The organism is Bradyrhizobium nitroreducens, from assembly GCF_002776695.1.
Classification (GTDB): domain Bacteria; phylum Pseudomonadota; class Alphaproteobacteria; order Rhizobiales; family Xanthobacteraceae; genus Bradyrhizobium; species Bradyrhizobium nitroreducens.
The window spans coordinates 5083396-5179524 of sequence record NZ_LFJC01000003.1 but is presented as its reverse complement, the minus strand read 5'-3'; the positions used below and the strand labels follow the sequence as shown (position 1 = coordinate 5179524).

Sequence of the window (96129 nt, the reverse complement as noted above, 5' to 3'; positions counted from 1 at the left end):
TCAAGGAGATCGGGGCGACCATCGGCCAGATCTCGTCGATCGCGACGTCGATCGCCAGCGCGGTCGAGCAGCAGGGCGCGGCCACGCAGGAGATCGCGCGCAGTGTCCAGACCGTTGCGCAGGGCACCCAGACCGCGGCCACCGATATCGGCCAGGTCAACCGCGGCGCCGCCGAGACCGGCGCGGCTTCGGGGGAGGTGCTGCATTCGGCCAAGACGCTGTCATCCGAAAGCACCCGCTTGCGCGCCGAGCTCGATCGCTTCATGGGCAATATCAGGGCGGCGTAAGTCGCTGCGTCTGCCCCCGCTGTCGCCTTATCCTCCGCTGCCGTCCCGGATCGGCGCGCGCTTTGGGCGCGCTTGTCCGGGACGACAGCGGAGCAAGACATCACTCCCTTCCAAACGCCCGCTTCAATTCCACCTTCGCCTTCTCCAGCCGCGCGCGTTGCGTCTTCGGCAACGTCTTGCCGGCGCGGTTGATGTAGAAGGTCAGCATCGACAGCGCCGAGCGATAGGCGCCGGCCTTGCGGCGTGAGCTGTGCTCGGCCGATCGCTTCAATGACGTCGCGATCTTCTTCGGACTTTCCAGCTTGAACACACCCTGCTTGAGGTCGAGCGCGTCGCTCTGCCTGGTCACGCGCTGCGACCAGCGCTTCGGGCTCTTGCGCGCAGGCTTACGGCTTGCGCTGGTTTTCTTGTGCGCGGGTTTGCGAGATTGTGTCGTCTTTCTGACATGAGCCATGCGTCAACTCCTTGCGGCACCAACGGAAACGGACGGTCATAAGCACCGTTCCCGGGAACTCGGCGCTGCCGCAGACGTTGTCGCAGGTGGCAGGCCGAATGCCGCACCCCCTTGATCGGAACGCCCCGTCCACATCAGGTGAACCGGGGCCGCTTCCATTGATCGAACGCAACCGCCCGATGGAATTACAGCAAAGCGCAGCGCTGAATTACGCATCTGGAGTCGCGGCGGCCGCGACCGACCGCATCGTCGAGACCAGTATTCCGGCGCGGCTCGACGCGCTGCCCTGGAGCGGCTTTCACACCCGCGTCGTGCTCGCGCTCGGCATCACCTGGATCCTCGACGGGCTCGAGGTGACACTGGCCGGCGCGCTCTCCGGTGCGCTGAAGCAGAGCCCGTCGCTGCATTTCTCCAATCTCGATCTCGGCATTGCCAATTCCGCCTATCTCGCCGGCGCCGTGCTCGGTGCGCTCGGCTTCGGCTGGCTCACCGACCGCATCGGCCGCAAGAAGCTGTTCTTCATCACGCTGGCGCTCTACCTCTCGGCGACGGCCGCGACCGCTCTGTCGTGGGATGTCGCGAGCTACGCAGCGTTTCGTTTCCTCACCGGCGCCGGCATCGGCGGCGAATACACCGCGATCAACTCGACCATCCAGGAGCTGGTGCCGGCGCGCTACCGCGGCTGGACCGATCTCGTCATCAACGGCAGCTTCTGGATTGGCGCGGCGATGGGGGCGGTCGCGGCCATCGTGCTGCTCGATCCCGCCGTGATCGCGCCCGATCTCGGCTGGCGCCTCGCTTATCTGATCGGCGCCAGCATCGGTCTCGTCGTGCTGCTGATGCGGATGTGGATTCCGGAAAGTCCGCGCTGGCTGATGATCCACGGCCGTCCCGATCAGGCCCATGCGATCGTCGACGAGATCGAACGCTCCGTGATCGGACACGACCAGGACACGAGCGATGCGCGCTTCACCAAGATCCGGCTGAAGATGCGCGATCATACGCCGATCCGAGAGGTCGTGCACACGCTGTTCTCGGCGTACCGCCAGCGCGCGCTGGTCGGTCTCGCGCTGATGAGCGCACAGGCGTTCTTCTACAACGCCATCTTCTTCACTTTCGCGCTGGTGCTGACTGACTTCTACGGCATCAAGGCCGATCATGTCGGCTGGTACCTGCTGCCCTTCGCTGCCGGTAACTTCCTCGGGCCCCTCCTGCTGGGCCGGCTGTTCGATACGCTGGGGCGCCGCACCATGATCATGTTCACCTATGGCGTGTCGGGCCTGTTGCTGGCGCTCTCGGGCTATCTGTTCTCCATCGGCGTCCTCACCGCGCAGGGCCAGACCATTGCCTGGATGGTGATCTTCTTCTTTGCCTCGCCGGCCGCGAGCGCAGCCTATCTCACCGTCAGCGAGACCTTTCCGCTCGAGGTTCGCGCGCTGGCGATCGCGGTGTTCTACGCGGTCGGCACCGGCATCGGCGGCGTGATCGGACCGGCGCTGTTCGGCGCGCTGATCGACACGGGATCACGCACCAGCGTGTTCGCGGGCTATTTGCTGGGAGCGTTCCTGATGATCGCGGCCGCGATCGTGGCGTGGCGCTACGCCGTCTCCGCGGAGCGCAAATCGCTCGAACAAATCGCACGGCCGCTCGCCTTCATGGAGTAGACTGATGAAATCGGAACTTGCGGAAATGGCCATGGACGAGCAGCGCACCATGCGAGAGGACGAGGCGCCCGATGCGGTGCCGGTGCCGCATGCGCTGGTGCCGCATCTGGACGAGATCGCGATCCTGCTCGACATCGACGGGACCTTGCTCGACCTGATGCCGACACCGCGTGAGGTGTGGGTGCCGCCGGGCCTGTCGGACACGCTCAATCGCCTGACCGAGCGCACCTCCGGCGCGCTGGCGCTGGTCAGCGGCCGCTCGCTCAACGACATCGACCTGATCTTCGCGCCCGACGTGTTTCGCGCCGTCGCCGGCCACGGCGCCGAGATGCGGCTGTCGGCGGACAATGAGACCGATGACGTGCACGCGCCGCCGCTCGACAAGGAGCTGAAGCGGCGGCTGGCCGCCATCGCCAAGCTTTCGCCCGGCATTCTGCTCGAGGACAAGGGCTATTCGCTCGCGCTGCACTACCGCCTCGCGCCGCATGCGGAGAAGGCGATCTACGAATCCGTCTCGGTGATCCGCGCCGACCTGCCCAATGCGCCGATCGAGGTGCTGCCCGGCAAGTTCGTCTGCGAGATCAAGCATTCCGGATTCACCAAGGCGACCGGCGTGCGTGAACTGATGAAGCGTGAGCCGTTCAAGGGACGGCGCCCCATCTTCATCGGCGATGACGTCACCGATGAAACCGTGTTCGCGATCATGCCCGACATGAACGGGCTTGCGTTCTCGGTCGGCCGCCGCGCCATGGGCGTGAACGGGCATTTCGACGCGCCGGGCGATGTGCGTGCGTTCCTTGCCCGACTGCTCGATCCAAGGTGAAACAAAGGCAGCGCCACGCCGCCGACATGAAGCCTCGGGAACGGCGCCGTCGCGCGCCGCACTGCGTGCTGCGCATCATCAGGACACAATCTGTTTTTGCAGCGAAATCGTCGGGTTCCGCGAGGGAAACCAGTTCCAACGCGCATGCCCGATTTTGGTTTCAATTGGTTGAAACCATGACAGGAACCATATTGATGAACGGCAGTTAAACGGGTGGAATGAAGGAGGGGACGACCTGTGAACTTAGTCGTCGTTTCAAATCGTGTCACCCGCGGCAAACCCAATGAGCCCATGACGGGCGGTCTTGCGGCGGCGTTGCTGCCGGTGGTGGAACATTCTGGCGCGATCTGGGTGGGTTCCTCGGGCCGAGTCCGTGATGGCCATCAGAAGGAGCCGTTCGCCGAGATCGAAGCGCTGGGCTCGGGCGCGATCGCGACGCTGGATCTGCCGGCGGCGCATTACGGCGGCTATTACGAGGGCTTCGCCAATTCGGCGCTGTGGCCTGCGCTGCATTCGCGCAGCGATTTGATCCGCGTCTCCCGCGACGACTATGTCAGCTATCGCGAAGTCAACGCCTTCATGGCGCGCGCCCTGATGCGCTTCCGCAAGCCGAAAACGGCGTTCTGGGTGCAGGATTATCATTTCCTCGCGCTCGGCGCCGAGCTGCGCGATCTCGGCGTCGACGATCCCATCGGCTTCTTCCTGCATACGCCCTGGCCCGTCACTGCTGTGATGCAGGGCGTGCCCAATCATCGCGAGCTGATCAACGCGATGCTCGCCTACGACCTGCTCGGCTTCCAGACCGAGGACGATCGGCAGAATTTCCTCTCCTATGTCGGCGGAGAGCTCGGCCTCGCCGTCGAGGACGGCGTTGCGCTGTCGCAGCACGGCCGCACGCGCTGTGAAGTCTTCCCGATCGGCATCGACGCGGAGAAGTTCGCGGCCTATGCCGCCAAGTCCGCCTCGCATCCCGACGTGTCGCGGCTGCGGCGCAGCCTCAACGGCGAGCGTCTTGCGATCGGTGTCGACCGGCTCGACTATTCCAAGGGCCTCGTCAACCGCATCAGCGCATTCGACCGGCTCTGGACCGAGCAGCCGCAGTTTGCGCGCAGCATCTCGCTGCTTCAGATCGCCAATCCCTCGCGCGGCGCGATCGAGGCCTATGGCAACCTCCAGAACGAGGTCGCGCGCCTCGTCTCCGACGTCAACGGCCGCCACGGCGAGGTCGACTGGACACCGATCCGCTATCTGAACAAGGGCTTCAGCCAGGCCGTGCTCGCAGGGCTCTACCGCACCGCGCAGGTCGGCGTGGTGACGCCGCTGCATGACGGCATGAACCTCGTCGCCAAGGAATATGTCGCAGCCCAGAATCCGGCCGACCCCGGCGTGCTGGTGCTGTCGAAATTCGCCGGCGCGGCCAATGAGCTCGATGCCGCGCTGCTGGTCAATCCGCACGACATCGACGGCATGGCGCGCTCGATTGCGATCGCCGCCGCCATGCCGCTGACCGAGCGCAAGATGCGCTGGGACGCGATGATGAAGAAGCTGCGCGGTCACACCATCCAGCAATGGTCGGCCGATTTCGTCGCGGAGCTGGAGAAGTGCCGGACCGAGAAGGCCGCGGTCGCCACGCAGCCGCCGCAGGCGTTGCGCTGGCTGAAGTCGGCGATCTCGGGCGTGCGGTTGATTTAATTCGGCTTGCTCCTCCCTTCTCTCCGCAAGGGGAGAAGGAAGAGCGCACCTCAATAGCAATACGAAATCCCATCCAGGATCGCACATTGCCGCTTGTTCGGCGCGTTGGGATCGTCCATCGGCACCACGCCCTTGCCCTGGCCGACGAACACGCCGGGCCCGACATGCACCGAGCTCTTGTTGCCGATGATGACGCTCTGATGCGGGGTCGAGCTCGAGCGAGTGCCGTCCGGCCAGAGGATGGCGTCGCCCGATAGCACCCCGCGCCGCCCGTCGTCGCAGCTCACGTCGATCCCCTGGCGGGTGCAGACCTGGGCGGCGGCTGGCACGGCGAAGGCGAAGCCTAGGGTCGACATCAGGCCGAGGGCGGCGATGGTGCTGCGGATGGTCATGACGTCCCCAGTCGGGTTGCTGGTCTCACGTGAATCGTCGCGCCAAACCCGTCAAGGGTTCAGCCGGCCCGCCCGCCAGGACATTCGCGACGCCAGATATTATCTTGTGAATACAATATGTTATGGAAAATTCATCCGATTTCCCCACGATCCCTTGCAAAATCATCGGCGCCCCTTCAAGAGAGGGCGCTCCGGAGAGATGGCCGAGTGGCTTAAGGCGCACGCTTGGAAAGCGTGTGTGCGGGAAACCGTACCGTGGGTTCGAATCCCACTCTCTCCGCCAGCCTCCAAAATGCATCCCACTATGGCCCGGAGACCACCGGGACCAAACGGCATGGCTTCAGGTGTGTCGACCACCACGCCTCACTTGCGGGAGAGGTCGGTGCGAAGCACCGGGGGGCCTTCTGTCCGGATTGTCCCATTGCAGAAACGCGCTCCCGCGCCATCGCAAGCAGAGAGGGCGTGCATCCGTCTCAACGCCATCAACGCGATCTCATCAACGCTGGCCGCGTCATCGGATCGCATGGCGATTGTGAAGCACTTCACAACGCAGTGTGAGCTCGAAGCGTAGGCTGACATTTCTCGATGCGTGTTGCGGACGCGCTGGATCCTCTTGGCCTGGTGTGCCTCGAGGCCGGCGCGCGACCAGTCTCGGCGCCGCCTGTTCCGGCACCGTCAGTTTTGAGCCGATGACGGCCACGAAGAGCCGCGCTGGCTGGATCGTGGCAGATTGCGGAGGGCTTTGGATGAGCACACCTGCGGACCGCCTGCGAATGGCAGCATCCATCCTCAGCTTCGAGGCTCGGCGCGACAAGCAGGGGCGGCTTACAGTCTACAAGCTGCCAAGCGACGACGGCGGAGGCGCGTATGAAGTCGCCGGCATCAACGAGCGCTTCCATCCCGAGGAAGCACGGATGCTGGCCGATCTCATCGAGGCCGGACAGTTTCAAGAGGCGGAGCGGCAAGCCTGCGAGATCATCGCCACTTACACCGACAGTGTCTCGACCTGGTCGAGACAGCCGGCGATCGAGTGTTATCTGCGCGATTGCTGCTTCAATCGGGGGGCTCGTGGCGCGGCGAGAATCCTCCAGAGAGCATTGGGTGTTCCCGATAGCGGCGTGATCGACGACGCCGGCCGGGCGCTCGTTGCCGCCCGCGAGGACGACACGCTGGAGCTCTTGCAGGATATGCGCACTGCCCGCGAGCAGTACGAGCGGGATGTCGCCAAGCGCAGCGAAACGAGCAAGTTCTGGAAGGGCCTGGTTAATCGGTGGAACAACGCATTGAACGTTGCAAAGAGCTTCATCACCAGTAGTTCGAAGGAGGTTGACGTGACCGATACTCAGTTCGAAAGCTCGAATATCACACCCCAATCGCGCGGCTTCAGCGCGACAAGGGCCGCAACCAATGCGATGTTGCTGAGCGGTGCCGGCGGCCCGGCACCGGAGCTCGCGCCGTTGGCGGAGGCGCCGGCTTTGTCGCCAGCCTTGTCGACCGGCGAGTCGACGAGGCCCGTCACCATGCGGGCGCTTCGACTGGGCTCGCAGGGACCGCTCGTCAAGGCCTGGCAGAGCTTCCTGCAAGGCCAGCATTTCGATCCGGGTGGTCTCGACGGAGAGTTTGGTGACAAGACCCAGGCAGCGACGAGCGCGTTTCAGGCAGCCAACGGACTGACGAGCGACGGTGTCGCCGGTCGACAAACGATCATCAAGGCCATGCAACTCGGCTTCGAGCTGATCGAAGAGCCTTCCTCCGACATGACGGGCTCGAACTTCCCGCCGCGGCCGGATTTTCCGCCGCTCGAAAACACGGCGGCGAGGCAGGCCGTTTTCGGCGCGTTCAACTTCGTCTCGGAGCCCCGTCCGGACAATCGCGAAAACATTCGAATCCTCGGGACGTGGGTGCGGGACAACATCGTGAGCGTTCCTATCCCGCAATTGCGGAAGGCTCTGGGGGCGCACGCTCCCGCTTCGATCCAATTCCACAGGCTCGCCGCCGGGCAGCTGAAGGCGCTTTGGGAAGACTGGGAGCGGGCGAATCTGCTGGACAGGATTCTGGCATATGACGGCTCCTTCGTGCCTCGCTTCATCCGGGGATCGACCACGCAACTGAGCAACCACGCGTTCGGGAGCGCCTTCGATATCAACGCCGACGAGAATCCGTTGGGAGCTCGGCCGGTCCTCGTGGGCAATCGCGGCTCCGTCCGGGAGCTGGTCCCGATCGCGAACAAGCATGGATTCTATTGGGGCGGACATTTTGGCACTCGGCCCGACGGCATGCATTTCGAGATCGCCTTCATTCAAAGATCGAACGAGATCGCGTAGCACGACGGCAGCTGCCGAACGCGCCAGGGATCGGTCGGGCCGGGGCACTCGGCCCGACGCTCCGGGGCACGCGCAATCCGCCGACCACATGCCGCATGCCGGTGCAATCATGCGCAGCGCGTGGATGGCCGACAATTGGTCGCATTGGCGGCTTGCGCCAACGCGCCATGCAGAAACGCACCTGTACAGCCCTGATCCAGCTCCGTAACCTCGCGCCGCTTCATTTCAGGAGGTGCCAGGTGGCGAAGAAGGCGGCGGCGAAGAAGATTGCTTCCAAGAAAAAGTCGGCGACGAAAACATCGCGCAGAACATTTCCCGCCCGGAAGGGCGTCGTTGCGAAGTCGGGCGCGAAGAAGCCGGGTGCCAAGAAGGCCACCCCGCGCAGGCCGGCTTCACCGCGCCGTCCCAAGGGACCGGCTTGGCAATGGTCGGCGGTGGAGACCGCCGCTGCCATCCGCTCCGGCGCAATCTCCGCGGTCGAAACCGTCGAAGCGCATCTCGACCGGATGCGCACCGTCAATCCGAAGCTGAATGCGGTCGTCGTCGATCTCTCGGAGGAGGCGCTGAAGGCCGCGCATGCCGCAGACAAGCAGCGCGCCAGGGGAGGTGCGCTCGGTCTCCTGCACGGCGTGCCCATCACCATCAAGGAAAACGTCGATTACGAGGGCCGGCCGAATTTCAACGGCGTGCCCGCCAACAAGGGCCTGATCGCCCCGTCGGATGCGCCCGTGGTGCGAAACCTGAAGAAATCAGGCGCGATCGTCATCGGGCTCACCAACACGCCGGAATTCTCCTTTCGCGGCTTCACCGACAATCCCCTGCACGGGCTGACGATCAATCCCTGGGACCCGAATATCACTTGCGGCGGCTCCTCGGGCGGCGCGGGCTCGGCGGTGGCCGCCGGCATCGGCACCATCGCCCATGGCAACGACATCGGCGGCTCGCTGCGCTGGCCGGCGCATTGCAATGGTGTTGCCACCATCAAGCCGACCCAGGGGCGCATCCCCGCATTCAACGCAAGCGCAACGGCCGAGCGCCCGATGCTGGCGCATCTGATGTCGGCGCAGGGGCCTCTGGCGCGCCACGTCGCCGACGTTCGTCTCGCGCTGGAGGCGATGAGCCAGCGCGATCCCCGCGATCCCTGGTGGGTGCCGGCGCCGCTGGTCGGCGAGAAGCCGAAGGGGCCGATCAAGGTGGCGCTGGCCAAGATTCCCGAGGATATGGAGGTCGATCCGTCCGTCACCGCGGCGCTGCGCCAGGCCGCCGACCATCTCGAACGGTCCGGCTACCGAGTCAGCGAGGTCGAGGTGCCCGACATCAACGGCGTCTGGCAGACCTGGTGCGACATCATCACCAACGAGACCGTGGTGATGCAGGAGGCCGGCATGCTGAAGGTCACCTCCGAGGACTTCCACAAGGCCTGGGGCGGCATGAAGGCGAAGGCCAATGTGCTCGATCTCAAAGCCTGGATGCAGGCGACTGCCGCGCGCAGCGGCCACATCCGCGCCTGGCAATTGTTCTTCGAGGACTATCCGGTGGTGCTGGCGCCGACCACGGTGAAGCCGACGCCAGGGCCGCGCGACGACACCGTCAGCGCCGAGCGTGTGCAGGAGATCTTCTGGGGCGAGATCCGCTTCATCTCGGCGATCAACGTGCTCGGCCTGCCCGGCGCGGTGGTGCCGGTGGCCTTGCATGATGGCAAGCCGATCGGCGTGCAGCTCATTGCCGGGCGCTATCGCGAGGATCTCGCGCTCGATGCGGCAGCCGCGATCGAGAAGCGGGCCGGGGTGCTCACCCATCGCCTCTGGGAAAGAATGGCGTAGTGGCGGGTACTTTCACCCTCTCCCCTTGTGGGAGAGGGTGGCTCGCCGCAGAGCGGCGAGACGGGTGAGGGGTATCTCTCCACGAGCTCGCGTGTGGATGGATACCCCTCATCCGGCGTCATAGCCGAAGCTCCGCTTCGGCGTTCTTAAGAACGGCGGCCGAAGGCCGCCTATGCCACCTTCTCCCACAAGGGGAGAAGGATGGCACCATCGCTGTCGCGGCACAGCGTGCAAATTCATTAATCTGCTTTAACCCGAATTTCAGCCAATTCGCCAACAACGGTTAGGGTTACTTCCTCGATCTCTAAGCGAATTATTGTCCGCTTTACCACCTGCCTCTAACACGGGCGAGGCGGACAACGCACATGCCTCATTCCAGGCCAATAAGTGCGGCCCGCCCACGCGGAGGTGGCACGATGCGCAACGAGACGATCGCTATTCACGCCGGTTACGAGCCCGAAGCCACCACGCACGCGGTTGCCGTGCCGATCTACCAGACTGCAGCCTACGCCTTCGACAGCGCCGATCACGGCGCGGCGCTCTTCAATCTCGAGGCCGAGGGTTTTCGCTACAGCCGCATCGCCAATCCGACCAGCGCGGTGCTGGAGAAGCGCATCGCCCAGCTCGAAGGTGGCGTCGGCGCGCTCGCGGTCGCGACCGGACAGGCGGCGCTGCATTTCGCCTTCGTCAACGTCGCCGATCACGGCGGCAACATCGTTTCCGTGCCGCAGCTCTACGGCACCACGCACACGCTGCTTTCGCACATCCTGCCGCGGCAGGGCATCACCGGCCGCTTCGCCGAGAGCGACGGACCGGATGCAGTCGCGAAGCTGATCGACGAGAACACCCGCGCGGTGTTCGCCGAGACCATCGGCAATCCCGCCGGCAATGTCTGCGACATCGAGGCGCTGGCCAAGGTCGCGCATGCGCATGGCGTGCCGCTGATCGTCGACAACACCGTCGCAACCCCGATTCTGCTCAAGCCGTTCGACTACGGCGCCGACATCGCCGTGCATTCGCTGACCAAGTTCCTGGGCGGTCACGGCACCACGCTCGGCGGCGCCATCGTCGATTCCGGAAATTTCCCGTGGGCGAAGCATGCCGAGCGTTTCCCGGCCTACAACAAGCCGGATGCCTCCTATCACGGCCTCGTCTACGCCGAGCGCTTCGGCCGGACCGCCTATATCGAGCGGGCGCGCAGCGTCTATCAGCGCACCATGGGCTCGGTGCTGTCGCCGTTCAACGCCTTCCTGCTGCTCCAGGGCATCGAGACCGTGGCGCTGCGCATGGAGCGCCACGTCGAGAACGCCCGCAAGGTCGCCGAATTCCTGCGCGGCGATCCGCGCGTGGCCTGGGTCAACTACACCGGCTTCGCCGATAGTCCGTATTACCCGTTGGTCCAGAAGTATCTGGACGGCAATGCCTCCTCGCTCTTCACCTTCGGCATCAAGGGCGGAATGGAGGCCGGCAAGACCTTCTATGATGCGCTGAAGCTGATCACGCGTCTCGTCAATATCGGCGATGCCAAGTCGCTCGCCTGCCATCCGGCCTCGACCACTCATCGCCAGATGTCGGCGGAGCAGCAGCGCGCTGCCGGCGTGCTGCCGGAGACCATTCGCCTGTCGATCGGCATCGAGCATGTCTCCGACATCATCGAGGACATCGACCAGGCGCTCGACAAGGCCTGCCGGTCAGCGCGCCTCGAGGCCGCGGAGTAGGCGGCGGCGCCAATGACGATCTTGATCGACAAGGATCAAGTCATCTCGAGCCCGGCGCTGGTGCCGACCGAGCGAGATCTCGCGCGGGATCACGGCGTCGAGCTCACGATCGGGCTCGTCAACAACATGCCGGATCCGGCGCTGAAGGCGACCGAGCGGCAGTTCATGAAGCTGCTCCAGGCCGCAGCAGGCCCGTGCCGCATCCGCTTCCACTGCTTCTCGCTTCCGAGCGTGAAGCGCTCGCCGGAAGCGCGGTGGCATGTCGAGAGCGAGTATTCCGATCTGTCCGATCTGAAGAAGCAGAAGTTCGACGGGCTGATCGTCACCGGTGCGGAGCCGGTCGCGCCCGAGCTCGACCAGGAGCCCTATTGGCGCGACCTCACCGAGCTCATCGACTGGGCCAAGGCCAACACGCGCTCGACGATCTGGTCGTGCCTTGCTGCGCATGCGGCGGTGCTGCATCTGGACGGCATCGCACGGCGGCGGCTGCCGGCCAAATGTCACGGCATCTTCGATTGCGATGTCGTGACGAGCGATTCCATGACGCACGCCGCGCCGGCGCCGCTGAAGGTCTCGCATTCGCGTCTGAACGAGATCGCGGAGAGCGACCTGGTGCAGGCCGGCTATCAGGTGCTGACACGCTCCGAGACGGCCGGCGTCGACGTTTTCGTTCGCCAATATGCCAGCCGCTTCGTGTTCTTCCAGGGCCATCCGGAATACGACGCACTGTCGCTCCAGCGCGAATATCTGCGCGACATCGGCCGCTACCTTGCGCGGGAGCGCGACAACTATCCGCGCCTGCCCGTGGGTTATTTTGACGCAGCGACGGAAGAGAAGCTGGCCCGCTTCGAGAAGAAGGCGGCGCACCAGCGCCACCCTGCGCTCACCAACGAGCTGCCCGGGCTGAATTTGCGCGCCGATATCGACGCCGGCAGCGCGGCGGCGGTACTTTTCCGCAATTGGCTGCAATATCTCAGCGCGGAGACCGAGGCGTCGATTCCTGCGCGTCAATCGAAAGATGTTGGTTCCGCGTTAGGATTACCCAGGCGTTAAGCTTGCCTCGACCGGCACGCGAATGTTTCAGTACGGAAATATGTAATCACGGGAACGCCATCGTGTGGTCGGCACTCCAGGGACGCGTGAGCAATCGGCTGGCCCGGCATTTCCGCGCCGCGCCGCACCGGCTCCTCGCGCATGCGCCGATCGTGAGCTTCACCTTCGACGATGCCCCCGACAGTGCCGCAGGCGAGGGCGCCGAGCTTCTGGAAAGGCATGGCGGCCGGGGCACGTTCTATCTCGCCGGTAGCCTGATCGGTCAGCCGTCGGACCATTGGCACGGCTTGTCGGACGACGCGATCGTCCGGCTTCACCGCTCAGGTCACGAGATTGCCTGCCACACCTTCTCGCATCAGAGCTCGGCCAATCTCGACGAGGCGGCGATGGCGCGCGAGATCGATCAGAACCGCTCCTATTTCCGTGCGATCGATTCCTCGATCAATCTGGAGAACTTCGCCTATCCCTATGGGATCGCCTCGGTCTGGCGCAAGCCGCAGCTCGCCAAGGCGTTCCGTTCGGCGCGCGGCATTCTCCCCGGCGTCAACAGCGACGTCATCGATCTCCAGTTCCTGCGCGCTTCGCCCCTGGTCGATCGCGAGATCGACAAGGCGGGCGTCGATCGCTATTTCGACGAGGCCGTCGCGAGCGGTGGATGGCTCATCTTCTACGGCCATGACGTTGCGGACACGCCGAGCCCCTATGGCTGTACCCCGGACCTGATGCGCCACGCGCTGGAAGCCGCCGGACGGCGCAACATGCCGATCGTGACGGTCGCAGAGGCGCTGCGCAGGATCGGGGCGTAGTTTTTTTCTTTCCTTCTCCCCTTGCGGGAGAAGGTGGCGCGAAGCGCCGGATGAGGGGTTAAGTCCGCAAAGCAATCCCTATCGAATTCGCGGTGACAGACCCCTCACCCGTCTCGCCGCTCCGCGGCGAGCCACCCTCTCCCACAAGGGGCCCACAAGGGGAGAGGGGGAGGTAACGCTCTGCGCAGCAAACACTCTTGCCACGCCGACGCGGCCATGCGACTGGCCTTGTGACGAATCTCACGGCCCTGGTTCCAGCCAAGCATGTCCGCTCCCTCCACCGCTCCGCTTCCTGCGCCGGCCAACGGCCGCGACGCGCTGTCGGTGCTGCATTCGGTGTTCGGCCTGCCGGGTTTCCGCGGCGCGCAGGGTGAGATCGTCAGGCACGTCACGGATGGCGGCAATTGCCTGGTCCTGATGCCGACCGGCGGCGGCAAGTCGCTGTGCTACCAGCTTCCCTCGCTGCTGCGCGAAGGCTGCGGCATCGTGGTGTCACCGCTGATTGCCTTGATGCGCGACCAGGTCGCGGGCCTGCTTGAGGCCGGCGTCAATGCCGCCGCGCTGAACTCGTCGCTCAGCTTCCAGGAGGCCTCCGACATCGAGCGGCGCCTGCTCGCAGGCGATCTCGATCTGCTCTATGTCGCGCCGGAACGGCTGGTGACGCCGCGCTGCCTGTCGCTGCTGGCGCAGGCGAAGGTGGCGCTGTTCGCGATCGACGAGGCGCATTGCGTCTCGCAATGGGGGCATGATTTCCGGCCCGAATATGTCGGCCTCTCCATCATTGCCGAGCGCTTTCCCGACGTGCCGCGCATCGCGCTGACCGCGACCGCCGACGAGCTGACGCGCAAGGAGATCGTCGAGCGGCTTCAACTGACCGGCGCGCCGCAATTCGTCTCCAGCTTCGACCGGCCCAACATCCGCTACGAGATCGTCGACAAGCGCAACGCCGTGTCGCAGCTGAAGGAGTTCATCCGCGAACGTCATATGGGCGATGCCGGCGTGGTCTATTGCCTGTCGCGCAACCGCGTCGAGGAGGTCGCTGCCGCGCTTGATGACGCCGGCATTGCGGCGCTGCCCTATCATGCCGGGCTCGACAGCGGCGTGCGCTCGCGCAACCAGGACCGCTTCCTCAACGAGGACGGCATCGTCATCGTCGCGACCATCGCATTCGGCATGGGCATCGACAAGCCCGACGTGCGCTTCGTCGCCCATCTCGACCTGCCCAAGAGCATCGAGGCCTATTACCAGGAGACGGGGCGCGCCGGCCGCGACGGCAAGCCGTCGGCAGCCTGGATGGCCTATGGGCTCTCCGACATCGTGCAGCAGCGTCGCATGATCGACGAGTCCAGCGCCTCCGACGACTTCAAGAGGGTCTCGATCGGCAAGCTCGATGCGCTGGTCGGCCTGGCCGAGACCGCGCAGTGTCGGCGCCGGCGGCTGCTCGCCTATTTCGGCGAGGCGGTGACCGCGGAGAATTGCGGCAATTGCGACAATTGCCTGACGCCGCCGAAGATGCGCGACGGCAAGGTGCTGGCGCAGAAGCTGCTCTCCTGCGCCTATCGCACCGGGCAACGTTTCGGCGCGATGCATCTGATCGACGTGCTGATCGGGCGCCTGACCGAGAAGGTGACGCAGTTCGGCCACGACAAATTGTCCGTGTTCGGCATCGGACGCGAGCTCAACGAGAAGCAGTGGCGCACCGTGTTGCGGCAACTGGTGGCGATGGGCCATTTGCAGAGCGACAGCGAGGCCTATGGCGCGCTGAAGCTGACTGAAAGCGCGCGCGGCGTGCTGCGCGGTGAGACCGAGGTCTGGCTGCGCGAGGAGGCGCCGCAGGCCCGCGTTCGCGCCAGCCGTGCCAAGTCACGGCGCGGCGATCTGGCGCCCGCGGCAGGCACGCCCCCGGGCGATGTCGACCCCGAATTGCGCGCGCGGCTGCGGTCATGGCGGTCAGACATCGCACGCGAGCGTGGCGTGCCGGCCTATGTCGTGCTGCACGATGCCACCATCGACGGCATCGTCCGGGCCTGGCCGACCACGCTGGATGAGCTCCGCAACGTCCCCGGCATCGGCGACAAGAAGCTCGAGCATTACGGCGACGAGCTGCTGCAGATCGTCAGGACGCGGTAGGCGCGCCCTGATCTCTCCACGTCGTCATCCCGGACAAGCGCGCCCAAAGCGCGCGCAGATCCGGGATCCATACCGCGTGATCTATGTTGAGGCAGGCGCGACGACGTTCTTCGCCAAACCACTTCCCGTGGTTATAGGTCCCGGGTCTGCGCTTACGCTTGCCCGGGACGACAGTGGTGTACGAGGCGAGAGCTACGCTATTTCACCCGTTCCGGAACGCATACGCATATCCGTTCAGGGCCGGCGCGCCGCCGAGATGGGCGTAGAGGATCTTCGCACCCTTCTCGAAATAGCCTTTCTTCGTGAGGTCGATCAGGCCCTGCATCGACTTGCCCTCATAGACGGGGTCGGTGATCATGCCCTCGAGGCGCGCGGTGAGGCGGATCGCCTCCTTGGTCTCTTCCGACGGCACGCCATAGGCGGGATAGGCGTAGTCCTCGATCAGCACGACGTCATCGGAGACGAGGTCCTTGCCGAGCTCGACGAGCTCAGCGGTGTTCTTCGCGATCTCGAGCACCTGCGCCTTGGTCTGGTCAGGCGTGAAAGAAGCATCGATGCCGATCACTTTTCGCGCACGGCCATCGGCGGCGAAGCCGACCAGCATGCCGGCATGGGTCGAACCGGTGACGGTGCAGACCACGATGTAGTCGAACTTGAAGCCGAGCTCGGCTTCCTGCTTGCGCACTTCCTCGGCGAAGCCGACATAACCGAGGCCGCCGAATTTGTGCACGGAGGCACCGGCAGGGATCGCGTAGGGCTTGCCGCCCGCCGCCTTCACTTCCTCGATCGCCTGCTCCCAGCTCTTGCGGATGCCGATGTCGAAGCCGTCGTCGACCAGGCGCACGTCGGCGCCCATGATGCGCGAGAGCATGATGTTGCCGACACGGTCATAGACCGCATCCTCGTGCGGCACCCAGGCTTCCTGCACCAGGCGGCACTTCATGCCGATCTTGGCCGCGACCGCCGCGATCATGCGGGTGTGGTTGGACTGCACGCCGCCGATCGAGACCAGCGTGTCGGCATTGGAGGCGATCGCATCGGGGATGATGTATTCGAGCTTGCGCAGCTTGTTGCCGCCATAGGCGAGGCCGGAATTGCAATCCTCGCGCTTGGCATAGACCTCGACATTGCCGCCGAGATGCTTTGACAGCCGTTCCAGCTTCTCGATGGGCGTCGGGCCGAAGGTCAGCGGATAGCGCGGAAATTTGTCGAGCTTCATGGGTCATCCCGATTGGCGTTGGTGCTGGCTGCTGCCTAGCATCGCCCCGGAAAAATGTGCTCTCGAATATTGCGCCCATATTGCGCATCTTCTTGCGCATTATGCGACTATTGCTAATAATTCTTCCGAGATATAGCCAATATATGAAAGCTTCTTTCATGGCCGCCCGGCTCGACCGCACCGACCTTAAGATCCTGAGATTGCTGCAGAATAACGGCCGGCTGAGCAATGCCGAGCTGGCCGAAACGGTCGCGATCAGCCCCGCCACCTGCCACCGCCGCACCCAGCGCCTGTTCGAGGACGGGTTCATCGCTGCCGTCCGCGCCATGATCGCCCCCAAGAAGGTGGCCAAGGGCACGCTGGTGATGGTCGGCGTCGTGCTCGACCGCTCGACGCCGGAGAGCTTCGCGATCTTCGAGCAGGCGGTCGCAAAACTGAAATTCGTGCTCGACTGCCACCTGGTCGCCGGCGACTTCGACTATTTCCTCAAGATCCGGGTCGGAGACATGGAGGATTTCAACCGCATCCATGGCGAGCAGCTCATCGCGCTGCCGGGCGTGCGTCAGACCCGCACCTTCTTCGTGATGAAGGAAGTCGTCGACAACGCGCCGCTGGAGTTTTGAGCGCACTTGATGCGCGATCCGCATCATGAGAGGTTCGCGCGATGCAGACATTCCCCTTTCGCCACCTCAATCCGGCCGGGCCGGCTTACCGGCGCGGCTGGATTGACGAGGCGGTCGCCGCGATCGAGGCCGACCAGTGCCGTACCGCCGACACGCATCTGATCCGCCTGATCGTGCCGGCGCTATCGGGCATCGACATCTATCTGAAGGACGAGTCGACACATCCGACCGGCAGCCTGAAGCATCGCCTGGCGCGTTCGCTGTTCCTTTACGCGCTCTGCAACGGCCACATCCGCGAAGGCACGCCTGTCGTCGAGGCATCGTCGGGATCGACCGCGGTGTCGGAAGCCTATTTTGCGCAGATGATCGGCGTGCCCTTCTACGCCGTGATGCCGCGCACGACCTCGGCGGAGAAGATCGCCGCGATCGAGCATTATGGCGGCAATTGCCACCTGATCGACGACGGCCGTGCGCTGTATGCTGAAGCGGCCGCGCTCGCCGCCCGGCTGAACGGCCATTACATGGACCAGTTCACCTTCGCCGAGCGCGCCACGGACTGGCGCGGCAACAACAACATCGCCGAATCGATCTTCAGCCAATTGCAGGGCGAGCCGCGTCCGCTGCCGGATTGGGTCGTGATGGGCGCGGGGACCGGCGGCACGTCGGCCACCATCGGCCGCTATTTGCGTTATCGCCAGTATCCGACGCGTCTGTGCGTCGCCGATGTCGAGCACTCCGCTTTCTTCGACTGCTTCCGCTCGCAGGACCGCTCCCGTGTTTGCGACCGACCGTCGCTGATCGAGGGCGTCGGACGGCCGCGCTGCGAACCGTCCTTCGTGCCGGGCGTGGTCGACCGCATGATGAAGATTCCGGACGCGGCGACGATCGCAGCGATGAACGTGCTGTCGCGGCGGCTGCGCCGCGTGGTCGGCGGTTCGACCGGCACCAATTTCTTGGCGCTCTGTCGGCTCGCCGCGGAGATGCGCAAGGCGAATGTGACGGGATCTCTGGTGACGCTGATCTGCGATTCCGGCGAGCGCTACCGGCAGACCTATTATGAGCCGGCATGGCTGAAGGCGCGCGGCCTCGATCCGGCGCCGTTCGAGGCGGCGCTGTCGTCGTTCCTCGAGACAGGTGCGCCATTGGCGCTGGACGTCGACGACGTGGTCAATCCGCAGAACGCGTGAAGCCTCGACGGGCTCCAATCCGTGTCTCCACGCCATTTGCAAAATTGCACGGCCGTCACGGCAACTTCACTTGCCTTGTGCGGGTGCGCAGGCGAGCCTCGCGCCCTCTCAACGAGGAGATCTCCGCCGTGCGCCTTCCCATTCTCGATCCCAAGGATCTGACCGCCGAACAAAAGCCGCTCTATGACGACATGCGGGCCGGCATCAAGGACCATTTCAAGGGCTTCGTGAACATGCGCGAGGACGGCGCGTTGCTCGGACCCTGGAATCCCTGGGTCCGCGAGCCGCGCTTCGGCAAGCCGGTGTGGGAGCTGGTCAAGGCGATCGCGTCGAACCCGCTGCTGCCGGCGCCGGTGCGCGAGGTCGCCATCCTCGTCACCGGCTCGCATTTCCGCTCCGGCTACGAGCTCTATGCCCATGTGCTGGTTGCCGAGCAGCGCGGCCTCTCCGACGAGAAGCTCGCGACCATCGTCGCCGGACAGCGGCCGGTCGACCTCACCAGGCAGGAGGCCGTCGCCTACGACGTCGCCTCCGCGCTGGTCGGCGGCGGCGTGCTGCCGGAATTGACCTGGCGCGCCGCGGTGAAGGAGTTCGGCGAGCATGGCGCCGCCGAGCTGTCCTATCTCGTCGGCGTCTACTGCATGGTCTCGGTCACGCTCAACACGTTCGACGTGCCGGTGCCGGACTAGAGCGTTTTCGAGCGAAGTGGACACCGGTTCGCGTGAAGAAAACGCGTCAAAACAAGAATCTAGAGCTTCGGTTCTGATTCAATCAGAACCGAAAAGGCTCCAGACGCTCCGAAATTCCTCCCGCTTGAGACGTACGGCACATTGGGTGTCGTCAAGGTCCGCTAAGAATCGCTTGAGGTCCTTGGACTGAGCGGACGTGATGCGGATCGGAATGGCGCCGTTGCGCATCGGCGCGGCGGCGGGACAGTGGCCCGGGGAGCCGGGCATCGGCCGGCGGATGCTCGGCAGCCGGGGATCGTCCAGAAGCTCCGTGCCTCGCGCGACGCCCAGGCGATCCGTTCGGTGCTGCCGCCGGCGACGGGGGCGTGAGGCCAATCATCGATATCGTTGGGTCCGGACCGCGCGTTTGCCCGAAGCGACCTCCGAGGTCCGCTCGCGGTGCAAGTTCCGGGAGCGTCGACCGCGCGAAGGCGGCCGCGATGCGCGGTAAGGAAACATTGGCCGTGCTCCGGGAAGGGCAGCTCAGGGCCGGCCTGCACCCCGCCGACGATTCCGAGGCCTACGAAAGCGCGATCTGGAAAGCGCCAGTCGCCGGCGTGGAGAAGCTTGCCAGAACGGTGATCCGCAGCTCGATCACCGTCAACGTGGTCGCGTCGATGGGCGTCCTCAACCCCGCGCTGATTCCTGCAGAGTGGAGCTATGTGCAACAGGCCGTTGCGCTCCTGATGTGGCTCGTCCTGATCTACGCCAGCGCTTTCGTGCGTCCACGCATACGTGTGCAGCCCAATCCCGATCTCATCGCGCTGGTCGCCTTCTATGCCCTCGCCGCCATTTCCGTCCTGTGGACCGGCCTCGCCGCCGCGGCGATCATGAAAAGCGCGGCACTCGTGGTGACGACCTTCGGTGCGTACTGCCTCATCACGCGTGTCGACATCGACGAGATCGTCGGATCGACGGCATTGGGGTTCTTCATTCTGGTCGCCGCCTCGACCCTCTGTGCGGTCTTCGTGCCTGAGATCGGCGTCGATCAGAGCTGGATGCACAATGGCCAATGGCAGGGAATCTACGAATCGAAGCAGACGCTCGGCTTCATCAGTGCATATCTGATGTTCTTTGCCTGCTATCAGAAGATGGCGGGGCAGGGATGGATCGCATTCCTCACGACGTTTCTCCTGGCGTCGACATGCGTCGTCGCCTCGGAATCGCGTGGTGCCGGCGCTGTTGCCGTTGCCGCGTGTGGGTTGCTGGTGACTTCGATGTGGTCGATCCGCTGCATGAGAGCTTATGCGGTGCTGCCATTCATCATGAGCCTCCTGGCCGCCCTGCTGTTCCTGTACTTCTATGTGACGGGCTACGATTCCATTCATCTCGGTGAATCGACCATCGATTTGACGGAGCGGACCTTCATTTGGCAGTACGCCATCGGCCATTTCAACGATGCGCCCCTGCTGGGCTTTGGCATCAACGGATTCTGGACGCGCCCTTCGATTTACGACTATTTCAACCAGAACCATGGTTGGGTGCTCGACAATTACCATAGCGGTTACATCGCAGTGGCGATTGAAACCGGGTTCCTGGGATACGTGCTGTTCGTCGCAAGCGTCTATCTGTTCTCGGAAAAGGTCCTGTACTTGATCGCCACCCGGTCGATCGATCGTCGCCAGTGCGCCCTCATCATCGGATTTGTGGTCCTGAGCTTTCAATCGAATTTCACAGAGACGATGTTCCTGCGCTCGACGATGTTCACGTCGGTGCTTCTTGTCGCATTCTTCTTCGCGGTGTGCAGGCCGGTGCCGCAGCAAGGCCCGCAGCAATGATGGTGGAAACACGATGAAGGCCATCTGCGCCCGTTGGTCGGTGAGCTTGGGCTTCGCCTTGGCGATAGCCGCTCTCGCAATCTGCTCCCGGGCCGGCGCAGCCGGGCAGGGCACCGCGCGCGCGCCAGGAGAGTTGGGACGCGGCATCAACATTCTTGGCTACGACGGCATCTGGGAAGGAGGCCGGAACGCGCCATTTCGTCTGGACAACCTCACGGCCATCCGGAACGCCGGGTTCTCGCATGTCCGGATCAATTTCTTCGGTTTCAAGTTCATGGGGCCGGGGGATCGGCTGGATGAAGCGGTCTTGAAGCGGCTTGATGTCGTGATCGAGGAAGTGCTCGCCCGGAATCTCATCCCGGTTCTCGACGAGCACGACACGGACACTTGCCAGCGCGACGTGGCCGGATGCGCCGAAAAGTTGAAAGCGTTCTGGACCCAGATCGCCGGCCGATATGCCGGAAGATATCCGACGCTTGTCTTCGAGGTCCTCAACGAGCCGGGTGGGCAGATGACGTCCACCAGCTGGAACACCCTGCTGAACGAGTGCCTCGGCATCATCCGCACCAGCAACCCCGGACGGACGGTCATTGCTGCCGTCCTCAACGTCGATGACATGCCGGTCGAGGACCTGGCCCTGCCGTCAGGTGACAGAAACCTCATCGTCACGTTTCACTATTACGCGCCGATACGCTTCACCCATCAGGGTGCGCCGTGGTCGCCAATTTTTTCGCGACTCGGACCGCTCGATTGGGGCACTCCGGAGGATGAACGGAGGGCACTTGCCGATTTCGAGAAGATTCGCGGCTGGTCCGAAAGGGAGAAGCGCCCGATCTATCTCGGCGAGTTCGGCGTGTACGAGCGTGCTCCGGCCGAAGCCCGGACGCGATATCTGTCGTTCGTGGCGCGAAATGCGGATCGGCTTGGCTGGGCATGGGCCTACTGGCAGTTCGACCATGATTTCGCTGCCTTCGATAGCGCGCGTCAAACCTGGAAGCCGGACATCATGCGGGCGCTGATGTCGCGTGCACGCTGATCGCGGCTGTTGGTCATCACGATCGGTGTGCCGCCGGTGGCGTAGAGCGCAAGCAGCGCGAGGCCGGGCGCGATTTCCGGCGCCTCGGGGAGCAGGCCTCGCGCCGCTCGCTTGAACCCGAACCGCACCATCCGCGACCAACTTCGCGGTCGCACACCGATATCGTCCCGAGACGGGTACGGATTCAGCGCAGGATTCTGAGACATGATTTGCGCTTCGATCGGCCGGGTTTTCGGTCTGCTTTGCTCCGTCACCATTGCCGCCACGGCGGTGGCCCTCGCCGACGAGGCGGCCAACGACCGCGTCATCGCGGAGAAGACCGGGATCATCGCGGCCGATCCGGCCAACGCAGCCGCTTACGAGCTGCGCGGGGAAGCCTGGTACCTCAAGCGGGACTGGAATCGCGCCTTCGAGGATTGCGGCGCTGCGATCCGGATCGATCCGAATTTCGGACGGGCCTATCATTGCCGCGGCCGCGCCTATTCCGCCAAAGGGGACCGTGACCACGCGATGGCCGACTACAACGAGGCCATTCGTCTCGATCCGGGTTACGGAGCGTCCTATGCCTCGCGCGCCGAGGAATATTTCAACAGGCGTGATTACGATCTCGCGATCTCGGGCTTCACCGATGCGATCGAACGCAGCCCCAGGCAGGCTTACCGTGCGCTGGTCAAGCGAGGAGAGGTGTACGCCGCGAAGGGCGACACCGAGCGAGCCGTCGCCGACTACAGCGAGGCGATGCAGCGCAATCCAGCCGCAGCCTTGCCCTACGAGTTGCGGAGCACCATTCGTCTCGCCAAGGGTGACATTGATGCGGCTCTCGCTGACTGTGAGAGTGCCGTCCGTCTGGAGCCCGCAAGTGCCGGCGGCCACTATTGCCGGGCCATGGTGTTCCTGAAGAAGGACGATGTCGACGGCACTATCCGGGAGCTGGATGACGTCACCAGGATCCTGCCATCCTTCGAGAGAGCCTATGTCATTCGCGCCGTGGCTCTGCACAGGAAGGGCGACGACAAGCGTGCTCTGGCAGATCTGGACGAAGCACTTCGATTGCAGCCCGGGAATGTGGAGGCCTATCGCAATCGTGCGGGCGTGTTTCGGGATATCGGACAGTACGATCGCGCACTCGCCGACTACAAGGAGGCGATCCGGCTCGATCCGAACAACCAGGTCACCCTGGCCAGTCGCGGCCTGCTCTACATGATGATGTCAGATCCAAAACAAGCGCGCGCCGATTTCAACAGCGTGCTCGCGCTGCCGCCGGCCGACAAATGGGCCGTGGACACCGCGCGCGAGGGACTGGGTTTGCTGAAATGATGAGAGTGGGGAGCATATCTTCGCGCTCGTGCCCCGGACGCAGCGCAGCGCTTCTTCAGCGGTGCGCTGCAGAGCCGGGGCCCATGTCTCCATAGCGCTCGTGTTGCCTCCTGGATCCCGGCTCTGCGCAGCAGCGTTGCACGCTGCAGCGCGTCCGGGACACGGGAGTTGCGTGTGCCGTAGCCTCACACTCCGTCATTGCGAGGAGCGCTTGTGACCAAGCAATCCAGAACCTTTCCACGGAGGGATTCTGGATTGCTTCCGACTTCGTCAAGGCTTCGGCGGACAAGTCACTGCGGCCGCAATGACGATGCAGCAGCGTCATCGCCAAAATTAAAACGGGCACGCCTTCACCTGAAGGCATGCCCGTCAAAACTCTCTTCGTGCGACGCGCGTGCGCTCAGTGCACGCTGACGGCTTGCAGCTCGTTGCTCCAGGCGTTGGCGATCGCGGCTTCGCGGCTGTCGGTCAGCATGATCGGCGTGCCGTCTGCGGCGTGGAGCGCGAAGAGCTTGAGGCCCGGCGCGATTTTCGGCGCTTCCGGAAACAGGCCCGGCACGTCTTCCGAGCGGATCTGCTTCACATAGGCGATATGGCCTTCGCCGAGGGTTGCCAGCGTCTCGGGCGAGACGGCCTTGGCTTCGTATTCGAACGCAACGTGACCTTCACTCATGGTCTCGACTCCTCTGGAACACTAAGCGGTCGAGTCCGCTACTCGTTCCATTATTCGTGCTCATTGATAGCGATTGTCTTAACGATCCTCTCCGGTTCAGGCCGGGCCAGGTCGATCGACAACAACCCGTTCTTCAGATCCGCACCCAGCACCAGCATCCCCTCCGCCAGCACGAAGGTGCGCTGGAAGTGGCGCGCGGCGATGCCGCGATGGATGTATTGCCGGGTCTTGTCGTCCTGCTGACGCCCGCGGATCACGAGCTGGTTTTCCTCAATGGTTACATCGAGTTGGTCGCGGGTGAATCCGGCGACCGCCAGCGTGATGCGTAAGCGCTCGGGCTGGCCGTCCGCGCCGCCACACCTCTCGATATTGTAGGGAGGGTAGCCGTCGGCGCCTTTGACGACGCGATCGAGCACGCGCTCAATCTCGTCGAAGCCCAGAAGGAACGGACTGGATAACGTGGGAACACGAGACATAGTTTACAAAGTCCTCGCAGAAGCGACTTTGGTGTGTCGGGGCCCGCAAGTGGCACCCCTTGATCAGCAATATGGGCACGTTCCCGTGTTGGTTCAAGGACGTAGCGGGGGGAGCTGTGGATGGGGAGCGCCGGCCGCGCCGGTCCGTTCTTGCCATCGCTGAGGTGTCAGCCATGTCTCCGAACGCTTGGCAGAGATTTCCTTCAGGCTGAGTCGACCAGCGCAGGAGCGACGATTTTCCGTCGCCAATTTCCTCAACGAAAACAATGCCCCTTCTACTGTGCATGGGGTTGTTTTCGCAATTTTGGTTTGGGAGGCTTCGGAAGCCCTCAGGCCTCGAGCCGCGTCCGCCCATCGCCGCTGAACAGATGCAGCTTCTGGCGAACAGCCGCGACCCGGATTTTCGCGCCGATGGCGGGCGCCTCGGTTCCGGGAATGCGCACGATGATCTCGCCGGGCGGCAGTTCGCCGGGTGTGGCGGCGACACGTTGCTCTTCCTGCTCGCGGGAGCCATAGACGAAGGTCTCGGCGCCGACGCGCTCGATCGCCTCCACGGTGAGCGGCAAGGCGACGCCGCCATCCGGGGTCTGGTCGGTGATGACGAAGTCTTCCGGGCGGATGCCGAGGATGCCGGCGTCGGCCGCGTTGCTGCCGGCCAGCTGCGAGCGGATCTCCTCGGGCCGCGTCGACATCAGATTCATCGGGGGAGCGCCGATGAAGGAGGCGACGAAGGTGGTCGCCGGCTTCTCGTAGATCGCCAGGGGATTGCCGATCTGCTCGACCTGGCCGCCGTTCATCACGACCAGGATGTCGGCCAGCGTCATGGCTTCGAGCTGGTCGTGGGTGACGTAGATCGACGTGGTGTTGAGCCGGCGCTGCAATTTGCGGATCTCGACCCGCATCGCGATGCGGAGTTTCGCGTCGAGGTTCGACAGTGGCTCGTCGAACAGGAACACCTTCGGCTGGCGCACGATGGCGCGGCCCATGGCGACGCGCTGACGCTGGCCGCCGGAGAGCTGGCGCGGCTTGCGCTCCAGCATCGACGACAGCTCGAGCACGCGTGCGGCTTCCTCGACGCGGGTCTTGATCTCGGCCTCGGCCATGCCGCGGTTGCGCAGGCCGTAGGCCATGTTGTTGTAGACGCTCATATGCGGATAGAGCGCGTAGTTCTGGAACACCATCGCGATGTCGCGATCGGCGGGCTCGATCTGGTTGACGATGCGGCCGCCGATGTCGATCTCGCCGCCGGTGACGGTCTCGAGGCCCGCAACCATGCGCAGCAGTGTGGACTTGCCGCAGCCGGAGGGGCCGACCAGCACGCAAAACTGTCCGTCGCCGACATCGACGTCGACGCCCTTGATGGCCTCGAAGCCGCCGGGATAGGTCTTGCGGACGTTGCGCAGGGTGACGTTAGCCATGAAAACTCGCTTCTTACTTTTCCGTCTCGACCAGACCGCGCACGAACAATTTCTGCATCACGACGACGACGAAGACCGGCGGCAGCATCGCCAGCACGGCGGTCGCCATCACGATCGGCCATTCGGTCAGCGCGTCGGTGGTGGTGATCATCTTGCGGATGCCGACCTGGATGGTCTGCATGTCGTCGCGGGTGGTGATGAGCAATGGCCAGAGATACTGGTTCCAGCCGAGGATGAACAGGATCACGAACAGCGCCGCCATGTTGGTGCGCGACAGCGGCAGCAGCGTATCCCAGAAGAAGCGCAAAGGACCTGCGCCGTCGATGCGCGAGGCCTCCAGCAGCTCGTCCGGCACGGTCATGAAGAATTGCCGGAACAGCAGCGTCGCGGTGGCCGAGGCGATCAGCGGCAGCGCGAGGCCCGCATAGCTGTCGAGCATGTGCAGATCGGCGACGATCTTGTAGGTCGGATAGATGCGGACCTCGACCGGCAGCATCAAGGTGATGAAGATGATCCAGAAGATCGGCATCCGCAGCGGAAAGCGAAAATACACGATCGCATAGGCCGAGATGATCGAGATCGCGATCTTGCCGACCGCGATCAAGAGCGCCATCACCAGCGAGTTCAGCATCATGTTGCCGACCGGCTCGCGGGTCGAGCCGCTCGTGCCGACGAAGATGGTCTGGTAGTAGGTCTCGAAGAAATGACCGCCGGGCAGTAGCGACATCTGCCCGTTCGCGATCAGCGCGTTGTCCTGGGTCGAGGCGACGATCGCGATGTAGACGGGAAACGCGACGATCGCGATTCCGATCCAGAGAATGAAATGGGCGACGTAGCGCCGAATGCCCTCGTCCTCGACCATCAGTAGGTCACCTTGCGTTCGACGAAGCGGAACTGGATTCCCGTGAGCACGATCACCATGATCATCAGGATCACCGATTGCGCCGCGGAGCTGCCGAGATTGCCGCCGAGCAGGCCGTCGGAATAGACCTTGTAGACCAGCGTCTCCGTCGACTTGCCGGGACCGCCGCGGGTCATGGTGTCGATGATGCCGAAGGTGTCGAAGAAGGCGTACACGATGTTGACGACCAGCAGGAAGAAGATGGTCGGCGAGAGCAGCGGGAAGGTCACGGTCCAGAACCGGCGCATCGGACGCGCGCCGTCGATCGCGGCGGCCTCGAGCACGCTCTTCGGGATGGCTTGCAGGCCCGCGAGGAAGAACAGGAAATTGTAGGAGATCTGCTTCCAGGCGGCGGCGAGGATGATCAGGCTGGCGGCCTGGTCGCCGTCGAGCAGCGGATTCCAGTCGATCCCGGCAGCGCGCAAATAGCGCGAGATCACACCGAGCGAGGGATGCAGCATGAAGATCCAGAGCACGCCGACGACCGGCGGCGCAACCGCATAGGGCCAGATCAGAAGCGTGCGATAGAGCGTCGATCCGCGCAGCGGCTTGTCCGCCATGACGGCGAGCAGCAGCGCGACGGACAGCGACGAGACCGCGATGGCGAATGAGAAGAAGAAGGTCCGCAGGATCGATTCGAAATAGGCGGGATCCCTGAACAGCTCGATGTAATTGTCGAACCAGACGAAGCTCGTCGACAGACCGAAGGCGTCCTGCAGCAGGAAGGACTGGATCACCGCCTGCAGGGCGGGCCAATAGAAGAAAATCAGGACGATCGCGAGCTGCGGCGCAACCAGCGCGTAAGGCAATAGCTTCGATTGGAAAATGGCTTGCTTTTGCATGATGGACGGCACCGGCAGGCCGCGTGGCCTGCCGGCGCCTTCGCCTTATTTTACGGCGGTCTTTTCGAACTGGCGCAGCATGGTGTTGCCGCGCTCGACGGCGGCATCCAGCGCCTGCTTGGCGGTCTTCTTGCCGGCCAGCGCCTGCTCGATCTCCTCCGACCAGACGTCACGCAGCTGAACCATGTTGCCAAGGCGCAGGCCGCGCGAATTCTCGGTCGGCTCCTTGTTGGTCAGCTCGAGCAGCGGGGTCTCGAGATAGGGCTGATCCTTGTAGAAGCCCTCGGCCTTGGCCTTCTCGTACGCCGCCTTGGTGATCGGCAGGTAGCCCGAGGCCTTGTGGATGTAGACTTGGCGATCGGTGTCCGAGAGGAAGCTCAGGAACTTGGCGACGCCCTTGTAGTCGTCGGCCGGCTTGCCGCCCATCACCCAGAGCGAAGCACCGCCGATGATCGAGTTCTGCGGCGCGCCCTTGACGTCCGGATAATACGGCATCGGCACGGCGGTGAAGTTGAACTTGGCCTGCGCCTTGACGTTGCCGAAGAACGCCGAGGAGGTCAGGTAGAGCGGGCATTCACCCGAGGTGAAGCGGCCTTCGCCGGTGTTGGTACGGCCGGCATAGTCGTAGGTCTTGTCCTTCTGCAGCTCGACCAGCTTCTCGAGATGCTTGACCTGCAGCGGGCCGTTGAATTCGAGCACGGTGTCGAAGCCGTCGAGGCCGTTGGCCTTGGTCGAGAGCGGCACGTTGTGCCAGGCCGAGAGCTGCTCGAGATTGACCCAGGTCACCCACGAGTTGGAGAAGCCGCAGGTCGCATGGCCGTTGTCATGGAGCTTCTTGGCCGCGGCGAAAACGTCGGGCCAGGTCTTGGGGATCTCGACATTGGCCTTCTTGAGCTCGTCGAGGTTGACCCACATGACGGTCGACGACGAGTTGAACGGGAACGACAGCATCTCGCCCTTCGAGGTCGAGTAATAGCCGGTGATCGCGGGCAGATAGGCTTTCGGATCGAACTTCTCGCCGGTCTCGGCCATCAGCTTGTAGACAGGCTTCACGGCGCCGGTCGCGGCCATCATGGTCGCGGTGCCGACCTCGAACACCTGCATGATGTGCGGGGCGTTGCCGGCGCGGAACGCCGCGATGCCCGCGTTCATCGTGTCGGCGTAGTTGCCCTTGTAGGTGGGGATCACCTTGTAGTCGCTCTGCGCTGCGTTGAAGTCGTTGGCGAGCTTGACGATGACGTCGTTGTTGGCGCCGGTCATCGCGTGCCACCACTGGATTTCCGTCGCGGCCAGCGCCGGCGCTGCGCCGAGACCAAACGTGAGTGCCACAGCAGCGGCCGTGCCAAAATGTCGAAGAGCCATCAAGAAAACCTCCCTTGCCCGTCACTAAAGAAGCGCTTGCGCTAGCAGCGCCATATGACGTTCACATGACTGTGTAAGCGGGAGAAACGAAAGCAGCAAGCGCTGCCAAATGGGAAGTCGTCAAATAGGCGAAGACGAAGCGGGCAGCCTGCCCCGTTCGCGGTGCACTATCGTGCCCGCGCCGCAGTGCGGCATTATGCATGGATAAGCGACGTTCGGGCCACAGGCTCGAAACCCTCTCCCGCTTGCTTGCGGGAGAGGGAGCACACCTACCCCTGGCGCTCGATTCTCTTCTTGCCTCAGCGCTTGCGCTCGGGGCCGCAGACCGTGCCCTTTTCGACCATCGCGTCGATCTCGGCCTTGGAGTAGCCGAACTCGCCCAGCACTTCCGCCGAGTGCTGGCTGAATTTCGGCGGCAGCCGGCGCAGGCTCGGCTTGCTGCGGTCGAGCCGGATCGGTGACGCCACGCCCTTGTACCAGTCCTTCTCGATAATATCGCCGCGCGCGATCGTGTGCGGGTTCGTCAACGCCTGGTCGATCTTCTGCACGGGCCCTGCGGGCAGGCCCGCGGCCAGCAGGCGATTGCACAGCGGCTCGGCCTCGTGCTGGCTGAACACCGCGGCGAGCTCGGCGCGCAGCGCCTCGCGGTTGGCGATGCGGTCCTTGTTGCGGGCAAAGCGCGGGTCGGTGCCGAGCTCGGGCTTGCCGATCTCCTTGGCGAGCTTGCGGAAGGTGCCGTCATTGCCGACGCCGATGAAGATGTTGTCGGTCTTGGTCGGGAAGATCGCATAAGGCACGAGATTGGGATGCTCGTTGCCGGTGAGCGAGGGCGGCTTGCCATGCATGAAGTAGTTCGCGGTGTGCGGATGCATGATGGCAAGGCCGGTCTCGTACAGCGTCGTCTCCAGGAACTGGCCCTTGCCGGAACGCTGCCGCTCCGACAGCGCCATCAGGATGCCGATCGCCGCATAGAGGCCGGTGCCGATGTCGACCAGCGGCACGCCGATCCGCATCGGCCCGCTCTCCGGCGAGCCGGTCGCCGCGATCATGCCGGTCATGGCCTGGATGATGGCGTCATAGCCGGGATTGCCGCCGCGCGGGCCGTCGGCGCCGAAGCCGCAGATCCGGCAATGCACGAGACGCGGGAATTTCTGGCTGAGCACATCGTTGCCGATGCCCCATTTCTCCAGCGTGCCCGGCTTGAAGTTCTCGATCAGGACGTCGGCCGTTTCCAGCATCTTGAGCAGCACGATGCGCCCGCCCTCGGAGGCGAGGTCGAGGCCGATCGATCGCTTGTTGCGGTTGATGCCGATGAAATAGGCCGCGTCCTCGTCGTGGAAGGGAGGGCCCCAGTCGCGCACCTCGTCACCGGCAGGCGGCTCGACCTTGATCACGTCGGCGCCGTGATCGGCGAGGATCTGGGTGCAGTAGGGACCGCCGAGCACGCGCGTGAGATCGATGACGCGCAATCCGCTCATGGCACCCAAAACAGCTTCAGAACCCGCGGCTTCAGAACTCATGCCTTCGCTTCCCCTGTGTCGACATTTCGTCACAGGCCTAGCGAGGTTTGTTTGCGCCAGCAATGGTCTGCCGCGTAGGGCCGCATGCGCCGCCGCCGCGCAATCCCGCGATGTGGGAAATCAACGGAAGCGGCCGGCCCGAGGGGGATCCCGGGCCAGCCAATCCGCCGTTCCGATCAGACGACCGTCAGGCGAACGTCGACATTGCCGCGCGTGGCGTTGGAGTAGGGGCACACCTGGTGCGCCTTGGCGACCAGCGCTTCGGCCTCAGCGCGGGCGAGGCCCGGCAGCGAGACCGCGAGGTCGATATCGAGGCCGAAGCCGCCTTCGGAGCGCGGGCCGATGCCGACGGTCGAGGTGACGGAGGCGTCCGCGGGAACCTTGGGGCCGCCCTGCGAGGCCACGAACTTCATCGCGCCGATGAAGCAGGCGGCATAGCCGGCCGCAAACAGCTGCTCGGGATTGTTGCCGGCGCCGCCACCGCCGCCGAGCTCCTTCGGCGTGGTGAGCTTGACGTCGAGCGCGCCGTCGAGGGTTGCAGCATGGCCGTCGCGGCCGCCGGTGGCCTTGGCGCTGGTCTTGTAGAGGACGTTCACGGACATTGTCGTCTCCCTTGGGTTTCGATGGGGTGCGATCCATATCGCAAACAATTAGATTGTGCGCAATTGAAATTCCCTGGTCTCACATTTAATTGTTCGCAATTGAATGTGCCGGCGCGCGGCGCCAGAATGAGACAGGTCCTTTAGAGATTCCCCATGCCTCGAAAATCATCGGCAGCGGACGCGCCGCTGCGGCTCGACAACCAGATCTGCTTTGCGGTCTATTCGGCCGCGCATGCCTTCAACCGCGTCTACAAGCCGCTTCTGGACCGGCTCGGCCTGACCTATCCGCAATATCTGGTGATGCTGGTGCTGTGGGAACGCGACGACGTTCCGGTCAAGGACATCGGCGAGCGGCTGTTCCTGGATTCGGGCACGCTGACGCCGCTGCTCAAGCGGCTGGAGGCGGCCCATCTCGTCAAGCGCACGCGTTCCAGCGAGGACGAGCGCCAGGTGCTGATCGCGCTGACGGCGCAGGGCCATGCCCTGAAGGAAAAGGCTCGCGCCGTGCCGCAATCGATCCTGGCGGCGTCGGACTGCTCGGTGTCGGAGCTGGTCGCGATCAAGGACGAGATCGTCGCGCTGAGGGATCGGCTGAATGCGGTGATCGGGGAGTAGGGGGTTAGAGGCGCTTCTTGGCGAAGGCGCGGCCGGATGCTGACTTCAGGTACTTCTCGAATGCGACGGCCTGTTTCTCGTTACTGAAGGCGATGTAAGTCTTGATGCGCCATGGCCCGTATTTCGAGGTATGTGGCACCTCGCCGGCATTGTGCTTTGCAAGCCGGGCTCGAAGGTCGTCGGTGATGCCGATATAGAAGTGGAGCGAATCGAGGCTTTCGAGGATGTAGACGTACTTCATGGCGGATCGTCTCCGCCTTTCAGCCTATTGGATACGCATACGCTTGCCGAGGCCCGGCTTCGCCCTCCGGGCTACGCCGCGGCAGCCCTCGCTAGCTTCGCTACGATAGAGCGGAGCTGGCTTGCCGAGCCGAAGCTCGCGAAGCGAGCGAAGGCTGGTGGAGCCAGGCGGGATCGAACCGCCGACCTCTTGCATGCCATGCAAGCGCTCTCCCAGCTGAGCTATGGCCCCTTAGTCCTTAACCGGCGTGAACCTGGTTGATCACCCCGGACCGGCGAGCCTTCCGACTCGCGCGGTGCACCCTTTTTCACAGATCTGGGCTGATCTCAAGTCTCTTCATCACCTCCGACATCACCAATGATGTCGGTCACGTCCTCATCGCCCTCTTCCTCGTCGGCAATGAAGGTCGAATCATCGTCATCGTCGTCGTCGAGGGTCTCATCGACCTCGATATCGTCCTCGGACTCGGGCACGACGGCCTTGACCTTGCCGGTGTTCTCCTCGGCATCGGCCTCCTCAAGGGAGACCAACTCTTCGGCCTCTGCCGGCTCCGGCGTGGCATCCGCCGTCGCCGCGTGCCGGGCTTCGGCGCCGCGGGGCACGCGGGCTGGCGCCACGGGCGCGATCGGCACGACTTCGCCGGTATAGGGCGAGATCACCGGATTCTTGTTGAGGTCGTAGAACTTCTTGCCCGTGGTCGGGCAAATACGTTTGGTTCCGAGTTCTGACTTGGCCACGGCAGGAATCCTGGGAATGTCTGAAAAGCGGTGCTTCACTTGGCTAGTTGGCGGCCCGCTGTCAATAGCGCATTACGGGAGAACGACATGCCCGTGACGGGGCCCGGACCATGTGGTACCTGCCCCCCAGCCCCTCGCGGGTGAATCCAAGGACACAATCGTGACCCATTCCGACCAAACCAGGCCGCTCCAGTCGCGTGCCAGCGGTCCCCTGACCGGGAAAGTACGGGTCCCCGGGGACAAGTCGATCTCCCACCGTGCCCTGATCCTGGGCGCGCTCGCGGTCGGTGAAACCAGGATTTCGGGGCTCCTTGAGGGCGAAGACGTCCTCAATACGGCCAAATCCATGCAGGCCTTGGGCGCCAGGGTCGAGCGCACCGGCGATTTCGCATGGAAGGTCAATGGCGTGGGTGTCGCCGGCTTCGCCCCACCCAAGGCGCCGCTCGATTTCGGCAACTCCGGCACCGGCTGCCGGCTGGTGATGGGTGCCGTCGCCGGCTGCCCGATCTCGGCGGTTTTCGACGGTGACGCCTCGCTTCGCAGCCGTCCCATGCGCCGGATCCTCGATCCGCTGGAAAAGATGGGCGCGAAGGTCATTTCAGGTGGCGAGGGCGGCCGTCTGCCCCTGACCCTCCAGGGCGCGCGCGATCCACTGCCGATCGTCTACACGACCCCGGTTGCCTCGGCCCAGATCAAGTCGGCGGTGCTGCTGGCGGGCCTCGCCGCCCCCGGCACCACGACTGTGATCGAGACCGAAGCCAGCCGCGACCACACCGAGCTGATGCTGAAACATTTTGGTGCCGACATCTCCTCCGCGCAGGAAGGCACGCATGGCCGCCGTATCACGCTCAAAGGCCAGCCCGAGCTGCACGGCGCCACCGTGGTGGTGCCGGCCGATCCCTCCTCGGCGGCCTTCCCGGTGGTCGCAGCGCTGATCGTCGAGGGCTCGGATGTCGTCCTGTCCGACGTCATGACCAATCCGCTGCGCACCGGCCTGTTCACCACCCTGCGCGAAATGGGCGCCTCGATCGAGGAGAGCGAGGCGCGCGGCGACGCCGGCGAACCGATGGCGCGCTTGCGCGTGCGCGCCTCGAAATTGCGCGGGGTCGAGGTGCCGCCGGAGCGTGCGCCCTCGATGATCGACGAATATCTGGTGCTGGCAGTGGCGGCGTCCTTCGCCGAGGGCACCACCATCATGCGCGGCCTGCACGAGCTGCGCGTCAAGGAATCCGACCGCCTGGAGGCCACCGCCGCCATGCTGCGCGTCAACGGCGTGAAGGTCGAGGTCTCCGGCGACGACCTGATCGTCGAGGGCCGCGGTCACGTTCCCGGCGGCGGCACCGTCGCCACCCACATGGACCATCGCATCGCGATGTCCGCGCTGGTGATGGGCTGCGCCTCCGACCAGCCGGTGAGCGTCGACGACACCGCCTTCATCGCCACCAGTTTCCCGGATTTCATTCCGATGATGCGTTCGCTAGGGGCCGAGTTTTCATGAGGCCGCGGCCATGAGCGAAGCCTTCGACCGCGAGGCCTTGCTGGACGCTTTCGATTCGATCGGCCGCGCTGCGGCCGACGCCGGAACCAAGCTTCAGATCGCGGTCTATGGCGGCTCCGCCCTCATGCTCGCCAGTAATTTCCGCTTTGCGACGGAAGATGTCGACGTCTCGAAGCTCGAGCATCCGCTGCCGGATTGGCTGAAGCGGATAACAGCCGAACTTGCCGCGCGGAATGGATGGGACGCCGACTGGTTCAACGATCAGGTCGTATTTCATCTCAGCCCTCTGGCCGATCGCGCCGCCGATCACCTCGAATTCGGTACTTTCCCGCGTGATGGCACGTCACCGGGGCTTGAGGTTTCCGTGCCCTCGGCTGCATATCTTCTGGCATTGAAATTGAAGGCTTTCCGGATCACGGATCCCGTTCGCGGAGAGACGGAGCGGCTGGACATTCTGAACTTGATGAAAGTCGTCGGAATCTCGACTGTTGAGGAAGCCATCGCTTTGCTAGGCCGATATTTTCCGGTGAGTGCGGCGTCCTCGGAGAAGCAACACTTCTTGTTGAAGAACATGGATCTCGGGGGAGGAGCGGATGCGCCCAAATACCCTCGCTGAAGCCGTCGACCGCATTCGCGCCGGCGCGCCGCAGGACGCGACGTTGGCTGAATTCATCGATAGATTCGATCTGGCCGCGACGAGCGTTGCCCAATACGAGACGATCGAGGAGGAGCCGGCGCTGACGCAGAACGAACGGCTCGACGCTCTCGTCGGTGCCATCGCCGAATACCTGGCAAAACAACGTCGTCTTGGCCGGGTGCCGGCCTGGGTCTGCGATCCGGCCCGACGGCTCGCCGAGCCATGGTTCACCGCGTCGTCTCCGTCCGACGCAATGCGCGAATATCTTACTTTTGCGAGCCCTGCGGAGTTCGCGTCGCGCAATATTTTTACCGAAGAGCGGCCATTGCGACGTGCGCGCGGACCGCAGACAGCCAAGGTTTGAGTGACATGATCATCGCCATCGACGGGCCCGCGGCCTCGGGCAAGGGGACGCTCGGCAAGCGTCTCGCGCACCATTACGGCTATCGTCATCTCGATACCGGTGTGATTTACCGCGCGGTGGCTTATGCCCTGATGCAGTCCGGTCACGATCTCCGGGACGAGGAAGCGGCAGTGCAGGCCGCCCTGGAGCTGGATCCGGAAAAGTTCGGTAATCCCGCTCTGAAGACCCAGTTGGCCGGCGAGGGCGCCTCGATCGTTTCCGCGATCCCTCGGGTTCGCGAAGTCCTGCTCAATTTCCAGCGGCAGTTCGCCGCCGATCCCCCCGGGGCGGTGCTGGACGGCCGGGACATTGGAACCGTGATCTGCCCGCATGCCGACGTGAAGATCTTCGTCGTCGCCGATCCAAGAGTCCGGGCGCGCCGCCGGACCATGGAGGCCAAGGCGAGGGGTGAGGAGGCGGACGAGGCGGCCGTGCTCGCCGACATCATCCAGCGCGACGAACGTGACAAAAACCGGCCGATTGCCCCCTTGAAACCCGCCCCGGATGCTTACTTGCTAGATAACTCCCAACTGGATATAGAAGGCGGCGTCCGGGCCGCCATCGACATTATCGAGGCCGTCCGAGCGGGCCGTCCGCGGGGTTAAGCCGTAGACGTCATTGGAGGAAGCGCCCGCTCCCGCTCTTTGAGGTCGATACGTCAGGTCCCCGTTTCGGGACCGGCGCGATCCAGGTTCCGGACATAAAGATTTCCACGTATCGAACGTGCGGGCCCAGCCGGCCCGCTTCCGCTGTTCCGGTCTTTCGACCGGGGCAACGAGCGGTCGCTCGAAGGTTTTGTGGACCTTCCGACACTGCACGGCCGATACGCCCAAAACCCCAACGGCCGGCAAGACATCCGCAACTGGAGAACAAATGGCTTCGACTTCTGCTGATACCTATAGCCCGTCGCGCGACGATTTCGCCGCGATGCTCGACGAGTCCTTCGCAGGTGGCAACCTGCAGGAAAGCTCCGTCGTCAAGGGCAAGGTGGTTGCAATTGAAAAGGACATGGCCGTCATCGACGTCGGCCTGAAGACCGAGGGCCGCGTCGCCCTGCGCGAATTTTCCGGCCCCGGCCGTGACAGTGAACTGAAAGTCGGCGACGAGGTTGAAGTGTTCCTCGATCGCATCGAGAACGCCCTCGGCGAAGCCGTGCTGTCGCGCGACAAGGCGCGCCGCGAAGAGAGCTGGGGCAAGCTCGAGAAGGCGTTCCAGAACAACGAGAAGGTCAACGGCGTCATCTTCAACCAGGTCAAGGGCGGCTTCACCGTCGACCTCGACGGTGCCGTGGCCTTCCTGCCGCGCTCGCAGGTCGACATCCGTCCGATCCGCGACGTTGCGCCGCTGATGAACAACTCGCAGCCGTTCCAGATCCTCAAGATGGACCGCCGCCGCGGCAACATCGTGGTGTCGCGCCGCACGGTTCTCGAAGAGACCCGCGCCGAGCAGCGCCAGGAGCTGGTGCAGAACCTCGAAGAGGGTCAGGTCATCGACGGCGTGGTCAAGAACATCACCGATTACGGTGCGTTCGTCGACCTCGGCGGCATCGACGGTCTGCTGCACGTCACCGACATCGCGTGGCGCCGCGTCAACCACCCGACCGAGGTGCTCTCGATCGGCCAGACCGTGAAGGTCAAGATCATCAAGATCAACCACGAGACGCACCGCATCTCGCTGGGCATGAAGCAGCTGCTGGACGATCCGTGGCAGGGCATCGAAGCCAAGTACCCGCTGGGTGCCCGCTTCACCGGCCGCGTCACCAACATCACCGACTACGGTGCGTTCGTCGAGCTCGAGCCGGGCATCGAAGGCCTGATCCACGTCTCCGAGATGTCGTGGACCAAGAAGAACATGCACCCCGGCAAGATCGTTTCGACCTCGCAGGAAGTCGACGTGCAGGTGCTGGAAGTCGATTCCGTCAAGCGCCGCATCTCGCTCGGCCTCAAGCAGACCATGCGCAACCCCTGGGAGGTCTTCGTCGAAGGTCACCCGACCGGTTCGGTGGTCGAGGGCGAAGTCAAGAACAAGACCGAGTTCGGTCTGTTCCTGGGCCTCGAGGGCGACGTCGACGGCATGGTCCATCTGTCCGACCTCGACTGGAAGCTTCCGGGCGAGCAGGTGATCGATAACTACAAGAAGGGCGACATGGTGAAGGCCGTGGTGCTCGATGTGGACGTCGAGAAGGAGCGCATCTCGCTCGGCATCAAGCAGCTCGAAGGCGACCCCTTCGCCGAGCCGGGCGATGTCAAGAAGGGCGCGGTCGTGACCTGCGAAGTGCTCGAAGTGAAGGAGAGCGGTATCGAGGTGAAGATCACCGGTACCGACTTCTCGACCTTCATCAAGCGCTCCGAGCTCGCCCGTGACCGCAACGACCAGCGCGCCGAGCGCTTCGCCGTCGGCGAGAAGGTCGATGCCCGCGTGATCCAGTTCGACAAGAAGGCCCGCAAGGTCCAGGTGTCGATCAAGGCGCTTGAAGTCGCCGAAGAAAAGGAAGCCATCGCGCAGTACGGCTCCTCCGATTCGGGTGCGACCCTCGGCGACATCCTGGGCACCGCGCTCAAGAACCGCGACAGCAAGTAAGCGAAAGCATTTCGCTGACATCGAAGCCCCGGCGCGAGCCGGGGCTTTTTTGTGTGTGCCGTCTCGAAACTCCGCTGTTGCCCCGGACAGGCGAAACTCATGACAATGCGCAGCATTGTCGGGAGCGGAGCGATGATCCGGGGCCCATACCCACAGGACGTAGTTTGGCGAAAACCAGGAGTGGGCGTCTCGCCTCACACGCCTGCCTGTGGCTATGGATCCCCGCGTTCGCGGGGATGACGACTGAGATGTGTGGCGACGTCTGAGCCTGCACCCGACGGGCCTTGTTTTCTTCAAATTGCGCCGCAATTGATGTATCCAGATAAGCCGTTGGTCACGCCGTGACGGCACAACGCGTCCTGCCTTACATTTGGAGATATTCCGATGTCGCTCGATTCGGACATCATCGTTGATCGCCGCCGGATCCGTCGCAAGCTGACGTTCTGGCGCGTCATGGCTGCGCTGATCTTGATCGCGGCGATTGCAGGCTTTGCGCTGATTGCGACGCCCGGTGCGCGCGGCACTTTTGCATCCGCCGGCTCGATCGCGCGGGTTCATATCGAGGGATTGATCCGCAGCGATTCCGATCGCACGCAGGCGCTGGAGCGGCTGGAGAATTCGCAGGCCGCCGCGGTCATCGTCCACATCAACTCGCCGGGCGGCACCACTGCCGGCTCCGAGCAGCTCTACGACTCGCTCGTCCGGCTGAAAGCGAAGAAGCCGCTCGTCGTCGTGGTCGAGGGTCTGGCTGCCTCCGGCGGCTACATCACCGCGATTGCCAGCGACCACATCATCGCCCAGCAGAGCTCGCTGGTCGGCTCGATCGGCGTGCTGTTCCAATATCCCAACGTCTCCGAGCTGCTGAAGACCGTCGGCGTCAAGGTCGAGGAGGTAAAGTCGTCGCCGCTGAAGGCCGCGCCCAACGGTTTCGAGCCCACCAGTCCCGAAGCACGGGCCGCCCTCGATGCGCTGGTGAAGGATTCCTACGCCTGGTTCAAAGGCCTGGTGAAGGATCGGCGTGGCATGGATGACACGCAGCTCGAAAAAGTTGCCGACGGCCGTGTCTTCACCGGACGCCAGGCGATCGATCTCAAGCTGATCGATCAGCTCGGCGACGAGAAGACGGCAGTGACCTGGCTGGTCGAGCATAAGGGCGTCAAGAAGGGGCTTTCCGTGCGCGACTACAAGCTCCAGCCGCGTTTTGGCGATCTGCCGTTCCTCAAGACGGCCGCTGCCGTCACGCTGGAAGCGCTGGGTTTGGGCTCGATTGCGCATCAAATTGGGCAAACCGGTGTCGCGCAGGCAGTCGATCGGCTCGGAATGGATGGAATGCTGGCGCTGTGGCAGCCGGCTGCGTCAAACTGACCGGAGACGGGCGAGTTCCAGAGGTTTTTCTCGTCTGGCGCGTGCTCGGCCAGCCCGCTTTTTCGGCATTTGTCACGTATTTTCACGACGCTCAACCTTGATTTAGCGTCTTGACAGATCACGGTATTTTCACGGAAATGGTCATCCGCACGCTCCCGGGTCCTATCTCTCGATGATCAAATCCGAACTTGTTCAGCGTATCGCCGAGCACAACCCGCATCTGTACCAGCGGGATGTCGAGAACATTGTGAATGCGATTCTCGAAGAGATCGTAGCGGCTCTCGCGCGCGGTGATCGCGTCGAGTTGCGCGGCTTCGGTGCCTTCTCGGTCAAGCATCGCCCCGCACGCGCCGGGCGGAATCCGCGCACCGGCGCCCATGTGCCTGTCGATCAGAAGAGCGTTCCGTTCTTCAAGACCGGCAAGGAAATGCGCGAGCGGCTGAACCGCGACCATCCGGATCCCGGCGCGGCCGACTAAGGCCGGCGTCAGGGTTTCCCGCGGTCGCGCGCGATGTGGCCGGAAGCTTGACTCAAGGCGGACGAAGCGAGATGCGAAAGTTCCTGACCGCGCTGATCTTGATTCCGCTGGGCCTGGTCCTAGTCGCCTTTGCCGTGGCGAACCGGCATTTCGTCACGGTCTCCTTCGACCCCTTCATTTCGGACGACCCCTCGTTCTCGGTCACCATGCCGCTGTTCCTGCTGCTGATCCTGGTGGCGGCGCTGGGCGTCGTGGCGGGTGGCTGTGCCGTCTGGTTCGGCCAGCGGCATTGGCGGCGCGCCGCGCGCCGGCATGAGGCCGATGCGCGGGCTGCGAGGGGCGAACTGGCCGATCTACGGGCCCAGGCAGCCGCGGCAAGGCCCGAGCCCCAGCGACTTCCCGTTTCTTCCGGGATCGGGCTTTACGGGCCTGTCGGGCGAGACAAGCAGCGCGCGACGTTGTAGAAGCGGCCCCGACCGAAAGCCCTGTTTTCCGGCCGCGGCTCGCGGCCTCCATTTGCTTTGAGACCATGTCCCTGCTCGTCAAAATCTGCGGCCTGTCCACACGCGAGACGCTTGAAGTAGCGCTCGACGCCGGCGCCGACATGGTGGGGTTCGTGTTCTTTCCGCCTTCGCCGCGGCACCTGTCCCTGGAGCTCGGGCGTGAACTCGGCCGCCAGGTGAAGGGCCGCGCGCTCAAGGTGGCGCTCACCGTCGACGCCGACGATGCGACGTTCGACAACATCATGGACGCGCTGTCGCCGGACATTTTCCAGCTGCACGGCAAGGAGAGCGTCGCGCGGCTGCGCGACATCAAGCAGCGGTTTGGCCGCCCGGTGATGAAGGCGGTCCCGGTCGAGGTTGCTGCAGATCTTGCCGTGCTGCCTGGCTACGCGGCGGTCGCCGACCGCATCCTGTTCGACGCTCGAGCACCGAAAGACGCGACGCGGCCCGGCGGCCTCGGTACGCCCTTCGACTGGCGCCTGCTCGGAAACCTCGAGCTTAAGCTGCCGTATATGGTTTCGGGCGGCCTTCATGCGCAGAACGTCGCCGAGGCTCTCCGCGTCACCGGCGCGGGTGGCGTCGACGTGTCCTCCGGTGTCGAGAGCGCCCCCGGCGTGAAGGACCCCGAGATGATCAAGGCCTTCATTCGCGCCGCGCGCGCCAGCCAAGAGTTGAGTGTTCGATGAACATCGCCAAGCCAAATTCCTACCGCAGCGGCCCCGACGAGCGCGGCCATTTCGGCATCTTCGGCGGCCGCTTCGTCGCCGAAACTCTGATGCCGCTGATCCTCGATCTGGAGAAGGCCTACACCGCGGCCAAGGCCGATCCGGCGTTCCAGGCCGAGATGAACGGCTATCTCAAGAACTATGTCGGCCGGCCCTCGCCGCTCTATTTCGCCGAGCGCCTGACCGACCATCTCGGCGGCGCCAAGATCTATCTCAAGCGCGAAGAGCTCAACCACACCGGCTCGCACAAGGTGAACAACGTGCTCGGCCAGATCATGCTGGCGCGGCGCATGGGCAAGAAGCGCATCATCGCCGAGACCGGCGCCGGCCAGCACGGCGTCGCCACCGCGACGCTGTGCGCGCGCTTCGGGCTCGAATGCATCGTCTACATGGGCGCCGTCGACGTCGAGCGTCAGCAGCCCAACGTGATCCGCATGGAGATGCTGGGTGCCACGGTGATGCCGGTGCAGTCCGGCACGCGCACGCTGAAGGATGCCATGAACGAGGCGCTGCGCGACTGGGTCACCAACGTGCACAACACCTTCTACTGCATCGGCACCGTCGCAGGTCCGCATCCCTATCCGATGCTGGTGCGCGACTTCCAGTCGATCATCGGCAACGAGACCAAGACGCAGATGCAGGAGGTCGAAGGACGCTTGCCGGATTCGCTGGTCGCCTGCATCGGCGGCGGCTCGAATGCGATGGGCCTGTTCCATCCGTTCCTCGACGATCCCTCCGTCGAAATCTTCGGCGTCGAAGCCGCCGGCCACGGGCTCACACAGCTGCATGCGGCCTCGATCGCGGGCGGCCGTCCCGGCGTGCTCCATGGCAACCGCACCTATCTCCTGATGGATGCCGACGGCCAGATCCAGGACGCGCATTCGATCTCGGCCGGCCTCGATTATCCCGGCATCGGCCCCGAGCATTCCTGGCTGCACGAGGTCGGCCGCGTGAACTATCTCTCCGCGACCGACGACGAAGCCCTCGCCGCGTTCCAGCTGCTATCGAAGCTCGAAGGCATCATCCCCGCGCTCGAGCCCGCGCACGCCATCGCCAAGGTGATGGAGCTCGCGCCGAAGCGGCCGAAAGACCACCTGATGGTCGTCAACCTCTCTGGCCGCGGCGACAAGGACGTCCCGCAGGTCGGCGACATCCTGAGGGGCAAGAAGTGACCACGCGCATCGACACCCGTTTCGCCGAACTGAAGAAGCAGGGCCGCGCGGCCTTCGTGACCTATGTGATGGCCGGCGATCCCGATCTCACGACGTCACTCGATATCGTCAAGGCGCTGCCCAAGGCAGGCGCCGACGTCGTCGAACTCGGCATTCCCTTCACCGATCCGATGGCGGATGGTCCCTCGATTCAGGCTGCCGGTCTGCGCGCGCTCAAGGCCGGCATGACCTTGAAGAAGACGCTTGAACTGGTGCGTGACTTCCGAAAGGAGGACAATATCACGCCGCTGGTGCTGATGGGGTATTACAATCCGATCTACATCTACGGCGTCGACAAGTTCCTGGCTGATGCCAAGACATCAGGCGTTGACGGCCTGATCATCGTCGATTTGCCGCCGGAGGAAGACGAAGAGCTCTGCCTGCCCGCGCTGAAGGCCGGCCTGAACTTCATTCGCCTGGCGACCCCGACCACCGACGACAAGCGCCTGCCCGCGGTGCTCGCGAACACGTCAGGCTTTGTCTACTACGTCTCGATCGCCGGCATCACCGGTGCCGCGGCCGCGGACGCCAATGCCGTCGGCGAAGCCGTCGCGCGCATCAAGCGGCATACCAGGCTGCCGATCTGCGTCGGTTTCGGCATCCGCACGCCGGAGGCGGCGCGCGCCATTGCCGAGAAGGCCGATGGTTCGGTGGTCGGCACCGCGCTGGTCGATGCGCTCAAGAACAGCCTCGACGCCGACGGGCGGGCGACCGCCAAGACCGTTAATGCCGTCGCGGAGTTGACGGCGGCCCTGGCCCGGGGCGTCAAGGGCGCGCAACAAGCGGCCGAATAGGCCATAATTCCGCTTTGGCTTTTAAGTTTGAGCATGATCTCGTCGGAAAACCGCTTCACACTTTTCCGGATCATGCTCTAACGCGGGTGACGCGGCGGCTTGCCGGGCAAAGGCCCGGCCGCCATATATCCCTTCAGGCGGTCCCAAGCGGGGTCGCGTATCGGAGCAAACCATGAACTGGCTTACCAATGTGGTCCGGCCGAAGATCCGCAACATGCTGCGGCGGGAGACGCCGGAGAATCTGTGGATCAAGTGTCCGGATTCCGGGCAGCTCGTGTTCTACAAGGACGTCGAGGCCAACCAGTTCGTCATCCCCGGCTCGAACTACCACATGCGCATGGGCGCGGTGGCGCGCTTGAAGTCGATCTTCGACAACGAGACCTGGTTCGACGTCGCGCTGCCCGACGTCACGCCCGACCCGCTCAAGTTCCGCGACGAGAAGAAATACGTCGATCGGATCAAGGACGCGCGGGCGCGCACCAATCTGAACGACGCGATCAAGGTCGGCTACGGCAAGCTCGAAGGCTCCGCCGTCGTCGTGGCCGTGCAGGATTTCGACTTCATGGGCGGCTCGCTCGGCATGGCCGCGGGCGAGGCGATTGTGCGTGGAATGGAGCTCGCGGTCGAGAAGAAGTCGCCGTTCATCGTGTTCGCCGCCTCCGGCGGTGCGCGCATGCAGGAGGGCATTTTGTCGTTGATGCAGATGCCGCGCACCACGGTCGCAGTGCAGATGCTGCGCGAGGCAAAGCTGCCCTACATCGTCGTGCTGACCAATCCGACCACCGGCGGCGTCACCGCATCCTACGCGATGCTGGGCGACGTGCAGATCGCCGAGCCCGGCGCGCTGATCGGTTTTGCCGGCGCGCGCGTGATCGAGCAGACCATCCGCGAGAAGCTTCCCGAGGGCTTCCAGCGCGCCGAGTATCTCAAGGAGCACGGCATGGTCGACATGGTCGTGCATCGCCACGAGCTGCGTCCGACCCTGGCGCGGCTCTGCCGCCTGCTGACCAAGGCGCCGGCGCTGGAAGGCGCATCGAGGCCGACGCAGGCCGTCACGAGCCCGGCGCAGATCGTATCGGCCGCTGAGACGGCGCCGGCTGCGCCCCACGCGTGAACGCACCCCCTGACAGCACGAAGACGCCGCTCGGCGAATTGATCGGGCGGCTGTCGGCCCTGCATCAGAAACGCATCGATCTGGGCCTAGAGCGGATGCACCGCCTGCTCGAACGGCTCGGGCATCCCGAACGCAAGCTGCCGCCGGTGATCCACGTCGCCGGCACCAACGGCAAGGGCTCAACAGTCGCCTATCTGCGCGCGACGCTGGAGGCCGCAGGCCTGCGCGTGCACGCCTACACTTCGCCCTATCTCGTCCGCATCAACGAATGTTTCCGGCTCGGCCGTGTCGGTGGCGGCGCGCTGGTCGGCGACGACGAGTTGCGCGCCGCGTTGGAAGAGGTCGAGCGCGTCAATGCCGGAGAGCCGGCAACGGTATTCGAGTTGAAGACCGCCGCGGCCTTTCTCTTGTTCGCGCAGAACCCGGCCGATGCGGTGCTGCTCGAAGTCGGCCTCGGCGGCCGTCTCGATTCGACCAATGTGGTCGACGCGCCTGCGGCGTGCGTGATCACGCCCGTCAGCATGGACCACATGGATTTCCTCGGCGATACGCTGGCGTCGATCGCGGGCGAGAAGGCGGCGATCATCAAGCGCGGTGTGTCCGTGATTTGCGCCGAGCAATTGCCGGAGGCGATGGCCGTCATCGAGGCACAGGCCAGGCGCATGCGGGCGCCGCTGTTTGCCGCGAACGAGAGCTGGCACGTCAATGTCGAGCGTGGCCGTCTCGTCTATTCCGACGACCGCGGCCTGATGGACCTTCCGGCGCCGCGTCTGTTCGGCCGTCACCAATTCGCCAATGCCGGCCTTGCCATCGCGACGCTGCGCGCGATCCCGCATTTCAAGGTGAGCCACGCCGCGTTCGAGGCCGGCATCGTCGGTGCCGAATGGCCGGCGCGGATGCAGCGCATCACCTCGGGCGAGCTGCTCGCTTGGGGTCCGCAAGGTTCGGAAATCTGGCTCGACGGCGGGCACAATGCCGAGGGCGGCCGCGTCGCCGCAGCCGCGCTCGGCGATCTCGAAGAGCGGGTGTCGCGGCCGCTGGTCGTCGTCGCAGGCATGATGGCCAACAAGGATGCGCAAGGCTTCCTCGCCAATTTCGCCGGCCTCACCCGCCACATCGTCGCGGTGCCGATTCCCGACATGGAGAACGCGATGCCGGTCGACCGCCTTGCGGATGCTGCGCGCAGCCTCGGCATGCGCGTCGAGATCGCGCCCGGCATCGAGGCCGCGCTGCGCGCCCTGGCGAAGCTCGCCTACGAGACCCCGCCGCGCATCCTGATATCAGGCTCGCTCTATCTCGCCGGCCACGTGCTCGGGCTCAACGGCACGCCTCCTGCATAGTGGTTGCGTAGCCCGGATGGAGCGCAGCGCAATCCGGGAGGTCTCGCCAAACCGATAGATTCCCGGATTACGCTGCGCTCCATCCGGGCTACGGGAAGTGCCAATGCGTTTTGCCGCAATCGCCGACGTGCACGGAAACCACCTCGCGCTGGAGGCGGTGCTCGCCGACATAAGCGCGCAAGGCATCACCGACATCGTCAATCTCGGCGACATGCTGAGCGGCCCGCTCGACGCGCGCCGGACCATCGAGATGCTGATGCCGCTCGATGCCGTGCACGTGCTGGGCAATCACGACCGCTACCTGCTCGACCGTCCTCCGGAGAAGATGGGTTCGTGGGACCGTCCCGCCTACGAGGCGCTCAACGAAGCGCAGCTCGACTGGCTGCGTGCACAGCCGATGACGCGCGTGTTTCGCGGTCAGGTGTTCCTCTGCCATGCGACGCCTGAGAACGACGAAGTCTATTGGCTGGATACCGTGCATCCCGACGGCACGGTGGCGCTATCGCCGCTCGACCGCATCGAGCAATTCGCGCAAGGCATCACGCAGCCGCTGATCCTCTGTGCCCACACTCATCTTGCCCGAGCGGTGCGGCTTCGCGACGGCCGGCTGATCGTCAATCCCGGCAGCGTCGGCAGTCCCGGCTATCGCGACAAGCATCCAGTCCCACATGTCGTCGAGGCCGGCACGCCGCACGCGCGCTATGCGATCCTCGAGCTGGTGAACGGGGCATGGCAGGTGACGTTCCGCCACGTCACCTATGATCACGAGGCGATGGCCGCCCTCGCACGCCGCAACGATCAGCCGGAGCTCGCCAACGCGCTGGCGACCGGGTGGATCAAGTAGTCGTCGTCGCGTAGCCCGGATGAAGCGCAGCGCAATCCGGGAATCGTGCCACAACCCATGACGGCCCCGGATTACGCTGCGCTCCATCCGGGCTACGCAAAACAAAACGGCCGGCAAGTCGCCGGCCGTTGCAGAATTTCTCAGTCACTCGCGTCGCGGCTCACACCGCCGACGTGATCCACTGCTGCAGCTTCGCCTTCGGCGCCGCGCCGACCTGGCGGGAGGCCATCTCACCGCCCTTGAAGATCATCAGGGTCGGAATCGACATCACGCCGTACTTCGAGGCGGTCTTCGGGCTCTCGTCGACGTTCAGCTTCACGATCTTGACCTTGTCGCCCATCGCGCCGGCGATCTCGTCGAGGGCGGGGGCGATCATGCGGCACGGGCCGCACCACTCGGCCCAGAAATCGACGACGACAGGGCCGTTTGCCTTGAGCACCTCGGCTTCGAAATCAGTGTCAGAAACCTTGCCAACGGCCATGGGAGTACCTCACTCGGTTGAAAGAGAATCGGCGCGACGTGGAATCGCGCCCGGGATCATGGCGTCAACCTATGAACGGCTCCTTGCCGGGTCAAGGAGGCTCACACCGAGATGAAGGGATGCCAGCGCCGCGTCCAGCGCGGGGGCTGAAATCTCCATATATTCAAGGGCCTCGGTCCAGAGCAGGACAGCCCGAATGGGCTTTTGGGGATAAAGCCGCGCCAGCACGGCCCGGTACAGCGCAAGCTGCCGGACATACGCGACAGGTGCCTCGGCCGCGCTCTTGGGCGCCGCCTGATTGGTCTTGAAATCGACGATCAAAATTTCCTCGGGTCGAACGACCAGCCGGTCGATCTGCCCCGACACCAGCGCCGGGGTGCGGCCCGGCCGCGCCAGCCGGCCGGCGATGGCGACTTCCGCCCGGCTGCCGTTGGCAAAGACCGGCGCAAAGCGTGGCTCGGTGATCAAAGCGAGCACCTTGTCGGCCAGCGCGGTGCGGTCAGCTTCGGTCCAGTCAGCAGCATTGCGCGCCATGAAGCCGAGCGCGGCCTCGCGCCGGCGCTCCGGGGCGATATCAGGCAGGGATTGCAGCAGCCGATGCACCAGCGTGCCGCGCTGCAGCGCGAGCGCGCGAGACTGCACCGATTCGCCTGACCGGACGCTGCGGCCCTCATCGGCCAACTGGCCGGACGGGCGCACTGGATCCTCGTCGACGGCCTCACGCGGTGCCGGGGCTCGCAGCCAGTCCGGCAAAGTGATCGTTTGATCCATCGTGCCTGCCGGCATGCCCAGCGCCGCAGCATCCTCCGGCCGGGCGAACCGCGTCACCTTGCCGAGCGGCGTCTCGACCACCTGCTTGTCGAGCCCCGAGCCGGCGAGCCCGGTGTCGATGAGGTCGTACCAGCTCAGCTTGCGCACCGTCCTCATATTGCCGGGCATGCAGCCGCCGACGATCAGCCGGTCGGCCGCGCGCGTCATCGCGACATAGAGCAGGCGGCGATACTCGTCTTCCGTCTCCTCGAGCATGGCCTTGCGCGCGTCCGCGACCGGCTTGGGATCATCCGCCTTGCGCCCGGCCCAGACCACGACCTCGCCGCCATTGCCGCGCGGAACGTGGATCAGCCGCACGCGCTGCGAGTCCGCCGGCGACGACGTGGTGTCGACCATGAACACGACCGAAGCCTCCAGGCCCTTGGCGCCGTGCACGGTCATCACCCGCACCTCGTCGCGCGAGATTTCCATGTCGCGCTTCACCTCGGTGTCGGCCGAGCGCAGCCAGGCCATGAAACCCTGCAGCGAGGCCGGCGCCTTGCGCTCATAGTTCAGCGCCAGCTCCAGGAACTCATCGAGCGCGTCGTTGGCCTCGTGACCGAGCCGGCGCAGGATGCGCGCACGGCCGCCGTCGCCCCCGAGCAGCCAGGCGTAGAAGGCGAACGGCGTCTCCTCGCGCGCACGCATCTCGCAGGCTTCGAGGCGCCGCAGCACCGTCGCGAATTTCTCAGCTGTAGCCGCATGCTCGCCCAACGCGCGACGCAGCGATCCCTTGCGCTTATGGGCAAGCTGGAACAGATCGTCGTCGTCGAGTCCGAACAATGGGCTCTTCAAGGCGACCGCGAGCGCGAGATCGTCCTGTGGCAGCAGCAGCGCATCCGCGAGATTCATCAGATCGATGATGCCGATGTGCTCGGTCAGCTTCAACCGGTCGGCACCGGCGACCGGAACGCCGGCGTGCTTCAGCGCCTGGATCACGGCATCGAACGCATTACCGCGGCGGCGCACCAGGATCAGCATGTCGCCATAGCGCAACGGCCGCCGTTCGCCCTCGTGCCCCGTCAGCGTGCCGCTCTCGACCAGCCGCTTGATCTCGGTCTGGATACGACGCGCGAGCTTGACTTCGGGGCTGGTGGCGGCGACGCCGTCGAACGGCGCGCGCCAGCCCTCGATCTCCTGCCGGTCGTCGGCTTCGGCCAGATCCCACAGCTCGATCACGCTGGGGCCGGCATCGGCCAACGCATTGTGCAGGGGATGGCCGATCTCGACCGAATGGATGCTCTTGTAGATCTGGGGATCGCGGAAGACGTGGTCGACCGAATGCAGGATCGCGGCGCCCGAGCGGAATGAATAGGTGAAGGCAACGGGATCGAATTTCAGCCCGGCCGCGCTGAACTTGCGATGGAGCTCGCGACGGCGCGCGTCGAACTCGCGCGGAGCCGCCCCCTGGAACGAGAAGATCGACTGCTTCTCGTCGCCGACGGCGAAGATGGTGCGGTTCAGCCCTTCGCGCGCGCCCTCGCCAGCCGTGAATTCGGAGATGATGTGCGCGATGATGTCCCATTGCCGTGGGCTCGTGTCCTGCGCCTCGTCGATCAGCACGTGATCGACGCCGCGATCGAGCTTGTAATGCACCCATCCCGAGGAGACGCGGTCGAGCATCGCCAGTGTCTTGTCGATGAGGTCGTCGTAGTCGAGCAGGCCCCGCTCCTGCTTCTCGCGGCGATAGTTTGCCGCAGCCGCGGTCGCGATATGCAGCAGGGCCGCGGTGCGGTCGCGCATCGTCACGGCGCGGCGCTTCTCGACCAATCCGCTGATACGCAGCGCCTCGTTCTCGAACAGGCGCGCGACGGACGGGTTATGCTCGCCGAACTTCTTGGTCAGCACCGCCTTGCGCGGCAGCTTCTCGTCGGTGAGGAAGACGGACAGATAGGCATCGACCTGCGCGCTGCCGGAAAACACTTTGGCCTCGCGGAGCCGGCCGGCCTGGTCGTTGTCGGACTTGCTGCCATCCTCCAGCGCAAAGGCGATGTCATCCCAGCGCGAGCGCGGCAGGTAGGGTCCATCGAGGATCTCCATCTCGACGTCCTCGATGCGGTCGCCAGCATCGACACCCAGCGCCGCGGCCATCTGCGCCGCCGCCGCTTCGACGTTGCCGGCACCGTCCGTCCAGGCCATGAAATGATCGCGGCTGAGACACGCCTCGCGCACGACCTCCTTGAAGGTGACGTCGGCGGCGTTCGCCATCGCGGTCAGCAAGGCGCGGCCCGTGACGCTGTCAGGCGTGCGCGCGGCCTCAAGCAGCACCTTCAGATTGGCGCGCTCCATCATGTCGGTCTGGTCGCGCTCGTCGATCACGGAGAAGCGCGCGGGCACGTTGGCCTCGAACGGGAATTGCTGCAGCAGGCGCGTGCACAGCGCGTGGATGGTCTGCACCTTCAATCCGCCCGGTGTCTCCAGCGCGCAGGCGAACAGTTTTCGCGCGTCACGCCGCAGTTTCGCGCCGGGGTGGGGAATGCCGACCGCGCGGATCGCGGCGTCGAGCGCGGTGTCGTCCAGCGTCACCCAATGACCAAGCGTGGTGAACACGCGTTCGGCCATGTTGGCCGCCGCGGCCTTGGTGAAGGTGATGCAGAGAATTTTCTCCGGCGGTACGCCCGTCAGCAGCAGGCGGATCACGCGCTGCACCAGCACGTGCGTCTTGCCCGAGCCGGCATTGGCCGACACGAAGGCCGACGCAGTCGGATCGGACGCGCGCGCCTGCCGCGCGCGCACCTCGTCGGGGATGGGGCGCGGCAGCTTCACCATTCCTCGATCCCCAATCCGCCGGCCGCAGACCATTCCTTGATCCGGGCGAGGTCGTCATAGGCACCGTAGCGGTTCGTCCACATCGGCAGGTTCAGCGAGGTGTACGGCTGATTCTCGTCGTCGAAGGCGCGGATCAGCGCTTCCAGCTTGGCCCGCGCCTCCGCGGCGGCCGCATCCGGCGGCTGCGGTTCGTCGCCCTGCTTGTATTTGAGCTCGAGGATACGTTCTTCGCCCGGAGGATTGTTGCCGCTGAGGCGGACATAGACCAGCTGGCTCACGGAAGCACCTGCGTCGATGCCGGGAAAGCCGCCCTCGCGCAGGATCGCCGCCTCAAGCGTCAGCTGTGGTGACAGGCCCATGCGCACCTGCTTGCCGGTCGGCGGCTGTCCGGTCTTGTAGTCGAGGATGGCGTAGCCGCCGCCCTGGCGCCGTTCGATGCGGTCGGCGCGCGCGGAGAGGGTAAAACTGCGCTCGTTGTCGAGCCTGATCGAGATCTCGCCGCGGGTCTCCGCGACGATGGCCGCGATCGCATCACGGCGCGCCGTCTCCCATTCGCCGAACCAGCGGGCGATGCGCTGGAAGCGCGGCCACCACAGCGCGCGCGCCTCGGGCCGCTCCATCAGCGGCGCAAAATGCTTTTCGCCGATCACGCGCAGCACGCGGGCGGGATCGTCGGGCAGGCGTGTCGCAAAGCTCTCGGTGAACTCGCCGATCGCATCATGGATCGCTGAGCCGCGGTCGGCGGCCGACAGCGGCATGTCGACGGGATCGAGCGCATCCAGCCACAGGATGTACTTTGCGTAGATCGTGTAGGGATCGCGCAGCCAGTCCTCGATCGCGGTGACCGACATCTTCAATGGCCGCGTCGCGCGTGGTGGCCGCGGCTCGGGCTGCTTGATCGGCTCGACCTTGTCGGGCTGGTCCAGCCTCTCTGCAAATCGCACGTAGTTCTCGCCCGCACGAATGGCTGCCTTCCAGAGATCGTCGCCCGCGACAGCCTCCAGCCGATGCAGGAAGCGCGAGGCCACCGCCGGCGCGCCGCCGGCCTTGGCGGAATGGGTGAGGATCACCTCATTGCCGCCGAGCAATTGCGCGAAGTCATGCGCGGAGAGGCCGATACGCCGCTCCGGCAGATCGAGCCCGAGCTCGTGCCGCATCGGCCGGCTGAGCCAGGGATCGATCCGCGGCGCCGGCGGCCAGACGCCCTCGATCAGCCCGCCGACGATGATGCGGTCAGCCTGCATCAGGCGCGATTCCAGCGGGCCGTAGATCTGCAGCCGCGCGCCGGGCTTGTCGCGCCGCCGCACCGCGCGGTCACTGAACGCGGTCTGGAAAACGTCGGGGTAATCAGGCAGCGGCACGATCAATCCGCTGGTCGTGCCGCCGCGCAGGAGATCGTCGAAGGCGGCAGCGAGCGCAAGGCCCTCGCGCTCCTCGAAGGCGAGCGGGATGCCCTGCTCGTCGCACGACAGCACGATCATGATCTCGCGATGCCGGTGCGCGAGCTCGGCGAAGTCGTACGGTTTCGAGGGCGGCAGGCTCTCGATCGGAGCGAGCGCTTTCTGCAAGGCATCGATCAAGGCCTGGATGCGATCGAGTTCCTCGGCCTTGAGGCGCGCGCGCGGCTCGGCGCGGTGCAGCGCGGAGACCTCGCCACGCCACAGCTTTGCCAGCTCCTCGCGAAAGCGGTTGAATTCGCGCGACAGGCCGCTGGTGCCGGCTGGCGGGCGCGTGCCGCGCAGGACTGCAAGCTCGAGGTCCTCGATCGCCGCCCTCCACGCGCCGGGCGCGCGGCCGAGGCGGCACAGCGGATGCTTCAGCATCGCCAGCAGCGTCGGCGGCTCCAGTCCCTTGGTCGCCGCCTCCGCCGTGAGGCGCGCGAACACGCCGGCGGAGGTTTCCATCAAGACGTCGCCGCCGGAATCGTCGAAACTGAGTCCCCATCGGGTGAGCGCAGCCATCACCCGTCGCGCCAGTGCGCGGTCGGGCGTCACCAGTGCCGCCGATTTGTCGAGATGCCGCGCCTCGCGCATCGCAATGGCGATGGCGAGCGCCTCCATCTCCGGATTGGGAGCTTCGACGACGGCGAGGTTCTTCATGCCGCCGGAGATCTTCGCAGCGACATCCGGCTGCTTCAGCCGGTCGTGCCAGACTTCCGTCTTGGCGGAGGGGCGCATCGATTCGGAGGCGAGCAGGTCGCGGCCGCCTGCGGACGGCGGCTGAAGGATCTCGACGTCGCTGCGCTTGATGCCGAGGCGATCCAGCAGCGCATGCATGGCGTATTGCGGATGGTTCGAGGCCGGATGCTGCGCGAATTTGCCGAGCGAGTCTCGCACGCCACCAATCGTTCGCCAGGCGTCTTCGTCGAGATCGGTGTCGAGGCCCGGCAGCACCACCGCGCCATGCGGCAGCGACGCGACTGCTCGGAGAAATTTTGCGGTGGCCGGCATCGAGCCGGTCGAGCCGGCCGCGATGACAGGTCCGTTCGGATGCGCGGTCAGCCGTTTGGCCTCAGCCGCGATCAAAAGATCGCGCCGCGCTGCCGGCTCGATCCGGTTGATCTCGGCGAGATGCTGGGGCCAGGCGATCCGCGCGATGCGCAGGAATTCGAGGGAGTGCTGCCAGTAGCGATCGAGGTTATCAGGCACGAGGCCGTCGAGCGCGTTCCAGTCTACGCCGCGCGTCACCATGTCGTCGATCAGGCGCGCGAGATCGCCGGCCAGCGCCAGCGTCGAGGCGGGGCCGCCGACCACCAGCGGCGACAGCACCGGGCCCTTGGCCCAGGCCGCGACCAGCTGCGCCAGCGTCAGCCGGCGTTCGAGCTCGCCAAGCCGCGGCGGAATGTCGAGCGGCGTCGCGCCGGAAAACTGCTCGGCTTCATCGGCGAAGGCGAGCTCGTCCTCGTCGATGTCGCCGAGTGCCACGATGCGCGGCAGCACGACGGCATCCGTCTTCATCTCGTCGAGGAAGATCTCGCGGACCACGCGCATCGCGCGGCGGGTCGGCAGGTACAGCGTTGCGTCCGCCAGCCGCGCCGGCTCCTTGCGCGCCTCGAATCCATCGACCAGCCGTCCCTCGAGCAGGGCCGTGACGACCGTGCGCAGGAACGGAACTGAGATGGGAACGCTGAAAACGCGCATGAGCTGCCTGATTCGGGATCAGGCGCCAATATAGGGAGGCGGACTCAAATGGATATGGGTGCAGGGAGATAGTCCCCGCTGTTCGCCGGGCCGGAACAGGTGTCGTAGGGTGGGTTAGACGGCGGCTGCGCGAAGCGCAGTCCGATGGCGTAACCCACCACTTCCGCCGCCATGGACATAGAAGAGGTGGGTTACGCTGACGCTAACCCACCCTACGGCACCGTGTTCGAGGCGAATTACGCCACGCTCTCCAGAAACGCCTCTTCCGCGGCGTGCACGGCCTCAGGCGTGCCGACATGCATCCAGACGCCGTCGAGGCGCAGGCCGAACAGCCGCTCCTGCTCGCCCGCGCGGTCGAACATCCTGGTCAGCGAGAACTCGCCTTGCGGCGCGCCTTCGAAGATCGCGGGCGACAGGATCGCAGCGCCGGCATAGACGAACGGAACGACCTCTTTTTCCTTGCGCTTGCGCAGCGCGCCGTCGGGCAGCATGCCGTAATCGCCGCGGCCGCTGTAGCCGATGCTGGTCGCGGTCGGCGCCATCAGCAGCAGGATGTCCATGCGCGCGGGGTCGAAGTTCTCCGCAAGCCGCGTCAGGTTCGAGCGCACGCCGTCGATCCACAGCGTGTCGGAATTGACATGGTAGAACGGCGCATCGCCGAGCAGCGGCAGCGCCTTGACCACGCCGCCGCCGGTGCCGAGCACCTGGTCGCGCTCGTCCGAGATGGTGACGCGCGGATGCTGGCGCGAGGCAACGTGATCGATGATCTGGTCCGGCAGATAATGCACGTTGACCACGGCCTCGGTCACACCGGCCTGGCCGAGTTTGTCGAGTACGTGGTCGAGCAGCGGCTGGCCGGCGACCGGCACCATGGGCTTCGGCATCTTGTCCGTCAGCGGACGCATGCGCAGGCCGAACCCTGCGGCGAGCACCATGGCTTTGGTCGGTTTGACGGACATCCTTCGCTTTCTCAGACCTTTCGCGTTCGCAGCAATCCTAACACGAGGTTCGATCAGCCGCACCGCATCTCAACCGCCTTAACCACCCGCCGTGACGGTTGTACGACGGGTGTTGCCGTCATGCCCCGACGGCTGTGGAACGCGCCTTTTTCTTCTTGTCGCCGACCTTCAGGAAATTGACGCCGATCTGGTCGCCATTGACCCAGGCCAGCTCGCAGCGCCGGTAGGCCAGCCCGGTGGACGACAGCAGCAGAAAGAACTCTTTCAGATGCAGACCCTCGACCGAGCCGTCGATGGTCAGCTTGGCGCCGCTGTCAGAGACGTCCTCCATGGTGCAATCGCGCCGCCAGGTCCCGTCGATTCCCATCATCTGGGCCGGGATCCCACGCTCGAAAACAACCCGGCTGTTGCCGCGCTGGTCCGTCTTTACCGCCATCTGCCCGCTCCAGCCCGTATTTTCTCGGCTGCCTGGCCGCCAGAATACCGACGTCTTGGCTAACAGCCGGTAAATCGGGCCTCGAATCAGCCTTCTGAAGCCCTTTGGGGCGGGGGAACGTTGGCGAGATACCAGTCGCGCAGGAAGCCCAGCGCGGGGTGGGCCAGCGAGCGCTGCAGATAGGTCCAGATCCGCGGCTGGTGACGCAGATAATGCGGCTTGCCGTCGCGGCGGTTGAGGCGAGCGAAGGTGCCGAGCAGCCGCGTATTCCGCTGCGCCGACATGATCGCGTAGAGCTCGGCGAAGCCGGCCGCATCGAAGCCTGCATCGTTGGCGCGGCGCGCCTTGATGTAGCGCGACAGCAGCGTCAGCTCGATGTTTTCAGGGACGTCGATCCGGGCGTCCTGAAGCAGCGACACCACGTCATAGGATTGCGGACCGAGCACGGTATCCTGGAAATCGATCACGCCGACGCGCCCGATGCCGGTGCGTGTCCCGAGCCAGATCAAATTGGGCGAATGATAATCGCGGATGATCCACGTCCTCGGCGCGGCCAGCGGCTTCTTCAGCAGCTCGCGCCACATCGCGAAGAACTCTGTGCGCGCCGCCTCGCTCAGCGGCGCGTTGCGATCGGGCAGATACCATTCCGGCATCAGGCCGATCTCGATCAGCATTGCCTCGACGTCGAAGACGGGGATCTCATAGGTCTGTCCGTCCAGCGGCAGCGTCTCGGGCAGCGTCTTGCCGTGCAGCGCGGCCAGCGCGTCGGTCGCGACCTCGTAGCGCTCGACGATCGGTCGCGGCGGATCGCCTTCGATCACGCCCTCGCTGCCGAAATCCTCCGAGATCAGGAAGCCGTGGTCGAGATCGAAATGATGGATCGCGGGCGCCGAGAGCCCCTGCGCGCGCAGGCCTTCGTCGATGGCGACGAAGGGTTTGATATTCTCGGCGAGATGAACCGCGGCGCTGTAGGATTTTCCGTTGTAGAGCGCCGCACCATCGGGCCGTTGCGGAGAATTCATCAGGATGACGACGCCGTCGTCGCGCAGCAGCCGCGCATAGGAACGCGTCGAGGCGTCGCCGGCCATGCGCTTGCGCGTTGCGTCGATATATCCGGATGCATCGAGGAATTCGCGCAGCGCCTGCAACCGCGCAACGATGGCGGCGCTCTTGCCGTAACCGGTGATGTCGGCCGCGCGCGCATTCGAGCCCAGCGCCGGCCGATGCGTCAGCGCGATGTCGATGCGATCGGCGGGCATGGCCGACGGCGCGCGCTCCGGCCATTCGATCAGGACGAGCGTCGCATCGGGAAGCGGCGACAGCCCGATCTCCTCGAGCTCGCTTTCGTCCTCGACGCGGTAGAGGTCGGCGTGCAGCACCGGGAAGGGCGGCAGCTCATAGCCCTGCACCAGCGTGAAGGTCGGGCTCGGTACCTCCAGCTCGTCGTCGCCGGCGAGATAGCGGATCAGGCTGCGGGCCGCCGCGGTCTTTCCCGCGCCGAGATCGCCGGTGAGGGTGATGACATCGCCCGGTCCGACCAGCAGTGCGAGATCGGCCATCAATTGCGCGGTCGCCGTCTCGTTGTGGAGCGCGACGGAGAATGTCGTGGGTTGGGTCATTCGGCGGCGTCGCGATGCGCCGCCTGGTCGGTCGGGAAATCGCAGATCACGACCGTGCCGCGGCCGACGATCGAATCCACCCGCACCTTGCCGCCATGCAGCTCGACGAAGGAGCGCACCAGCGAGAGGCCGAGTCCGGCGCCGCGGTGACGCGAGCCCTGCGAGCGGCTTTCGAACCAGTTGAACACCTTGTCCTTCATGTCGGCAGGTATTCCAGGCCCGGAATCTGTCACGGTGAAGACCACGCTGCGTTCGGTGCGCCGTGCGCTGATACCGACGGTGGAATCCTGTGGAGAAAACCCGACGGCGTTGGCGAGGAGGTTATAGAGCACCTGCACCACGCGCTTCTCGTCGCCGACGAAGCTGCCGACATCGGGCGCGATCTCGACCTTGAGGCGGATGCGGTCGGTGGCGAGCCGGTCCTGGATGCCCTCGGCGGCGAGCTCGATGGTCTTGCTGACGTCGACGGGCCCGAGTTCCAGCTTCATCGCGCCGGCATCGATGGTGGCGAGATCGAGGATGTTGTTGGTGAGCGCCAGCAGCGCGTTGGTCGATTTGGTGACGTAGTCGAGATATTCGGCCTGCTTCGGCGTCAGCGGCCCGGTCGAGGGGTCGCTGAGGAAATGCGCGAAGCCGATGATGGTGGTCAGCGGCGAACGCAGCTCGTAGGAGACGTGGTGGACGAAATCCACCTTCATCTGGTCGGCGGCCTCCAGCGCCTCGTTGCGCTCGCGCAGCGCGCGCTCGACATTCTCGGTGTCGGTGATGTCCTGGAACGTCAGCATGGTCGCGCCGTCATGCAGCGGCCGGATCATGCCGTCGAGCACGCTGCCGTCCTTGCGCTCCAGCTTCAGCGGTACGTCGGCGCGGCTCTCGATCGAGGTGACGGCTTCGCGGATCTGGCGCCAGACCGCGGGGTCGTCGAACAGTTGATGGCACCAGCCTTCCACCGTCTGGATGTGCGGCTCGTCGCGCATGGCATCGGCGGACAGCTTCCACATCCGGACGAAGGCCGGGTTGAACAGCTGCGCCTTGCCGTTGCTGCCGAACACCGCGACGCCCTCGGCGAGGCTGTCCAGCGTCTCGCGCTGGACGCGGATCATGCCGTCGAAGCGGCGGGCCAGCTCGAGGCTCTCGGTGACGTCGTCGAACAGATAGGTGACGCCGCCTTCCGGATTCGGCGTGGTGACGACCGAGAGCGCGCGGCCATCCGGCAGGTACCAGGTGTCCTTGGCAGCCTCGACCGCACGATACGCCTCGTGCAGCTTGGCTTTCCAGGCGCGGAAATCGGGCTGCTCCGGCAGCTTGCGCGCGGCGCGGAGCTGGTCGAGCACGCTCGAATCATCAGGGTTGGCGTCGAGGAAGCTGCGATCGAGGTCCCACAGCCGGCGGTAGGAATCGTTGTAGAAGGCAAGGCGGCGCTGGCCGTCGAATACGGCAACGCCCGAGGAGAGTTGGTCCAGCGTACGGCGATGCGCCTCCGCCATCCGCACCAGCGCCGAGCTCAGCGCATCGGCTTCGCTGGCATCGATGGCAACGCCGACGCTGCCGCTGCCGACATTGACCGCGCGCACGTCGTAGATGCGCCGCTCGCCGCCGATCACGATCGGCAGCCGCGAGGTGAAGCTCTCGGCGTCCTTCAGGCCCCGCTCCATCGCGGTGCGGTCGGCGCTGTCGAGCAATTCGAGCTTGCGCTCCTGTGCGTCGGTGACGCTGGCCGCCTCGGTCGCGCGCACATAGGCCGGGTTGGCGAAAGTGAGGGCCCCGTTCTCGCCCTTGGCCCAGATCGGCCAGGGGGCGGCGGCGGCAAAGCCGCGCAGCATCTCGGTCTCGTCCGAGAGCGCCTTGTAACGCAGATTGGTCTCGGCCAGATCGCGGCGGAGCCCGGAGAGTTCGCGAATCCGGACAATGGCCTGGCCGCCGATGGCGCGGCCGATTGCTTCTAGCGTGTGGCCGTGAGCGGTGGTCAGCGTCAGCTGGAACCCGTCGCCGCGATCACGCAGCGCGTCGACCGCGTGGTCCATCTGCAGCGCCGGTTCCGGCGGCAGCCAGGTTCCGAAGGCGAGCACGCGTTGCGGCGAGGAGTCGCGCGGCAGCACCATGGAGATGTCGCCGGAAATCTGCGCGCGGTTGTCGCCGGCGGGCCAGGAGATCAGGATCTGCGGCTCGGCGAACAGCAGCGCCCCGAAGCGGTCGGCCTGCAGCTGTAGTTCCCCGATCCGGGCGCGCAGCCGCGCCTCGTTCTTCGCGGTCCGCACCCGCGTCCGCATCAGCAGGATCGCGGCCATCACCGAGAAGCCGAGCAGCGCCAGCGCGGTGGCGAGCACCGCGAGTTCCTGCCGGTTGAAATCCAGCATGATGGAGAGGGTGTCGATGAGGTCGGCGGCCTCGGCCGGCGCAGCCGGCAGCAGCGCTGCGAGAGCGCCTCCCAACAGGCCGTTGCGCGCAAGCGATGTGCACGACAGCAGCGTCCGACGCATCGACACGATCACGCCTGACATAGTTGCCCCAAGACCGCACGAATCTACGCGCGGCGACCCCCGTCGCGCGCGAATCAAAGGACAATACCCTCACCGTGACTCCGCCGGTAAGAGTCCAGATCGTGAACGGAAAAGCGGTCCCTAAAAAATGCCGGGCGGGGTGTTCCAGCGTACGTAGTTCTTCGGGATGATTCGGCTGGAATTGCCGCGTGTTAGCGTCCGGTCGAGCCAAAGCCGCCGGCGCCGCGATCGGTTGCTGCCAATGTGGCGACGGGAATCAGCGCGGCCTGCACGACGGGTGCGATCACCATCTGGGCGATGCGCTCGCCGCGCTTGATCACGAACGGTGCAGCGCCGTGATTGATCAGGATCACCTTGATCTCGCCGCGATAGTCCGCGTCGATCGTGCCCGGCGAGTTCAGCACGGTGATTCCGTGCTTGGCCGCAAGCCCCGAGCGCGGGCGCACCTGCGCCTCGTGCCCGGGCGGCAGCGCGATCGCAAGGCCCGTTGGCACCAGCGCATATTGGCCGGGTGCGAGCGTCAACGGCTCGCTGTCCGCCACCGCCGCCATCAAATCGAGCCCTGCGGCTTCCGCGGTTTGATAGGCCGGCAGTGGCAGGCCATCGGCATGCGCCAGTTGCTGCAGTTCGACCGCGACCTTCGTGCTCAAGACGCCGGCTCCAGGGATTTGTCGGTCACGCTCTTTGCGATATGCGCGACCAGTTCGATGGCGACTTGTTCTTTGGTCATCACCGGCCAGGAATCAACTGCAATCTCGCCGTCCTTCTCGCCATTCTTCCGGCTTATCAGATGCACGGTGTTGCGGTCGCCGCCCATCACGCCGGTCGCCGGCGAGACGTCGTTGGCGACGATCCAGTCGCAGCCCTTGCGGGCGAGCTTGGTCTTGGCGTTGTCGATCAGATGCTCGGTCTCGGCGGCAAAGCCGATCACCAGCGGCGGGCGCTTGTCCGTCAGCTTGGAGATCGTCGCGAGAATGTCGGGGTTCTCGACCAGCTGAAGCGGCGGCATGCCGGCCGAGGTCTTCTTCAGCTTCTGCTCGCCCTCGCTCGCGACGCGCCAGTCGGCGACGGCGGCGGCGAAGATCGCGATGTCGGCGGGAAGCGCTGATTGCACCTGCTCCAGCATCTGCCGCGCGGATTCCACGTGCTTCACCGTCACGCCGGCGGGATCGTCGAGATCGACCGGGCCGCTGACCAGGATCACCTCGGCGCCGGCGGCCTGCGCGGCCGCGGCAATGGCAAAACCCTGCTTACCGGAAGAGCGGTTGGCGATGTAGCGCACCGGATCGATCGGCTCGTGGGTGGGCCCTGCGGTGATCAGCACGCGCTTGCCGGCGAGCGGCCGCGGCACCGGCGGCCGCAACAGGCGTTCGGCGGCATTGGCGATCTCGATCGCTTCCGACATGCGGCCGACGCCCGCTTCGCCGGCCTCCGCCATCTCGCCGGAATTCGGCCCGACCAGCACCACACCGTCGCGCTGCAGCTGTGCGACGTTGCGCCGGGTCGCCGCGTTGCTCCACATCAGCGGATTCATCGCCGGCGCCAGCAGGATCTTTCGGTTGGTTGCGAGCAGGATGGCGCTGGCGAGGTCGTCGGCATGGCCGTTCGCCATCTTCGCCATCAGGTCTGCGGTGGCTGGCGCCACCACGATCAGGTCGCAGTCGCGCGCCAGGCGAATGTGGCCGGCGTCGAACTCGCTCTGGGGGTCGAACAGGTCGGTATAGACGCGCTCATGTGACAGCGCGCTCACGGCCAGCGGGGTGACGAATTGCTGCGCGGCCTTGGTCAGCACGCAGCGGACCTCGATGCGCCGCTCCTTCAGCCTTCGGATCAGGTCGAGCGACTTGTAGGCCGCGATGCCGCCGCCGATGATCAGGGTCACGCCGGCCTCGGGAAGGGCGCCGGTGCGCTGGGGCGTCGGGCTGGTCGATGGTGCCGGCGGCGCCGAAAACGGCGTCAGCGGCTCCTCGCGGCCCTCGATCAGCTCGCGCAGGATGACCCGGACCTCTTCCTCGACCGACCTGTGATTCTTGGCCGAGCGCAGCCGCAAATAGGTTTTGACGCCCTCGTCGAGCTTGCGGATGGTCAGGCTTGCCACGGCGCCCTCCAGCACGGAATGATTGCGATGCTATCACTCGCATGATTGCAGTGCAATCACAAATTCCGGACCGCAATCAGGATCCCGATGAAGGTCGCGGCAATGATCCACAGCGCGACGGTGCGCCAACGGTTCTTGCGACCTTCGCTGCGGCCCATTGCGGCGATGCTGTCAGGCGAAAGCCTGATGCCCTCCCGCGTCATGGTTTCGAGCTGCTCCAGCACCTTCACGGATCGCTCGGCGATCTCGGGCAGGCGCATCAGCACGCGCGCGATGTCTCCGGTCCCGGCAAGTGCGCCCTGCACCCGGCCGATCGGGCCGAGATTGCGCTCGATCCATTCGCGCACCACGGGGTCGGCGACCTTCCAGATGTCGAGCTTCGGATCGAAGCCGCGCGCCACGCCTTCGACCACCACCATGGTCTTCTGCAGCAGGATCAGCTCGGGCCGCGTCGTCATGTCGAACAGGCCGGTGACCTCGAGCAGCAGCGTCAACAGCCGCGCCATCGAGATCTCTTCCGCCGTGCGGTTGTGAATCGGCTCGCCAATGGCGCGAATCGCTTGCGCGAAATTCTCCACCGAGTGATGCGCGGGCACATAGCCCGCCTCGAAATGCACCTCGGCGACGCGGCGATAATCGCGGGTGATGAAGCCGAGCAGGATTTCGGCGAGGAAGCGCCGCTCCTTCATCCCGAGCCGGCCCATGATGCCGAAATCGACCGCGACGAGTCGTCCCGCGTCATCCAGGAACAGATTGCCCGGATGCATGTCGGCATGGAAGAAGCCGTCGCGCAGCGCGTGCCGCAGAAAACTCTGGATCACCTTGCGGCCGAGATCGGGCAGGTCGACCTGCGACTCCTCGAGGCGCTTGTGATCGTTCAGCGCGATGCCGTCGATCCACTCCATCGTCAGCACGTTGTGCGTGGTGCGGTCCCAGTCGACTGCAGGCACGCGGAAGTCGGGGTCGCCCTGCGTGTTCTCCGCCATCTCCGACAGCGCGGCCGCCTCCAGGCGCAGGTCCATCTCCATCGCGACCGAGCGCGACATGGTGTTGATGACCTCGACCAGGCGCAGCCGCCGCGCCTCCGCCGAATAGGTCTCGGCCTTGTGTGCGACGAAGAAGAAATCGGAGAGATCGCGGCGGAAGCGCGCGGCGACGTTCGGCCGCAGCACCTTCACGGCGACCGCCTTGCGGATGCCGTCGTGCAGCACCTCGCCGCGATGCACCTGTGCGATAGAGGCGGCCGCGACCGGCGGACCGAGCTTGGCGAACACCTCCGTCAGCGGACGCTCCAGCGAGGTCGCGATCGCGGCTTCCGCTTCGGCCTGCGAAAACGGCGGCAGGCGATCCTGGAGGCTTTCCAGGTCGCGCGCCATGATGACGCCGACGACGTCGGGCCGCGTGGCCAGAAACTGCCCGAGCTTGAGATAGGCCGGACCCATCCGGGTCAGCGCGCGCGACAGCCGCGGTCCGTGCTTCGGACCACGACGTTCGATGATGCGTGCAAGCTTCAGCGCGAGCTGCCCGGGCGGTGGCACGAGGCTCGGATCGACCGAGCCGAACACGCCCTCGCGCGCGAACACGAACGCAGCGCGCATCAGGCGCGCAGTGTGGGTGATGGCAGAAATCACAAACGCCAACCCGAATGCAGAGCGACGATGCCGCCGGAGAGTGTCTGCCAGCTGACGCGGGAAAAGCCGGCCTCGCGGATCATGTCGGCGAAGGCGTTGGGTTTCGGAAACTTGCGGATGGATTCGACGAGATATTGGTAGGACTCGGCATCGCCCGTGATCATGCGGCCGAGCGGCGGGATCACCTTGAACGAGAACAGATCATAGAGCTTGTCGAGCCCGGGCATCTCCACGGTGGAGAACTCCAGGCACAGGAAGCGGCTGCCGGGCTTCAGCACGCGATAAGCTTCGCGCAGCGCAAGGTCGATCTGTGGCACGTTGCGGATGCCGAAAGCGATCGTATATGCGTCGAAGCTGCGGTCGGCGAAGGCGAGCGCTTCGGCATTGCCTTCGACGAAATCGACCTGGGTCTCGAGATGGCGCTTGGCGGCGCGCTCGCGGCCCACGGCGAGCATGTCGGAATTGATGTCGCAGACGGTGGCATGGAAGCCGGGGCCCGCGGCCTTGGCGGCGCGGAACGAGATGTCGCCGGTGCCGCCGGCGACGTCGAGCAATGCGAAGGGCCGGTCGCCCCTGGGCGGGTTGAGGGCATTGATCATGATGTCCTTCCAGACCCGGTGCAGGCCACCGGACATCAGGTCGTTCATCAGATCATAGCGCGACGCCACGCTGTGAAACACGTCGTTCACCAGCGTCTGCTTGTCCCCGAGGGGAACGTCCTTGAAGCCAAAATGCGTGGTTTCGCCCGGCCGATCCATTACTCTACTCCACTGGGCGGACCATAGCGCGCCCGCCGCAATGGCGCTATCACACCGCCCTCATAAGGTGAATGCCTGACCATGCCCGAATTGCCCGAAGTCGAGACCGTCCGCCGCGGCCTTCAGCCTGTCATGGAGGGTGCGAAAATCCTGGTCGCGGAGGCCCGTCGGCCGGATCTCCGCTTTCCGTTCCAGCCTGATTTCGTGGCCCGGCTCAAGGGCCAGGTCGTCACGGGCCTCGGCCGCCGCGCAAAATATCTCATGGCCGACCTCGCCTCGGGCGACGTGCTGCTGATGCATCTGGGCATGTCGGGCTCGTTCCGCGTCATCAAGCCGGACAACGAGGCCGCGCCCGGCGAGTTTCACTATCCTAGGGCTAAGGATTCCGTGCACGACCATGTGCTGTTTCGGATGTCCTCCGGCGCCGATATCGTCTTCAACGATCCGCGCCGCTTCGGTTACATGAAAGTGATCGCGCGCAATGCGCTGGACGAAGAGCCGCTGCTGCGCGATCTCGGCCCCGAGCCGCTCGGCAACGAATTCGACGCCGCGATGCTGGCGCGCTCCTGCCAAGGCAAGACCACCAGCCTGAAGGCGGCGCTGCTCGACCAGCGCGTGGTGGCGGGGCTTGGCAACATCTATGTCTGCGAAGCGCTGCATCGCTCGCATCTGTCGCCGCGCCGGATCGCCGCGACCCTGTCGACCAGGAAGGGCGAGCCCACGGACCATGCCAAGCGATTGGTCGGCGCGATCCACACCGTGCTGAACGACGCCATCAAGGCCGGCGGCTCCAGTCTGCGTGACCATCGCCAGACCTCGGGCGAGCTCGGCTACTTCCAGCATTCGTTCAAGGTCTACGATCGCGAAGGCGAGAAATGCACGACGCCAGCTTGCGGCGGCACGATCAAGCGCTTCACCCAGAATGGCCGCTCGACCTTCTGGTGCCCGAAATGTCAGAAGTGACGTAGCATCGTAGCCCGGATGGAGTGCAGCGTAATCCGGGACCTTCGCGCGACGGATGCAGGCGCCCCGGATTGCGCTGCGCTCCATCCGGGCTACGAATGCTCGCGAACAGCCGTTTTGCCCGCTGAGTCAGACGTCTGCGCGCCGCCGCCGAGGTGACGCGGCGGGGAGCCGTTCTACTGTGCATGGGGTTGTTTTCGAGATTCTTGTTCGAGAGCGTGTTGGCCCTCGTCAAAAACGCGAAGCGAAGCAATCCGGCCGGGCTGGTGGCCGGATTGCTTCGTCGCTGGGGCCCTTCCGGATGGTGAAGGGCCGACTGCCGTCCGAGCGATCGCCCCGCTCAGGACGCCAGGGTCGTGGTCTCGTCCGCCGCGTGCTCGGCGGCAACGTGAAGCATGCCGTCCGCAGCCGACATCACTTGGTCGATCAGGACGTTGGTCGTGGCTTCGAGCTCGAGCCGGGTCTCGATCCAGCGCCAGAGGCCGCGGATCTCGTCCGCCGACTTGCCGTTCGGCGCGAACTCGCTGACGGCGAGACCGCTGGCGAGCGAGTCCTGGTGGTCGTTGCGCATCACGATCAACGGGCGCGCGAGCACTTCGGTGAGATCGAGCGCGGCTTCCTCGGCGAGCGCGCCTGCGGCATTGTCGATGCGTTGGCCGCGGATCGGCGTCTGGTTGAGCACGAAGCTATAGGGCCGCTTCCAGGCGCGCGCGACGCTGAGCGTCGAGGCGGTCGCCTCGATGTCGGCGACGCTCGGGCGGGCCGGGATCAGGCAGAGATCGGAATTGCGGATCGCCACGGTGGTGGCGGCAGACAGGCCGGCCGCAGTATCGACGATCGCGAGCTGCAGGCCGCTGTCCGCCAGCATCTTCAGGCGCGGCTCGATGTCGGCAGCATGGTAGATCGGCTCGACGACGAGATCGTCGGCGTTGCGGCGGCGTTGCCAGTTGGAGAGGGTGCCCTGCGGGTCGGTTTCGATCAGGCGAACGGTGAAGCCAGCCTGCTTGGCTGCCAGTGCGAGGCCGATGGCGAGCGTGCTCTTGCCACTGCCGCCCTTTTGGGTGGCCAAAACGATCGTGTGCATTTGAAGATCAATCCTTTGGAGTTCTGGGTCAGGAATACGCCACGCGAACGTGCATCGATCTCGATGCTGAGCTCTTCTCGCTCAGGACGTGCCGGCCCGATCCAAAGGGGATCGCGGAGGTCCGAATCAGCAGTAACGATGATGGCGGAATGGGGAATGCCAGCGAATCCGTACCATTACCGGACCCGTAGTCGTACGTATGATGTGTTCGTGGGTCAGTTGATCTCGCCTCCCGGACAAAGCGCAGCACGGCAGTGATGCGCTGCCGGAACGGGGCCCAGGAAGCCATTTGCACGGAATTCGAGGAAGCATGAGTCCCGGCTCAGCCGAGCGGCATGTCATGCCGCAGCGCGTCCGGGACAGGAGCGCGCACGATTTCTGGTGAGCTTATTTCCGCACGCAGATCACGCGGACGACGGCGGCCTTTGCATCCGTTGAAGTGCCGTTCGCGGTGATCTGGTTGGCCTTCAGGAAATCGCGCACGGCATCTGCGGACACCATCACGGCCTGCGAGGCCGGCACCGATGTCGCAGGTCCCGCCAGCGTTGCCGGCTTCAACAGCGCAATGCCGGCGAACCTGCCGTCGCCATCGATTGCGGGACCACCGGAGAACCCGACCGCCGGTGGCGGCGACAGCATGGCATCGCTGCTCGGGACTGGCGCCAGCGCAGCCTTGACGACCGACACGCCGCCTGCGCCGCCCTGGCTCTGCGGATCGGCGATGCCGACGACGTCGACGTTCGTCTTCGCCGCGCCGCCAGCGAGGCCGAGCGGCTTGAGGCCGCGCGCGCCGTAGATGTGCAGAAGCGCCAGACCGCGCTCCTTGTCTTCGGCAAGACGGTCGGCACTGCCATGGCCGGCGACCGTGATCGCGAGACAGCCGTCGGTGACGAGGCGGTCGGCTACGATCGCACCGTCGTCGCTGACGACGAGGCCGGTGCCGTATTCGACGGTCTTGCGCGGCGGCGGCCCGGCCTGCGGGCCCGACGGGAACGCGTTGAAGGCGCTCGACATCGCGATCACGACCGGCTCGACCGTGTTCTCGGTCGCCTGGTCGTAGAGGATCGTCATGGTGCGGACCTCGTCGCCCTTGAAGGTGCCGCGGACGTAGAATTTCTTGAGGCCCTGCAAGCCCGACAGCACGAAGAAGTCGGGCTTCACCACGGTGTAGTCGACCTTGCGCCCGGACGGCTCCTTCTCCAGCTCCGCGAGTTTCGCCGAGGTCGGGTTCGCTTCCTTGCGGCGGCTGAGCAGCACCTGCACGGTTCCGGTCGGCGAGGTCCATTTCGAGCCGTTGGCGTCGCTCGCCTGCTGCGGCACGAGCTTGGAGGGGATGCCGAGCCGGGCGCCGCTGGTCGGCTCCGTCACGATCTTCCAGCCGACGCCGTCCTGCTTCTTTCGCGCCGTCTCGGCGAGCGCGGCGCGCTCCTGCGGGTTGAGCACGCCGGTCGGCTTGCCGCCCTTGGCCTTCTGGTAATCCTTGATGGCGTTGACCATGCGCTCGCTGACGTCGCCGGTGATGGCACCGTTGTACTGGCCGACCCAGGCGAGGTCGGATTGCAGAGACAGTCGCTCTGCCTTTGCCATGGCTTCGGCTGTCGCCGACGGCGTCTGCATTGCGGGAGGTTGAATCGGCACGGTCTGGACCGTCTTCGGCTTGGCGCCGGCGATCGGTTGTGTCGTCATCTGGGCGTTCGCGGCCGTCGCAGTCGCAAACATCAAGGTTGCCGTAAGCATCGATCTCATGACAAATCCAACCCGCCCATTGAACGCAATGGCATTGAAGCACATCTCGTTGGTCGCGAACAATGTTGGGCTGGTTCAGGCGCGAGCTGAGACGCGTACCCAGGTCCTCGTCCTGAGGAGCGGCCGCAAGGCCGCGTCTCGAAGGATGGCCGCAGGCGAGATCGGGGCCTTCATGGTTCGCCCGGCGATGCGAAGCATCGTCCGGAGACGGCGCTTCGCGCCTCCTCACCAGGAGGCTTGAGAGGAACGAAAGACGATGCTGAGCCCGGACGAACTCGAACGTTATGCCCGCCATATCGTGCTGCGCGATGTCGGCGGACCGGGCCAGGCCGCGCTGAAGCGGGCCTCCGTGCTGGTGATCGGTGCCGGTGGCCTCGGCGCGCCCGCCCTGATGTATCTGGCCGCGGCCGGCGTCGGCACGCTCGGCGTGGTCGATGACGACGTGGTGTCGCTGTCGAATCTCCAGCGCCAGGTGATCCACACCACGCCGGATATCGGCCGGCACAAGGTCGAGAGCGCCGCCGAGCGGATCGCGGCGCTCAATCCGCATGTCCGCTTCGTCGGCCATGCCACCTGGCTCAACGCCGACAATGCGCTCAGCCTGATCGGCGATTACGATCTCGTGCTCGACGGCTCCGACAATTTCTTGACGCGCTATCTGGCTTCGGACGCCTGCTTCTTCGCCAAGCGGCCGCTGATCACCGCCGCGCTCGGCACCTTCGACGGCTCGCTCACCACCATTCGCGCGCATGAGAGGAACGAGCAGGGCGAGTTCAACCCAACCTATCGCTGCCTGTTTCCGGAGGCGCCGCCGCCCGGTACCGTGCCGGCCTGCGCGGAAGCCGGCGTCATGGGCGCATTGGCGGGCGTGCTCGGCTCGATGATGGCGCTGGAGGCGATCCGCGAGATCGTCGGTTTCGGCGATGGCCTGGTCGGCCGCCTCCTGATGATCGATGCGCGCGCGATGCGCTTCGAGACGCTGCGCTATTCGCGCGATCCTGCCAATCCGCTCAACGGCGACGGGCCTGTGGTCGTCGACCTCAGCGCTCATCGCACCTGAGCGCGTCAGGTCGTCGCCGGCTTCTCGCTGTCGAGATGCGCCATTTGCTCGGCCGCATAGCGCGTGCCGGACGCGACGTTCGGCGGAAAGGCCTTTGCCAGCGCTGCGAGATGCTCCGGCGCCAGCGTCACCTTCGTTGCGCCGAGCGCTTCGGTGAGACGGGTGCGGGTGCGGGCGCCGACCAGCGGCACGATCGCCTTGTCCTGTGTGGACACCCAGGCGATTGCGACCTGCGCCGGCGTTGCGCCGATCTCCGCGGCGATGATGCGCAGCTGATCCACCAGCGCCAGATTGGCATCGAGATTTGCGCCCTGGAAGCGCGGCGTCATCAGCCGGTAGTCACGGCCGGCCTTGCCTGAGTCCTTCGACCAGTGGCCACTGATCAGGCCGCGCGCGAGCACGCCGTAGGCCGTGATGCCGATGCCGAGCTCGCGGCACGTGCTCAGGATATCGCGTTCGATGCCGCGCTCGATCAGCGAATATTCGATCTGGAGATCGGCGATCGGATGCACGGCATGCGCGCGGCGGATGGTGTCGGAGCCGACCTCGGAGAGGCCGATATGCTTGACGTAGCCGGCCTTCACGAGATCGGCGATTCCGCCGATGGTCTCCTCGATGGGCACGCTGGGATCGAGCCGCGCCGGCCGGTAGATGTCGATATGATCGGTGCCGAGCCGCTGCAGTGAATACGCCAGGAAATTCTTTGTCGCGGCCGGCCGTGTGTCCATTCCGATGAAGTCCCCGGCGGGACCGCGCAGCGCGCCGTACTTCACGCTGATCCGCACCTTGTCGCGGGCGACGTCCTTCAGCGCTTCGCGCACCAAAATCTCGTTGTGACCCATGGCGTAGAAATCGCCGGTGTCGAGCAGCGTGATGCCGGCATCGAGCGCCGCATGCACCGTGGCGACGGCCTCGCCGCGATCGGCGGGGCCGTAGACCTCCGACATGCCCATGCAGCCGAGACCGAGGGCGGAGACGGTGGGGCCGGTTGAACCGAGTTTGCGTTGCTCCATGATGGCTCTCCTCGAAGAAGCGGCGGATGGCGCCGCGTGACGAGGGCACATATGCGCCTGCGCGATTGCGCCGATAAGCTGGACAATCGAGAATGGCTTGTTCAAAATAATGAACAATGGCCGATCCCGATCTGCGCGATCTCGACGCCTTCGTGGCGGTTGCCCGCACCCGTAATTTCCGGCGGGCGGCGGTCGACATGCGTATCTCCGTATCGGGCCTCAGCCAGCGGCTGCGGGACCTAGAGGAGCGCCTCGGCGTCCGCCTGATGAACCGCACCACCCGCAGTGTCGCGCTGACCGAAGCGGGCGAGCTGCTGCTGTCCCGCGTCGCCCCGGCGCTCCGCGATGTCGGCGATGCCCTGGACCAGGTCCGCGGCCTTCGCGAGGTTGCCTCGGGCCGCCTGCGGATCAATGCGCCGCCTCCGGCGGTCGATCTCGTGCTGGCGCCGATGGTCGGCCCGTTTCTGAGCGTGCATCCGCAGGTCGATCTCGACATCGTCTCCGAAAGCGGCTTCGTCGATATCGTCAGCGCCGGCTTCGACGCAGGCGTGCGCTATGGCGAGCATCTCGCGCAGGACATGGTGGCGATCCCGCTAAGCGGCCCGCAGAGTTACGTCGTCGTCGCTTCGCCTGATTATCTCGCGCGCTGCGGCAGGCCGAAGCATCCGAAGGATCTGCTCGATCATGATTGCATCCGCGCGCGCTACTCGAGCGGCGTCATGCACGATCTGGAGTTCGAGAAAGCGGGCCATGTCGTCAAGGTCGATCCGCCCGCAAAGCTGATCTCGACCAACATGAACCTTGCGATGCGCGCCGCTCTCGACGGCGTCGGGATCTGGGCGACGCTCGATGGCTATGTCGGCGAAGCCGTGAAGTCCGGTGCGCTGGTCAGCCTGATGGAAGATTGGTGCGAGCCGTTCCCGGGCCCGTTCCTGTACTATCCGAGCCGGCGCCAGACGCCGCCCGCCCTGCGCGCGTTCATCGATTTCGTCGCGAACTGGCGCAAGCGCGAAACGCGCGGCAAATGAACCTCAGAGCATGCTCGGCAGCACGCGATCCGGCGGCTTGTGGGCGTCGAGGAAGGTGCGGATGTTGATGATCACCTTCTCGCCCATCTCGACGCGGCCTTCGATCGTGGCCGAGCCCATATGCGGCAGCAGCGTCACCTTGCCGGCCTTGGCGAGCCGCACCAGCTTCGGGTTGACCGCGGGCTCGTGCTCGTAGACGTCGAGGCCGGCGCCGGCGATCTCGCCGCCTTCGATCAGCTTGATCAGCGTGTCCTCGTCCGTCACCTCGCCGCGCGCGGTGTTGACGATGTAGGCGTCTTTCCGGATCAGCTTCAGCCGCCGTGCCGAGAGCAGATGATAGGTCGCCGGCGTGTGCGGACAGTTCACCGAGATGATGTCCATTCGCGCCAGCATCTGGTCGAGGCTCTCCCAATAGGTCGCGCCCAACTCTTCGGCGATCTTCGGCGCGACGGGACGGCGGTTGTGATAGTGGATCTGCAGGCCGAAGGCGCGGGCGCGGCGCGCGACCGCCTGGCCGATGCGGCCCATGCCGATGATGCCGAGGCGCTTGCCCCCGATGCGGTGGCCGAGCATCCAGGTCGGCGACCAGCCCGCCCAGGGTTTTCCCTCCGTCAGGATCGAGGCGCCTTCGATCATCCGGCGCGGCACGGCCAGGATCAGCGCCATGGTCATGTCGGCGGTATCCTCGGTCAGGACCTTCGGCGTGTTGGTGACGGTGATGCCGCGGGCATGCGCGGCCTCGACGTCGATATTGTCGACGCCGTTGCCGAAATTGGCGATCAGCCGCAGCTTGCAGTCCGCCTGGTTGACGATGTCGGCGCTGATATGGTCGGTGACGGTTGGAACCAGAACGTCGGCGGTGCGCGCGGCTTCCGCGAGCTGCTCGGCCGACATCGGCGTGTCCTCGAGATTGATCCGCGCGTCGAACAATTCGCGCATCCGCGTCTCGATCGAATCCGGCAGCTTGCGCGTCACGACGACGAGGGGCTTTTTCTTCACCGACATGTCCTGCTCTCATGAGGCGTCGCAGGCCACCTCTGTCGCCAAAGGTCGGTCGTTGAGGCCTCATTAACCCGGTTGTTCGACACTGCCCTTGCCGTGTCCGTCCCCGGCGTTTCCTTCAAGTTCTCCCGATATTTCCGGCCGGAAAATCGGGGCAAACTGGTTGTTCAAGTGCCCGTCCTCTCTAGCAGAAGGCCGGGCCAAGACAAGAACCACGGGTTTAAGGCTTTGGGAACACCCGCGTGGGGCGGGAGAGGGCTGACGCGGCAGGTTTTGGATTTTGGAGTGAGGACCCGGCTCGGCCGGGTCTGCGACGGGAGACGGGTAGATGGCGTTGGGGCGTTTTTGTTCTGTGATGGCGCTCGTTTGCACCTGGTTGAGCGCCTCGGTCGGCCCCTCGCATTCGGCCAAGGACAATACCCCGCAGACCGCCAGCGGCCTGCCGGTGCCGCGCTACGTCAGCCTCAAATCGGATCACGTCAACGTCCGCGCCGGCCCGACCAAGGACAATGACGTGGCCTGGGTCTATACCCGCGCCGGCTTGCCGGTCGAAATTACCGCCGAGTTCGAGAACTGGCGCCGGGTGCGCGATTCCGAAGGCGCCGAGGGCTGGGTCTATCACTCGCTGCTGTCGGGCCGCCGCACCGCGGTGGTCACCATGAAGCACAAGGATGAACTCGCCCCGATCTACGACCGGGCCGATCCTGACAGCGCAGTTGCAGCAAAGCTCCAGGCCGGAGTCGTCACGCAGGTGAAGAAGTGCGCTGCAAACTGGTGCCGCGTCACCGGCAACGGCTTCGATGGCTGGATCCAGCAGGAGCGGCTCTGGGGTGTGTATTCCGACGAGCAGGTGAATTGACGTCTTTGGGCCGCGGGTAAGCTGCTGCTCCAGCGTCATGCCCGGGCTCGTCCCGGGCATCCACGTCCTTCGCGCCTAGTCCAAAAACGGTAGATGGCCGGGACAGGCCCGGCCATGACGACCATATTGGATTTCGGGGCCTGTCTAGCGCTTCTTGCGCAGGCGCACGACCATGTCGATGCGCGCGATTTCGTAACCCTCGGGCACCTCCGGCATCTTGGACAGCGCCAGATGCGGATCCTCGATGTCGACCAGCTCATGGCTGTTCTCGAGGTAGTAGTGGTGGTGGGTGGTGACGTTGGTGTCGAAATAGGTCTTGGTACCGTCGACACTGACCTGGCGGAGCAGGCCGGCATCGGTGAGCTGGTTCAGTGTGTTGTAGACGGTCGCCAGCGACACCGGAACCTTGGCCAGGGTCGCTTCCTCGTAGAGCATTTCAGCCGTCAGGTGACGCGCACCCTTGCCGAACAGCAGCCAGCCGAGCGCCATGCGCTGGCGCGTCGGACGAAGCCCGGCGGACTGGAGCATTTCGTTGACGTCGTGCCAGGGACAGCCGGTCAGAGCCGGCTGGCGGCCGGACAGGAGGGCCGCGGCGTGGACGTCGTCGTCGTGATGGGGCGCGGTATTCTCGCTCATTTCCAGATTTCAGGCACGCGTGAACAATATCTCTCCGCAATATAGGAAGAGAAAGATGCAGATGCAAGTTTCTCGCAACTAGAGAGGTTCTAATCAGCCTTGAAGGTTCTAAGCAGTCTTGGAACCGAGCCCGGATCGCGTCATTTTACCTTCATGGATGCGCTTTGCCACCTGAAATGGCCTGTGTTAGAGAGCGCGCGGTTCCGCTTAGCCGATTTTGGCGCAGCCGGGCATGGAAGCCCGGCCGGCAGTCCATCCGGGGCTTGCGGGAGCTGCGCCTGACGACGGCAATTGGCGTTGCTCTCCGACCGAGACGGGGCCCATTTTCGCCAAAGAACGCCGCTCAATCGGAATTTGAACAGAGGCTCGTGCATGCTGAACAGGCGCAACGGTTACGAATACGAGGACTTGCTGGCGTGTGCCCGCGGCGAGATGTTCGGCCCGGGCAATGCCCAGCTGCCGTTGCCGCCGATGCTGATGTTCGACCGCATCACCGAGATCAACGACAATGGCGGCGAGTTCGGCAAGGGGCTGGTGCGCGCCGAGCTCGACGTGAAGCCCGACCTCTGGTTCTTCGGCTGCCACTTCAAGAACGACCCGGTGATGCCCGGCTGCCTCGGCCTCGACGCGCTGTGGCAAATGGTCGGCTTCTATCTCGGCTGGACCGGGGGCGAAGGTCGCGGTCGCGCGCTCGGTCTGAACGAGCTGAAGTTCAGTGGCCAGGTACTGCCCGAGGCGCGCAAGGTTGTGTACAACGTCGATATCAAACGCGTGATGCGTTCAAAGCTGGTGCTCGGTATCGCCGACGGGTGGCTTTCGGTCGATGACCAGATTATTTATCGCGCCAAGGACCTGAAGGTCGGCCTGTTCAAGCAGGGCACGAGCCTGGGCTGAGCGCATCACCACGTAGACAACGAGCAAGAAGACAACGAGCAGGGCGAGGCTGTCATGAGGCGGGTTGTGGTCACCGGGATGGGCATCGTCTCGTCGATCGGAAACAACACCCAGGAAGTGCTTGCGAGCCTTCACGAGGCGAAGTCGGGCATTTCTCGGGCTGAGAAATATGCCGAGCTCGGCTTTCGTTCGCAGGTGCAAGGCGCGCCGACGCTCGATCCCGCGACGGTGGTCGACCGCCGCGCCATGCGCTTCCTCGGCCAGGGCGCGGCGTGGAATCACATTGCGATGGAGCAGGCGATTCAGGACTCCGGTCTGAGCCCTGAGGAAGTCTCCAACATCCGCACCGGCATCATCATGGGCTCCGGCGGTCCTTCGGCACGCACCATCGTCGAATCCGCCGACATCACCCGCACCAAGGGACCGAAGCGCGTCGGACCGTTTGCAGTGCCGAAGGCGATGTCGTCCACGGCCTCCGCGACGCTTGCGACCTGGTTCAAGATCAAGGGCGTGAACTACTCGATCTCCTCGGCCTGCGCGACGTCGAACCATTGCGTCGGCAATGCCTATGAGACGATCCAGATCGGCAAGCAGGACGTCATCTTCGCCGGCGGCTGCGAGGAGCTCGACTGGTCGCTGTCGGTGCTGTTCGACGCCATGGGCGCGATGTCCTCGAAGTACAACGACACGCCGGCCACGGCCTCGCGTCCCTACGACCTCAACCGTGACGGCTTCGTCATCGCCGGCGGCGCCGGTGTGCTGGTGCTGGAAGAGCTCGAGCATGCCAAGGCGCGCGGCGCCCGCATCTACGGCGAGATCGTCGGTTACGGTGCGACCTCGGACGGCTACGACATGGTTGCGCCGTCGGGCGAAGGCGCCGAGCGCTGCATGCGCATGGCGATGTCGACGGTGAAGACCAAGGTCGACTACATCAATCCGCACGCGACCTCGACGCCGGCCGGCGATCCCCCGGAGATCGATGCGCTCCGCCGCGTGTTCGGCTCTGGTGAGAAGTGCCCGCCGATCTCGGCGACCAAGGCGCTGACCGGCCATTCGCTGGGTGCCACCGGCGTGCAGGAGGCGATCTACTCGCTGTTGATGATGAACAACGGCTTCATCTGCGAGAGCGCGCACATCCAGGAGCTCGACCCCGTGTTCGCCGACATGCCGATCGTGCGCAAGCGCATCGACAACGTCAAGATCGGCACCGTGCTGTCGAATTCGTTCGGCTTCGGCGGCACCAATGCCACGCTGGTGTTCAGCCGGATGGATGTGTGAGCACGGATTTCGTCATGCCCCGCCTAGTGCGCAATTGCGCACGGGGGCGGGGCATCCAGTACGCCGCGGCTTTTCAAATTTTCACGAACGTCTCTGGAATACTGGATCGCCCGCCCCTGTGCGCAATTGCGCACTAGGCGGGCGATGACCACGAATGGTTGGGAGTGGCGAGGCCATGGAAGGTTTGATGAAGGGCAAGCGCGGTCTGATCATGGGCGTCGCCAATGATCATTCGATCGCCTGGGGCATGGCCAAGACGCTGCACGCTCACGGCGCCGAGCTTGCCTTCACCTTCCAGGGCGAAGCTCTCGGCAGGCGCGTCAAACCGCTGGCAGAATCGCTCGGTGTGGATCTGGTGCTGCCCTGCGACGTCGAGGACATCGCCAGCGTCGATGCCACGTTCGCGGCGCTTCGCGAAAAATGGGGCAAGCTCGACTTCGTCATCCACGCGATCGGCTTTGCCGACAAGAACGAGCTGAAGGGCCGCTACGCCGACACCAGCCGCGAGAATTTTTCGCGCACCATGGTGATCTCCTGCTTCTCGTTCACGGAAATCGCCAAGCGCGCCGCCGAATTGATGACGGACGGCGGCAGCATGATCACGTTGACCTTCGGCGCCTCGGAACGCGCGATGCCGAACTACAACGTGATGGGCGTGGCCAAGGCGGCGCTGGAAGCCTCGGTGCGCTATCTCGCTTCCGATTTCGGACCGCGCGGCATCCGCGTCAACGCGATCTCCGCCGGTCCCATCCGCACGCTCGCAGGCTCCGGCATCGGCGAGGCACGCGCGATGTTCGCCTTCATGCAAAAGCATTCGCCGCTGCGTCGCGGCGTCACGCTCGACGAGCTCGGCGGCTCGGCGCTGTATCTGCTGTCGGATCTGTCCGGCGGCGTGACCGGCGAGATCCACTATGTCGATTCCGGTTACAACATCGTCCTGATGCCGCGGCCGGACGATTTGAAGACTGAATAGACCGCGCCCTTCCTCCTGCCCCACGATCATGGGGCTGACTCGCCCGTCAAATCATGCTTGCTGCTCCCCCGTGACGCCGTAGGATCGTTTCTCCAGCGGCTCGGGAGGAGTGATCGTGCCAAGGCTGCATGCGATGTGTCGCGCGAGCGCGCTGGCGGCCGTTGCGGGCGCGATGCTGCTGTGCGGCGGTTCGCATGCCCAGGCACAGTCGACGATCTGGGACGCGACCCTCTCCAACACCAACTGGTATGTCCCGACGGCGCAGCTGTTGGCCTATGCCGCGCCGAAGACCGGCTTCTCCAATCCGACCCCGATCGGCGACCAGACCCTGTGGTCGCTCGCGACGGCAACCAACGGCTCGTTCACCGGAACGAGCGTGGCACAACTCAAGATCGGGCCCGCTCTTCTGACCGATACCTCGACCATCCAGGGTTTTGTCACGACCGCGGGCCAGATCACCATGCAGTTCACCCCGACATCCGGCGGCGCGGTGACGGTTGGCCTCGGCCATATGCGAACCGTGGGTGGCGTGACCTCGATGGAGATGCAGATGATCACGGGCGACAGCGTGCTCGTGACGCACTGGGCCTACATGCTCCCCTACGATCCCGCGACCTTCACGCCGCCGGCTTCGCAGCCCGTTCCCGCCAACTCCGTTCCGCAATGGGCGTGGACCTCAGGCACGCCGTGGCGGATCACCAGCAACGCGTTGTTCGGCACGTCGGCCCCCGGCCGTTTCGTCATCACGAATTATCAGAATGGGTATTTCTGGGGTGCGGGCGTCGCCCCCGCCGGAAGCAGTGCCGCCAACTTCACGCTGCTGGGCTCGGTAACGCCGGAGGGCAATGTGCTCTTCAACACGCTCTCGAAGGGTACGCTCGCCAGCCTCTATGGTGCAGCCAGCGGCGATGCCTCGGGCGCGCAAATGCTCGTCAGCACCTACGATCTCTCCGGCAATCCGACCGGCGGCATCGCCTATCTCTCTTTGGTGCGCCCCTATGCGGAAACGCTTCAGGCGCAGAACAGCCGCGCGGGCCTCGGTGCAGCCGACATGCTCTATCGCCTGTCGGCGACCTCGCTCGGCTGGACGGGGAGCATGGCAGCCGGCTTCACTGCGCTCGACAATCTCAGCGGCTCCGGTCTCGTCAACGCGGTCAACCAGACCTTGCCCGTTCTCACCGGTGCGGCGTCGCAGGCGACCTACGCCACGCAACGCGTGTTCCAGCAGGCGATGACGGGGCGGCTCGACGGTGTGCTCGGGATGGACAACACGGGCGTCACGCCCGAGCGAAATCTTTGGATGAAGCCGCTCGGCGGCAGCACCCGGCAGGCTGGCGTCGATGGTGTCCCCGGCTATAACGCGTCCGGTGGCGGCATCGCGGTTGGCGCAGACGCGACGATCTCGCCGCGCGCGATGCTCGGCGGCGTGTTCGCCTATTCGCATCAGGCCATCACCGGCAGCGACGACGCCGTGCCAAACCGGCTCTCCATCGATTCTTATCAGGCGGGCCTCTATGGCGCCTATGCGCTCGGTCATGGCATTCAAATCGATGGCCAACTCGACGGTGCGCTGAATGACAACAGCGAGAGCCGCTCGCTCACCTTCATTGGCAGCACGGCCGGCGCCGGCTATCGCTCCTACAGCGGTCACGTCGGAACCGGCGTCCGCAAGATGATCCCGGTCGAGCCGGGACTAACCATCGCGCCGTCGCTGCGGCTGGACTATGGGCAGGTTCGCTCGCCCGCCTATCAGGAGGCCGGCGCGGGCGGATTCAGCCTCAACGTAGACGCCCAAACCTATCGCGAGCTGACAGTGACGGCCGGGCTGAAGGGGGCATACCAGATCGCGAAGCAGGTCTATCTCACCAGTGATGTCGGCGTCGGCTACAACACGTTGAACCAGGGATTGCAGATCAAGTCGGCATTTGCCGGCGGCGGCGATAGTTTCGTCACCAACGGCCTTGCACTATCGCCCTGGATCTACTCGACCGCGCTTGGCCTCGTCGCAGCCGATGGCAAGGGGTTTGATCTCGGCATTCGCTACGGTGTTGCAGCGACGTCCTCAGGACTGGTTCAGCAGTCCGGGCTCGCCGTCCTCAAGATCAAGCTGTAGACGCGGCGTCCTCAGCCCGCCGCGATCTTCTCCGCGCGCTGGAATGCCGGCCGCGCCAGACAACGCGCCAGATAGGCATCGAAGGCCGGGCGCGACGGCACCATTTTGAACTGGCGCACTGCGAAGTTCAGGCCCGAGCCGATCGTGACGTCGGCCGCGGAAAATTCCTCGCCGAGAATCCACGGTCCCTTGGCGAGCGCGGCTTCCAGCACGTCGAACACCTGTGTCGCGCTGCCCCAGGCCGCGGTCGATGTCGGGATCTCGATCTTGGTGAAGATCTGGATGATGGCGGGCTCGATGCAGCCGGGAGAAAAGAATAGCCACTGCAGATACCGTCCGCGGCGCGGGTCGGTCACATCAGGCGCCAGCTTGGTCTCGGGATAGCGGTCGGCGATGTAGGCGCAGATCGCGGCCGCTTCGCCGAGTGCGACATCGCCGTCGGTGAGCGCCGGCACCTTGCCCATCGGGTTGATTTTCAGAAAGTCCGGTGCCTTCTGCGCGCCGGTCGAGATGTCGGTCAGCACGCGCTCATAGGGCAGGCCGCTCTCCTCCATCAGCCAGAGCGTCGTGAACGAGCGCGAGCGGGGCGACCAATAGAGCTTGATCATGGCGCGGAACCTTTCATCGGCGGAAGGCCAACAGCGCGCAATTCATGCCGCGTTTGCCGCGCATTCGCAACGCACTACGCCTAGCCAGAAGCCAACCAGCGTGAGCGATATGTGGGTCAACGTTGTTCAGTGTCCCTTTGGCGTGCTGCTGGTCGACGTCCAAGCAAGAGCGGCAACGTCTTGTCGAGGCTTTCCGCCAGCATGGCGCGCACGCCGTCGCGCATTGCGGAATTGTCGGCGGCATCTTCAGGGCGCGTTGGAAACGATTCTGCGGGCAACTCGCGATAAGGGCCGCCGACGAGCTTGCCCAAAAACCTCTGCACCGCCAGCGAATGATCCAGGTTGATCAGCGCAGAGCTCCGTCTGACGATGGCAAAGTCGCGCCCGTCAAAGATACGGATAAACGCCAGGGCGTGGAGAAAGATGCGACGTCCGAGCACCACGTCCTGGTTGAGGATGCCGAAGCCGCGGACCGTATAGCTTGATGACCCGATCGGACTGATTGAATTGAGGATCTGGATGTAGTGTCGGCAATTCGTTCCTTTCACGGCCTCGCGCATGTATCCGGCCAGCTCCGCGTTGGGATCGCGGACCAACCTGTCTTTCAACGTGTCCTTTGACTCATCGCGGGGAGGAAATTTCGCCGGGTTGTAGGGGATTCTCAGAGCGGACGCGCCGGCAGGGATCGCGGCGCGAGTCCGCGCGAAGATCAGATCGCTCAGTCCCCAGCCTGGGATCGGGACCACCGTCTTCTTGTTCTGAAATATGGTCAGGCCGGTCGTCTGCACCGTGAACTCATCGCCGGTGGTGACGACGACACCGAAGTCGCACGAGCCGCCGGCCATAGGAGCGGGCTTGCCCGTCGCTTCACGCCGCGTGGTTAGCTTACCATTGGCTTGTTTGACTGTTGTTTGTGCCGTCTCCGGTAGGGCTTGTGCCGAAGCCTGAGTTGAAAAACACCATAGGATGATCGTAATGGCGAGCAGCCGGGCGATGATGCTGAATATGGCTGTGTTCGCAGGCGCAGCCAAACTTGATCCTTTGGCGCGTCGTGTCGGCAAGGGCGCTTACTCTTCCTTTAGATAGCCGGGGAGGTTCCGGTCGAGCCGTTCTACGACGAGCGCACGCGTCCTCTCGCGCAACGCCGCGTTGGTCGAAGCTGTTTCGGGCGGATCTGGGAATAGAGAATTGTCGAGCTTCGTGATCGGGTCTTCAAACAGACGCATGCTTGTGGCGAGGTTCGCGCCGATATCCGTAAGGGGGCGCTTGATCTGTTCGTAGCTGCGGCCGTCAATCAACGTGATCGCAACATTGGCGAAAAGGTGTGAGTGCCGAATCAAGCTGCCGAGCCGCTGGTTGTAGGTGCCGATGCCGTTCAGCGTCATGTTCGAGTTCGGCAGCTTCGTCTTGAAAGTGGTCGCGACGAGATAGCGATCGCAATTCGCATTCGCGGTGAACCCCTTCACGATCACCGGCAGAGTCTCTTTGGGGTCCGGGATGAAGATCGCCTTCGCATGATAGAACGGATCGAAGGCGCCCTTGGGATAAGCGATCCTGCGTATCGAGGAATCGTTGTTCGTTGCCGCGCGCACGCGCGCGAAAACGAGATCATCGAGACCCCAGTCGATCGGGACCTCCTCTGCTTCCGCCTCGAAGATTGTCACGCCGAACTTCTGTACGGAGTAATGCTCGCCGATTGCCGAGATTACGCCGAGACGGCACGGACCGCTGGTCATCTGCTCGGCAGGTTTGACTGCCGCAGTTTTCGGCTTCGTCGCGGCTTTCTTGACGGTCGGCTTTGAGGGAGACGTGGGTGGCGCGGTGGTTGCAGGAGGAGTTTGAGCTGCTGCCAGAGCTAGAGAAGACAGCAAAACGATCGCGGAAGCAGCAGATCGAATCATGGATTCCAGGACATCAGCAGCGAGAGAATATCGATCACCCACCCTAGATTAGGACGGTGACAACCGCAAGCTGCACCAGGAGATCGCCGCTTATCCGGCCGACTGCCGCTTCCACCGATAGTACTTCATCATGAAGCCGTTCGACGGCTCGATCTCTTCCTTCTCGAACACAAAGCCCTCGCGCTCGTACCAGCGCCAGGCCTTCTCGTTCTCGCGGACGCAGCGCAGGTACATCTCCTGGGGCATTTTCGCGCGCGTGAATGCCAGCAGCTTTCGGCCGAGCGATTTCCCTTGATAGGCCGGCGCAACGAAAAGCATGTCGAGATAGAGCCTCGGCACATGCAGCGCCAGCATGGCGGCGATCGTGCCGTGATCGTCGGCGACGAACAGGCTCCACCCGTCATTGATCTCGTGCCTGATGCGCGCGCGAAGGTTTGCCAGCAGGAAATCGCTCGCTTCGCCCAGTCCGGTCGAGACCCAGCTCTCCATCCAGACGCGGCCGACCTCGTCGTACTCCTCTGGGCGGGCGGGGCGGATGACGGGCTGCGGCATCGCGAGCTTATGCTCGCTGGCTGCGCACGGATTGCCGTGCGCGCACCTTGCCGGCCGACAGGCACACCACTTCCGAGATTTGCAGCAGCTGCCGTGCCAGCGGGCTGGTCTTGCGCCAGACCATGCCGATGGTGCGGGATGGTTGCGGGTCGCGGAAGCGCGCCAGCGAGACTGAGGCCGATCGCGTCTCCACCGGCACCGCCATCTCCGGGATCAACGTCACGCCGATGCCGGCGCTCACCATCTGGACCAGCGTCGACAGCGAATTGGCGTCCAGCATCTCGCGCGGCGGCGCCGACTGCATGTTGCAGAACGACAGCGCCTGATCGCGGAAACAGTGTCCCTCTTCGAGGAGCAGCAGCCGCATCTCGCGCATCATCTCGCGCGAGGGCACTGGCGTGCCTTCATCGGATCCCGGGCGCACCAGCAGAAACTTTTCATCGAACAGCGCGACCTCGGTGAGCGAGGGCTCGGACACCGGCAGTGCCACGATCGCGGTGTCGAGCCGCCCTTCCACCAGTTCCTGGATCAGGCGCGGCGTCATGGTCTCGCGCACCCGGATGTCGAGCTCGGGATGCATGCGCGTGAGATTCTTTGTGATCTTGGGCAGGAGATAGGGCGCAATCGTCGGGATCATGCCGATGCGCAGGCGCCCCGCGAAACGGTCCTGCGAGGCGCGGGCGAAATCGCCGAGCTCATCGACCGAGCGCAAAATGTCGCGGACGCGCTGCGCGAGCTCCTCGCCGAACCGGGTCAGCGCCACCTGGCGCGCGCTGCGCTCCAGCAGCAGGCCGCCGAGCGCCTCCTCCAACTCCTTGATCTGCATCGACAAGGCCGGCTGCGAGATGGAGCAGGCCTCCGCGGCGCGGCCGAAATGACCATGACGGGCTAGCGCATCGAAATACCGGAGCTGGCGCAGCGTGACGTTCAGCATCAGCAAATCTTATTGCAGCGATCATTAAAGTCAACTTCCCCTGATCGAACGCGACGCCTAGAGTGGTTCTACCTGGTCAAAAGGCGCGAGTTCGACGCCACCAGAGGAGGTATTCATGGACGACTCTTCGAAGTGCCCGTTTTCGGGCGGAAAGCCCACGCGCGTGAACCGCGACTGGTGGCCGACGCAGCTCAACATTGAGGTCCTGCACAAGAATTCCGCCCTGTCCGACCCCATGGGCAAGGATTTCGACTACGCCAAGGAATTCAAGACGCTCGATCTCAACGCGGTCATCAAGGACCTGACCGCGCTGATGACCGACTCGCAGGAATGGTGGCCGGCCGACTTCGGTCACTACGGCGGTCTCATGATCCGCATGGCCTGGCACAGCGCGGGCACCTATCGCACCACCGACGGCCGCGGCGGCGCCGGCGCCGGTCAGCAACGTTTCGCGCCGCTCAACAGCTGGCCCGACAACGCCAACCTCGACAAGGCGCGCCGGCTGCTCTGGCCGATCAAGCAGAAATATGGCCGCAAGATCTCCTGGGCCGACCTGATGGTGCTCGCCGGCAACGTCGCGCTGGAATCGATGGGCTTCAAGACGTTTGGCTTTGCGGGCGGTCGCGCCGACGTCTGGGAGCCGGAAGAGCTTTATTGGGGTCCCGAAGGCACCTGGCTGGGCGATGAGCGCTACAGCGGCGAACGCCAGCTCGCCGAGCCGCTCGGCGCCGTGCAGATGGGCCTGATCTACGTCAACCCGGAAGGCCCGAACGGCAAGCCGGATCCGGTCGCCGCGGCCAAGGACATCCGCGAGACCTTCGCCCGCATGGCGATGAACGACGAAGAGACCGTCGCGCTGATCGCCGGCGGCCACACCTTCGGCAAGACCCACGGCGCGGGCGATCCGTCGCTGGTCGGTCCGGAGCCGGAAGCGGGCGCGCTGGAAGATCAGGGCCTCGGCTGGAAGAGCAAGCATGCTTCGGGACGTGGTGGCGATTCCATCACCAGCGGTCTTGAGGTGACCTGGACCTCGTCGCCCACGAAGTGGAGCAATAATTTCTTCTGGAATTTGTTCGGCTACGAGTGGGAGCTGACCAAGAGCCCGGGTGGTGCACATCAGTGGACGCCAAAAGGTGGCGCCGGCGCCAATACGGTGCCGGACGCGCACGATCCGTCGAAGCGCCACGCTCCGGGAATGCTGACGACCGACCTCTCGCTGCGCTTCGATCCGGCCTATGAGAAGATCTCGCGTCGTTTCCTGGAAAATCCCGATCAGTTCGCGGACGCCTTCGCCCGCGCCTGGTTCAAGCTCACCCATCGCGACATGGGCCCGATCCAGCGCTATCTCGGCCCTCTGGTGCCGAAGGAGACGCTGATCTGGCAGGATCCGATTCCGGCCGTGGATCACGAACTGGCCAGCGAGCAGGACATCGCTGCGCTGAAGAGCAAGATCCTGGCTTCCGGCCTTTCGGTCTCCGAGCTGGTCTCGACGGCGTGGGCGTCGGCCTCGACATTCCGCGGCTCGGACAAGCGCGGCGGCGCCAACGGCGCGCGCATCCGTCTTGCCCCGCAGAAGGACTGGGAGGTGAACCAGCCGGCCCAGCTCGCCAAGGTGCTCGGCAAGCTGGAAGCGATCCAGAAGGACTTCAACGCGTCCTCGGGCGCCAAGAAGGTCTCGCTCGCGGACCTCATCGTCCTCGGCGGCACCGCCGCGGTCGAGAAGGCCGCGAAGGATGCCGGGGTCGACGTCAAGGTTGCGTTCACCCCGGGTCGCATGGATGCCTCGCAGGAGCAGACGGACGCAGCCTCCTTCGCTCCGCTGGAGCCGCGGGCCGATGGCTTCCGCAACTATGTCGGCAAGAAGCATCAGTTCATGCAGCAGGAAGAAGCGCTCGTCGATCGTGCCCAGCTGCTCAGGCTCACCGGCCCGGAAATGACCGTCCTGGTCGGCGGTCTGCGCGTGCTCGGCGCCAATGCGAACGGGTCGAAGCACGGTGTCTTCACCAAGACGGTGGGAACGCTCTCCAACGACTTCTTCGTCAACCTGCTCGACATGAGCGCGCAGTGGACGCCGGTCGCCGACGGCAGCTACGAGGCCCGCGATCGCAAGACCAATGCGGTGAAGTGGACCGGCACGCGCGTCGATCTGATCTTCGGCGCGCACTCGCAGCTCCGCGCCTTCGCCGAAGTCTATGCGACCTCGGACTCCAAGGAGAAGTTCGTGCAGGACTTCGCCAAGGCCTGGACCAAGGTGATGAACCTCGACCGCTACGACATCGTGGCGTCCTGACGCGGCGGTGCTCCACCTCTCCCGCGTGCGTGCGGGAGAGGGGGCGCAAATTGCCCGGAGCGGCACAAACAAAAGGGCGGCCTTTCGGCCGCCCTTCGTGTTTCTGGCAGTCCAGCGAAGCTTACTCGCCGGCGGCTTCGCGCGGGGCCTTCTCGCCCTCGCCGCCCTTGCCTTCGAGGTCTTCGCCGGTGACCTGGTCGACCACCTTCATCGACAGGCGGGTCTTGCCGCGGTCGTCGAAGCCGAGCAGCTTGACCTTGACCTTGTCGCCTTCCTTGACGACGTCGGAGGTCTTCTGCACGCGGTTGGCGGCGAGCTGGCTGATGTGGACGAGGCCGTCCTTGGAGCCGAAGAAGTTCACGAACGCGCCGAACTCCATCACCTTGACGACGGTGCCGTCATAGATCTGGCCGACTTCCGGATCGGACGCGATCGACTTGATCCACTTGATCGCGGCCTTCATCGCCTCGCCATCGGAGGAGGCGACCTTCACGGTGCCGTCGTCCTCGATGTTGACCTTGGCGCCGGTCTTCTCGACGATCTCGCGGATCACCTTGCCGCCGGTGCCGATCACTTCGCGGATCTTGTCGGTGGCGATCTTGAAGGTCTCGATGCGCGGCGCGTATTCGCCGAGCTCGGCGCGGGCGTTGGTCAGCGCCTTGGCCATCTCGCCGAGGATGTGGATACGGCCATCCTTGGCCTGGGCCAGCGCCACCTTCATGATCTCTTCGGTGATGCCCTCGATCTTGATGTCCATCTGGAGCGAGGTGATGCCCGCTTCCGTGCCGGCCACCTTGAAGTCCATGTCGCCGAGATGGTCCTCGTCGCCGAGGATGTCCGAGAGCACCGCAAAGCGCTTGTCTTCGAGGATCAAGCCCATCGCGATGCCCGCGGTCGGCCGCTTCAACGGCACGCCGGCATCCATCAGCGCGAGCGAGGCGCCGCAGACCGAAGCCATCGAGGACGAGCCGTTCGATTCAGTGATCTCCGACACCACGCGCGTGGTGTAGGGGAACTCGTGGTGCGGCGGCAGCACCGGGTGGATCGCGCGCCAGGCGAGCTTGCCGTGGCCGATCTCGCGGCGCTTGGTGCCGCCGAGGCGACCGGTCTCACCGACCGAGTAGGGAGGGAAGTTGTAGTGCAGCAGGAACGTCTCTTTGTACGTTCCCGACAGCGCGTCGATGTACTGCTCGTCCTCGCCGGTGCCGAGCGTGGTCACGACCAGCGCCTGGGTCTCGCCGCGGGTGAACAGCGCAGAGCCGTGGGCGCGGGGCAGCACGCCGACTTCGGCGACGATGTTGCGCACGGTCTTGCTGTCGCGGCCGTCGATGCGCTTGCCGGTGTCGAGGATGTTCCAGCGAACGATCTTGGCCTCGAGTTCCTTGAACACCGCGGAGATGCGCAGCTTGTCGTATTTCGGCTCCTGCCCTTCGGGGAAGTAATGGGCGATCACCTTCTCCTTGACCTTGCCGACCGCGGCGTAGCGATCCTGCTTGACCGGGATGGCGTAGGCGGCGCGCAGCTCCTGCTCGACGAGGCCGAGCATCTCCTTCTCGAGCGCGGAATTGTCGATGACGGTGACTTCGCGCGGCTCCTTGGCGGCCTTCTCGGCGAGCTCGATGATGGCGTTGATCACCGGCTGGAAGTGACGGTGACCGAACATCACCGCGCCGAGCATGATGTCCTCGTTCAACTCCTTGGCTTCCGACTCCACCATCAGCACGGCGTCGGCGGTGCCGGCGACGACCAGGTCGAGCTGGGTGTCGACCATCTCGTCGAGCGTCGGGTTGAGGATGAACTCGTCATTGGCGAAGCCGACGCGGGCGGCGCCGATCGGGCCCTTGAAGGGCGCGCCGGACAGGGTCAGCGCGGCGGACGAAGCCACCAGCGCGACGATGTCAGGGTCGTTCTCCATGTCGTGCGAGAGCACGGTGACGATCACCTGGGTCTCGTTGCGCCAGCCGTCGACGAACAGCGGACGGATCGGACGGTCGATCAGGCGGGAGACCAGCGTCTCCTTCTCGGTCGGACGTCCCTCACGCTTGAAATAGCCGCCGGGGATGCGGCCCGCAGCGTAGGTCTTCTCCTGGTAGTCGACGGTCAGCGGCAGGAAGTCGACGCCTTCGCGCGGCGCCTTCGCCGCGACGACGGTGGCGAGCACGACGGTCTCGCCATAGGTGGCGACGACGGCGCCATCGGCCTGACGGGCGATCTTGCCGGTTTCCAGCTTGAGAGTGCGTCCACCCCAGTCGATCTCGACCGAATGCTTATTGAACATAGATGTCTTCTTTCATGGGTTCTCGAAAGAAGGACGGCTCGAAAAACAAAAACCATGCGCAAGATTGCGGGGCGCTGATCGAAGCGGGTGATCAGCGTCCTGCGATCCTGCCATGGTTTTTGGATTTCGGATGGCGTCCATCCTTTCGGGTCATACGGGCGCCTTGCCCGTTGTGCCCAGCCGCCGGATTGCTGCTGGACTGTCAGTCGGCACGAGCGCGAACACCGAAACTTAGGTCTTCGCTCATCATGCCCCGGATCCGAATCGTCAACGATCCACATCCGGCGTGCGCGCAGCTTCGATCAAAAGGCCTTAAATAAACGCTCTCGCTCGAAACCACGCACGAAAACGCGCGCCGGTGGCGCGCGTGGGAACACTTAGCGACGAATGTTGTGCTTCTCGAGCAGAGCCTTGTAACGCGCCTCGTCCCGCTTCTTCAGGTAGTCGAGCAGCGAGCGGCGGGTCGAGACCAGCTTCAAGAGGCCACGACGCGAATGGTTGTCCTTCACGTGGGTCTTGAAGTGGTTGGTCAGGTTGTTGATGCGCTCCGACAGGATCGCGACCTGAACCTCCGGCGAGCCGGTGTCGCCGGCCTTGGTGGCATTCGTCTTGATGACTTCCGCTTTGCGTTCTGCGGCAATCGACATCGTCAATTTCTCTCGTTGCGACCGGGGCTGGCAGTCAGGCCGGTCAGGTTGAACACACGCTTGGGGATGATTTCGCCATTGCCAACTTCAGCAAGCGCCAAAAGACGGCCTGCCACCGTGACATAGACTGTGCCGCTACAAGTGGGCGCATCCCGTCCGCGCAACAAAACGGCCTGGCCCCGATGGAGCCTTGCCGCATCAGCCCGAGTGACGGCCAGTGCCGGGATGTCGTCCAGCGCGGTCTCAACGGGCATAAGCGCGTCCGCGAGGCTACCCTCGCCGGACGCGGCTCTATCGCACAAAGCCTCCAGCTGATCCAGCGGAATCATGTCGTTTTCGCCAAATGGGCCGACCAGGGTCCGCCGGAGCGCGCAGATATGGCCGTAAGTGCCGAGAATCCGGCCCATATCGCGGGCCAGCGCGCGGACATAGGTGCCCTTGCCGCACTCGGCCTCGAACACGGCCCGGTCGTTATCCGGTTGATCCACAAGGGTTAAATGGTGAATCTCGACCGGACGGGGCGCCAATTCCACGACCTCGCCGTCGCGGGCGAGGTCATAGGCCCGCTCGCCCTGGACCTTGATCGCCGAATAGCGCGGCGGGATCTGCTCGATGACCCCGGTAAAGCGCGGCAGGAGGGCCAGGATGGCCTCCCGGGTCGGACGCTGGTCGGAGGTCGCGGTGACCCGGCCTTCGATGTCGTCGGTGTCGCGCTCCTCGCCCCAGCACACCGTGAACTGGTAGCGCTTGCGGCCGTCCATGACGAAGGGAACGGTCTTGGTGGCTTCACCGAGCGCGATCGGCAGCCCGCCCGAGGCGAGCGGATCGAGCGTGCCGGCATGTCCGGCGCGCTTGGCGTTGAACAGGCGCTTGAGCACGGCAACCGCCTGCGTCGAGGTCATGCCGATCGGCTTGTCGAGCACGACCCAGCCATGGACGTCGCGCCGATCGCGGCGAACCTGGTTGCCCTTCTGCTTGTTGTTGGCACGCGGATCGTTGTTGACGCGGCGCGGCTCGTGATGCGGCTGAGTATTGCCGCCCATGTCCGCAAAATTATTCTTCTGCACGTCGCGCTGATCGGCCTGTTCGCCGCTGATCGTGTCGTGAGCCGGGTCCATCGTCATCGTTCTTCTTCCCGATCCGTCTCCGGATCCTGTTCCAAGTCCTGTTTGGAGTCCTGTTCGAGGTCCTTCTGCACCGCAGGTGTTCGCAAAAGCTTCTCGATCCGTTCCGCTTCGTCGAATCGTTCGTCGACGCGGAAGCGAATGTCAGGTGCAAATTTCAGGTTAACGCGCCGCGCGACTTCGCCGCGCAGGAACTTCTTGTTGCGTTCGAGCGCAGCGATGACGATGTCGGTGTCGCGGCCACCGAGCGGCATCACATAGACTGTCGCGAGCTTCAGGTCGGGCGACATCCGCACCTCCGGCACGGTGATGATGTGACCTTCGAGGTCAGCATCATGCACATTGCCTTGCGCCAGAATATCGGCCATCGCGTGGCGAACCTGCTCGCCGACGCGCAACTGACGTTGCGAGCCTCCGCCGGGGACGGAACTCTTCTTCTGATGATGGCGTGGCATTCTCGAAAATCACCTCGTCATGCCCGTGCTTGGAACACGGGCATTGTCATTTGTCCTGTTGAAACGAAGAGGGGTGGATGGCCGGAAACAATCCGGCCATCGCACTCCCGCAATTTCAGTTCAAAAAGATCCGGGCGCTTCGGTAAGATTTGGACTTACAGGGAGCGCTGGATCGTCTCCACGCGGTAACACTCGATCACGTCACCGGCACGCATGTCGTGGTAGTTCTCGAAGGCCATGCCGCATTCCTGACCGGACTGGACTTCCTTCACTTCGTCCTTGAAGCGCTTCAGCGTCGACAGCTTGCCTTCGTGCACGACGACGTTGTCGCGGATCAGGCGCACATTGGCGCCGCGTTCCACGGTGCCGTCGGTGACGCGGCAGCCGGCGACCTTGCCGACCTTGGAGATGTTGAAGATCTCCAGGATCGACGCGTTGCCGAGCATGGTTTCGCGCAGGGTCGGCGCGAGCAGGCCGCTCATCGCCTTCTTCACGTCGTCCACGAGATCGTAGATGATGTTGTAGTAGCGGATCTCGATGCCGTTGCGCTTGGCGGCCGCAGCGGCCTCCTTGTTGGCGCGAACCGAGAAACCGATGATCGCGGCGTTGAAGCCCTCGGCCAGCGTCACGTCGGATTCCGAGATGCCGCCGACGCCGGCATGCAGGATGCGGGCTGCGACTTCGTCGGTGCCGAGCTTCTCCAGCGAGCCGAGGATCGCTTCCAGCGAGCCCTGCACGTCGGCCTTGATGATCAGCGGGAATTCCTTGCGGCCCGCGGTCTTCAACTGCGACATCATCTGCTCGAGCGAGCCGCGCATGCCGGAGATCGAGGCAGCCGCATTCTCGCGCTTCTGGTGCGCGCGGTAGCTGGTGACCTGGCGGGCGCGGGCTTCGTTCTCGACCACGGCGAGACGGTCGCCGGCTTCCGGCGGACCGTTGAAACCGAGCACTTCGACCGGCACCGAGGGGCCGGCTTCCTGCACGGTTTCGCCCTGATCCGAGATCAGCGCGCGGACGCGGCCCATCTCGGCGCCCGCGACGATGATGTCGCCGACCCGGAGCGTACCGCGCTGGACCAGCACGGTCGCGACCGGACCGCGGCCGCGGTCGAGCTTGGCCTCGATCACGGTGCCCTCGGCCGGCCGTTCCGAATTGGTCTTGAGGTCGAGGATGTCGGCCTGGAGCGCGATCATCTCCAGCAGCTTGTCGAGGTTGGTCTTGTTCTTGGCGGACACTTCGACGTCGACGACGTCGCCGCCGAACGATTCGACCTGCACCTCGTGCTGGAGCAGCTCGGTGCGCACGCGCTCGGGCTTGGCGTCGGGCTTGTCGATCTTGTTGATGGCAACGATGATCGGCACCCGCGCCGCCTTGGCGTGGTTGATGGCTTCGACCGTCTGCGGCATCACGCCGTCATCGGCCGCGACCACCAGCACGACGATGTCGGTGACCTTGGCGCCGCGGGCGCGCATCGCGGTGAACGCGGCGTGGCCGGGCGTGTCGATGAAGGTGATCTTCTTGCCGCTTTCGGGCGAGACGACCTGATAGGCGCCGATATGCTGGGTGATGCCGCCGGCCTCGCCGGAGACCACGTTGGCATGACGGAGCGCGTCGAGCAGCGAGGTCTTGCCGTGGTCGACGTGACCCATCACGGTCACGACAGGCGAACGCGTCTCGGTGTCGGTGGAATCGTCGACCTGGTCGAACAGACCCTCCTCGACGTCCGAGGCGGCGACGCGCTTGACGGTGTGGCCCAGCTCTTCGGCGATCAGCTGCGCGGTGTCGGCGTCGATCACGTCGGTGATCTTGTGCATCGCGCCCTGCTTCATCAGCATGCGGATGACGTCGACCGCACGTTCGGCCATGCGGTTGGCGAGTTCCTGGATGGTGATCGCTTCAGGAATCACCACCTCGCGGATCAGCTTTTCCTTGGGCTCGTTCGAGGCGTGGCCCTTCAGACGCTGGGTGCGGCGGCGGAACGAGGCGATCGAACGCTCGCGCACCTCGTCGGCATTGAGCGCGGTGACCACCGTGAGGCGGCCGCGCTCTTTCTGCGGGCCGGGCTTGTGGGTGGTCTTGGGGGCTGCCGCAGGACGTGCAGCGCCGCCGGGACCGCGACGGATCTGACGCGGACCATCGTCCTCGTCTGGTCCAGCGGCAACCGCGGGCGCGCGACCGAGCGGTCCGCCGGCCGGACGCTGCGTGGTGGTTCCTGGGCGGGCCGTCGTCGCTCCCGGGCGAGCCGTCGTGGCGCCAGGCCGCGGCGCGGGCGCGCCGGGGCGCGCTGCAGGAGCGGCCGGGGCTGCTGCCGCGGCAGCGGGGCGCGAGGCGGATTGCGGTTGCTCGCCTTCGCCAAAACGCTTCTTGGCCTCGGTCTCGGCCTTGCGCTTGGCCTCGTCCTCGTGACGGTGGCGCTCTTCCTCGGCCTTGCGGCGGGATTCGGCGGCTTCGCGCTCGGCGCGTTCAGCGGCTTCGCGAACAGCGCGGCGCTGAGCCTCTTCCTCGGCCTGGCGACGCTCTTCGACTTCGCGAACTTTCGCATCGGCCAGCGCGCTGGCGCGGGCGGAGCGCTCGTCCTCGGTCAGCGTACGCAGCACCACGCCGGAGCCGGCATTGCGCGGCGGCGCGGGACGCGACGGAGCGGGTGCAGGCGCAGCCGGCGCGGGCTTCGCCACCTCGGCGGCCTGTGGCTCAGGAGTGCCGTCGACGCGGCGCTTGCCGCGCTTCTCGACCAGCACCTGCTTGCTGCGGCCATGGGCGAAGCTCTGGCGCACAGTGCCCGTTTCGACGCGCGGCTTGAGCGATAGCGTCTTGCTCGGAACGCTCAGCTTCTTGTCGCCAGGGGTCTTGGTATCAACCATTCAGCAGTCCTAATCCTGATTTATCAGTGTTGTGCGTTGCCGCACCGTCCAATCGGGTCGTCGTTGTCTCTCAGAAATCCTGGCCGTGCTTTTCAGCAGTCTTGTCATCGTCCGCCATCCGGTATCGGACCAGCATCTGGCTACGTGACAGGAATGACTTGCTCGCCGGGCCCGCGAGCAGGGCAGCATGTATCACATTTGACCGGGTTAGTGCCAAATCCAATTCTACCGATTTCAGGGCGGTCACGACGGGAATCTGCGGCTTGGCGCCGCGATTTCCGGCATTTTGACGCGCCAGCATGTCCAATTTGCGGATTCCGTCCGCAGCCCCGTCGCTGGCGTGGATCAGGACCTCGGCCGTGCCCTCCCCAAGGGCGCTTTCGACCTTGCCGAAGCCGGCCACGACCTGGCCCGCCTTGGCGGCGATCCCAAGGGCTTCGGTGACGCTCCGAACCAGGAGCGCCTCGATGTCGGCGGGAAGCGTCTGAGGGATGCGCAGCTCGCGCTTGAAGGCCTTGCTAAATTGGTGACGCCGCACGGCTTCCGCAACCACCTCGCGTGAGGCGGTCACCCACATGCCGCGTCCGGGCAGCTTGCGTTTGAGATCGGGAACTATTTCGCCTTGGGGGGATACGACGAAGCGAATCAGTTCGTCGATCGGCCGGACCTGCCGACTGACCGCGCACATCCGCATGGTCGCGGACCTTTCGGTCCGCGGGCCATTGTCGAGTTCGTGGTCAGTGTCTGCGAGCATCCGGACGACATTCTCCTTGCCCTTAAGCCGGCTGATCTTCAGTCGCTTCAGCCTCTTCGGCGGGCTTGGCGAGATCGGCCTCGGTGATCCAGCCGGCCTTGACGCGGGCCTGCATGATCATCGCTTCGGCATCGTCACGGGAGATCTCGATGCCGTCCAGGGCGCCCGGGAATTTGGTCTGTTCGCCGCCTTCCTTGCGCTCGGTCCAGCCGACCAGATCGTCGGTGGCGCAGCCCGCGAGGTCCTCGACCGTCTTGATGTCGTTCTCGCCGAACTTCACCAGCATCTTGGATGTGACGCCGGGCACATCCTTGACGGCGTCCTCGACACCGAGCTCCTTGCGCCTCGCCTCGATCTCCGCTTCCTGCTGCTCGAGATATTCGCGGGCACGGCTCTGCAGCTCCTGCGCGGTCTCCTCGTCGAAACCCTCGATGCCAGCGAGTTCCTTGAGGTCCACCATGGCGAGTTCCTCGACCGAGGTGAAGCCCTCGGACGCCAGCAGCTGGCCGACCACTTCGTCGACGTTGAGCGATTCCATGAAGACGCGAGTGGAGTTCTCGAAGTCGGCCTGGCGGCGCTCCGATTCCTCCTGCTCGGTCAGGATGTCGATGTCCCAGCCGGTGAGCTGCGAGGCCAGACGCACGTTCTGGCCGCGGCGGCCGATCGCCAGCGAGAGCTGGTTGTTGGTGTCGGGCACCACGACCTCGATGCGCTCGCGGTCCTCGTCGATGACGACCTTGGAGACTTCGGCCGGCGCCAGCGCGTTGACCACGAAAGTCGCGATGTCGGGCGACCACGGGATGATGTCGATCTTCTCGCCCTGCAATTCGTTCACCACGGCCTGCACGCGCGAGCCGCGCATACCGACGCAGGCGCCGACCGGATCCACCGAGGAATCGCGGGAAATTACGCCGATTTTCGCGCGCGAGCCCGGATCGCGGGCAACCGCCTTGATCTCGACGATGCCGTCATAGATTTCCGGCACTTCCTGCGCGAACAGCTTCGCCATGAACTGCGGATGGGTGCGGGAGAGGAAGATCTGCGGACCGCGCGTCTCGCGGCGGACGTCGAAGATGTAGGCGCGGACGCGGTCGCCGTTGCGGAACACTTCGCGCGGCAGCATCTCGTCGCGGCGGATGATGGCTTCGCCGCGGCCGAGGTCGACGATCACGCTGCCATATTCGACGCGCTTGACGACGCCGTTGACGATGTCGCCGATGCGGTCCTTGAATTCCTGGTACTGCCGGTCGCGCTCGGCCTCGCGCACCTTCTGCACGATCACCTGCTTGGCCGACTGCGCGGCGATACGGCCGTATTCCAGCGGCGGCAGGGTGTCGGCGATGGTGTCGCCGACCTGGGCGCCGGGATTGGCGCGCTGCGCGTCGACCAGCGAGATCTGGTTGGAATGGTTCTCGACCTTGTCGACCACCAGCATGTGGCGCGACAGCCGCAACTCGCCCTTCTTCGGGTCGATCTCGGCGTGAACGTCAGTCTCGCTGCCGTAACGGGCCCGCGCCGCCTTGGCGATGGCGTCCTCCATCGCCGCGATGACGATGCCGCGGTCGATCGATTTCTCGCGCGCAACGGCGTCGGCGATCTGGAGCAATTCAAGTCGATTGGCGCTGACTGCCATGGCTAGTCTCCTTGGTCAGGATCGATCTCGCCGCGCCGCGCGCGTTCGGCGGCAAGGCGATGTTTCTTGGTGTTGGTCGGGGCCGGCTTCTTTTTCGCCGGCTTGGTGTTCTTGGTGATCTTCGCGCTGATCTCAGCGTGCGGTGCAGCCGGCGGCTCCAGTCCGAGATCGCGGCGCATCTGACGCTCCTGCGCCTTGCCGCGGCGCATGGATTCCGCGATCAGCTCGTCGGTCAGCACCAGCCGTGCCTCGCTGATGTCTTCCATCCTCAGGAGAACGTCGGGATTGTCGCTCGTCTTGACGTCGTCGCGACGCAGGTGCACCCGGTCGCCCTCGACGGCACCGAGCGTGCCACGGAACCGCTTGCGTCCCTCGTGGGCGACGGCCATGTCGATCTTCACCAGATGGCCGGAATAACGCTCGAAATCAGAGCGGCGCACCAGCGGCCGGTCGATCCCCGGCGAGGAGATTTCCAGCCGGTAGGCCCGGTCGATGGGGTCGGCGACGTCGAGCACGGGCGACAACGCCCGCGAGATCGCCTCGCAATCCTCGAGCTGCATCGAGCCGTCCGGCCGCTCGGCCATGATCTGCACGGTGCAGCCGGCCTCACCGGAGATGCGGATCCGCACCAGCCGGTAGCCCATGCCCTCGAGCACCGGACCTGCGACCGCAGACACACGTGCCGCCACGCCCGGCTCGACCACGAGCCTCGGCTCGGCCAGCAACTCGGCATCGGTGGAACCAGTGTTCGGTTCGGTCATAACAGGGGTCAAGGCGCTCGTTGGATAGGGCTTGAGGTTAAGGCTTGGTTAAGATGTCAAAGCCGCTTTGGAACTCTTCCCGACACGCGTCGGGCCGCATCTTCCGCCAAGCCGCGTTCAGGTAATAAAAAAGAGCGGGTCCTTTCGGGCCCACTCTCCTACGCGGATCGTATGAGAAGATGAATTGACGCTGATATAGCGCTTTCTCTCCCCTTGGACAAGGCCCATCGCGGGCCAAACGAGGCTTTTTGCGCCCGATTCGCGGCGTCCCGGGCCTAACGCTTCCTTCACCTCGGGGGGCTAAATTCCCTGATTGTGGGGCGGCTTGGACCAAGGGCGCGCCCGCGGCGTGCCCCCTTCGAGTTGCGTTTTCATGACCGTTGCCACGTCGCTCATTCCCGGACTGGACGATATCGTCAAACGCGGCGATCCGCGGCGACGCGGCGAGATCGCGCGCGCCATCTCCGAACTGTTCTTCCAGGATTCCGCCAATCTTCGTCCCGAGCTCATCGATCTCTTCGACAATCTCCTGATCGATCTCGTGCCGCATGCGGAGCTTGCCTCGCGCGTGGACCTGGCCGAGCGCTTCTCGCACCTGAACAACGCGCCGCCGCATCTGGTCAATCAGCTTGCGCACGAAAACGAGATCATGGTGGCCGGCCCGGTGCTGCGCCGCTCGCCCGTGCTCGGCGATGCCGCGCTGGTCGAGATCGCGCGACTGAAGGGGCAGGGCCATCTGCTGGCGATGACCGAGCGCCCCGCATTGTCGACCGAGATCACCGACGTGCTGGTCGAGCGCGGCGATCGCGACGTGGTGCGCCGTGCCGCGGGCAATGCCGGCGCGGCGTTCTCGCCCGGCAGCTATTCCGAGCTCATCAAGCGTGCCGCGCAGGACGGCGTGCTGACGCTCAAGATCGGCCAGCGTACCGATCTTTCGGGTGAGAACCTGAAGCAGCTTCTCGACGGCACGCTCGACGTCATCCGCCGCCGCCTCTCCAGCGTCGTCAATCCCGCGCGCCAGGTCGAGATCAAGCGCGCGATGGCGGCGATCGAGGAAGCTGCGCTGCCGCCGGGACCGCGGCGCGATTTCTCGGGAGCCCAGCGTACGGTGCTGACCTTGCAGCGCGAGGGCCATCTCGGCGAGAGCGCGCTGCTCGGCTTCGCCAAGGCGAACAAGTACGAGGAATCGATCGCCTCGCTCTCGGCGATGTCCGGCGTCCGCCTCTCGGTTCTCGACCGCCTGGTTTCAGGCGACCGTTGCGATCCGCTTCTCATCGTCGGCCGCGTGCTGAATCTGGGCTGGCCCACGGTGCGCGCGCTCATCCTGCTCTGGTACGGTCCGCATCGCACGCCGGCCGACGCCGATATCGAGACCGCGCGCGTGAACTTCACGCGCCTGATGCCGACGACCGCCGAGCGGGTCGTGAATTTCTGGCGCAACCGGCAGACCATCTAGCTCCGCGCTCAGTCATTGCGAGCGCAGCGCAATTGTCGCGGGCGCCTCGCAATGACGGCTAGAGCTTCGGTTCTGACTGAATCTGAACCGA

The 96129-nt window shown here is 64.9% G+C and carries 84 protein-coding genes, 2 tRNA genes and 1 pseudogene; 42 read left to right on the top strand and 45 right to left on the bottom strand.

Annotated elements, in window-relative coordinates; all coding sequences use genetic code 11:
- Positions 1-287: pseudogene (locus TSA1_RS40290) on the top strand (methyl-accepting chemotaxis protein); the annotation flags it as partial.
- 100 nt (positions 288-387) lie between these two features.
- On the opposite strand, the gene TSA1_RS25040 reads toward TSA1_RS40290, so the two are convergent.
- Positions 388-741 carry a DUF3175 domain-containing protein gene (locus TSA1_RS25040; RefSeq protein ID WP_100178660.1) on the bottom strand — a complete coding sequence of 118 codons (354 nt, stop codon included), beginning with the start codon at positions 739-741 and terminating at the stop codon, positions 388-390.
- Positions 742-920: 179 nt separating this feature from the next.
- Here TSA1_RS25040 and TSA1_RS25035 point away from each other — a divergent pair, with 179 nt between their 5' ends.
- From TSA1_RS25035 to TSA1_RS25025, 3 genes are all read left to right on the top strand, one after another.
- Entirely contained in the window at positions 921-2405 is a 1485-nt protein-coding gene (locus tag TSA1_RS25035; RefSeq protein WP_174719063.1) for an MFS transporter, read from the top strand.
- Positions 2406-2409: 4 nt separating this feature from the next.
- Positions 2410-3228, top strand: coding sequence for a trehalose-phosphatase (gene otsB / locus TSA1_RS25030; RefSeq protein WP_100178658.1), 819 nt, complete (start codon positions 2410-2412; stop codon positions 3226-3228).
- Positions 3229-3465: 237 nt separating this feature from the next.
- Positions 3466-4920, top strand: a complete 1455-nt coding sequence (locus TSA1_RS25025; RefSeq protein ID WP_100178657.1) for a trehalose-6-phosphate synthase — start codon at positions 3466-3468, stop codon at positions 4918-4920.
- Positions 4921-4970: 50 nt separating this feature from the next.
- On the opposite strand, the gene TSA1_RS25020 is transcribed toward TSA1_RS25025, so the two are convergent.
- On the bottom strand, positions 4971-5312 hold the full coding sequence (locus TSA1_RS25020; protein ID WP_100178656.1) for a hypothetical protein: 342 nt from the start codon (positions 5310-5312) through the stop codon (positions 4971-4973).
- Between the two features lie 193 nt (positions 5313-5505).
- Here TSA1_RS25020 and TSA1_RS25015 point away from each other — a divergent pair.
- Together TSA1_RS25015 and TSA1_RS40715 are read left to right on the top strand one after the other, a co-directional pair.
- Positions 5506-5595 (top strand) — tRNA-Ser (locus tag TSA1_RS25015).
- 463 nt (positions 5596-6058) lie between these two features.
- The gene (locus tag TSA1_RS40715; RefSeq protein ID WP_161497258.1) at positions 6059-7636 is read left to right on the top strand and encodes a M15 family metallopeptidase; all 1578 of its coding nucleotides are present in this window, start codon (positions 6059-6061) and stop codon (positions 7634-7636) included.
- A 220-nt stretch (positions 7637-7856) separates the two neighbouring features.
- On the opposite strand, the gene TSA1_RS41180 is transcribed toward TSA1_RS40715, so the two are convergent.
- The gene (locus TSA1_RS41180; RefSeq protein WP_430649774.1) at positions 7857-8090 is read right to left on the bottom strand and encodes a hypothetical protein; all 234 of its coding nucleotides are present in this window, start codon (positions 8088-8090) and stop codon (positions 7857-7859) included.
- Here TSA1_RS41180 and TSA1_RS25005 point away from each other — a divergent pair.
- From TSA1_RS25005 to recQ, 5 genes are all read left to right on the top strand, one after another.
- Positions 8071-9459: an amidase family protein gene (locus TSA1_RS25005; RefSeq protein WP_430649773.1), complete on the top strand. Its 1389-nt coding sequence runs from the start codon at positions 8071-8073 to the stop codon at positions 9457-9459. The two genes, TSA1_RS41180 and TSA1_RS25005, sit on opposite strands and share 20 nt — an antisense overlap.
- A 416-nt stretch (positions 9460-9875) precedes the next feature.
- Positions 9876-11177: an O-acetylhomoserine aminocarboxypropyltransferase/cysteine synthase family protein gene (locus TSA1_RS25000; RefSeq protein ID WP_100178653.1), complete on the top strand. Its 1302-nt coding sequence runs from the start codon at positions 9876-9878 to the stop codon at positions 11175-11177.
- Positions 11178-11189: 12 nt separating this feature from the next.
- Positions 11190-12230 carry a homoserine O-succinyltransferase MetA gene (gene metA, locus TSA1_RS24995; RefSeq protein WP_100178652.1) on the top strand — a complete coding sequence of 347 codons (1041 nt, stop codon included), beginning with the start codon at positions 11190-11192 and terminating at the stop codon, positions 12228-12230.
- A gap of 62 nt (positions 12231-12292) precedes the next feature.
- Positions 12293-13036 (top strand): polysaccharide deacetylase family protein, encoded by a 744-nt coding sequence (locus TSA1_RS24990; protein ID WP_174719062.1) that lies wholly within the window; start codon positions 12293-12295, stop codon positions 13034-13036.
- A 264-nt stretch (positions 13037-13300) separates the two neighbouring features.
- A complete protein-coding gene (gene recQ, locus TSA1_RS24985; RefSeq protein WP_100178651.1) occupies positions 13301-15166 on the top strand; it encodes a DNA helicase RecQ in 1866 nt (621 codons plus the stop codon).
- Positions 15167-15368: 202 nt separating this feature from the next.
- On the opposite strand, the gene TSA1_RS24980 is transcribed toward recQ, so the two are convergent.
- A complete protein-coding gene (locus TSA1_RS24980; protein WP_100178650.1) occupies positions 15369-16385 on the bottom strand; it encodes a 1-aminocyclopropane-1-carboxylate deaminase in 1017 nt (338 codons plus the stop codon).
- 158 nt (positions 16386-16543) lie between these two features.
- On the opposite strand from TSA1_RS24980, the gene TSA1_RS24975 reads away from it, so the two are divergent.
- The 5 genes from TSA1_RS24975 to TSA1_RS24955 all read left to right on the top strand — a co-directional run bounded on the left by TSA1_RS24975 (position 16544) and on the right by TSA1_RS24955 (position 21737).
- Positions 16544-17008 (top strand): Lrp/AsnC family transcriptional regulator, encoded by a 465-nt coding sequence (locus tag TSA1_RS24975; protein WP_100178649.1) that lies wholly within the window; start codon positions 16544-16546, stop codon positions 17006-17008.
- Between the two features lie 41 nt (positions 17009-17049).
- Positions 17050-18195: a PLP-dependent cysteine synthase family protein gene (locus TSA1_RS24970; protein ID WP_100178648.1), complete on the top strand. Its 1146-nt coding sequence runs from the start codon at positions 17050-17052 to the stop codon at positions 18193-18195.
- A gap of 128 nt (positions 18196-18323) precedes the next feature.
- Complete coding sequence (locus TSA1_RS24965; RefSeq protein WP_100181319.1) at positions 18324-18884, top strand: carboxymuconolactone decarboxylase family protein; 561 nt, start codon at positions 18324-18326, stop codon at positions 18882-18884.
- 479 nt (positions 18885-19363) lie between these two features.
- Entirely contained in the window at positions 19364-20701 is a 1338-nt protein-coding gene (locus tag TSA1_RS24960) for an O-antigen ligase family protein (protein ID WP_245448406.1), read from the top strand.
- Positions 20702-20714: 13 nt separating this feature from the next.
- Positions 20715-21737: a glycoside hydrolase family 5 protein gene (locus tag TSA1_RS24955; RefSeq protein WP_100178647.1), complete on the top strand. Its 1023-nt coding sequence runs from the start codon at positions 20715-20717 to the stop codon at positions 21735-21737.
- Here TSA1_RS24955 and TSA1_RS24950 read toward each other — a convergent pair.
- Positions 21686-21868, bottom strand: coding sequence for a DUF1150 family protein (locus tag TSA1_RS24950; protein ID WP_100178646.1), 183 nt, complete (start codon positions 21866-21868; stop codon positions 21686-21688). The two genes, TSA1_RS24955 and TSA1_RS24950, sit on opposite strands and share 52 nt — an antisense overlap.
- A 73-nt stretch (positions 21869-21941) precedes the next feature.
- Here TSA1_RS24950 and TSA1_RS24945 point away from each other — a divergent pair, with 73 nt between their 5' ends.
- Positions 21942-23054 carry a tetratricopeptide repeat protein gene (locus tag TSA1_RS24945; protein ID WP_100178645.1) on the top strand — a complete coding sequence of 371 codons (1113 nt, stop codon included), beginning with the start codon at positions 21942-21944 and terminating at the stop codon, positions 23052-23054.
- 400 nt (positions 23055-23454) lie between these two features.
- Here TSA1_RS24945 and TSA1_RS24940 read toward each other — a convergent pair whose 3' ends face one another.
- From TSA1_RS24940 to TSA1_RS24905, 8 genes are all read right to left on the bottom strand, one after another.
- Positions 23455-23727 carry a BQ00720 family protein gene (locus TSA1_RS24940; RefSeq protein WP_100178644.1) on the bottom strand — a complete coding sequence of 91 codons (273 nt, stop codon included), beginning with the start codon at positions 23725-23727 and terminating at the stop codon, positions 23455-23457.
- A 50-nt stretch (positions 23728-23777) separates the two neighbouring features.
- Complete coding sequence (locus tag TSA1_RS24935; protein WP_028139463.1) at positions 23778-24203, bottom strand: Hsp20 family protein; 426 nt, start codon at positions 24201-24203, stop codon at positions 23778-23780.
- Between the two features lie 329 nt (positions 24204-24532).
- Complete coding sequence (locus TSA1_RS24930) at positions 24533-25621, bottom strand: sn-glycerol-3-phosphate import ATP-binding protein UgpC (protein WP_100178643.1); 1089 nt, start codon at positions 25619-25621, stop codon at positions 24533-24535.
- A 13-nt stretch (positions 25622-25634) separates the two neighbouring features.
- Positions 25635-26483: a sn-glycerol-3-phosphate ABC transporter permease UgpE gene (ugpE, locus tag TSA1_RS24925; protein ID WP_100178642.1), complete on the bottom strand. Its 849-nt coding sequence runs from the start codon at positions 26481-26483 to the stop codon at positions 25635-25637.
- On the bottom strand, positions 26483-27364 hold the full coding sequence (ugpA, locus tag TSA1_RS24920; RefSeq protein ID WP_100178641.1) for a sn-glycerol-3-phosphate ABC transporter permease UgpA: 882 nt from the start codon (positions 27362-27364) through the stop codon (positions 26483-26485). The genes ugpE and ugpA overlap by 1 nt, the downstream gene beginning before the upstream one ends.
- A gap of 45 nt (positions 27365-27409) precedes the next feature.
- A complete protein-coding gene (gene ugpB / locus TSA1_RS24915; RefSeq protein ID WP_100178640.1) occupies positions 27410-28726 on the bottom strand; it encodes a sn-glycerol-3-phosphate ABC transporter substrate-binding protein UgpB in 1317 nt (438 codons plus the stop codon).
- A 299-nt stretch (positions 28727-29025) separates the two neighbouring features.
- The gene (locus TSA1_RS24910; RefSeq protein WP_100178639.1) at positions 29026-30246 is read right to left on the bottom strand and encodes a CaiB/BaiF CoA transferase family protein; all 1221 of its coding nucleotides are present in this window, start codon (positions 30244-30246) and stop codon (positions 29026-29028) included.
- A gap of 176 nt (positions 30247-30422) precedes the next feature.
- The gene (locus tag TSA1_RS24905; RefSeq protein ID WP_018645071.1) at positions 30423-30848 is read right to left on the bottom strand and encodes an organic hydroperoxide resistance protein; all 426 of its coding nucleotides are present in this window, start codon (positions 30846-30848) and stop codon (positions 30423-30425) included.
- Between the two features lie 153 nt (positions 30849-31001).
- Between TSA1_RS24905 and TSA1_RS24900 the strand changes: the two genes are divergently transcribed.
- Positions 31002-31463, top strand: a complete 462-nt coding sequence (locus tag TSA1_RS24900; RefSeq protein ID WP_100178638.1) for a MarR family winged helix-turn-helix transcriptional regulator — start codon at positions 31002-31004, stop codon at positions 31461-31463.
- Positions 31464-31467: 4 nt separating this feature from the next.
- Here the strand turns inward: TSA1_RS24900 and TSA1_RS24895 are convergent, their stop codons facing one another.
- The 3 genes from TSA1_RS24895 to TSA1_RS24885 all read right to left on the bottom strand — a co-directional run bounded on the left by TSA1_RS24895 (position 31468) and on the right by TSA1_RS24885 (position 32441).
- Positions 31468-31704, bottom strand: a complete 237-nt coding sequence (locus TSA1_RS24895; RefSeq protein WP_100178637.1) for a GIY-YIG nuclease family protein — start codon at positions 31702-31704, stop codon at positions 31468-31470.
- Between the two features lie 155 nt (positions 31705-31859).
- Positions 31860-31935, bottom strand: a tRNA-Ala gene (locus TSA1_RS24890).
- A gap of 95 nt (positions 31936-32030) precedes the next feature.
- Positions 32031-32441 (bottom strand): TIGR02300 family protein, encoded by a 411-nt coding sequence (locus TSA1_RS24885; protein ID WP_097663330.1) that lies wholly within the window; start codon positions 32439-32441, stop codon positions 32031-32033.
- 160 nt (positions 32442-32601) lie between these two features.
- Here TSA1_RS24885 and aroA point away from each other — a divergent pair, with 160 nt between their 5' ends.
- The 14 genes from aroA (at position 32602) to TSA1_RS24815 (ending at position 45933) form a co-directional block, all read left to right on the top strand.
- Positions 32602-33939, top strand: a complete 1338-nt coding sequence (aroA, locus tag TSA1_RS24880; RefSeq protein WP_100178636.1) for a 3-phosphoshikimate 1-carboxyvinyltransferase — start codon at positions 32602-32604, stop codon at positions 33937-33939.
- 10 nt (positions 33940-33949) lie between these two features.
- The gene (locus tag TSA1_RS24875) at positions 33950-34555 is read left to right on the top strand and encodes a hypothetical protein (protein ID WP_100178635.1); all 606 of its coding nucleotides are present in this window, start codon (positions 33950-33952) and stop codon (positions 34553-34555) included.
- Positions 34533-34940, top strand: a complete 408-nt coding sequence (locus TSA1_RS24870) for a hypothetical protein (RefSeq protein ID WP_100178634.1) — start codon at positions 34533-34535, stop codon at positions 34938-34940. Before TSA1_RS24875 ends, TSA1_RS24870 begins: the two co-directional genes overlap by 23 nt.
- A gap of 5 nt (positions 34941-34945) precedes the next feature.
- Positions 34946-35584, top strand: a complete 639-nt coding sequence (cmk, locus tag TSA1_RS24865; protein ID WP_100181317.1) for a (d)CMP kinase — start codon at positions 34946-34948, stop codon at positions 35582-35584.
- A 268-nt stretch (positions 35585-35852) separates the two neighbouring features.
- On the top strand, positions 35853-37559 hold the full coding sequence (gene rpsA, locus TSA1_RS24860; protein ID WP_100178633.1) for a 30S ribosomal protein S1: 1707 nt from the start codon (positions 35853-35855) through the stop codon (positions 37557-37559).
- Between the two features lie 384 nt (positions 37560-37943).
- Positions 37944-38924: a signal peptide peptidase SppA gene (gene sppA / locus TSA1_RS24855; RefSeq protein WP_100178632.1), complete on the top strand. Its 981-nt coding sequence runs from the start codon at positions 37944-37946 to the stop codon at positions 38922-38924.
- A gap of 172 nt (positions 38925-39096) precedes the next feature.
- On the top strand, positions 39097-39402 hold the full coding sequence (locus tag TSA1_RS24850; protein WP_008539997.1) for an integration host factor subunit beta: 306 nt from the start codon (positions 39097-39099) through the stop codon (positions 39400-39402).
- Positions 39403-39473: 71 nt separating this feature from the next.
- A complete protein-coding gene (locus TSA1_RS24845; RefSeq protein ID WP_100178631.1) occupies positions 39474-39866 on the top strand; it encodes a lipopolysaccharide assembly protein LapA domain-containing protein in 393 nt (130 codons plus the stop codon).
- Positions 39867-39931: 65 nt separating this feature from the next.
- Positions 39932-40591 (top strand): phosphoribosylanthranilate isomerase, encoded by a 660-nt coding sequence (locus TSA1_RS24840; protein ID WP_100178630.1) that lies wholly within the window; start codon positions 39932-39934, stop codon positions 40589-40591.
- Positions 40588-41802: a tryptophan synthase subunit beta gene (trpB, locus tag TSA1_RS24835; RefSeq protein ID WP_100178629.1), complete on the top strand. Its 1215-nt coding sequence runs from the start codon at positions 40588-40590 to the stop codon at positions 41800-41802. Before TSA1_RS24840 ends, trpB begins: the two co-directional genes overlap by 4 nt.
- Positions 41799-42635 carry a tryptophan synthase subunit alpha gene (trpA, locus tag TSA1_RS24830; protein ID WP_100178628.1) on the top strand — a complete coding sequence of 279 codons (837 nt, stop codon included), beginning with the start codon at positions 41799-41801 and terminating at the stop codon, positions 42633-42635. The genes trpB and trpA overlap by 4 nt, the downstream gene beginning before the upstream one ends.
- A 172-nt stretch (positions 42636-42807) precedes the next feature.
- On the top strand, positions 42808-43749 hold the full coding sequence (accD, locus tag TSA1_RS24825) for an acetyl-CoA carboxylase, carboxyltransferase subunit beta (RefSeq protein ID WP_100178627.1): 942 nt from the start codon (positions 42808-42810) through the stop codon (positions 43747-43749).
- Positions 43746-45089: a bifunctional folylpolyglutamate synthase/dihydrofolate synthase gene (locus TSA1_RS24820; RefSeq protein WP_100178626.1), complete on the top strand. Its 1344-nt coding sequence runs from the start codon at positions 43746-43748 to the stop codon at positions 45087-45089. Before accD ends, TSA1_RS24820 begins: the two co-directional genes overlap by 4 nt.
- 103 nt (positions 45090-45192) lie before the next feature.
- The gene (locus TSA1_RS24815; RefSeq protein ID WP_174719061.1) at positions 45193-45933 is read left to right on the top strand and encodes a metallophosphoesterase family protein; all 741 of its coding nucleotides are present in this window, start codon (positions 45193-45195) and stop codon (positions 45931-45933) included.
- 160 nt (positions 45934-46093) lie between these two features.
- On the opposite strand, the gene trxA is transcribed toward TSA1_RS24815, so the two are convergent.
- The 11 genes from trxA to ubiE all read right to left on the bottom strand — a co-directional run bounded on the left by trxA (position 46094) and on the right by ubiE (position 63135).
- Entirely contained in the window at positions 46094-46414 is a 321-nt protein-coding gene (gene trxA / locus TSA1_RS24810; protein WP_007598398.1) for a thioredoxin, read from the bottom strand.
- Positions 46415-46483: 69 nt separating this feature from the next.
- Complete coding sequence (gene addA / locus TSA1_RS24805) at positions 46484-49993, bottom strand: double-strand break repair helicase AddA (protein ID WP_174719060.1); 3510 nt, start codon at positions 49991-49993, stop codon at positions 46484-46486.
- Positions 49987-53133, bottom strand: a complete 3147-nt coding sequence (gene addB / locus TSA1_RS24800; protein WP_100178623.1) for a double-strand break repair protein AddB — start codon at positions 53131-53133, stop codon at positions 49987-49989. Before addB ends, addA begins: the two co-directional genes overlap by 7 nt.
- A 236-nt stretch (positions 53134-53369) precedes the next feature.
- Complete coding sequence (locus TSA1_RS24795; protein WP_100178622.1) at positions 53370-54092, bottom strand: nucleotidyltransferase family protein; 723 nt, start codon at positions 54090-54092, stop codon at positions 53370-53372.
- Positions 54093-54210: 118 nt separating this feature from the next.
- Positions 54211-54528, bottom strand: coding sequence for a PilZ domain-containing protein (locus TSA1_RS24790; RefSeq protein ID WP_024338586.1), 318 nt, complete (start codon positions 54526-54528; stop codon positions 54211-54213).
- 86 nt (positions 54529-54614) lie between these two features.
- Positions 54615-56147 carry a tRNA (adenosine(37)-N6)-threonylcarbamoyltransferase complex ATPase subunit type 1 TsaE gene (tsaE, locus tag TSA1_RS24785; protein ID WP_100178621.1) on the bottom strand — a complete coding sequence of 511 codons (1533 nt, stop codon included), beginning with the start codon at positions 56145-56147 and terminating at the stop codon, positions 54615-54617.
- Positions 56144-58648: a sensor histidine kinase gene (locus tag TSA1_RS24780; RefSeq protein ID WP_100178620.1), complete on the bottom strand. Its 2505-nt coding sequence runs from the start codon at positions 58646-58648 to the stop codon at positions 56144-56146. Before TSA1_RS24780 ends, tsaE begins: the two co-directional genes overlap by 4 nt.
- Positions 58649-58839: 191 nt before the next feature.
- Positions 58840-59298 carry a dUTP diphosphatase gene (gene dut, locus TSA1_RS24775; protein ID WP_100178619.1) on the bottom strand — a complete coding sequence of 153 codons (459 nt, stop codon included), beginning with the start codon at positions 59296-59298 and terminating at the stop codon, positions 58840-58842.
- Positions 59295-60746 (bottom strand): bifunctional phosphopantothenoylcysteine decarboxylase/phosphopantothenate--cysteine ligase CoaBC, encoded by a 1452-nt coding sequence (coaBC, locus tag TSA1_RS24770; protein WP_100181316.1) that lies wholly within the window; start codon positions 60744-60746, stop codon positions 59295-59297. Before coaBC ends, dut begins: the two co-directional genes overlap by 4 nt.
- A 56-nt stretch (positions 60747-60802) precedes the next feature.
- Positions 60803-62377, bottom strand: a complete 1575-nt coding sequence (ubiB, locus tag TSA1_RS24765) for a 2-polyprenylphenol 6-hydroxylase (protein WP_100181315.1) — start codon at positions 62375-62377, stop codon at positions 60803-60805.
- On the bottom strand, positions 62374-63135 hold the full coding sequence (gene ubiE, locus TSA1_RS24760) for a bifunctional demethylmenaquinone methyltransferase/2-methoxy-6-polyprenyl-1,4-benzoquinol methylase UbiE (protein ID WP_100178618.1): 762 nt from the start codon (positions 63133-63135) through the stop codon (positions 62374-62376). The genes ubiB and ubiE overlap by 4 nt, the downstream gene beginning before the upstream one ends.
- 81 nt (positions 63136-63216) lie before the next feature.
- On the opposite strand from ubiE, the gene mutM reads away from it, so the two are divergent.
- On the top strand, positions 63217-64098 hold the full coding sequence (gene mutM, locus TSA1_RS24755) for a bifunctional DNA-formamidopyrimidine glycosylase/DNA-(apurinic or apyrimidinic site) lyase (RefSeq protein WP_100178617.1): 882 nt from the start codon (positions 63217-63219) through the stop codon (positions 64096-64098).
- Positions 64099-64438: 340 nt separating this feature from the next.
- Here the strand turns inward: mutM and TSA1_RS24750 are convergent, their stop codons facing one another.
- Positions 64439-65182 (bottom strand): ParA family protein, encoded by a 744-nt coding sequence (locus TSA1_RS24750; RefSeq protein ID WP_100178616.1) that lies wholly within the window; start codon positions 65180-65182, stop codon positions 64439-64441.
- A gap of 387 nt (positions 65183-65569) precedes the next feature.
- Complete coding sequence (locus TSA1_RS24745; protein WP_174719059.1) at positions 65570-66928, bottom strand: peptidoglycan-binding protein; 1359 nt, start codon at positions 66926-66928, stop codon at positions 65570-65572.
- Between the two features lie 256 nt (positions 66929-67184).
- Between TSA1_RS24745 and TSA1_RS24735 the strand changes: the two genes are divergently transcribed.
- On the top strand, positions 67185-67988 hold the full coding sequence (locus TSA1_RS24735) for a HesA/MoeB/ThiF family protein (RefSeq protein ID WP_100178613.1): 804 nt from the start codon (positions 67185-67187) through the stop codon (positions 67986-67988).
- Between the two features lie 5 nt (positions 67989-67993).
- Here the strand turns inward: TSA1_RS24735 and TSA1_RS24730 are convergent, their stop codons facing one another.
- Positions 67994-69001 carry an aldo/keto reductase gene (locus TSA1_RS24730; RefSeq protein ID WP_100178612.1) on the bottom strand — a complete coding sequence of 336 codons (1008 nt, stop codon included), beginning with the start codon at positions 68999-69001 and terminating at the stop codon, positions 67994-67996.
- Positions 69002-69117: 116 nt separating this feature from the next.
- On the opposite strand from TSA1_RS24730, the gene TSA1_RS24725 reads away from it, so the two are divergent.
- A complete protein-coding gene (locus tag TSA1_RS24725; RefSeq protein ID WP_100178611.1) occupies positions 69118-70029 on the top strand; it encodes a LysR family transcriptional regulator in 912 nt (303 codons plus the stop codon).
- Between the two features lie 3 nt (positions 70030-70032).
- On the opposite strand, the gene TSA1_RS24720 is transcribed toward TSA1_RS24725, so the two are convergent.
- Entirely contained in the window at positions 70033-71034 is a 1002-nt protein-coding gene (locus tag TSA1_RS24720) for a 2-hydroxyacid dehydrogenase (protein WP_100178610.1), read from the bottom strand.
- Positions 71035-71359: 325 nt separating this feature from the next.
- Between TSA1_RS24720 and TSA1_RS24715 the strand changes: the two genes are divergently transcribed.
- Complete coding sequence (locus tag TSA1_RS24715) at positions 71360-71890, top strand: SH3 domain-containing protein (protein ID WP_100178609.1); 531 nt, start codon at positions 71360-71362, stop codon at positions 71888-71890.
- A 144-nt stretch (positions 71891-72034) separates the two neighbouring features.
- Here the strand turns inward: TSA1_RS24715 and irrA are convergent, their stop codons facing one another.
- Entirely contained in the window at positions 72035-72526 is a 492-nt protein-coding gene (irrA, locus tag TSA1_RS24710; RefSeq protein ID WP_008131763.1) for an iron response transcriptional regulator IrrA, read from the bottom strand.
- 372 nt (positions 72527-72898) lie between these two features.
- On the opposite strand from irrA, the gene fabA reads away from it, so the two are divergent.
- From fabA to TSA1_RS24690, 4 genes are all read left to right on the top strand, one after another.
- A complete protein-coding gene (gene fabA, locus TSA1_RS24705; protein WP_092289360.1) occupies positions 72899-73420 on the top strand; it encodes a bifunctional 3-hydroxydecanoyl-ACP dehydratase/trans-2-decenoyl-ACP isomerase in 522 nt (173 codons plus the stop codon).
- A gap of 54 nt (positions 73421-73474) precedes the next feature.
- Positions 73475-74698, top strand: coding sequence for a beta-ketoacyl-ACP synthase I (fabB, locus tag TSA1_RS24700; RefSeq protein ID WP_100178608.1), 1224 nt, complete (start codon positions 73475-73477; stop codon positions 74696-74698).
- A gap of 175 nt (positions 74699-74873) precedes the next feature.
- Entirely contained in the window at positions 74874-75671 is a 798-nt protein-coding gene (gene fabI, locus TSA1_RS24695; RefSeq protein WP_100178607.1) for an enoyl-ACP reductase FabI, read from the top strand.
- 133 nt (positions 75672-75804) lie between these two features.
- Positions 75805-77784: an autotransporter family protein gene (locus TSA1_RS24690; protein ID WP_100181314.1), complete on the top strand. Its 1980-nt coding sequence runs from the start codon at positions 75805-75807 to the stop codon at positions 77782-77784.
- 11 nt (positions 77785-77795) lie between these two features.
- Here TSA1_RS24690 and TSA1_RS24685 read toward each other — a convergent pair whose 3' ends face one another.
- From TSA1_RS24685 to TSA1_RS24665, 5 genes are all read right to left on the bottom strand, one after another.
- On the bottom strand, positions 77796-78392 hold the full coding sequence (locus TSA1_RS24685) for a glutathione S-transferase family protein (protein ID WP_100178606.1): 597 nt from the start codon (positions 78390-78392) through the stop codon (positions 77796-77798).
- A gap of 116 nt (positions 78393-78508) precedes the next feature.
- Positions 78509-79423 (bottom strand): hypothetical protein, encoded by a 915-nt coding sequence (locus tag TSA1_RS24680; protein WP_245448405.1) that lies wholly within the window; start codon positions 79421-79423, stop codon positions 78509-78511.
- A 36-nt stretch (positions 79424-79459) separates the two neighbouring features.
- Positions 79460-80293: a hypothetical protein gene (locus tag TSA1_RS24675; protein WP_100178605.1), complete on the bottom strand. Its 834-nt coding sequence runs from the start codon at positions 80291-80293 to the stop codon at positions 79460-79462.
- Between the two features lie 90 nt (positions 80294-80383).
- The gene (locus TSA1_RS24670) at positions 80384-80845 is read right to left on the bottom strand and encodes a GNAT family N-acetyltransferase (RefSeq protein ID WP_100178604.1); all 462 of its coding nucleotides are present in this window, start codon (positions 80843-80845) and stop codon (positions 80384-80386) included.
- 7 nt (positions 80846-80852) lie between these two features.
- Positions 80853-81779 carry a hydrogen peroxide-inducible genes activator gene (locus tag TSA1_RS24665; RefSeq protein WP_100178603.1) on the bottom strand — a complete coding sequence of 309 codons (927 nt, stop codon included), beginning with the start codon at positions 81777-81779 and terminating at the stop codon, positions 80853-80855.
- A gap of 115 nt (positions 81780-81894) precedes the next feature.
- On the opposite strand from TSA1_RS24665, the gene katG reads away from it, so the two are divergent.
- On the top strand, positions 81895-84069 hold the full coding sequence (katG, locus tag TSA1_RS24660; protein WP_100178602.1) for a catalase/peroxidase HPI: 2175 nt from the start codon (positions 81895-81897) through the stop codon (positions 84067-84069).
- 121 nt (positions 84070-84190) lie between these two features.
- Here the strand turns inward: katG and pnp are convergent, their stop codons facing one another.
- From pnp to rimP, 8 genes are all read right to left on the bottom strand, one after another.
- On the bottom strand, positions 84191-86347 hold the full coding sequence (gene pnp, locus TSA1_RS24655) for a polyribonucleotide nucleotidyltransferase (protein WP_100178601.1): 2157 nt from the start codon (positions 86345-86347) through the stop codon (positions 84191-84193).
- Positions 86348-86724: 377 nt separating this feature from the next.
- Positions 86725-86994 (bottom strand): 30S ribosomal protein S15, encoded by a 270-nt coding sequence (gene rpsO, locus TSA1_RS24650; RefSeq protein WP_018644188.1) that lies wholly within the window; start codon positions 86992-86994, stop codon positions 86725-86727.
- Positions 86995-86996: 2 nt separating this feature from the next.
- On the bottom strand, positions 86997-88118 hold the full coding sequence (truB, locus tag TSA1_RS24645) for a tRNA pseudouridine(55) synthase TruB (protein WP_174719058.1): 1122 nt from the start codon (positions 88116-88118) through the stop codon (positions 86997-86999).
- Complete coding sequence (gene rbfA / locus TSA1_RS24640) at positions 88115-88573, bottom strand: 30S ribosome-binding factor RbfA (RefSeq protein ID WP_100178600.1); 459 nt, start codon at positions 88571-88573, stop codon at positions 88115-88117. The genes truB and rbfA overlap by 4 nt, the downstream gene beginning before the upstream one ends.
- Before the next feature lie 155 nt (positions 88574-88728).
- Complete coding sequence (infB, locus tag TSA1_RS24635; RefSeq protein ID WP_100178599.1) at positions 88729-91434, bottom strand: translation initiation factor IF-2; 2706 nt, start codon at positions 91432-91434, stop codon at positions 88729-88731.
- A gap of 70 nt (positions 91435-91504) precedes the next feature.
- On the bottom strand, positions 91505-92188 hold the full coding sequence (locus TSA1_RS24630) for an RNA-binding protein (protein WP_100178598.1): 684 nt from the start codon (positions 92186-92188) through the stop codon (positions 91505-91507).
- A 22-nt stretch (positions 92189-92210) separates the two neighbouring features.
- Positions 92211-93821 carry a transcription termination factor NusA gene (gene nusA, locus TSA1_RS24625; protein WP_100178597.1) on the bottom strand — a complete coding sequence of 537 codons (1611 nt, stop codon included), beginning with the start codon at positions 93819-93821 and terminating at the stop codon, positions 92211-92213.
- 2 nt (positions 93822-93823) lie between these two features.
- Positions 93824-94582, bottom strand: coding sequence for a ribosome maturation factor RimP (rimP, locus tag TSA1_RS24620; protein WP_100178596.1), 759 nt, complete (start codon positions 94580-94582; stop codon positions 93824-93826).
- A 373-nt stretch (positions 94583-94955) separates the two neighbouring features.
- Between rimP and TSA1_RS24615 the strand changes: the two genes are divergently transcribed.
- Positions 94956-96038 (top strand): DUF2336 domain-containing protein, encoded by a 1083-nt coding sequence (locus tag TSA1_RS24615; protein WP_100178595.1) that lies wholly within the window; start codon positions 94956-94958, stop codon positions 96036-96038.
- Positions 96039-96129 lie beyond the last annotated feature (91 nt).

Coding starts and splice junctions, on each gene's coding strand:
- TSA1_RS25040 (WP_100178660.1), bottom strand. CDS start 741: ATGGCTCATGTCAGAAAGACGACACAATCTCGCAAACCCGCGCACAAG.
- TSA1_RS25035 (WP_174719063.1), top strand. CDS start 921: ATGGAATTACAGCAAAGCGCAGCGCTGAATTACGCATCTGGAGTCGCG.
- otsB (WP_100178658.1), top strand. CDS start 2,410: ATGAAATCGGAACTTGCGGAAATGGCCATGGACGAGCAGCGCACCATG.
- TSA1_RS25020 (WP_100178656.1), bottom strand. CDS start 5,312: ATGACCATCCGCAGCACCATCGCCGCCCTCGGCCTGATGTCGACCCTA.
- TSA1_RS40715 (WP_161497258.1), top strand. CDS start 6,059: ATGAGCACACCTGCGGACCGCCTGCGAATGGCAGCATCCATCCTCAGC.
- TSA1_RS41180 (WP_430649774.1), bottom strand. CDS start 8,090: ATGGCAGCGGCGGTCTCCACCGCCGACCATTGCCAAGCCGGTCCCTTG.
- TSA1_RS25000 (WP_100178653.1), top strand. CDS start 9,876: ATGCGCAACGAGACGATCGCTATTCACGCCGGTTACGAGCCCGAAGCC.
- metA (WP_100178652.1), top strand. CDS start 11,190: ATGACGATCTTGATCGACAAGGATCAAGTCATCTCGAGCCCGGCGCTG.
- recQ (WP_100178651.1), top strand. CDS start 13,301: ATGTCCGCTCCCTCCACCGCTCCGCTTCCTGCGCCGGCCAACGGCCGC.
- TSA1_RS24980 (WP_100178650.1), bottom strand. CDS start 16,385: ATGAAGCTCGACAAATTTCCGCGCTATCCGCTGACCTTCGGCCCGACG.
- TSA1_RS24975 (WP_100178649.1), top strand. CDS start 16,544: ATGGCCGCCCGGCTCGACCGCACCGACCTTAAGATCCTGAGATTGCTG.
- TSA1_RS24970 (WP_100178648.1), top strand. CDS start 17,050: ATGCAGACATTCCCCTTTCGCCACCTCAATCCGGCCGGGCCGGCTTAC.
- TSA1_RS24960 (WP_245448406.1), top strand. CDS start 19,364: ATGCGCGGTAAGGAAACATTGGCCGTGCTCCGGGAAGGGCAGCTCAGG.
- TSA1_RS24955 (WP_100178647.1), top strand. CDS start 20,715: ATGAAGGCCATCTGCGCCCGTTGGTCGGTGAGCTTGGGCTTCGCCTTG.
- TSA1_RS24950 (WP_100178646.1), bottom strand. CDS start 21,868: ATGGTGCGGTTCGGGTTCAAGCGAGCGGCGCGAGGCCTGCTCCCCGAG.
- TSA1_RS24945 (WP_100178645.1), top strand. CDS start 21,942: ATGATTTGCGCTTCGATCGGCCGGGTTTTCGGTCTGCTTTGCTCCGTC.
- TSA1_RS24940 (WP_100178644.1), bottom strand. CDS start 23,727: ATGAGTGAAGGTCACGTTGCGTTCGAATACGAAGCCAAGGCCGTCTCG.
- TSA1_RS24935 (WP_028139463.1), bottom strand. CDS start 24,203: ATGTCTCGTGTTCCCACGTTATCCAGTCCGTTCCTTCTGGGCTTCGAC.
- TSA1_RS24930 (WP_100178643.1), bottom strand. CDS start 25,621: ATGGCTAACGTCACCCTGCGCAACGTCCGCAAGACCTATCCCGGCGGC.
- ugpE (WP_100178642.1), bottom strand. CDS start 26,483: ATGGTCGAGGACGAGGGCATTCGGCGCTACGTCGCCCATTTCATTCTC.
- ugpA (WP_100178641.1), bottom strand. CDS start 27,364: ATGCAAAAGCAAGCCATTTTCCAATCGAAGCTATTGCCTTACGCGCTG.
- ugpB (WP_100178640.1), bottom strand. CDS start 28,726: ATGGCTCTTCGACATTTTGGCACGGCCGCTGCTGTGGCACTCACGTTT.
- TSA1_RS24910 (WP_100178639.1), bottom strand. CDS start 30,246: ATGAGTTCTGAAGCCGCGGGTTCTGAAGCTGTTTTGGGTGCCATGAGC.
- TSA1_RS24905 (WP_018645071.1), bottom strand. CDS start 30,848: ATGTCCGTGAACGTCCTCTACAAGACCAGCGCCAAGGCCACCGGCGGC.
- TSA1_RS24900 (WP_100178638.1), top strand. CDS start 31,002: ATGCCTCGAAAATCATCGGCAGCGGACGCGCCGCTGCGGCTCGACAAC.
- TSA1_RS24895 (WP_100178637.1), bottom strand. CDS start 31,704: ATGAAGTACGTCTACATCCTCGAAAGCCTCGATTCGCTCCACTTCTAT.
- TSA1_RS24875 (WP_100178635.1), top strand. CDS start 33,950: ATGAGCGAAGCCTTCGACCGCGAGGCCTTGCTGGACGCTTTCGATTCG.
- TSA1_RS24870 (WP_100178634.1), top strand. CDS start 34,533: ATGCGCCCAAATACCCTCGCTGAAGCCGTCGACCGCATTCGCGCCGGC.
- cmk (WP_100181317.1), top strand. CDS start 34,946: ATGATCATCGCCATCGACGGGCCCGCGGCCTCGGGCAAGGGGACGCTC.
- rpsA (WP_100178633.1), top strand. CDS start 35,853: ATGGCTTCGACTTCTGCTGATACCTATAGCCCGTCGCGCGACGATTTC.
- sppA (WP_100178632.1), top strand. CDS start 37,944: ATGTCGCTCGATTCGGACATCATCGTTGATCGCCGCCGGATCCGTCGC.
- TSA1_RS24850 (WP_008539997.1), top strand. CDS start 39,097: ATGATCAAATCCGAACTTGTTCAGCGTATCGCCGAGCACAACCCGCAT.
- TSA1_RS24845 (WP_100178631.1), top strand. CDS start 39,474: ATGCGAAAGTTCCTGACCGCGCTGATCTTGATTCCGCTGGGCCTGGTC.
- TSA1_RS24840 (WP_100178630.1), top strand. CDS start 39,932: ATGTCCCTGCTCGTCAAAATCTGCGGCCTGTCCACACGCGAGACGCTT.
- trpB (WP_100178629.1), top strand. CDS start 40,588: ATGAACATCGCCAAGCCAAATTCCTACCGCAGCGGCCCCGACGAGCGC.
- accD (WP_100178627.1), top strand. CDS start 42,808: ATGAACTGGCTTACCAATGTGGTCCGGCCGAAGATCCGCAACATGCTG.
- TSA1_RS24815 (WP_174719061.1), top strand. CDS start 45,193: ATGCGTTTTGCCGCAATCGCCGACGTGCACGGAAACCACCTCGCGCTG.
- trxA (WP_007598398.1), bottom strand. CDS start 46,414: ATGGCCGTTGGCAAGGTTTCTGACACTGATTTCGAAGCCGAGGTGCTC.
- addA (WP_174719060.1), bottom strand. CDS start 49,993: ATGGTGAAGCTGCCGCGCCCCATCCCCGACGAGGTGCGCGCGCGGCAG.
- addB (WP_100178623.1), bottom strand. CDS start 53,133: ATGCGCGTTTTCAGCGTTCCCATCTCAGTTCCGTTCCTGCGCACGGTC.
- TSA1_RS24795 (WP_100178622.1), bottom strand. CDS start 54,092: ATGTCCGTCAAACCGACCAAAGCCATGGTGCTCGCCGCAGGGTTCGGC.
- TSA1_RS24790 (WP_024338586.1), bottom strand. CDS start 54,528: ATGGCGGTAAAGACGGACCAGCGCGGCAACAGCCGGGTTGTTTTCGAG.
- tsaE (WP_100178621.1), bottom strand. CDS start 56,147: ATGACCCAACCCACGACATTCTCCGTCGCGCTCCACAACGAGACGGCG.
- TSA1_RS24780 (WP_100178620.1), bottom strand. CDS start 58,648: ATGTCAGGCGTGATCGTGTCGATGCGTCGGACGCTGCTGTCGTGCACA.
- ubiE (WP_100178618.1), bottom strand. CDS start 63,135: ATGGATCGGCCGGGCGAAACCACGCATTTTGGCTTCAAGGACGTTCCC.
- mutM (WP_100178617.1), top strand. CDS start 63,217: ATGCCCGAATTGCCCGAAGTCGAGACCGTCCGCCGCGGCCTTCAGCCT.
- TSA1_RS24750 (WP_100178616.1), bottom strand. CDS start 65,182: ATGCACACGATCGTTTTGGCCACCCAAAAGGGCGGCAGTGGCAAGAGC.
- TSA1_RS24745 (WP_174719059.1), bottom strand. CDS start 66,928: ATGAGATCGATGCTTACGGCAACCTTGATGTTTGCGACTGCGACGGCC.
- TSA1_RS24735 (WP_100178613.1), top strand. CDS start 67,185: ATGCTGAGCCCGGACGAACTCGAACGTTATGCCCGCCATATCGTGCTG.
- TSA1_RS24730 (WP_100178612.1), bottom strand. CDS start 69,001: ATGGAGCAACGCAAACTCGGTTCAACCGGCCCCACCGTCTCCGCCCTC.
- TSA1_RS24725 (WP_100178611.1), top strand. CDS start 69,118: ATGGCCGATCCCGATCTGCGCGATCTCGACGCCTTCGTGGCGGTTGCC.
- TSA1_RS24720 (WP_100178610.1), bottom strand. CDS start 71,034: ATGTCGGTGAAGAAAAAGCCCCTCGTCGTCGTGACGCGCAAGCTGCCG.
- TSA1_RS24715 (WP_100178609.1), top strand. CDS start 71,360: ATGGCGTTGGGGCGTTTTTGTTCTGTGATGGCGCTCGTTTGCACCTGG.
- irrA (WP_008131763.1), bottom strand. CDS start 72,526: ATGAGCGAGAATACCGCGCCCCATCACGACGACGACGTCCACGCCGCG.
- fabA (WP_092289360.1), top strand. CDS start 72,899: ATGCTGAACAGGCGCAACGGTTACGAATACGAGGACTTGCTGGCGTGT.
- fabB (WP_100178608.1), top strand. CDS start 73,475: ATGAGGCGGGTTGTGGTCACCGGGATGGGCATCGTCTCGTCGATCGGA.
- fabI (WP_100178607.1), top strand. CDS start 74,874: ATGGAAGGTTTGATGAAGGGCAAGCGCGGTCTGATCATGGGCGTCGCC.
- TSA1_RS24690 (WP_100181314.1), top strand. CDS start 75,805: ATGTGTCGCGCGAGCGCGCTGGCGGCCGTTGCGGGCGCGATGCTGCTG.
- TSA1_RS24685 (WP_100178606.1), bottom strand. CDS start 78,392: ATGATCAAGCTCTATTGGTCGCCCCGCTCGCGCTCGTTCACGACGCTC.
- TSA1_RS24675 (WP_100178605.1), bottom strand. CDS start 80,293: ATGATTCGATCTGCTGCTTCCGCGATCGTTTTGCTGTCTTCTCTAGCT.
- TSA1_RS24670 (WP_100178604.1), bottom strand. CDS start 80,845: ATGCCGCAGCCCGTCATCCGCCCCGCCCGCCCAGAGGAGTACGACGAG.
- TSA1_RS24665 (WP_100178603.1), bottom strand. CDS start 81,779: ATGCTGAACGTCACGCTGCGCCAGCTCCGGTATTTCGATGCGCTAGCC.
- katG (WP_100178602.1), top strand. CDS start 81,895: ATGGACGACTCTTCGAAGTGCCCGTTTTCGGGCGGAAAGCCCACGCGC.
- pnp (WP_100178601.1), bottom strand. CDS start 86,347: ATGTTCAATAAGCATTCGGTCGAGATCGACTGGGGTGGACGCACTCTC.
- rpsO (WP_018644188.1), bottom strand. CDS start 86,994: ATGTCGATTGCCGCAGAACGCAAAGCGGAAGTCATCAAGACGAATGCC.
- truB (WP_174719058.1), bottom strand. CDS start 88,118: ATGACGATGGACCCGGCTCACGACACGATCAGCGGCGAACAGGCCGAT.
- rbfA (WP_100178600.1), bottom strand. CDS start 88,573: ATGCCACGCCATCATCAGAAGAAGAGTTCCGTCCCCGGCGGAGGCTCG.
- infB (WP_100178599.1), bottom strand. CDS start 91,434: ATGGTTGATACCAAGACCCCTGGCGACAAGAAGCTGAGCGTTCCGAGC.
- TSA1_RS24630 (WP_100178598.1), bottom strand. CDS start 92,188: ATGCTCGCAGACACTGACCACGAACTCGACAATGGCCCGCGGACCGAA.
- nusA (WP_100178597.1), bottom strand. CDS start 93,821: ATGGCAGTCAGCGCCAATCGACTTGAATTGCTCCAGATCGCCGACGCC.
- rimP (WP_100178596.1), bottom strand. CDS start 94,582: ATGACCGAACCGAACACTGGTTCCACCGATGCCGAGTTGCTGGCCGAG.
- TSA1_RS24615 (WP_100178595.1), top strand. CDS start 94,956: ATGACCGTTGCCACGTCGCTCATTCCCGGACTGGACGATATCGTCAAA.